This window comes from Sphingobacterium psychroaquaticum, assembly GCF_900177625.1.
Taxonomy (GTDB): Bacteria; Bacteroidota; Bacteroidia; order Sphingobacteriales; family Sphingobacteriaceae; genus Sphingobacterium; species Sphingobacterium psychroaquaticum.
Window position 1 is genome coordinate 484199 of sequence record NZ_FXAU01000002.1, and the last position, 115343, is coordinate 599541.

General features: G+C 41.3%; 107 protein-coding genes (2 of these 107 running past the window's edge). 19 read left to right on the forward strand and 88 right to left on the reverse strand.

Annotation, left to right across the window (positions count from 1 at the left end; translation table 11 throughout):
• The 5 genes from B9Y69_RS07555 to B9Y69_RS07580 form a co-directional block, all read right to left on the reverse strand.
• Positions 1 to 1566: the 5' portion of a type IA DNA topoisomerase gene (locus tag B9Y69_RS07555; RefSeq protein ID WP_034727120.1), read on the reverse strand. Its footprint begins 519 nt before the window's first position; 1566 of the gene's 2085 nt are visible here — the first part of the coding sequence; its start codon is at positions 1564 to 1566; the stop codon falls past the left edge of the window.
• A 6-nt stretch (positions 1567 to 1572) separates the two neighbouring features.
• A complete protein-coding gene (locus B9Y69_RS07560; protein ID WP_034727118.1) occupies positions 1573 to 3030 on the reverse strand; it encodes a DUF3945 domain-containing protein in 1458 nt (485 codons plus the stop codon).
• A 98-nt stretch (positions 3031 to 3128) separates the two neighbouring features.
• Entirely contained in the window at positions 3129 to 3422 is a 294-nt protein-coding gene (locus B9Y69_RS07565) for a helix-turn-helix domain-containing protein (protein WP_034727116.1), read from the reverse strand.
• An 11-nt stretch (positions 3423 to 3433) separates the two neighbouring features.
• Positions 3434 to 3787 carry a helix-turn-helix domain-containing protein gene (locus B9Y69_RS07570; RefSeq protein WP_034727114.1) on the reverse strand — a complete coding sequence of 118 codons (354 nt, stop codon included), beginning with the start codon at positions 3785 to 3787 and terminating at the stop codon, positions 3434 to 3436.
• 250 nt (positions 3788 to 4037) lie between these two features.
• Positions 4038 to 4883: an RteC domain-containing protein gene (locus tag B9Y69_RS07580; RefSeq protein ID WP_034727108.1), complete on the reverse strand. Its 846-nt coding sequence runs from the start codon at positions 4881 to 4883 to the stop codon at positions 4038 to 4040.
• Between the two features lie 344 nt (positions 4884 to 5227).
• Here B9Y69_RS07580 and B9Y69_RS07585 point away from each other — a divergent pair, with 344 nt between their 5' ends.
• A complete protein-coding gene (locus B9Y69_RS07585) occupies positions 5228 to 5734 on the forward strand; it encodes a GNAT family N-acetyltransferase (protein WP_085472335.1) in 507 nt (168 codons plus the stop codon).
• A 57-nt stretch (positions 5735 to 5791) separates the two neighbouring features.
• On the opposite strand, the gene B9Y69_RS07590 is transcribed toward B9Y69_RS07585, so the two are convergent.
• A complete protein-coding gene (locus B9Y69_RS07590) occupies positions 5792 to 6346 on the reverse strand; it encodes a hypothetical protein (RefSeq protein WP_085472336.1) in 555 nt (184 codons plus the stop codon).
• A 408-nt stretch (positions 6347 to 6754) separates the two neighbouring features.
• Between B9Y69_RS07590 and B9Y69_RS07600 the strand changes: the two genes are divergently transcribed.
• Both B9Y69_RS07600 and B9Y69_RS07605 read left to right on the forward strand, forming a co-directional pair.
• Entirely contained in the window at positions 6755 to 7669 is a 915-nt protein-coding gene (locus B9Y69_RS07600; RefSeq protein ID WP_085472338.1) for a lysylphosphatidylglycerol synthase transmembrane domain-containing protein, read from the forward strand.
• A 1-nt stretch (position 7670) separates the two neighbouring features.
• Positions 7671 to 8381 carry an SDR family NAD(P)-dependent oxidoreductase gene (locus tag B9Y69_RS07605; protein ID WP_085472339.1) on the forward strand — a complete coding sequence of 237 codons (711 nt, stop codon included), beginning with the start codon at positions 7671 to 7673 and terminating at the stop codon, positions 8379 to 8381.
• Positions 8382 to 8639: 258 nt separating this feature from the next.
• On the opposite strand, the gene B9Y69_RS07610 is transcribed toward B9Y69_RS07605, so the two are convergent.
• Positions 8640 to 9137: a hypothetical protein gene (locus B9Y69_RS07610; protein WP_085472340.1), complete on the reverse strand. Its 498-nt coding sequence runs from the start codon at positions 9135 to 9137 to the stop codon at positions 8640 to 8642.
• A gap of 116 nt (positions 9138 to 9253) precedes the next feature.
• Here B9Y69_RS07610 and B9Y69_RS07615 point away from each other — a divergent pair, with 116 nt between their 5' ends.
• Entirely contained in the window at positions 9254 to 9988 is a 735-nt protein-coding gene (locus tag B9Y69_RS07615; RefSeq protein ID WP_085472341.1) for a lysophospholipid acyltransferase family protein, read from the forward strand.
• 6 nt (positions 9989 to 9994) lie between these two features.
• Here B9Y69_RS07615 and B9Y69_RS07620 read toward each other — a convergent pair whose 3' ends face one another.
• Both B9Y69_RS07620 and B9Y69_RS07625 read right to left on the reverse strand, forming a co-directional pair.
• Positions 9995 to 11098 (reverse strand): glycosyltransferase family 2 protein, encoded by a 1104-nt coding sequence (locus tag B9Y69_RS07620; protein ID WP_085472342.1) that lies wholly within the window; start codon positions 11096 to 11098, stop codon positions 9995 to 9997.
• 16 nt (positions 11099 to 11114) lie between these two features.
• The gene (locus tag B9Y69_RS07625; RefSeq protein ID WP_234991132.1) at positions 11115 to 12110 is read right to left on the reverse strand and encodes a lysylphosphatidylglycerol synthase domain-containing protein; all 996 of its coding nucleotides are present in this window, start codon (positions 12108 to 12110) and stop codon (positions 11115 to 11117) included.
• A gap of 65 nt (positions 12111 to 12175) precedes the next feature.
• On the opposite strand from B9Y69_RS07625, the gene ruvC reads away from it, so the two are divergent.
• Entirely contained in the window at positions 12176 to 12739 is a 564-nt protein-coding gene (ruvC, locus tag B9Y69_RS07630) for a crossover junction endodeoxyribonuclease RuvC (protein WP_085472344.1), read from the forward strand.
• Here the strand turns inward: ruvC and B9Y69_RS07635 are convergent.
• A complete protein-coding gene (locus tag B9Y69_RS07635) occupies positions 12736 to 13779 on the reverse strand; it encodes a hypothetical protein (RefSeq protein ID WP_085472345.1) in 1044 nt (347 codons plus the stop codon). The two genes, ruvC and B9Y69_RS07635, sit on opposite strands and share 4 nt — an antisense overlap.
• 488 nt (positions 13780 to 14267) lie before the next feature.
• Here B9Y69_RS07635 and B9Y69_RS07640 point away from each other — a divergent pair, with 488 nt between their 5' ends.
• Complete coding sequence (locus B9Y69_RS07640) at positions 14268 to 14738, forward strand: Lrp/AsnC ligand binding domain-containing protein (RefSeq protein ID WP_085472346.1); 471 nt, start codon at positions 14268 to 14270, stop codon at positions 14736 to 14738.
• A gap of 28 nt (positions 14739 to 14766) precedes the next feature.
• Here B9Y69_RS07640 and B9Y69_RS07645 read toward each other — a convergent pair whose 3' ends face one another.
• The 47 genes from B9Y69_RS07645 to B9Y69_RS07875 form a co-directional block, all read right to left on the reverse strand.
• Positions 14767 to 15834 carry a M20 family metallo-hydrolase gene (locus B9Y69_RS07645; protein ID WP_085472347.1) on the reverse strand — a complete coding sequence of 356 codons (1068 nt, stop codon included), beginning with the start codon at positions 15832 to 15834 and terminating at the stop codon, positions 14767 to 14769.
• Complete coding sequence (gene proC / locus B9Y69_RS07650; protein ID WP_085472348.1) at positions 15827 to 16627, reverse strand: pyrroline-5-carboxylate reductase; 801 nt, start codon at positions 16625 to 16627, stop codon at positions 15827 to 15829. The genes B9Y69_RS07645 and proC overlap by 8 nt, the downstream gene beginning before the upstream one ends.
• 53 nt (positions 16628 to 16680) lie before the next feature.
• Complete coding sequence (argB, locus tag B9Y69_RS07655; protein ID WP_085472349.1) at positions 16681 to 17475, reverse strand: acetylglutamate kinase; 795 nt, start codon at positions 17473 to 17475, stop codon at positions 16681 to 16683.
• Between the two features lie 12 nt (positions 17476 to 17487).
• Complete coding sequence (locus tag B9Y69_RS07660; protein ID WP_085472350.1) at positions 17488 to 18450, reverse strand: Rossmann-fold NAD(P)-binding domain-containing protein; 963 nt, start codon at positions 18448 to 18450, stop codon at positions 17488 to 17490.
• A gap of 225 nt (positions 18451 to 18675) precedes the next feature.
• Positions 18676 to 19812, reverse strand: a complete 1137-nt coding sequence (locus tag B9Y69_RS07665) for an aspartate aminotransferase family protein (RefSeq protein ID WP_085472351.1) — start codon at positions 19810 to 19812, stop codon at positions 18676 to 18678.
• Positions 19813 to 19930: 118 nt separating this feature from the next.
• Positions 19931 to 20452: a 50S ribosomal protein L17 gene (gene rplQ / locus B9Y69_RS07670; RefSeq protein ID WP_085472352.1), complete on the reverse strand. Its 522-nt coding sequence runs from the start codon at positions 20450 to 20452 to the stop codon at positions 19931 to 19933.
• An 85-nt stretch (positions 20453 to 20537) separates the two neighbouring features.
• Complete coding sequence (locus B9Y69_RS07675; protein WP_085472353.1) at positions 20538 to 21530, reverse strand: DNA-directed RNA polymerase subunit alpha; 993 nt, start codon at positions 21528 to 21530, stop codon at positions 20538 to 20540.
• An 89-nt stretch (positions 21531 to 21619) separates the two neighbouring features.
• Positions 21620 to 22228 (reverse strand): 30S ribosomal protein S4, encoded by a 609-nt coding sequence (gene rpsD / locus B9Y69_RS07680; protein ID WP_085472354.1) that lies wholly within the window; start codon positions 22226 to 22228, stop codon positions 21620 to 21622.
• A gap of 68 nt (positions 22229 to 22296) precedes the next feature.
• Positions 22297 to 22686, reverse strand: coding sequence for a 30S ribosomal protein S11 (gene rpsK / locus B9Y69_RS07685; RefSeq protein ID WP_085472355.1), 390 nt, complete (start codon positions 22684 to 22686; stop codon positions 22297 to 22299).
• Positions 22687 to 22696: 10 nt separating this feature from the next.
• Positions 22697 to 23074 (reverse strand): 30S ribosomal protein S13, encoded by a 378-nt coding sequence (gene rpsM / locus B9Y69_RS07690; protein ID WP_085472356.1) that lies wholly within the window; start codon positions 23072 to 23074, stop codon positions 22697 to 22699.
• 31 nt (positions 23075 to 23105) lie between these two features.
• Positions 23106 to 23222: a type B 50S ribosomal protein L36 gene (gene ykgO / locus B9Y69_RS07695; RefSeq protein ID WP_013665024.1), complete on the reverse strand. Its 117-nt coding sequence runs from the start codon at positions 23220 to 23222 to the stop codon at positions 23106 to 23108.
• A 43-nt stretch (positions 23223 to 23265) separates the two neighbouring features.
• Positions 23266 to 23484 (reverse strand): translation initiation factor IF-1, encoded by a 219-nt coding sequence (infA, locus tag B9Y69_RS07700; RefSeq protein ID WP_002997456.1) that lies wholly within the window; start codon positions 23482 to 23484, stop codon positions 23266 to 23268.
• A gap of 72 nt (positions 23485 to 23556) precedes the next feature.
• Positions 23557 to 24339: a type I methionyl aminopeptidase gene (gene map / locus B9Y69_RS07705; protein ID WP_085472357.1), complete on the reverse strand. Its 783-nt coding sequence runs from the start codon at positions 24337 to 24339 to the stop codon at positions 23557 to 23559.
• 3 nt (positions 24340 to 24342) lie between these two features.
• Positions 24343 to 25692: a preprotein translocase subunit SecY gene (secY, locus tag B9Y69_RS07710; protein ID WP_085472358.1), complete on the reverse strand. Its 1350-nt coding sequence runs from the start codon at positions 25690 to 25692 to the stop codon at positions 24343 to 24345.
• A gap of 6 nt (positions 25693 to 25698) precedes the next feature.
• On the reverse strand, positions 25699 to 26145 hold the full coding sequence (gene rplO, locus B9Y69_RS07715; RefSeq protein ID WP_085472504.1) for a 50S ribosomal protein L15: 447 nt from the start codon (positions 26143 to 26145) through the stop codon (positions 25699 to 25701).
• 118 nt (positions 26146 to 26263) lie between these two features.
• Positions 26264 to 26443 (reverse strand): 50S ribosomal protein L30, encoded by a 180-nt coding sequence (rpmD, locus tag B9Y69_RS07720; RefSeq protein ID WP_085472359.1) that lies wholly within the window; start codon positions 26441 to 26443, stop codon positions 26264 to 26266.
• A gap of 5 nt (positions 26444 to 26448) precedes the next feature.
• Positions 26449 to 26967 (reverse strand): 30S ribosomal protein S5, encoded by a 519-nt coding sequence (gene rpsE, locus B9Y69_RS07725; RefSeq protein WP_085472360.1) that lies wholly within the window; start codon positions 26965 to 26967, stop codon positions 26449 to 26451.
• An 11-nt stretch (positions 26968 to 26978) separates the two neighbouring features.
• Positions 26979 to 27332 (reverse strand): 50S ribosomal protein L18, encoded by a 354-nt coding sequence (gene rplR, locus B9Y69_RS07730; RefSeq protein WP_085472361.1) that lies wholly within the window; start codon positions 27330 to 27332, stop codon positions 26979 to 26981.
• A 5-nt stretch (positions 27333 to 27337) separates the two neighbouring features.
• Positions 27338 to 27892, reverse strand: coding sequence for a 50S ribosomal protein L6 (gene rplF, locus B9Y69_RS07735; RefSeq protein ID WP_085472362.1), 555 nt, complete (start codon positions 27890 to 27892; stop codon positions 27338 to 27340).
• A 23-nt stretch (positions 27893 to 27915) separates the two neighbouring features.
• On the reverse strand, positions 27916 to 28314 hold the full coding sequence (gene rpsH / locus B9Y69_RS07740) for a 30S ribosomal protein S8 (RefSeq protein WP_085472363.1): 399 nt from the start codon (positions 28312 to 28314) through the stop codon (positions 27916 to 27918).
• Positions 28315 to 28455: 141 nt separating this feature from the next.
• On the reverse strand, positions 28456 to 28725 hold the full coding sequence (gene rpsN / locus B9Y69_RS07745) for a 30S ribosomal protein S14 (protein ID WP_085472364.1): 270 nt from the start codon (positions 28723 to 28725) through the stop codon (positions 28456 to 28458).
• Complete coding sequence (gene rplE, locus B9Y69_RS07750) at positions 28718 to 29287, reverse strand: 50S ribosomal protein L5 (protein WP_085472365.1); 570 nt, start codon at positions 29285 to 29287, stop codon at positions 28718 to 28720. Before rplE ends, rpsN begins: the two co-directional genes overlap by 8 nt.
• Positions 29287 to 29628: a 50S ribosomal protein L24 gene (gene rplX / locus B9Y69_RS07755; protein WP_085472366.1), complete on the reverse strand. Its 342-nt coding sequence runs from the start codon at positions 29626 to 29628 to the stop codon at positions 29287 to 29289. The genes rplE and rplX overlap by 1 nt, the downstream gene beginning before the upstream one ends.
• Positions 29629 to 29630: 2 nt before the next feature.
• Positions 29631 to 29999 carry a 50S ribosomal protein L14 gene (rplN, locus tag B9Y69_RS07760; RefSeq protein WP_037498951.1) on the reverse strand — a complete coding sequence of 123 codons (369 nt, stop codon included), beginning with the start codon at positions 29997 to 29999 and terminating at the stop codon, positions 29631 to 29633.
• Position 30000: 1 nt separating this feature from the next.
• The gene (gene rpsQ / locus B9Y69_RS07765; RefSeq protein WP_085472367.1) at positions 30001 to 30255 is read right to left on the reverse strand and encodes a 30S ribosomal protein S17; all 255 of its coding nucleotides are present in this window, start codon (positions 30253 to 30255) and stop codon (positions 30001 to 30003) included.
• A gap of 14 nt (positions 30256 to 30269) precedes the next feature.
• A complete protein-coding gene (gene rpmC, locus B9Y69_RS07770; RefSeq protein ID WP_085472368.1) occupies positions 30270 to 30488 on the reverse strand; it encodes a 50S ribosomal protein L29 in 219 nt (72 codons plus the stop codon).
• Positions 30489 to 30583: 95 nt separating this feature from the next.
• The gene (gene rplP / locus B9Y69_RS07775) at positions 30584 to 31006 is read right to left on the reverse strand and encodes a 50S ribosomal protein L16 (protein ID WP_085472369.1); all 423 of its coding nucleotides are present in this window, start codon (positions 31004 to 31006) and stop codon (positions 30584 to 30586) included.
• A gap of 56 nt (positions 31007 to 31062) precedes the next feature.
• The gene (rpsC, locus tag B9Y69_RS07780; protein ID WP_085472370.1) at positions 31063 to 31839 is read right to left on the reverse strand and encodes a 30S ribosomal protein S3; all 777 of its coding nucleotides are present in this window, start codon (positions 31837 to 31839) and stop codon (positions 31063 to 31065) included.
• A gap of 11 nt (positions 31840 to 31850) precedes the next feature.
• Positions 31851 to 32282, reverse strand: coding sequence for a 50S ribosomal protein L22 (rplV, locus tag B9Y69_RS07785; RefSeq protein WP_085472371.1), 432 nt, complete (start codon positions 32280 to 32282; stop codon positions 31851 to 31853).
• Between the two features lie 7 nt (positions 32283 to 32289).
• Positions 32290 to 32556 carry a 30S ribosomal protein S19 gene (rpsS, locus tag B9Y69_RS07790; RefSeq protein WP_037498931.1) on the reverse strand — a complete coding sequence of 89 codons (267 nt, stop codon included), beginning with the start codon at positions 32554 to 32556 and terminating at the stop codon, positions 32290 to 32292.
• Positions 32556 to 33383: a 50S ribosomal protein L2 gene (rplB, locus tag B9Y69_RS07795; RefSeq protein ID WP_085472372.1), complete on the reverse strand. Its 828-nt coding sequence runs from the start codon at positions 33381 to 33383 to the stop codon at positions 32556 to 32558. Before rplB ends, rpsS begins: the two co-directional genes overlap by 1 nt.
• A 6-nt stretch (positions 33384 to 33389) precedes the next feature.
• Positions 33390 to 33680, reverse strand: a complete 291-nt coding sequence (gene rplW, locus B9Y69_RS07800; protein WP_085472373.1) for a 50S ribosomal protein L23 — start codon at positions 33678 to 33680, stop codon at positions 33390 to 33392.
• A gap of 1 nt (position 33681) precedes the next feature.
• The gene (rplD, locus tag B9Y69_RS07805) at positions 33682 to 34311 is read right to left on the reverse strand and encodes a 50S ribosomal protein L4 (protein ID WP_085472374.1); all 630 of its coding nucleotides are present in this window, start codon (positions 34309 to 34311) and stop codon (positions 33682 to 33684) included.
• 5 nt (positions 34312 to 34316) lie between these two features.
• Positions 34317 to 34934 (reverse strand): 50S ribosomal protein L3, encoded by a 618-nt coding sequence (gene rplC / locus B9Y69_RS07810; RefSeq protein ID WP_085472375.1) that lies wholly within the window; start codon positions 34932 to 34934, stop codon positions 34317 to 34319.
• Between the two features lie 261 nt (positions 34935 to 35195).
• On the reverse strand, positions 35196 to 36461 hold the full coding sequence (locus tag B9Y69_RS07815) for a glycoside hydrolase family 88 protein (RefSeq protein ID WP_085472376.1): 1266 nt from the start codon (positions 36459 to 36461) through the stop codon (positions 35196 to 35198).
• A gap of 29 nt (positions 36462 to 36490) precedes the next feature.
• Positions 36491 to 37759 (reverse strand): DUF2264 domain-containing protein, encoded by a 1269-nt coding sequence (locus B9Y69_RS07820; protein ID WP_085472377.1) that lies wholly within the window; start codon positions 37757 to 37759, stop codon positions 36491 to 36493.
• A gap of 6 nt (positions 37760 to 37765) precedes the next feature.
• Positions 37766 to 39697: a heparinase II/III domain-containing protein gene (locus B9Y69_RS07825; RefSeq protein WP_085472378.1), complete on the reverse strand. Its 1932-nt coding sequence runs from the start codon at positions 39695 to 39697 to the stop codon at positions 37766 to 37768.
• A 46-nt stretch (positions 39698 to 39743) separates the two neighbouring features.
• A complete protein-coding gene (locus tag B9Y69_RS07830; protein WP_085472379.1) occupies positions 39744 to 41894 on the reverse strand; it encodes a glycosyl hydrolase family 95 catalytic domain-containing protein in 2151 nt (716 codons plus the stop codon).
• 11 nt (positions 41895 to 41905) lie between these two features.
• Positions 41906 to 43144 (reverse strand): glycoside hydrolase family 88 protein, encoded by a 1239-nt coding sequence (locus B9Y69_RS07835; protein WP_144036523.1) that lies wholly within the window; start codon positions 43142 to 43144, stop codon positions 41906 to 41908.
• A 177-nt stretch (positions 43145 to 43321) separates the two neighbouring features.
• Positions 43322 to 43681, reverse strand: coding sequence for a CoA-binding protein (locus B9Y69_RS07840; RefSeq protein ID WP_085472380.1), 360 nt, complete (start codon positions 43679 to 43681; stop codon positions 43322 to 43324).
• A gap of 14 nt (positions 43682 to 43695) precedes the next feature.
• On the reverse strand, positions 43696 to 44883 hold the full coding sequence (locus tag B9Y69_RS07845; RefSeq protein ID WP_394365780.1) for a serine hydrolase domain-containing protein: 1188 nt from the start codon (positions 44881 to 44883) through the stop codon (positions 43696 to 43698).
• A 132-nt stretch (positions 44884 to 45015) separates the two neighbouring features.
• Positions 45016 to 46650, reverse strand: a complete 1635-nt coding sequence (locus tag B9Y69_RS07850; protein WP_085472381.1) for a dihydrolipoamide acetyltransferase family protein — start codon at positions 46648 to 46650, stop codon at positions 45016 to 45018.
• A gap of 45 nt (positions 46651 to 46695) precedes the next feature.
• The gene (pdhA, locus tag B9Y69_RS07855; protein ID WP_085472382.1) at positions 46696 to 47691 is read right to left on the reverse strand and encodes a pyruvate dehydrogenase (acetyl-transferring) E1 component subunit alpha; all 996 of its coding nucleotides are present in this window, start codon (positions 47689 to 47691) and stop codon (positions 46696 to 46698) included.
• A 143-nt stretch (positions 47692 to 47834) separates the two neighbouring features.
• Positions 47835 to 49214 carry a histidine--tRNA ligase gene (gene hisS / locus B9Y69_RS07860; RefSeq protein ID WP_085472383.1) on the reverse strand — a complete coding sequence of 460 codons (1380 nt, stop codon included), beginning with the start codon at positions 49212 to 49214 and terminating at the stop codon, positions 47835 to 47837.
• Between the two features lie 43 nt (positions 49215 to 49257).
• Positions 49258 to 50010: a ribonuclease III gene (gene rnc, locus B9Y69_RS07865; protein WP_085472384.1), complete on the reverse strand. Its 753-nt coding sequence runs from the start codon at positions 50008 to 50010 to the stop codon at positions 49258 to 49260.
• A 77-nt stretch (positions 50011 to 50087) separates the two neighbouring features.
• Complete coding sequence (gene fabF, locus B9Y69_RS07870; RefSeq protein ID WP_085472385.1) at positions 50088 to 51341, reverse strand: beta-ketoacyl-ACP synthase II; 1254 nt, start codon at positions 51339 to 51341, stop codon at positions 50088 to 50090.
• A gap of 25 nt (positions 51342 to 51366) precedes the next feature.
• The gene (locus tag B9Y69_RS07875) at positions 51367 to 51714 is read right to left on the reverse strand and encodes an acyl carrier protein (RefSeq protein WP_449448549.1); all 348 of its coding nucleotides are present in this window, start codon (positions 51712 to 51714) and stop codon (positions 51367 to 51369) included.
• 230 nt (positions 51715 to 51944) lie between these two features.
• Here B9Y69_RS07875 and B9Y69_RS07880 point away from each other — a divergent pair, with 230 nt between their 5' ends.
• From B9Y69_RS07880 to B9Y69_RS07910, 7 genes are all read left to right on the forward strand, one after another.
• Positions 51945 to 52445, forward strand: a complete 501-nt coding sequence (locus B9Y69_RS07880) for an IPExxxVDY family protein (protein WP_234991134.1) — start codon at positions 51945 to 51947, stop codon at positions 52443 to 52445.
• Between the two features lie 136 nt (positions 52446 to 52581).
• On the forward strand, positions 52582 to 54012 hold the full coding sequence (gene pyk / locus B9Y69_RS07885; RefSeq protein WP_085472387.1) for a pyruvate kinase: 1431 nt from the start codon (positions 52582 to 52584) through the stop codon (positions 54010 to 54012).
• Positions 54013 to 54153: 141 nt separating this feature from the next.
• Complete coding sequence (locus tag B9Y69_RS07890; RefSeq protein WP_085472388.1) at positions 54154 to 56826, forward strand: outer membrane beta-barrel protein; 2673 nt, start codon at positions 54154 to 54156, stop codon at positions 56824 to 56826.
• Positions 56819 to 57733, forward strand: a complete 915-nt coding sequence (locus B9Y69_RS07895; RefSeq protein ID WP_085472389.1) for a GLPGLI family protein — start codon at positions 56819 to 56821, stop codon at positions 57731 to 57733. The genes B9Y69_RS07890 and B9Y69_RS07895 overlap by 8 nt, the downstream gene beginning before the upstream one ends.
• Before the next feature lie 3 nt (positions 57734 to 57736).
• Positions 57737 to 58591, forward strand: coding sequence for a helix-turn-helix transcriptional regulator (locus tag B9Y69_RS07900; RefSeq protein ID WP_085472390.1), 855 nt, complete (start codon positions 57737 to 57739; stop codon positions 58589 to 58591).
• A 65-nt stretch (positions 58592 to 58656) separates the two neighbouring features.
• Positions 58657 to 59970: an amidohydrolase gene (locus tag B9Y69_RS07905; RefSeq protein ID WP_085472391.1), complete on the forward strand. Its 1314-nt coding sequence runs from the start codon at positions 58657 to 58659 to the stop codon at positions 59968 to 59970.
• Positions 59948 to 60634, forward strand: a complete 687-nt coding sequence (locus tag B9Y69_RS07910) for an ankyrin repeat domain-containing protein (protein WP_234991135.1) — start codon at positions 59948 to 59950, stop codon at positions 60632 to 60634. The genes B9Y69_RS07905 and B9Y69_RS07910 overlap by 23 nt, the downstream gene beginning before the upstream one ends.
• 1 nt (position 60635) lies before the next feature.
• Here B9Y69_RS07910 and B9Y69_RS07915 read toward each other — a convergent pair whose 3' ends face one another.
• Together B9Y69_RS07915 and B9Y69_RS07920 are read right to left on the reverse strand one after the other, a co-directional pair.
• Positions 60636 to 60998 (reverse strand): MmcQ/YjbR family DNA-binding protein, encoded by a 363-nt coding sequence (locus B9Y69_RS07915; RefSeq protein WP_085472393.1) that lies wholly within the window; start codon positions 60996 to 60998, stop codon positions 60636 to 60638.
• 14 nt (positions 60999 to 61012) lie between these two features.
• Complete coding sequence (locus tag B9Y69_RS07920; RefSeq protein WP_085472508.1) at positions 61013 to 61564, reverse strand: thioredoxin family protein; 552 nt, start codon at positions 61562 to 61564, stop codon at positions 61013 to 61015.
• Positions 61565 to 61948: 384 nt separating this feature from the next.
• Here B9Y69_RS07920 and dnaK point away from each other — a divergent pair, with 384 nt between their 5' ends.
• On the forward strand, positions 61949 to 63859 hold the full coding sequence (dnaK, locus tag B9Y69_RS07925; protein ID WP_085472394.1) for a molecular chaperone DnaK: 1911 nt from the start codon (positions 61949 to 61951) through the stop codon (positions 63857 to 63859).
• Between the two features lie 67 nt (positions 63860 to 63926).
• On the opposite strand, the gene B9Y69_RS07930 is transcribed toward dnaK, so the two are convergent.
• Both B9Y69_RS07930 and B9Y69_RS07935 read right to left on the reverse strand, forming a co-directional pair.
• A complete protein-coding gene (locus B9Y69_RS07930; protein ID WP_085472395.1) occupies positions 63927 to 64841 on the reverse strand; it encodes a sugar phosphate nucleotidyltransferase in 915 nt (304 codons plus the stop codon).
• Positions 64842 to 64900: 59 nt separating this feature from the next.
• Positions 64901 to 66451: a helicase HerA-like domain-containing protein gene (locus B9Y69_RS07935; RefSeq protein ID WP_085472396.1), complete on the reverse strand. Its 1551-nt coding sequence runs from the start codon at positions 66449 to 66451 to the stop codon at positions 64901 to 64903.
• A 151-nt stretch (positions 66452 to 66602) separates the two neighbouring features.
• Between B9Y69_RS07935 and B9Y69_RS07940 the strand changes: the two genes are divergently transcribed.
• From B9Y69_RS07940 to B9Y69_RS07950, 3 genes are all read left to right on the forward strand, one after another.
• Complete coding sequence (locus B9Y69_RS07940; RefSeq protein WP_234991137.1) at positions 66603 to 66959, forward strand: hypothetical protein; 357 nt, start codon at positions 66603 to 66605, stop codon at positions 66957 to 66959.
• A 105-nt stretch (positions 66960 to 67064) separates the two neighbouring features.
• Positions 67065 to 68600 carry a SulP family inorganic anion transporter gene (locus tag B9Y69_RS07945; RefSeq protein ID WP_085472397.1) on the forward strand — a complete coding sequence of 512 codons (1536 nt, stop codon included), beginning with the start codon at positions 67065 to 67067 and terminating at the stop codon, positions 68598 to 68600.
• A gap of 152 nt (positions 68601 to 68752) precedes the next feature.
• A complete protein-coding gene (locus tag B9Y69_RS07950; protein WP_085472398.1) occupies positions 68753 to 69400 on the forward strand; it encodes a carbonic anhydrase in 648 nt (215 codons plus the stop codon).
• A 90-nt stretch (positions 69401 to 69490) separates the two neighbouring features.
• On the opposite strand, the gene B9Y69_RS07955 is transcribed toward B9Y69_RS07950, so the two are convergent.
• The 3 genes from B9Y69_RS07955 to B9Y69_RS07965 are packed head-to-tail and all read right to left on the reverse strand — an operon-like array spanning position 69491 to position 73434.
• The gene (locus B9Y69_RS07955) at positions 69491 to 70765 is read right to left on the reverse strand and encodes a hypothetical protein (protein ID WP_085472399.1); all 1275 of its coding nucleotides are present in this window, start codon (positions 70763 to 70765) and stop codon (positions 69491 to 69493) included.
• 52 nt (positions 70766 to 70817) lie between these two features.
• Positions 70818 to 71366 carry a phosphoribosyltransferase gene (locus B9Y69_RS07960; RefSeq protein ID WP_085472400.1) on the reverse strand — a complete coding sequence of 183 codons (549 nt, stop codon included), beginning with the start codon at positions 71364 to 71366 and terminating at the stop codon, positions 70818 to 70820.
• Positions 71344 to 73434, reverse strand: a complete 2091-nt coding sequence (locus B9Y69_RS07965) for a transglycosylase domain-containing protein (protein ID WP_085472401.1) — start codon at positions 73432 to 73434, stop codon at positions 71344 to 71346. Before B9Y69_RS07965 ends, B9Y69_RS07960 begins: the two co-directional genes overlap by 23 nt.
• A gap of 145 nt (positions 73435 to 73579) precedes the next feature.
• Here B9Y69_RS07965 and B9Y69_RS07970 point away from each other — a divergent pair, with 145 nt between their 5' ends.
• Together B9Y69_RS07970 and B9Y69_RS07975 are read left to right on the forward strand one after the other, a co-directional pair.
• The gene (locus B9Y69_RS07970; RefSeq protein ID WP_144036524.1) at positions 73580 to 73873 is read left to right on the forward strand and encodes a hypothetical protein; all 294 of its coding nucleotides are present in this window, start codon (positions 73580 to 73582) and stop codon (positions 73871 to 73873) included.
• A gap of 84 nt (positions 73874 to 73957) precedes the next feature.
• Positions 73958 to 75016 carry an Mrp/NBP35 family ATP-binding protein gene (locus B9Y69_RS07975; protein WP_085472403.1) on the forward strand — a complete coding sequence of 353 codons (1059 nt, stop codon included), beginning with the start codon at positions 73958 to 73960 and terminating at the stop codon, positions 75014 to 75016.
• Between the two features lie 73 nt (positions 75017 to 75089).
• Here B9Y69_RS07975 and B9Y69_RS07980 read toward each other — a convergent pair whose 3' ends face one another.
• The 24 genes from B9Y69_RS07980 to B9Y69_RS08100 all read right to left on the reverse strand — a co-directional run.
• Positions 75090 to 76382, reverse strand: a complete 1293-nt coding sequence (locus tag B9Y69_RS07980) for a DUF4302 domain-containing protein (protein ID WP_085472404.1) — start codon at positions 76380 to 76382, stop codon at positions 75090 to 75092.
• A 6-nt stretch (positions 76383 to 76388) separates the two neighbouring features.
• On the reverse strand, positions 76389 to 77276 hold the full coding sequence (locus B9Y69_RS07985; RefSeq protein ID WP_085472405.1) for a zinc-binding metallopeptidase: 888 nt from the start codon (positions 77274 to 77276) through the stop codon (positions 76389 to 76391).
• Position 77277: 1 nt separating this feature from the next.
• Positions 77278 to 78864: a RagB/SusD family nutrient uptake outer membrane protein gene (locus tag B9Y69_RS07990; RefSeq protein WP_085472406.1), complete on the reverse strand. Its 1587-nt coding sequence runs from the start codon at positions 78862 to 78864 to the stop codon at positions 77278 to 77280.
• A 23-nt stretch (positions 78865 to 78887) separates the two neighbouring features.
• Complete coding sequence (locus B9Y69_RS07995) at positions 78888 to 82331, reverse strand: SusC/RagA family TonB-linked outer membrane protein (RefSeq protein ID WP_200811760.1); 3444 nt, start codon at positions 82329 to 82331, stop codon at positions 78888 to 78890.
• Between the two features lie 547 nt (positions 82332 to 82878).
• Positions 82879 to 83412: an RNA polymerase sigma factor gene (locus B9Y69_RS08005; protein WP_085472408.1), complete on the reverse strand. Its 534-nt coding sequence runs from the start codon at positions 83410 to 83412 to the stop codon at positions 82879 to 82881.
• A 222-nt stretch (positions 83413 to 83634) separates the two neighbouring features.
• Complete coding sequence (locus B9Y69_RS08010) at positions 83635 to 84927, reverse strand: DUF4302 domain-containing protein (protein ID WP_085472409.1); 1293 nt, start codon at positions 84925 to 84927, stop codon at positions 83635 to 83637.
• A gap of 6 nt (positions 84928 to 84933) precedes the next feature.
• A complete protein-coding gene (locus B9Y69_RS08015) occupies positions 84934 to 85821 on the reverse strand; it encodes a zinc-binding metallopeptidase (protein WP_085472410.1) in 888 nt (295 codons plus the stop codon).
• 1 nt (position 85822) lies between these two features.
• The gene (locus B9Y69_RS08020; protein ID WP_085472411.1) at positions 85823 to 87409 is read right to left on the reverse strand and encodes a RagB/SusD family nutrient uptake outer membrane protein; all 1587 of its coding nucleotides are present in this window, start codon (positions 87407 to 87409) and stop codon (positions 85823 to 85825) included.
• 27 nt (positions 87410 to 87436) lie between these two features.
• On the reverse strand, positions 87437 to 91015 hold the full coding sequence (locus B9Y69_RS08025; RefSeq protein WP_085472412.1) for a SusC/RagA family TonB-linked outer membrane protein: 3579 nt from the start codon (positions 91013 to 91015) through the stop codon (positions 87437 to 87439).
• Between the two features lie 188 nt (positions 91016 to 91203).
• Positions 91204 to 92355: a FecR family protein gene (locus B9Y69_RS08030; RefSeq protein ID WP_085472413.1), complete on the reverse strand. Its 1152-nt coding sequence runs from the start codon at positions 92353 to 92355 to the stop codon at positions 91204 to 91206.
• Positions 92356 to 92413: 58 nt separating this feature from the next.
• Positions 92414 to 92956 (reverse strand): RNA polymerase sigma-70 factor, encoded by a 543-nt coding sequence (locus B9Y69_RS08035; RefSeq protein WP_085472414.1) that lies wholly within the window; start codon positions 92954 to 92956, stop codon positions 92414 to 92416.
• Positions 92957 to 93231: 275 nt separating this feature from the next.
• Positions 93232 to 94248, reverse strand: coding sequence for a TlpA family protein disulfide reductase (locus tag B9Y69_RS08040; RefSeq protein WP_159451824.1), 1017 nt, complete (start codon positions 94246 to 94248; stop codon positions 93232 to 93234).
• 22 nt (positions 94249 to 94270) lie between these two features.
• Positions 94271 to 95401 carry a TlpA disulfide reductase family protein gene (locus B9Y69_RS08045; protein ID WP_085472416.1) on the reverse strand — a complete coding sequence of 377 codons (1131 nt, stop codon included), beginning with the start codon at positions 95399 to 95401 and terminating at the stop codon, positions 94271 to 94273.
• Between the two features lie 62 nt (positions 95402 to 95463).
• On the reverse strand, positions 95464 to 96402 hold the full coding sequence (locus B9Y69_RS08050) for a hypothetical protein (RefSeq protein ID WP_085472417.1): 939 nt from the start codon (positions 96400 to 96402) through the stop codon (positions 95464 to 95466).
• Between the two features lies 1 nt (position 96403).
• Complete coding sequence (locus B9Y69_RS08055; protein WP_085472418.1) at positions 96404 to 97858, reverse strand: RagB/SusD family nutrient uptake outer membrane protein; 1455 nt, start codon at positions 97856 to 97858, stop codon at positions 96404 to 96406.
• 11 nt (positions 97859 to 97869) lie between these two features.
• Entirely contained in the window at positions 97870 to 101430 is a 3561-nt protein-coding gene (locus tag B9Y69_RS08060) for a SusC/RagA family TonB-linked outer membrane protein (RefSeq protein WP_085472419.1), read from the reverse strand.
• 98 nt (positions 101431 to 101528) lie between these two features.
• Positions 101529 to 102719, reverse strand: coding sequence for a FecR family protein (locus B9Y69_RS08065; protein WP_144036525.1), 1191 nt, complete (start codon positions 102717 to 102719; stop codon positions 101529 to 101531).
• 127 nt (positions 102720 to 102846) lie between these two features.
• Positions 102847 to 103437, reverse strand: coding sequence for a sigma-70 family RNA polymerase sigma factor (locus B9Y69_RS08070; protein WP_085472421.1), 591 nt, complete (start codon positions 103435 to 103437; stop codon positions 102847 to 102849).
• Positions 103438 to 103621: 184 nt separating this feature from the next.
• On the reverse strand, positions 103622 to 104662 hold the full coding sequence (locus tag B9Y69_RS08075; protein ID WP_085472422.1) for a GntR family transcriptional regulator: 1041 nt from the start codon (positions 104660 to 104662) through the stop codon (positions 103622 to 103624).
• A 27-nt stretch (positions 104663 to 104689) separates the two neighbouring features.
• Positions 104690 to 107551 (reverse strand): alpha-L-rhamnosidase, encoded by a 2862-nt coding sequence (locus B9Y69_RS08080; protein WP_085472423.1) that lies wholly within the window; start codon positions 107549 to 107551, stop codon positions 104690 to 104692.
• Between the two features lie 10 nt (positions 107552 to 107561).
• Positions 107562 to 109886, reverse strand: coding sequence for an alpha-L-rhamnosidase-related protein (locus B9Y69_RS08085; RefSeq protein WP_085472424.1), 2325 nt, complete (start codon positions 109884 to 109886; stop codon positions 107562 to 107564).
• Positions 109887 to 111596, reverse strand: a complete 1710-nt coding sequence (locus B9Y69_RS08090; protein WP_234991139.1) for an alpha-L-rhamnosidase-related protein — start codon at positions 111594 to 111596, stop codon at positions 109887 to 109889.
• Positions 111597 to 111766: 170 nt separating this feature from the next.
• Positions 111767 to 114556 (reverse strand): family 78 glycoside hydrolase catalytic domain, encoded by a 2790-nt coding sequence (locus tag B9Y69_RS08095; protein WP_085472426.1) that lies wholly within the window; start codon positions 114554 to 114556, stop codon positions 111767 to 111769.
• An 11-nt stretch (positions 114557 to 114567) separates the two neighbouring features.
• Positions 114568 to 115343 carry the end of a hypothetical protein gene (locus B9Y69_RS08100; RefSeq protein ID WP_085472427.1) on the reverse strand. The gene runs 976 nt beyond the window's last position, so 776 of the gene's 1752 nt are visible here — the last part of the coding sequence; its start codon lies beyond the right edge, outside the window; the stop codon is at positions 114568 to 114570.

Consider the following 115343-nt stretch of genomic DNA (forward strand, 5'->3'; position numbering starts at 1 on the left):
GGTAAACAGGGTTTCGATTATTGCAGCTCTTGTAGCCGGAGTACCGATACCGATATTTTGTAAAGCCTTGCGCTCATCTTCATTTTCGATTTCCTTTCCTGCACTTTCCATAGCCGACAAAAGCCCGGCTTCAGTATAAAGTACTGGCGGTTTTGTCTTCTTTTCCAAAACGGCAGCTTCCTTGATTTTGAGTTCATCACCTTTTTTCAGTTCGGGCAAATCTTGTATCGGTTCGGTATCATCATCGGAGAAACTACCTTTGATGCCACGCCAACCCGCTTCTATGATTTTACAGCCTTTTGCCGCAAAATCGTAATGCGACACCTGCAAACCGACATCGGCTATCTCTTTGACACAGGCCTGTGAAAGGGCTTCGAGCAACCGAAAGGCAACCATATCATAAACTGCATTTTCCTTTGCAGATAATGCAGACGGGATTTTATCCGTTATCAATAATCCGTGATGGTCGGTAACACGCAGGTCGTTTACGATGCGTTTATTGAACCGTCCCCATTTCACTTTTGATACGGCTTGCCTACAGGTTTCTCTGTCCTGCAAAGCCCTCACAAGGTTAGGGATCTCTGCCCACATATCTTCGGGTATGTATTTGCTTCCTGTACGTGGATAAGTGATAAACTTCTTTTCGTAAAGGCTTTGGGCAATATTGAGCGTTTCTTCCGCAGAGAGGTTGAGTTTTTTGTTGGCTTCTTTTTGTAGCCCCGTAAGATCAAACAGCAAAGGTGGTTGCTCTGTAACGCTTTTGGTTTCCATTGATGTAACCGTTGCCATTCCACTCCGTTGAATAGATTTCAGCGTATCATCGGCTAACTTTTGGTCTTCCCATTTGGTTGTGGCGATACTTTTAAAATCAATGAACTCCTTGTTGTGCGATAACTGTATCTGCCAATATTTCTTTACCGAGAAACTCGTGTTTTCCAGATAGCGTTTACATATCAAAGCGAGTGTAGGCGTTTGCACTCTTCCGAGCGAATAAATCCCATTACCTGCCGCAATGCTCAATGCCTGTGTAGCATTGATGCCTACCAGCCAATCGGCACGGCTCCTGCCTTGTGCTGCTTGGTATAATCCGTCAAATGCTGTCCCGTCTTTAAGATTATCAAAACCTTGTTTAATGGCTTTTTCTGTTAGTGAGCTTATCCAAAGGCGTTCAAAGGGCTTGTTGCATTTCAGGTATTCATAAATGTACCTGAAAATGAGTTCGCCTTCACGTCCTGCATCGGTAGCCACTATAATACTGTTGCTACGGTTAAAAAGCTGTTCAATAACTTTCAGCTGCTTTAATGCACCTGTATCGGCTGTATAACCTTTGTCTTTTTTAATTTTCCGAACGGTCAGCAAAAAGGGATTGGGCAGTATTGGCAAGGTTGATTTATCAAATCCTGATATTCCATAATCTTCTGGCATTCCCAACCCGATAAGGTGTCCGAATGCCCACGTAACAAAATAGCCGTTGCCTGTCAGGTAGCCGTCCTTTTTCTCGGATGCTCCCACAAGTCCGGCTATTTCCCTTGCTACGCTTGGTTTTTCTGCAATGATTGTTTTCATACTTTACTACATTTTTCTGCCTTTGGACTTTGCAGGAGCTTTGAGCTTTTCCTGTTGTTCCTGCTGCTGTTTGTTTTTCGGTCTTTGTTGCTCCGACTTCAAAGGCTCTTTGATGTTTTTGGTCGCTTCGTTGGTCTTGCCCTCCGAATTGACGGCAGTTTGCGTTTTATGAGCTTCGGTGGGTTTAACCCTTTCCTTATATTTATTAGGAAATTCAAAATTGGTTTTTCCGGTTTCTCTATTGAAAGTGATGTAACCCTGATATGGCTGCCCTTTTTTATCCCTCAATCCGTCAATATAGACGGTTTGTCCGGCTTTAAAATCCTTATGTTGCTCATCTGTCAGTTCCTTACCTCTGAATGTTCTTGGAGCTTCCTGCGGCTGACTTTGTTGGTTATTCTGCCCCCTGCTTTGTGCTTGCTGATTAGAGTTGCTTCTGTCAAACATAAATTCAACATAGCGCTTGTCTGCATTGAACTGTACGGTTGCCGAAAATTCAGTTCCCTTTTTAGAAATCATTCCGTCTAACTGAAGCGGCTTACCCTCCATTAAGGTTTGCTTTTGCTTTTCATTCAGCTTTACGCCCTTAATTTCGTCAGGAATTTTTATGAAATCTGTCTTTAGTGCAATAAGCTCATTGGTCAGCCGGTCCACACTGATAATGGATGGCATCAGTTCTCCTGTTTTAGAATTGATTAGATTAACCACACGCCCCATATTGCCTGTTTCGAGCAGGTTTTTCTTGTCTTCATCCGTAAACTTATGTCCGAAGAACTCAAAGTGCAGATTAGGTTCTTTTTTGATACCGTGTATTGCCACGATAACATTTCCGCCTTCGCCCTGCTGTAAAGACAGACGGGCATCTGTGCGGAGGATAGAACCTCCGAGGTTAATGCCTACTGGTACAAGTTCGTTGGTTTTAAAACCTCGTAACAAAGGGTCGAGCAGGTTTCTTTTTTCGAGGTATTCCTTGCTCAATCCGAGATTTTTCATTGTGTCCCAATCAATCTGCTCCGGCTTATAGCGGTATTCGCTTGTTTCCGGTGTTGTTTGTGCTGTTGCCATATCATTTTTATTTTCTTGTTTATTATTCTCTTGTGTGTCGGTTTTTATTTCGTGTTCTTTCATCACTTTTTCGCCCTCCGGTGTAGGCTTGTCAACTTGTTTCTGCATTTCCTTTGCCTTTTCTACGGCGATAGGTTCGGGTACTTTGAAAAATGAAAAGTTGGTCGGGTTTTTCAGTTGGCTGATAAAGTTGGAGAAGAAATTTGAAAAGAAATCGCCGTGCTTGTCCACACGCATAAACTGATTTTGGTTCTTTTTTGTGGGGTCAACAGTTTCCATTTTCCCGTTTTTGTCAATGCTCTTTACTGCTTGGATTTTCATTTTATCTTTATCCAGCACCAATAATATGTCCGATAGTTGTTCGGGCATTTCCTGTTTGTTTGTTGTTTCTTCGGTCATAATCTGAAAAATTTAAAGTTCATCGCCGAAAGTAAAATAAGCGTTCACTGCCTCGCCCGATGTGGCACTCAAAGGCAGTATTTGGCGTTCATTGGCTTTCATTTCTTAGGAGGAGGGTTAAAGCTCTCTCTTATGAACTGATGCACATCGGACAACTTGTAATACAGTTTTCCGCTTATCGTATAATAGGGTAGCTTGCCAATGGAGCGATACCGTTGCAGGGAGCGGTTGCTGATTTTCAGCATTTGCAATAAGTCTTGATTATCCAATAATTCTTCGCCGTCTATGCTGTTGCGTTTCCTTTGCAGTTCATCTATATTATCGCCCAGCATATCAAGGCGACCCATTAAGCGTTCCATCCACGCTATAAATTCCATTCTATCAATATTCATAGCCACACTTTTTAGGGTTTGTCGGATTTTAGTCTTCTGCCTTTTTCCATATAGCTTTTGCCTTTTGCCATTAATTCCTGTACAAATTCATCACTGCTTTGTATAGCATTGGCATTGAGCATATCCTTAATGGCTCCAATAGTGTAGAAATATTGACCGTAGATTTTCGAGTATGCTATCTCGCCTTTGGTCCGCATACGCCATAGAGTTTTTTCACTGATGTGCAGGTATTGGCATACCTCGTGATTGTTAAGCCACAAGTCATCATAGCTTGTGTTGTCTAATCTTTTCAGGTAATCAGCAATGGCATTAATACGGCTGTTGAGCTGTTGCCACGCTTCTTCTTCGATTGTGATTATTTTCATCGCATTGCTCCTTAATGTTTACAATGCAAAATTCTCAAAGGTGGCAGTGTTTGTCCGCCAACCCTCGCCAATTGGTTAGGCGGTTTTTTGAAAATTTTTACAATTATGAGAAACCCTTGTTTAATAAGGGTTTTGGAGCATTTAAGATATTTCTTAATGGAGTTTTACTGACATTTGCCAATTGGCATTTATGGGCAAATAAAAGAGCAGTACAAAAAATGTTCTGCTCTTAAAAACTGTAATGAAACAACTAAAGGTCTTTGTCCATATACTCTTCAAGGGATATTTTGAGCTGATCTAAAAATGCCGTTCGAGAACCTGCTCTTGTTTTCATTCTATGGAAAGAATGATGTATATCGTTTAAGGGCGTTCGGAATAACACCTGGAAAATCAAAGCTAATTTTCTAATACCTATTTTTCCATAAGCAATGGAATTTGAAGCATATAAAGCATATATAAGTTCGATAAGGGCATTTTGAGTATTTGTCCACGAAATATCTTTATTTGCATCTCCATTTATTAAAATCAAATCTGGATTTTCTTCAGGATTTATTTTAGCAATCATATAAGTATAAAGTAATTCGTTCGCTATAATATGAGCTATCTTGTTATCATAGTATGTTGAAAAACTAAGGTCGATTTCAAATACGCCACTCTTTAAGCCATCGTGGTAATTGATTTGCCCGAGCCTGAAAAAAGAATGATCTCGGTCAGTCCTTCCTGTACGATAGTACCTGTAAAAATCTTCATTGCATATACTCTCTTTATATTCTGATTTCAGCGATTTTAATAGGTTCTCATAATAGCTTTGGTGTATTTCCCCATTACTCACCGGACAAGTTGTTTCAATACGGAATACTTTGTTATAGTATATGAGTTTACCTAAAACTTGCGGTTTGATATTTTTGAAAAATTCTATCTCTTGCTGTTCATCTGTAAATCCAGTCTGTACGACTTGGGTTTTTATGGAACACAACATTTCATTAAGGAATAAGGTCATTTGATATGCTTCTTCCGATGTTGGCAACATTTGAGATGAAAGTTTATCTTCCTGATACCTAATTTGCGATAATATTTTACTCAATACGATTTCCATAGCGTAATCATTTTAAAAGTTAGCACTATTTGTTTCGGAGTTACAATTATTGTATATAAGCCAAAATTTGGAAATAATCTTGAAACCAATATCACAGATTACACCCTATGGGGGGATTTTTTCATAGAACTTAGATGAAAAAATGGGTAAAGCAGTAATGTACTTTACCCATTAATTTATTACATTTGCATTAATGATTTACAAGGTAATCAAGTGAAAGCAAGTGCAGTAAGCACCATTACTAAATCGTTACCGATAGCATTTTCCATTCTTGTAATCTACTCTTAATGAACCTATTTAGGTCAAACTAATCTTTTTCTACAAAAAAGAGCCTCCTCAAACGCGTGCAGGAACACAAAAAGTTACGAGAGAGCAAGGAAGTAAGGATTGTTCCGTATACACCTGCTTACCAGTCTGCATTTAAGCGTTTAAATGAGGAATGGATATCCACTTACTTTGAAATGGAGGCGGCCGACTACAAAGCCTTAGATCATCCCCAGGCGTACATCTTGGATCAAGGGGGGAAGATTCTCGTTGCGCTATACAAGGATCAGCCTGTTGGCGTTTGTGCATTGATTAAGATGACGGATCCAGATTATGATTATGAAATGGCAAAAATGGCGGTATCACCAACATCACAAGGCAAAAGCATCGGGTGGCTATTAGGACAAGAAATCGTGAAAACCGCCTATGAACTTGGCGCTAAGAAGATTTTTTTAGAAAGCAACACGATATTAAAGCCTGCTATCAGCCTATATTACAAACTCGGTTTTGAAAAAGTAGCGGGACACCCCACCCCGTACAAGCGGTGTAACATTCAAATGGAATTGGATCTTACTAAGAAGAGATAAAAAAAGCGCTTTGCAATATTGCAAAGCGCTTTTCATACATTTCGTTAAAAGTGATGCTTAGTCTTGTACACGTGTGAAGTTAAACACCAAGTTTCCTGTTCCATTATCCAATGGGATTGGCATACGCATTACTAAGGACTGACCATCAGAGTACGAAAGATCTAAACGGTAACCACTTGTAACATTCTGCGCTTTCTCTCCCGAATATACTTTCTTAAGCTGAAACTGCGGATGTACTCCAGCGGTATTCGCATCATAAACTGACCATACAATGGTGCGTACCGCCCCATCAGCACATAATGTTCCTGACGCATTGAATGTTATACTTCCTTTGTAATTACCGCCAGGTAGGTTCCAAACACTACCAATAAAGCAATCCACTGGAGCTTCATCAAGGATATTTTTAATCGTATACGCTGCTGGGATATCTTCTCTATCTACGGAGTTTAGGACCCATTTCCCTTTCAAACCATTTCTCCATTCGGAGGCGCTTGGACCATTACTACCTCCAGATGCAGAACCACCATTAGTAGGTCTTTTTTGGGCGCCGCACGAAGCCACTACGAATACCGCTGCAATCATTGCTACCACGGATAAGATATGTTTACGCATAATATAAAATTTAGTTTTTTTATTTTGACTATATTCGCAAATATAAGAACTTTGACTGCATGAACGCCTCCAAAAATCATACCATAAGCAAATTTGTAGCGAAAGCGGCCTTGCGGGTGGTTATCGTCTTGATGGCTCTCCCTGTGTTTATGTACTTCACAAAAAAAGAAAGTATGCTCCAGCATATCGTCTTTCCGAACAAAATAGCACTCCTAGCACCACTGCTTCTCCTCGTCCTATTTACCGGTCTGTTAATTCTAATGCTTCGAAACAAATATGAAAAAATTGACTTAAATTGGTTGTTTAGCTTAAGCAGTATCTTTCTTATATTATACTTGATTCTCTTTTACATCCGGATTTTTCCCGTGGTCTAATCGTAGGGATTTACTGAAAGCCAACAAATAAAAGATGACAAAAACAAAATATTGGCCCTTTCTTAAAAATTTCTTTAAGGTTGCAGTGACCCTTGCAGCCATCTATTGGGTGTCCACGCGTGTTTCTCTGAGTGATCTCCGCGAAGCACTACACAATTGCAACCCTTGGTATTTGGCACTGGCACTGCTTTGTTATATCATATCACAAATAATCGCCTCCTCACGCCTCAATAGTTTTCTAAAAGTAGTCGGGCTTCATGTAAGCGAACGTTATAATTTCAGACTCTATCAATTGGGATTACTATATAATTTTTTCCTCCCCGGGGGAATTGGCGGCGACGGATACAAAATCTACTTCCTCCGTAAAAACCATCCGGTTAAAGGAAGACGTATTTTAAGTGCGGTATTCTTTGATCGTTTAAGTGGCTTGTGGGCCTTAGCTATTATTACGGGGTGTCTCATCATGTTCATGCCACGACTCGCAATCCCTAATGTCGTTACCATAGCAGTCCTTATTGTCGGAACCGCTACATACCTCTATTTTCTATACCTTTTTTTCAGGGAATTCTTATCTAAGTTTATCATTACGCATCTCAAAGCACTTGCAGTTCAAGGCTTTCAAACATTAAGCGCAATTTCAATTTTATACGCGATGCACTTCGACGGTAAGTTCTCCCCGTACCTCTTGATTTTCCTCTTATCCTCACTCGTTGCTATTGTACCCTCTATTTTAGGTGGAATAGGATTACGAGAGACCATCATGTCCTTCGGAGCAAAATATCTGGGCTTAGATCCACATTTAGCGGTTCTAATCAGTTTAGTTTTTTATATGATCTCGCTAGTTGTAGCCTCTTCCGGAATATACTATATATTTCGACCACAGCGGTTAGGTATTGATAAAATACCTTCACCGAACGAAGTAGAACAAGAACTAGAAAATAGCAAATAACATGGCAAATATTATTATTACCGGTGCCAGCAGTGGTATTGGTTTCGAAGCAGTTTTAGATTTAACAGCAAATAAGGAGCATAACGTCATTGCATTAGCCCGTTCGGCTGATAAGCTTCGAAAGCTTCATGAAATAGCAAGCTCGCTGAATCCCGATGGAGGAAAGCTATACCCTGCTCAGTTTAATATCGTCTTTGATGATTATGAAAACGCCCTACTTCCTTTTGTACGTTCAAAATTTGATCAAGTGGATATCCTGATCAACAACGCGGGAGTACTTATTAACAAACCTTTCTTAGAAACGAGTATGGAAGATTTCGCTAAAGTCTTTCAAACGAATCTATTGGGACATGTCAATATGATTCAACATATTGCTCCACTTATGTCGAAAGGAAGTCATATCGTAAATGTCGGTAGTATGGGTGGTTTTCAGGGTTCTTCTAAATTCCCGGGACTAGCTGCTTATTCGGCGAGTAAAGGTGCCCTCGCGACACTTACCGAGTGTCTGGCAGAAGAATTTAAAGGACAAGAGATAAAAGTGAATTGTCTCGCATTGGGGTCATCACAGACAGAGATGTTTGAAACTGCTTTCCCAGATGTTCAAGCGGGGACATTGGCTTTCGAAATGGGTCGCTACCTAGCGGAGTTCGCACAAAATGGACATAAGTACTATAATGGTAAGGTCCTCCCCGTAGCAAACACAACGCCGTAATATTAATAAAGATTCACATGCTAGTTCGAGCCTTCGGCTCGGACTCCCGCTGTATTTAATAGACCTCTTCTTTCTAAACAGACCTTTTAGGAGCTGAGTTGAAAGTTGATGCGTCCTACAAATTAGGACACGAGCCGAAGGCTCGCGCCAGCAAGGTGTCAGCGAGATTACCAAAAGAAGATTCTCAATAAGATAACAAGCAAAATATCTTTGAAGCAAGATTACCATAAAGGTAACTAGCCTAATCTATCCTCCATGCTAATTCGAGCTTGTAGCTCGGACCTCTAACTTTTTTAATATTTCTTGTATTTCTTTTGCACGATTTGTTCCAATCAGCACCGTCGTTCTACCATCTTTAAATGTAAGCTCTAAAGCTTCTGAACCACTTACAGTGTACGCCACCGTATCGCCTCGACGACGCACGCCCCAGCCACCAAAATCTGCTAACGGCGCATACTTACGCACCCGAGCAGCCTCGATTTCCTCCCATTTCCATTGTTTTTCTTGCCACACCAAGGGAAAATAGTTAAGCGCGACTTTCTCAGAATCAATATGCAACTTCAGTTTTGCCGAAGCAAGAAAGAAAACAACTAAACAGGCAATACCCGTACCGATATTAACGAGCAAGGTTCCACTTGCTGGCCGAGAGAAATACATATACAAACTTGTTCCAATGATGGCAACTAAAATTAAGACCAGCCACCAATTCAAAAAGGACTGATTTTCTTCTAAAAATTTTACTTTCTCTGCAGGCATATAGGAATTGATATAAACGGTTTAGTACGCTGAATATAATAAAAAGCAGCCACATATCCAATTTCAAAAAACAACAATTAATCCGATAAATAGTATCTTTGCGAAATTTAAATTGTATGAGAAAGCTGATTGGATTTATTTTAACACCTGTATTTTACATATGCTTTGGTCTATCATTGCTGATTTTTCATCCCATTCAGTGGGTATGTTTAAAATTAGGTGGTTACAGTGCCCATAAAAAAAGTGTAGATATTTTAAACGGATTTCTTGTTGCCTGTAACTACACTTTATTCAACAGAACGCAATTTATTGACAATAAAAGTATCCCCACTGGACGTCCTGTTATTTTTGTGGCCAACCACCAAGGATCATTTGACATACCACCTTTAATCTATTTCTTGCGCAGATTTCATGGTAAATTCATCTCCAAAATTGAGTTAGCAACAGCAGGAATACCGAGCATCTCTTTTAACCTAATACATGGTGGGGCGGCTAATATTGACAGAAAAGACCCCAAACAATCTATCGCAGAAATATTGAAGCTGGCCAATAATATGAAGACCAAGAACTGGTCTGCCTTTATCTTCCCCGAAGGAACACGTACAAAAACCGGGAAAATGAAACCATTTTCGGTAGGTGGAATCGCAACATTATTAAAGAAAAATCCAGACGCTCTCGTCGTGCCTATTGCCATTCAAGGTTCCTACAAGATGGTGGCTTACGGAGCCTTCCCTCTTCGCCCGTTTACCTCTATGCGTTGGGAAGTATTAGATCCTATTGATACGACAGGACTAAACGCCGAAGAAATTGTAAAAAAAGCAGAAACAATAATTAAGGCGAAGGTAGAGTAACAAGGATTACTTTACTGTCCGCCCTTTCCAATCATACTTCCCAATATTACCTGCAAGACCTATGTACACCAAATATAGGGCGTGCACAATAGATAATAAAGGTAGTTGCCATAGCAATTCTGACCGATTTGCAAAGCGACATAATGGAGAAATAAACAGGTATTCAACGAGCATCTTTAACGCCAGAGACACCACCAATAACCAATGGACCTCTGGTAACGCGATAAAGAACTGAGCAATCCCTAACAGTAGCGCTAAATTAAACAGCCAAATACTAAAACCCAAGAAGACCACTTTTTTATCCTTGTACTTCGTACTCTTGGATGCCCACCGCTTTCGCTGACTCAAAAATGCGCGAAGATTAGGCTTCGCATCGGTGTATACAATGGCATCTTGACTTTTACAAAAACCAATGCGTGAAGCATGCCGTTCAGCTACCTTATGCAAGAAAAGTTCATCATCTCCAGAGGCTAGATTATCGATTCCATTGAAACCACCCATCTCCCAGAAAATATCTTTGCGATAAGCGAGATTAGCGCCATTACAGGTTGTCGGCTTGCCATTCCCAATCCCCGCAGCCCCCAAGCCAATAAGATAAAGAAATTCCAAGGTTTGTAAACGTTCAAAATAATCCTTTTCCTCCGAGTATACTACGGGCGAGGATACCAAGTAAGCATCTTCTTCTTCAAAGAATCGTACCACAGTTTTCAACCACAAAGGCCCCATTCTACAATCGGCATCTGTCGTAACAATAATTTCACCTTGTGCATGCTGAATCGCACGTGAGATAGCGAGCTTTTTATAGGAGTTTAAGCGATCGCCTTCATTCAAGCGGATTAAAGTAACGCCCTTACTCGCATAGCCTTCTACAATGGCTGCCGTACTATCGGTAGAATGATCATCCACCACAATAATCTCCAGATGTTCCTTCGGAAAGTCTTGATTCACGATACAGTCCAAGGTCCGTCCTATATTGTCTTCTTCATTTCGTGCTGCAATGAGGACGGACACCGTCCGCTGCGGCACACCCGGTACGCCTGCTCGCCACAAAGGAATCCGAAACCAACCATACCGCATATACATGACCAACAGAACATATATAACGGTCATAAAGAACAAAAAGAAACTAAGACTTACTACCACCGATGTAATTTACGTTAAAAACAAAAAAAGACCCGATAATAGCGGGCACAATAAGGTTTACGAACCAAATACAAGAAACAATTGCCATAACAGCCAGCTCCTGATCCGTAATATAGCGATACAAGTTGCTTGCAACAAAACTACGTACGCTAAAGTCAAAAATATCCAGCGAGGGAACCGCAGATTGAACGAAGAACAAAATAAAAATAAGAAGTACCATCGGAATGGACGGTAATTCGGGTAAAATCACCATCATAAGTACAATATACTGCGAGGTGAAAATAACAAAACGAGCCAGAGACAATAATAGCACATGTAACAATTCGCGAACAGAGAAATCTTCTAGCACCTTAAAGAAAGGCTTGATCTTTTTCAGGAAACCTATACGCCCAACAATGTAATCAACCCAGGCGACATTAAAATACAAGACAACAAAAGCTACGGCATAGATAATAGCTAAAAGCCAAACAGCAAACTCTACGGCTCCTGGCGTTGGCAAATAGGTACAGATAAACCAGGCGATGGCTAAAGCTCCAAAAACGCTGGTAAGAACCAATTGGGCAAACAAACCGACCCCCATTGCGACGGCACCCGAAGCTCTATTCTCAGGCTTCAGCAACATGACACGCCCACCATATTCCCCAATCCGATTAGGCGTAAAGATCGCCCAAGTCAAGCCACAAAACACGGATTTCACTGCCGTCCACCAACTGATCGGCTCAATTCGTCGACTCAGGTATTTCCATTTCACAATCTCTAATGCCCAATTTGCGAACATCATCACGACAACTAAAGTCAACGTCGCACGAACAACCCAAGGGTCGATACGCGCCATTAAATTCTGAAAAGAACGCAGGTTTTCTTGATTATTAATCTTAGAAATAATAAACCACATCGCCATACCAACGATAACGAGCTTAATAATAAGATTTACGTATTTCTTTTGTTCTTTCGTCACTTGTACGCTAAATAAGAGCACAATGTTACTAATTTTTGCGCACTTCTGACGCCTTACATACCAAGTTAAAATTGTATTATTGCATCATGCAACGTGAGAAGGCTAAAGAACGAATAATCCTAGGAATAGACCCCGGAACCATAGTTTTGGGATATGGACTGATACATCAAAAAGGTAGCAAGTTAACCTTAATCAGTCTCGGTGTCGTTAAAATGGGACACTTAGAAGACCAAGGCCTAAAGCTTCAACGTATCTTCAAGAAAGTTTCTGCATTGATTGATGAATACAAACCAGACTGCATGGCCCTAGAAGCGCCATTTTATGGAAAAAACATTCAGGTCATGCTTAAACTGGGTCGGGCACAAGGCGTTGCAATGGCTGCGGCATTAAACGTGGATATACCTATTTTCGAATACGCTCCACGTAAAATCAAACAATCTGTTACAGGAAATGGTAGCTCCAGTAAAGAACAAGTGGCGGCTATGCTCAAAAACTTACTAAAATTCAATGAATCTCCAGAGTTTCTAGATGCGACAGATGGTCTAGCTGTTGCAGTATGTCATGCCTTTCAGCAAAACACTCTAACAGATAGCAAAAGCTATTCTGGTTGGGAAGCTTTTGCCAAAGACAATCAAAAAAGAATCCGCTAGAGCGTCACCTGCCGGATAACATTTTTAACATTTAACTCTACAATATCGGTCATCGTCCGACATTTAGCATAGGCGTCATTGCCGTAAAAAGCAGCATAACCTCGACGCAGCCTATCTATGTTTTCAGATGTAGACAATACTTGCTGACTGGAGGCGTCACGCAGATCCTTAATGCGATGTCGCTCACTTCGTACACGATGAACAATAGAAGAGCGTTCCTCCTGTTGGTATTGCAGAACTGTCTTTTCGTTCAGATGATCCATTGCAAGCTTTACATATGGTAAGTTTTCCTTAAAATACTGCGGCATATAAACCTTCGGGTTACCCTCATAGAATTGTTGATCAAAATCTATAGCACGGATACGGAATTGGAAATCATCAAAATCCGGCGTAATCTGGACCACAAAATTATACGCCCGCATGTCTCCCAACAAGGAGATAATGCAACGTTCATTGAATTTCACAAATTCTTTTGCAATACGGGTTTGATTATAATCGGGCGTGTAAATTTGCCCTTTACTGAATACATCTCCCGGAATACCCACGATATGCTCTTCCACCAGCGTATCTCGATCCACCAGGTAATTCACTTGATTGGGCGAAAGAATCTCTTCAAGTTCCAATCCATAAATCCGCGAAGCATCTGCTTGCTTTACGTAGAAGTAATCATATACATCATTTAATGTATTGATAATACGAATACGGAAAGGTTTGGTATTACCAAAGGCACAGTACTCGATCCGGTCGATAATTTTATGCTGTACAATCCGTGTATTTCCCGAAGCCTTAAGAATGGCATAAATCACCTTTAGACCGTTATATAATTGATCCTGTAGATAAGGCGGATATAGCGGTGTTTCCCAAAAGGTATCATTACCATATTTATCCATGACAGGGACTGTTTCCGTAAAATTCAACAAGTCCTTATAGCCCACCGGAAAGCGACCATCACGTTGGTAAATCTTTAAGTACTTGGCTAAACCATTTCCTACCGGATAAATTGGTTTCTTACGTGAGATTCTTACATCATCTATCTCCATAACACTTTTCTTTTTTAGGCTATATGAAACATCCTCCTTTACAACACTTCCAATTTACTTTCAATCTAGGATGCAAATAGCCACTTATCATTTAAATATACGAAAAATCAAACACATAGCTTTTGCGTAAAGCACATAATAGATTGGCACAATATTTGAATTTTCACAAATAATGAGGAGATTTTTACAAAATATAAAATCAAATTAAAAAAAATCTTGTTATTTTTGAAAAAATAATAAAAGAGCAGATATCGTTTATAACTGGATAAAAATGGAAGAACCTTCTCGGGCGAGAAGGTTCAACGCTAACCAATTATAAACCTATGTTATTTTGAGGGAAGTAACATGCTATTTTTAAAAACAAAACGTTTTTTATTTCGTTTTGTTAATACAAATGTAAAATATATTAGCATTTGCTGCAAATATTATTTTATTTTTACTTGATTTATAAAAAATAGACATTTTAAAAAGCAATTAATACCATTTTTATGGATAAAAAGTATTCAAATTATGATTTAGACAATCTAGACATCCAAATTTTGTCTATTTTAATGGAAAACGCATCAATTCCTTATACAGAAATAGCCAAAAAGCTTATAGTTTCAGGAGGAACCATCCATGTACGCATGAAAAAGATGGAAGAACTGGGAATTATTAAGGGATCCGAGCTAATTATCAACCCTCAAAAGGTTGGTTTTGACATCACAGCCTTCTTAGGGATCTATTTAGAGAAAGGATCTCAATATGCAGATGCCGTAAAACAATTACAGAACATAAAAGAGGTTGTAGAACTTCATTATTGTACGGGACAATACAGTGCTTTTGCAAAAATTGTATGCCGCGATACGGCACATCTACGAAAAGTCCTAAACGAGGACATCCAAGCGCTGACTGGGATACAACGCACCGAGACGATCATATCCTTGGAAGAAAGCATTAAACGACAAATAACGTTATAAAAAAAGGCTGGTCATGACCAGCCTTTTTTTATATTACATTACGAAGTAGGGCTATATAGAACCGAACTCCATCCTCAATTTCTTTAAGATAAATAAATTCATCAGCGGTATGTGAGCGTGCCGAGTCTCCAGGCCCAACTTTTAGAGAAGGAAACGGAATTAATGCTTGATCGCTCATCGTGGGGCTTCCATATGTTTTTTTTCCCAGGCTTAGTCCCGATTGTACGATGGGATGATCTAAGCCAATCCGAGAAGAGTTAAGACGTACAGATCTTGCCGTTACTTTGGATTGCACATGCTCTTTAATAACCTCCAACACTTCGGTGTTACTATACACATCTGTCGTACGTACATCCACGACAAAGGTACACGAGGCTGGCACTACATTATGCTGAGATCCTGCATTGATTAACGTTACGGACATTTTTACGGGGCCTAAAAAATCAGACTCTTTTTCGAAGGTATAGCGGCGAAACCAATCGATATCAGCCATTGCTTTATAGATTGCGTTTTCTCCTTCTTCTCTTGCCGCATGACCGGAAACACCAGTAGCTTCACAGTCAAGCACCATTAATCCCTTTTCCGCAACAGCCAAATCCAACAATGTGGGTTCGCCTACAATCGCAAAGTCGATACCCTCGATATGATTTAGCGCTTCCTCCACACCATTCTTACCAGATATCTCTTCTTCAGCTGACGCGAGAAAACAAAGATTATAAGGTAAATCTTCACGGTCGTAGTAAAATAGAAAAGCAGCAAGGAGACCGACTAAGCATCCTCCGGCGTCATTACTTCCTAATCCATACAATTTACCATCCTCCACGATCGGAGCGAAAGGGTCCTTGGTATAGCCGGGATTAGGTTTTACGGTATCGTGATGAGAATTAAGAAGTATCGTTGGCTTATTCGCATCAACATGCTTATTAAATGCCCAAATGTTATTTCCAGACCGCTCAAAAGAGACCATTCGTTCCTGCAAAAACATCTCGATTAACACCGCTGTTTTCTCCTCTTCTCGACTAAAAGAAGGCGTGGAGATCAACTGCTTTAGTAAGGTGATACTATCAGCAATTAAAACCTCAACAGATTTAGTCATTATATAGTCCTCCTGCTTTCTTAGCAGAAAGCTTAATACCTTTTATAAAAGCAGAACTAAAACCATTGTGTTCCATCTCGTTAAGTCCTGCAATAGTGCACCCTTTCGGCGAAGTAACCTTATCGATTTCCCCTTCAGGGTGATTTTGTGTCTGTAAGAGTAAATCAGCCGCCCCTTTCGCGGTTTGCACCGCCATCTTTAAAGCATCGTGCGCATGAAAACCAATCTCCACTCCTCCTTGCGATGCCGCTCGAATCGCTCGTAAAAAGAAAGCAATCCCACAAGCACATAGCGCGGTTGCTGAAGTCATTAAGTCTTCTTGAATAACAACGACAGCTCCTACCGCCTCGAAAAGGCGTTCAACCTGGGCTACGGCTTCCACTTGCGCATCATCTGTAGCAATACAAGTCATGGACTGTCCAATCGCAATCGCGGTATTAGGCATCGCACGAACAACTTGTAAGTGATCGCCTAAAACAGCTTTAACATCGGCACACGAAACACCGGACACAACAGACACAATAACCTGATCGGGTCGCACGTCCTCTTTTATTTCCTCCATTATTTTACGGAGTTGCTGTGGCAAAATAGCCAAAACAATAATATCAGCCGTCCGTACAGCAAGTGGATTATTATCACTGACATTAAAGCCAGCTTCAGCCTCCTCTTGTAAAGCCTGTATGTTGCGTCTTGTCAATGTGATCTTGTCTGCCGTAAATAAGGCTGACTTCACAAGTCCTTTGGCTAGCGAAAGACCAATATTTCCGCTACCTATAATTGTAATTTTGCTCATAGGATATAAATAAATCATCCCTCAGCGCCTCTTACAAAAGTGGTATAGTGAATCTATTTTGACACCAAACAGGTACCAAATTCACCTTGCTGATAGAGATGAAGGTTTAGGGCGTTACCAATGTAAACATTTTTCACCCCTCTGGCAATAGCTAGAAAAGCATTTTCCAATTTCGGGATCATCCCTTCATAAATAATACCTGCTGATTTCAATCGCTCAAAATCATCACTTTTAATCGTTTTTATGACTGAACTATCGTCAGTTACATCACGCAATACACCATTTTTTTCGAAACAATAGATCAGTCTAGTTTCGTACACTTTAGATAATGCCACAGCTAAGGCTGAGGCAATAGTATCGGCGTTCGTATTGAGCAATTGCCCGAGTCCATTGTGCGTAATAGCAGAAAAAACAGGTACAAAACCCGCTTCTAAAAACTTTTTGATACTCAAGGTATTCACCGAATCCACCAATATATCGCCCACAAAGCCGTAATCAATATCTTTAACAGGACGTTTAATTGCCTTTATAACGTTTCCATCGGCACCACATAAGCCCAAGGCATCACTACCAAATTTTTGCAGGTTCGCGACAATATTCTTGTTTGTAAGTCCGGCGTAGACCATCGTCACCACATCTAACATCTGCTGATCGGTCACGCGACGGCCATCAATCATTTTGGCCTCAATCCCCATATCTGCAGCTAGACGCGTAGCTATTTTTCCTCCTCCATGCACTAAGATCTTTTTGCCTTGCAGCGCTGCAAACTTCTCTAAGAAAACTTGCAATTGATCCTCGTCATCGATAACATTTCCACCGATCTTTATAACATTCAGCACACTACCCATTCGTAATTTTTATTATTTTAATTTCGCTAACATTCTTTTCAACACTACCTGCGCAGCCCAAACACGGTTGCTTGCTTCCTTAATTACCAAAGAATTTGGCCCATCAAGGATTTCCGATGCTAGTTCCAGATCTCTACGCACAGGTAAACAGTGCATAACTTTTGCATCATTCGTTAATTTAAGCTTCTGATTGTCGAGCATCCAATTTTGAAGAACAGGAAATACTTTCCCATAATCACGGTAGGAAGACCAGTTCTTTACATATACAAAATCAGCACCATCCAACGCTGCATCCAGATCATTGACAATCGTAGCCCCTTTGGTAAAGTCCTCATGCAACTCATATCCTACAGGATGAGCTACCGTAAACTCCACCAGCCCCTGTTCCTGTGCTTTGCACATCCACTCCGAAAAAGAATTAGGAACAGCTTGCGGCAACGCTTTGATATGTGGAGCCCATGCCAATACGACCTTTGGTTTTTGAACCTTCTTGTGTTCAGTAATGGTGATAAGGTCCGTTAAGCTTTGTAGTGGGTGACGTGTTGCACTTTCCAAAGAGACTACAGGAACCCCACAGAATTTAACAAATTTATTAAATAGATCCTCACTGTAGTCCAATTCACGATCCTTTAGTCCCGGAAAAGAACGAAGGCCTAGAATATCACAGTACTCCCCCATTACAGCGGCAGCTTCCCGAATATGTTCTACCGTTGTCCCGTTCATCACAACACCATCTTGCGTCTCCAGCGCCCACCCGTCTTTGTCCATGTTCATCACCATAACATCCATACCAAGATTGATGGCAGCTTTTTGCGTGCTCAAACGTGTCCGAAGACTAGGATTCAAAAACACTAAACCTAACATCTTATGTTTACCCAGCTCACTATGTTCGTGTGGGTTAGCTTTAAGAGACAAAGCCTCTTGAACAACTTTATCTAATTCGTCGACATCTTCGACTGAAAAAAATTTTTCCATATTATTTATAATATATATACTAAATCTATCCCTTATCGCGACAAAAAGCTACCGTATTGAGTTCTTCGTCAATTATCCTCTAGAAGAATGCCACACCTTTGCTCCTCAGGTTCGCAATGACGTTCTTTGCTGTTTACATCGCTGCTACATGCTGGCGTGAACCTTTCCAACGCTGGAAGGCTTTTAGCTCGTGCCCCTCAACGTCTGAAAAGCACGAGCTACCCTTTAAGCGTTCTTCAAGCGCTCATCCAATGCTTCCAAAAAGCGGTCAGCAATATCCTTATTGATATTCAGAGCTGGCAAAATACGAATAACATTCGGTTTTGCTTCTCCTGTAAAAATTCGATTCTTAATTAATAGATCCTTCTTGACCGAAGCCAGCTCCACCGGTAACTCTACACCGATCATTAAACCTCTACCCCGCACTTCCGTTACTTTATCGAAACCACGTAATTCTTCCAATAGGTAATCACCTACGGCACGTGCATTAACAAGCAGATTTTCAGACTTTATAACTTCCAAAACGGATAATGCAGCAGCGCATGCTAAATGATTACCACCGAATGTAGTGCCTAACATACCATAAGTTGCAACGAATTTAGGAGCAATTGCTATCCCTCCGATCGGGAAACCATTCCCCATTCCTTTAGCCATGGTATAAATATCAGCAGAGACACCAGCATAATCATGCGAGTAGAAATCACCTGTACGACCATAACCACACTGTACTGAATCTGCAATAAAAACAGCATTATACTGATCACATAACGTACGGATTAATTTCAAAAATGGAATAGAGGCTTCACGAATGCCCCCAACACCTTGAATACCTTCGATAATTACAGAGGAAACTGCATCCCCATGTGCTGCAAAATAAGCAGACAACGCCTCCTCATCATTAAAAGGTAGGAATACAACATTATCGGTTTCGTTTACTGGCGCCACAATGGAGGGATTATCCGTGGCAGCTACTGCTAACGACGTACGACCATGAAAAGCTTTATCAAAAGCAATTACTTTCTTTCGTTTATTATAAAAAGAAGCGAGCTTAAGCGCATTTTCATTTGCTTCCGCACCGGAATTACACAAGAAAAGTGCATAATCGTCCTTCTTAGATACCTCGCCAAGTAGCGATGCTAATCGCTTCTGAATCGGGATCTCAACTGAATTGGAATAGAAACCTATTTTACTCAATTGGGAGGTTAATGATTCAACATAATGCGGGTGCGTATGTCCAATAGAGATTACGGCATGGCCGCCATACAAGTCTAAGTATTCTACACCTGCCTCATCCCATACTGTTGAGCCTTTCGCTTTAACAATATTTATAGGATTGATCGGATAAACATTAAATAAGTCCATTATCTTTATTAAATAAGAGGTACAAAACCCAAGTTACAAATATAGTATTAAGTGCATAAAAAAAGCCTATCATGCTGTTGCAGATAGGCTTTCTTTTTATTGAAAAAGACGATTTGTCTTATTTCTCTTCTGTTTTAGGAGCTTCTTCAGTTGCAGCTTCTTCAGCTTTAACTTCTTCAACAACCTCTACAGCTTCAGCAGTCTCAGCAGCGGCTTTTTTCTTAGCACCACCACGACGTCGTGTAGCTTTTTTCTCTTCTTTAACAACAGTACCGTATACCTCATTGTAATCTACCAATTCGATGAACGCCATTTCTGCGTTATCACCTAAACGGTTTTCCATTTTGATAATACGTGTGTAACCACCTGGACGTGTAGCTACTTTTTCCGAAATTTCACGGAAAAGAATAGTCACTGCATCCTTGTCTTTAAGGTACGCGAATACCGTACGACGAGAGTGAGTTGTGTCGTTTTTAGATTTAGTGATTAAAGGTTCAACATACGTACGTAAAGCTTTAGCTTTAGCCAAAGTTGTAGTAATACGTTTGTGTTTAATCAATGAAGTCGCCATGTTAGCTAACATCGCCTTACGGTGACTGTCAGTGCGGCCTAAGTGGTTTACTTTTTTTCCGTGTCTCATTTTGTTTTGTTTTTGTGCGTACCGTCTTTCTTAAACTTAATTTTAAAGGGAATTACGCAACAGGTCGCTTGTATTATATTAAATATTATTCTTCGTCCAGTTTATACTTTGATAAATTCATACCAAAAGATAAGCCTTTAGATTTCACTAGTTCTTGGATCTCGCTTAAAGATTTTTTACCGAAGTTTCTGAATTTAAGCATATCAGCTACGTCATAAGTAACTAATTCAGATAAAGTTCTGATATCAGCTGCTTTTAAACAGTTTAATGCTCTAACAGAAAGGTCTAGATCAACTAATTCAGTTTTCAAGATCTTACGCATGTGTAAGATTTCCTCGTCTACAACCTTAGTTTCTTCTTTCGTTTGAGATTCTAACAACATATTCTCGTCAGAGAACAACATAAAGTGTTGGATAAGGATCTTAGCCGCTTCTTTAAGTGCTTCTTCCGGGTGAATAGAACCATCAGTAGAAATGTCTAACAACAATTTCTCGTAGTCAGTCTTTTGTTCTACACGGTAGTTCTCAATTGTATATTTTACATTTTTGATAGGTGTATAGATTGAATCTACAGCGATAAAACCTACAGGACCATCAGTAACTTTATTTTCTTCAGCATTTACATAACCACGTCCTTTAGCTACTGATAATTCAACTTCAATAGTAACAGCGTTGTCCATATTACAAATCACCATTTCAGGGTTTAATACCTCGAAATTATTGGAGAATTTAGTAATATCGCCAGCTTTGAACTGTTCTTGACCGTTGATTACAACAAAGATTTTTTCGTTATCACCTTGCTCACCTGTCTTTTTAAAGCGCACTTGCTTTAAATTAAGGATGATTTCTGTTACATCTTCAACAACACCTTTGATCGTAGAGAATTCGTGCGAAACGCCTGAAAACCTTACCGACGTAATTGCATATCCTTCTAATGAGGACAATAAAATACGGCGCAAAGCATTACCAATAGTTACACCAAAACCTGGCTCTAATGGACGAAATTCGAAAGTACCATCAAAATCAGTTGATTTTTGCATGATAACCTTATCCGGTCTTTGAAATGCTAAAATTGCCATTTATTTCTTTTTAAAAGTTTTTAATAATAAACGTAAAATACAACAAAAGAAGCATGATTCCAAGAATCACGCTTGCTTCTGCTATTTTATTATTTAGAGTATAACTCTACGATTAAGTTCTCTTTAATGTTTTCAGGGATATCTGCTCTTTCTGGGAAAGTAACAAATGTTCCTTGCAACTCATTCGCATTCCACTCTAACCAACCAAATTTGTTGATTTTTCTACCTTCTACAGATGCAGAGATAGCTTCTAGAGTTTTAGAACGCTCGCGAACTGCGATTACATCACCTGGACGTAAGCTATATGATGGAATATTAACGACACCGCCGTTAACTGTAATGTGCTTGTGTGACACTAATTGACGCGCAGCTGCACGTGAAGTAGCGATACCTAAACGGTAAACAACGTTATCTAAACGAGCTTCTAATAATTTCAAGAAGTTCTCACCAGTGATACCTTGTTTTGCAGAAGCCTTACCGAACAAAGTACGGAATTGACGCTCCAACACACCGTAAGTGTATTTTGTTTTTTGTTTTTCTAACAACTGAATAGCGTATTCAGATTGTTTACCTCTTCTTTTTGAAGGACCGTGTTGTCCAGGAGGGTAATTTTTTTTCTCTAATGCCTTATCTGGGCCAAAAATTGGTTCCCGGAATTTACGAGCTATTTTGGACTTAGGTCCTGTATATCTTGCCATTTTTTCTCTCTGTTTGAAGTATCTATCAGCCTTTAGCCGAAGAATCTTATCTTAAACAATAAAAATTATTAAACTCTTCTACGTTTTGGAGGACGACAACCGTTGTGCGGAAGTGGTGTAATATCCTTGATCGTAGTAACATCGATACCTACAGTTTGTAGTGTACGAATTGCAGACTCACGTCCAGCACCTGGGCCTTTTACGAAAACTTCTACTTTACGTAAGCCTAAATCATGTGCTACTTTACCACAGTCTTGCGCTGCTTGAGATGCTGCATAAGGTGTGTTCTTTTTAGAACCTCTAAAGCCCATCTTACCTGCAGAAGACCATGAAATTGTCTGTCCTTGATTATTCGTTAAAGTAACGATGATGTTGTTAAAGGTAGCGTTGATATGAGCTTGACCAACAGGCTCGATAACGACGATACGCTTTTTAGTAACCTTTTTACTTTTAGCCATTTCTTATTTATTATTTAGTAGCTTTTTTCTTGTTTGCAACTGTCTTACGTTTACCTTTACGTGTACGAGAGTTGTTTTTAGTACGTTGACCACGAACTGGTAAGTGTTTACGGTGACGAAGACCACGGTAACAACCAATATCCATTAAACGCTTGATGTTCAATTGAACTTCAGAACGCAATGCGCCTTCAACTTTAACCTCTTCGTTGATGATTGTACGAATAGCCGCCAATTGATCATCATTCCACTCCGATACTTTAACGTCTTCGCTGATACCTGCTTTATTCAAGATGTAAGCAGCCGTGTTACGACCGATACCGAATATATAGGTAAGGCCAATAACGCCTCTTTTGTTTTTAGGTAAATCTATACCTGCTATCCTTGCCATATAATATTTTAAGCGATTATGTTAAATAAACTTACCCTTGACGTTGCTTGAACTTAGGGTTCTTTTTGTTAATTACAAAAACTTTTCCTTTGCGACGGATGATTTTGCAGTCCGCGCTACGTTTTTTTATAGATGCTCTTACTTTCATTGTAATAATATTTTAAAAGCTAATACAGACCGACAACGAACCGTTATTTGTAACGATACGTGATCCGTCCTTTCGTTAAATCATAAGGAGACATTTCCAATTTTACTTTATCTCCTGGCAAAATCTTGATATAGTGCATACGCATCTTACCTGAAATATGAGCAATAATTTCATGCCCATTTTCTAACTCTACCCGGAACATAGCATTAGAAAGTGCTTCTCTAATTATACCGTCTTGTTCTATTGAGGCTTGTTTAGCCATATTTTAACTTAATTTACATTTTAGCCTGCACAAACAGGAGTGCAAAGATAAATAAAAAATATTGAAACCCAATTACTTTTTACTCAAAACTTTCTCAACCTCATCAAAGGTCAGTAACACATCGGGCGTTCCCTTTCGGATGGCAACCATCTGTTCGAAGTGCGCCGAAAGTTTACCATCGATGGTACTTACTGTCCATCCATCATCCCAAAATTTTACACCTGCCTTTCCTGCGTTGATCATCGGCTCGATACAAATCACTAAACCTTCTTCCAATTTCGGACCCGAACCTCGTTTACCGTAGTTCGGCACCTCTGGCTTCTCGTGAAGATGTAAACCTACACCATGTCCTACAAGTTCTCGCACGATACCATAGCTGTACGGCGCAACATGCTCCTGCACGGCGGAGGAAATATCACCCACACGTTTACCTGCTACAGCTTGTTCCACACCTTTCAGCAAAGAACCTTTTGTTACATCAAGTAACTGCTGCGCTTCGGCAGAAATTTCACCTACACCAAAAGTATATGCTGAATCACTAATAAAACCACGAAGATTCACACCACCGTCAACAGAGACTAAATCACCGTCCTGAATTATATAATCACTTGGAAAGCCGTGAACAATTTGATCATTCACTGATATACATAAAGAGAATGGAAAACCATGATAATTTAAAAAGGCTGGTGTGCCACCATGGTCCTGAATATAGTCAAAAGCTAACTTATCAAGAGATAGCGTGGTAATGCCCGGCTTGATAACCTTTGCAATTTCAGCAAGCAAGGACGAGAGTACGTTAGCCGACTCTCGTATTTGCTCGATTTGTTCTTCTGTTTTATAATAAACTTTAGACATTTATTAAATTGCTGATTGATCAATACCTTCCACTGGGGCTGCTGAAGAGCGGCCTTTTACCCTACCTGTCTTCATCAATCCATCATAATGACGCATTAATAAATGACTTTCAATCTGCTGAAGTGTATCTAAAACTACACCAACCAAAATCAATAGTGATGTACCTCCGTAGAAGTGTGCAAACTGGTTGTTAACACCCATCTTACCAGCAAGTGCAGGCATAATTGCAATAATTGCAATAAACAATGCACCTGGGAAAGTGATACGTGAGATTACATTATCAATAAATACATTGGTGTCGTGCCCTGGTTTAATACCTGGAATGAAACCACCATTCTTCTTCATGTCCTCCGACATTTGCTGTGGATTAACCATGATAGCCGTATAGAAAAATGTAAACGCAATAATCAATACGGCGAAAGTTACATTATACGCCACCGAAGTATAGTTGCTCAAAGAGGCAAGAAACTCAGATTGTAAATTCGGAAAAAATTGAGATAAGGCCATCGGTAGGAACATAATCGCTTGTGCGAAAATGATCGGCATAACACCGGCAGCATTCACTTTTAAAGGAATATACTGACGTACACCACCGACTTGCTTATTGCCCACAATTTTCTTTGCATATTGTACAGGAACCTTACGGATACCTTGCACAACAAGAATCGCAAAAATAACGACAAAGAAAAGCGCGACAAATTCAATCAACAACGGAATTGGTCCACCACCACTTGGGCTCATACGTGATCCCCATTCGGCAACGATGCCTCCTGGTAATTGCGCAATAATACCGGCCATAATGATAAGAGAAATACCGTTACCGATACCTTTATCTGTAATTTTTTCACCAAGCCACATCACAAACATGGTACCTGCAGTCAATACAATAGCAGAAAGAATAGAGAACAAAGGCTCAGCAATCGTTTTTGCTTCTGCCGGAACTTGTGTTTTCACATAAGCAACAGCTTGTACCAACGTGATGGCCAATGTTAGGTAACGTGTAATCTGGCTCATTTTTTTACGACCAGATTCACCTTCTTTTTGCATTTTTTGAAACGCTGGAACCGCTATCCCCAATAATTGAACGACGATCGATGCAGAAATGTAAGGCATTACACCTAAAGCAAAAATTGCAGAACGGGAGAAAGATCCTCCGGCAAACATATTGATCAGATCTAAAATGTTGTTGCCATTGTTACCGCTTTTCGCTGCTAATGCATCAGGGTTGACACCTGGTAGAACCACGTGACATCCGATACGGTAGATAAGAAGAAGCAACAGCGTCGTAATAATACGATTACGCAGCTCTTCTATTTTCCATATATTGGTTAAGGTTGTGATTAGTTTCTTCATGTAATGTTATAGTTTTACGATAGAACCACCAGCAGCTTCAATAGCTTTTTGTGCTGAAGCTGAAAAAGCATGTGCTTTAACTTCTACTTTGGCTGTTAACTCGCCACGACCTAGTACTTTTACTACATCGTTTTTAGAAGCTAAACCATAAGTTCTGAACGTATCGAAATCAACCGCAGTCAAATTGTGTTTCTCTACAAGACCTTGAAGAACGTCTAAGTTTACACTTACATATTCAACGCGGTTGATGTTTTTGAAACCAAATTTAGGCACACGGCGTTGCAAAGGCATTTGACCACCTTCGAAACCGATTTTTGTAGAGTGTCCGGAACGTGATCCAGCACCTTTGTGACCACGAGTGGAAGTACCACCACGGCCAGAACCTTGACCTCTACCAATACGTTTGCTACTTTTTACAGAACCTTTTGCTGGTTTTAAATTACTTAAATTCATTTTTTTAAGATTGTGTTGCGCCTTCGCTCTCACTAAACAGGTCACAACAATTAATAATTCTATTAACAAACGTAATGGAAAGAATCCGAAAGGACCTTTCCATTAACATTAAATACTATTAGATAGTTTCGATAGCTACTAAGTGGTTCACTTTTCTCACCATACCGATGATGGCAGGCGTAGCTTCTACTTCTACTGAGTGATTGATCTTTCTCAGACCTAAAGCCTCAATAGTTCTCTTTTGGCGCTCGCTTCTGTCGATAACGCTCTTTATCTGGGTGATTTTGATTTTTGCCATGATAATTAACCGTTAAATACTTTATTCAAATCGACGCCGCGATTTTGCGCTACCGTGTAAGCGTCGCGTAAGCTAGCTAATGCATCGATTGTCGCTTTCACAACGTTGTGTGGGTTAGAAGAACCTAATGATTTCGCTAATACGTCTTTGATACCAGCACTCTCAAGGACAGCACGCATCGCGCCACCTGCAAGTACTCCTGTACCACCAACAGCCGGTTTTACTAAAACGCGACCACCAGAATATTTACCATATTGCTGATGTGGAACAGTACCATTGATAATAGGAACTTTGATCAAGTTCTTTTTTGCATCGTCGATACCTTTAGTAATCGCTTCAGTAACCTCTTTAGCTTTTCCTAAACCGTAACCAACGATTCCGTTTTCGTCACCAACAACGACAATAGCCGAGAAACTGAAGGTACGACCACCTTTAGTAACTTTCGCTACACGTTGGATGCTTACTAAGCGATCTTTTAATTCAATCTCGCTTGATTTTACTCTTTTTATATTGCTTAATGCCATGTTCTTATCGATTAAAAGTCTAAACCGCCTTCGCGTGCACCTTCAGCCAATGATTTCACACGGCCATGGTATAAATACCCGTTACGGTCAAAAACTACTTTGCTAATACCTGCTGCTACAGCTTTCTCTGCAACTAATTTACCAACTGCTTTCGATTGCTCTACTTTAGTACCTGCTGCGGCAAAGTCTTTAGACACTGAAGAGGCAGAAACGATAGTTTTACCAGTTGTGTCATCAATAAGTTGCGCGTAGATACCTTTGTTGCTTCTAAAAACGGATAAACGTGGACGCTCAGTCGATCCAGTCAGGTTTTTTCTAATTCCTTTTTTGATTCGCTCTCTGCGAGATGTTTTATTTGCTGCCATCGTTATTATTTTTTAGCTGATTTACCTGCTTTTCTTCTTAATACTTCACCAACAAACTTAACACCTTTACCTTTGTAAGGCTCTGGCTTACGGAAGCTACGGATTTTCGCCGCAACTTGACCTACTAATTGTTTGTCGATAGACTCCAACGTAATCGTTGGGTTCTTACCTTTTTCAGCAGTTGTTGTAACAGTAATTTCCTTTGGCAATACGAAAACGATCTGGTGAGAGAAACCTAGGGTTAACTCTAGTGTATTACCAGTGTTTGAAGCACGGTAACCTACACCGACAAGTTCTTGTGTAGTTTTGTAACCTTCTGTAACACCTACAACCATGTTATTGATTAAGGCGCGGTACAATCCATGTAATGCTTTGTGTTTCTTTTGTTCAGTAGGACGAGTTACAAGGATGTTTCCATCTTCTTCTTTAACTGTAATGTCGCTATCTACTTGTTGTGTTAGTTCGCCTTTTGGTCCTTTAACCGTTACCAGATTTTTATCTGATACCGAGATCGATACTCCCGAAGGAATAGCAATAGGCGCTTTTCCAATTCTTGACATTTCTTTTGTGTTTTTTACCTAGATTAATAAACGTAACATAAAACCTCACCACCTACATTTTGTAAGCGGGCTTCTTTATCTGTCATCACTCCTTTAGAAGTTGACAAGATTGCGATACCCAAACCATTCAAAACACGTGGCATGTCTTCCACACTTGCATACTTTCTTAAACCAGGTTTACTCACACGTGTCAAAGTGCGAATAGCCGGAATTTTGCTAATTGGGTGGTACTTCAAAGCAACTTTGATAGAACCTTGAGGTCCTTCTTCTTCGAATTTGTAATTAGCAATGTAACCTTTGTCAAAAAGAACTTTAGTGATCTCTTTTTTAAGGTTCGATGCAGGAATTTCAACAACCCGGTGGTTGGCCTTAATGGCATTCCTTACTCGTGTAAGGTAATCCGCTATTGGATCTGTATTCATTATAGAACTAATTTGTGACAACGGTTTCCCTCCCTACCCTAGGGAAAGACCTATTATCTGTTAAAAATTTTTGCAATACGAAAAAAACCCGATAAACCCTTGTGGGGTTTATCCGGGCAAAAGTAATTTTTTTTTCTCTTATTACCAAGAAGCTTTTGTCACTCCCGGGATTTTACCATCAAGAGCCATCTCACGGAATGTTACACGAGAGATACCGAATTGACGCATATATCCTTTAGGACGGCCAGTTAATTTACAACGGTTGTGCAAACGTACTGGGGAAGCATTTTTTGGTAATTTGTCTAATGCCGCGTAGTCACCTGCTGCTTTAAGCGCTGCACGTTTCTCTGCAAACTTAGCCACCAATTTTTGACGCTTTACTTCGCGTGCTTTTACACCTTCTCTAGCCATTGTTAGTTGGATTTTGATTTTTGAATGGTAAACCGAATTGTTTTAGTAACTCTAATGCTTCAACATCAGTTCCAGCAGAAGTTACAAACGTGATATCCATACCTTGGATCTTATTGATTTTGTCAATGTTGATCTCTGGGAAGATAATCTGCTCAGTAATACCTAAGTTATAGTTACCTCTACCATCAAAGCCTTTATCGTTGATACCACGGAAGTCGCGGATACGAGGCAAAGATACAGCCACCAAACGGTCAAGGAATTCGTACATCATGTTATCACGAAGTGTAACACGTGCACCAACTGGCATACCTTTACGTAATTTAAAGTTAGAGATATCTTTCTTAGATTTCGTTGCTACAGCTTGTTGACCAGTGATAGTCGTTAATTCTGTAATAGCACTGTCGATCAATTTCTTGTCAGCAGTAGCCGCACCGATACCTTGAGAAACAACTATTTTCTCCAGTTTAGGAACTTGCATAACGCTCTTATACTGGAATTTTTCTTTAAGCGCTGTACGGATTTCTTCCGCATATTTCGCTTTTAATCTTGGTACGTAAGTCATTATTTAATTTCCTCCCCTGATTTTTTAGCGTAACGAACAATTTTGCCATCTGCATTCACTTTACGACCAACACGTGTTGTAGCACCTGTTTTAGGATCGATTAAAGCGATGTTAGAGATGTTGATAGCAGCTTCTTTCTCAATGATACCACCATTAGGATTAGCCGCACTAGGTTTTGTGTGTTTTTTCACGATGTTAGCGCCTTCAACAACCGCTCTGTTCGCATCGATTAAAACTTCTTTAACTTTTCCTTGAACACCTTTAGAGTTACCAGCGATAACTTTCACTAAATCACCTTTTTTAATCTTGATTTTGTGAGTTGTATTTGATTTTTGTGCCATAATTATAAAACCTCCGGTGCTAGTGATACAATCTTCATGAATTGTTTCTCACGTAATTCACGTGCCACAGGGCCGAAAATACGTGTTCCACGTGGTTCATCGTTGTTGTTTAACAATACTGCTGCATTGTCATCGAAACGAATGTAAGAACCATCTTTACGACGGATTTCTTTTTTCGTACGTACGACAACAGCTTTTGAAACTGATCCTTTTTTTACGTTCCCTGAAGGAATAGCGCTCTTAACGGTAACAACGATTTTATCACCGATAGATGCATAACGCTTACGCGTACCGCCCAACACACGGATTACTAAAACTTCTTTAGCACCGCTATTGTCAGCTACATTTAGTCTTGATTCCTGTTGTACCATCTTATTTAGCTCTTTCTAAAATTTCTACTAATCTCCAGTTCTTCGTTTTACTCAGCGGACGAGTTTCCATAATCAATACCGTGTCGCCGATACCGCAGGTATTTGTTTCGTCATGAGCTTTGAATTTAGTAGTTTTCTTAACGAATTTACCATAGATAGGGTGTTTTACTTTACGTTCAACAGCTACTACGATAGATTTGTCCATCTTGTTGCTAACTACTAAGCCGATTCTTGTTTTTCTTAATTGTCTTTCCATTTCGACTTTACTTTTTACGCCTCAGAGGCTGTTTCAGATTTAGCTACGTTTTTACGTTTAGATACTTCAGTCGCGATGCGAGCGATGTTTCTACGTGCAGCTTTGATTGCATTTGGATTTTCAATTGCAGAAACAGCATGTGCAAATTTCAACTTGTTAAGAGCAGCTTTCTCTTCTTTAAGACGAGCTGTTAAATCCTCTTGTGATAATTCGATAATTTCTGAATTTTTCATTTTTATCAATTGTTATGCTGGGTTATCAATTCAAGTTATGAGTTGCCTTGTGGGTAACGGCCACAAGGCTAAACTAATTGACATTACCAACGATTTTATGCTTCTACGTAGTCTCTACGTATAACAAACTTAGTTTGAACCGGAAGTTTCTGTGCAGCAAGGCGAAGTGCTTCTTTAGCAATTTCTAAAGGCACACCTTCTGCTTCGAATAACATACGGCCTGGGCGTACTACTGCTACCCAGTATTCAGGAGCACCCTTACCTTTACCCATACGTACCTCTGCAGGTTTTTTCGTAACAGGTTTATCAGGGAAGATACGGATCCATACTTGCCCTTCACGTTTCATGTAACGTGTAACGGCAATACGTGCAGCCTCAATCTGACGGCTAGTGATCCATGCTGGCTCCAGTGATTTGATACCGAAAGAACCGAAAGCTAATTCCGCTCCACGAGAAGCGTTACCTTTCATACGGCCTTTCTGCATCTTTCTGAACTTCGTTCTTTTTGGCTGTAACATGTTCGTATTTTATTTTAATCCGCCCGCAGGCGGACACTTTTAAATCTTGTTATTAATTAATCTCTTTTAGCACCTCCGCGGTTTCCACCACGGTTGTTACCACCACGACCACCTTTGTTACGGTTGTCACGACGTTGATCACCACCTTCGTTTCCGCCACGTGATTTTACGCCTGAAGTTTGACCGATGTTAGGAGATAAGTCACGTTTACCGTAAACTTCACCTTTACAGATCCATACTTTAACACCGATTTTACCGTAAGTAGTCAATGCTTCTGCTAATGCATAATCGATATCTGCACGCAATGTGTGAAGTGGAGTTCTTCCTTCTTTGTACTGCTCAGTACGTGCCATTTCAGCACCACCTAAACGACCAGAACACATTACTTTGATACCTTCAGCACCCATACGCATTGTTGAAGCAATAGTCGTTTTCATTGCACGACGGAATGAAATACGCGCTTCTAATTGCTTAGCAATACCTTCTGCTACCAATTTCGCATCTAGCTCAGGGCGTTTGATCTCGAAAATGTTGATTTGAACATCCTTTTTAGTCAGTTTTTTCAACTCTTCTTTGATCTTGTCAACTTCTTGACCACCTTTACCGATAACGATTCCTGGACGTGCAGTGTGGATAGTAACAGTGATACGTTTCAAAGTTCTTTCAATAACAACTTTTGCTACGCCACCTTTAGCGATACGTACAGAAAGATATTTTCTGATTTTTTCGTCCTCAACCAACTTGTCAGAATAGTTGTTGCCTCCGAACCAATTAGAGTCCCATCCTTTGATGATACCTAATCTGCTACCTATTGGATTTGCTTTTTGTCCCATTCTTATTAATATTAGTTGTTAACGTTTTTTAAACTATCTACGATCAAAGTCACGTGGTTTGAACGCTTGCGAATTCTGTAACCGCGACCTTGAGGAGCCGGACGTAATCTTTTCAATTGACGACCACCGCCTACAGATACTTCTTTCACGAAAAGTGCGCTGTCTTCTAACGAAGCACCTTCGTTTTTAGCTTCCCAGTTTTTAATTGCTGATAATAACAATTTCTCCACACGGATAGCCGCTTCTTTACCTGTATGTTTCAAGATATAAAGTGCAGTCTCTACTTTCTCGCCACGGATAAGATCCACCACTAGACGCATCTTACGAGGCGAAGTAGGGCAGTTCAATAACTTGGCGGTAGAGGCTCCTCCTACTTGAGCTTTTTCCTGCTCTTTGCGTTGTCTGATAAGGACAGACTTCTTAAGTTTTTTTGTTGCTTCCATTACCTAATTATTTTTTCTTTTCTGCGTGGCCTTTGAATGTACGCGTAGGCGCAAATTCACCAAGCTTGTGACCAACCATATTCTCCGTTACATAAACAGGGATAAATTTATTCCCGTTGTGCACTGCGAAGGTATGGCCAACAAAATCAGGTGAAATCATTGATCTACGAGACCATGTTTTGATAACTGATTTTTTGTTTGTTTCATTCATAGAAAGAACTTTTCTTTCTAAGTTGTGATCGATATAAGGACCTTTTTTAATTGAACGAGCCATTATTTTTTCCTTCTCTCAATGATGTAACGATTCGATGTTTTCTTCTTGTAGCGTGTTTTGAAGCCTTTAGCTAACACACCTGTGCGTGAACGAGGGTGACCTCCTGAAGTACGACCTTCACCACCACCCATAGGGTGATCTACCGGGTTCATAGCCACACCACGAACGCGAGGACGACGACCTAACCAACGTTTACGACCTGCTTTACCTAACACTTCGTTAGCTTTTTCAGCATTGGATACAGATCCAATAGTCGCAACACATGTCAACAAGATCATACGTGTTTCACTTGAAGGCAATTTGATGATGGCATACTTACCGTCACGTGCTGACAATTGCGCATACGTACCAGCCGAACGAGCAATTGAACCTCCTTGACCTGGGTTCAATTCAATGTTGTGAATGATAGAACCTAGAGGAATGTTAGCTAACGGTAACGTGTTACCAATTTCTGGGGCAACTTGCTCACCTGCGATCACTGTTTGACCAACTGTTAATCCAGCTGGAGCAATGATGTAGCGTTTCTCACCATCAGCGTAGTGCAACAAAGCAATACGTGCTGTACGGTTTGGATCGTATTCGATCGTAGCTACTTTTGCAGGGATATCTTTTTTATCGCGTTTGAAATCTATTAATCGGTATACTTTCTTGTGTCCCCCACCGATATAACGCATAGTCATTTTACCGGACTTGTTACGACCACCTGATCTCTTATTGCTGCCTACTACTAACGATTTTTCAGGAACGTTTGTAGTAACGTCAGAATAGTCTGCGCCTACTCTGAAACGCGTACCAGGGGTTACCGGTTTGAATCTTTTAACTGCCATTTCTTATTATAGTGTAGTGTAAAAGTCAATTGTTTCACCATCCTTCACCGTGATGATGGCTTTTTTATACTTAGGAGCTCTTCCTGATACAAAGCCAGCTTTTGTATGACGGCTTTTTGCTTTACCTGCTACAACAGCAGTGTTTACAGCAACAACCGTGATACCGAACATCTCTTCGATAGCTAGTTTGATCTGGATTTTATTAGCTCTGTGATCTACTTTGAAAGCGTAACGGTTTAATTTCTCCGTTAACAACGAAGCTTTCTCAGTCAAAATAGGTTTTTTAATAATTTCCATATTACTTAGCGAATGCTTCCTCCAAAGTTTTAACAGAATCTGCTGTCAACAAAAGTTTTGTAGCGTTCAACACATCGTATGTGTTCAACTCAGAAGCTGCAATTACTTTTGCTTTTTTCAAGTTTCTGCTTGATAAATAAACATTGTTATCTTGTGCTGATAAAACCAATAAAGTTTTCTCATCAGCTAGGTTCAACGCGTTGATCAAAGCCACATAGTTTTTAGTTTTAACGGTATCGAATTTTACTTCGTCCAATACTAAAATACTGTTTTCTTGCGCTTTGTAGCTCAATGCTGATTTACGCGCTACTTGTTTCAATTTTTTGTTCAATTTGAACGAGTAGTCACGTGGTTGAGGACCGAATACACGACCACCACCATTAAACAATGGAGACTTGATAGAACCCGCACGAGCACCACCAGTACCTTTTTGTTTGTGTAATTTACGTGTAGATCCAGCGATCTCATTACGTTGTTTAGATTTGTGAGTTCCTTGGCGTTGGTTCGCTAAGTATTGTTTCACATCCAAATAGATCGCGTGGTCGTTAGGCGTTACGCCGAATACTGACTCAGGCAGTTGCACCTTGGCACCTGTTTCTTTACCTGATAAATTTAATACTTTAACTTCCATCTCTACTATTTGTCTACGATTACGTATGAACCTTTAGCTCCTGGAATGGAACCACTAACAACAATTAGGTTTTGATCTGCGTAAACTTTCAATACTTGTAAGTTTTGAACTTTTACACGCTCACCACCTGTACGACCTGCCATGCGCATTCCTTTGAATACACGTGAAGGCCAAGAAGAAGCACCTAATGAACCTGGAGCACGTAGTCTGTTGTGCTGACCGTGAGTCGCACCACCTACACCACCAAATCCGTGACGCTTCATTACACCTTGGAAACCTTTACCTTTCGAAGTACCGACTACATCAACGTACTCGCCTTCTTCGAAGATAGTTACATCCACGATGTCACCTAGTTGTTTCTCATCCTCGAAAGTTTTGAATTCAACTAGTTTACGCTTAGGAGTCACTCCTGCTTTAGCGAAATGTCCTTTTAAAGGCGCTGTCGTGTTTTTCTCCTTAGCATCATCATAGCCAAGTTGAATAGCCACGTAGCCATCCTTCTCTTCCGTACGTATATGCGTAACCACGCACGGTCCAGCCTCAATTACTGTGCAAGGGATATTCTTCCCTTCTGCATCGAACAGGCTGGTCATTCCTACTTTTTTACCAATAATTCCTGACATGTTATAAATAAATTAATTAAACGTCCTTCGAAGCAGTAGGGCTTCGCTCAAGACACACTTTTCCCAATAAGGGACTGCAAAAGTACAAACATTTTTATAACTATCAAACAGTTAGTCGATTATTTTTTAAAAAACTTTTACGTTTGTACACTTATATCGCGCGTAATTGAAAAACAATAATCTATCCCTTCTCCAAAACAGAAAGTTTATGCGAACAACATCTATACAGCATATCGTAAACTTTATACGGGCGATCCGCTTTTACTGTTTAATAACCGTATCACCGGCAAGCATCCGCTTATACCGTAGCAATGCCTCTACATAATAATAATCTGCATACGTTAAGGGCACATCTATTTCTGTCTTATGGGGAATTGAACCTACGCTATGCTTTAAAATATATCCGCCATTATCTTGGTATGCTGCTTTATATGGTGCCGCAGAAAGAGATCTTAGCATCTGCTCCGCCTTTTGCACATACAACTGACTTTCCTTTCCTTTAGTATATAAACTAAGTTCCAACAATGCAGACGATACCACCGCAGCCGTCGAAGCGTCGCGTAGATCCTTTTGCGCATAGTATTTACTATCTGCCTTTAATTTATTCTGATCAAAATCCCAATACGGCACCATATCACTCGGCATATTCGGATGATTTAAATAAAACGTAGCAATTCTACGTGCTTGCTTCAGATAACTTTTATCTTTCGTCTCCCGGTACATCATCGTATAACCATACAGCGCCCAAGCCTGTCCCCTCGCCCAAGCCGATTCATCAAATGCTCCTTGGGCAGTTTTCTTGCTGATTACATGCCCATCCTTTGGATCGTAATCGACCACATGGTATGAACTGTAATCTTTACGGAAATGTTGTTTGATCGTTGTGTTAGCATGGATCTTTGCAATGCGTGTAAAAGAGGGATCTCTCGTTATTTTTGTAGCCTGTGTTAAGAACTCCAAGTTCATCATATTATCAATAATTACCGGATAAGTCCACGGCTGTCCATCCCAATTCTTTCCCCCATCCCAAGAACGGATCGTTTGTGTAGATTCTTTAAAACGGGTCGACAAGGAAGCTGCTCCCGTGGCAAGGATCGGTTTATACGTTGCCGAATCTCCTGTTAACCGCAACGCATTCCCAAAACTACAGAACAGCATAAAGCCAAGGTCATGCGTACCTTTATTATTCTTCTCTTTCTCCAAATACTTTAGTTTACTCTTCGCAATCGTTAGTAGATCGGCATCCCCTGTTGCTTCATATAAGTAAAGTGCGGTCCCTGGATAAAATCCGGAGCACCACCAAGATGTTCCCCAATTCACATGTTTACCTTGACTAAAAGAGGTTGGAATATCGGACTCTTTAATCTGTGATTCTAAGTATTTGATCTGTCTCGCAGCATCCTTTAAGTTATCGGTAACAAACTGCTCAGACAAGCTCAAATGTTGATTCTTTGATTGTGCTCCTACCGGGGAATAAGTTCCACAGGCTAAAAGAACAAAAACGGTTAAGGTCTTTTTTATATTCATCATTAAAGTAATTAGCTTAGTACATTTAATTAATAGGTGACATAATAATCCTTTGGAAATTGCGCTCCAGTAAAGACTTTCTGTGCGGTCCAGGGTGCAGGCTCGGTCGTCCAGAACTCATCCGTCGCCGGAAGCCCAAGAGGCAGAAAGGAGAGTGATGCTACATACATGGATCCGGCATTGGTATAATAGTCTGCCAGATTATCCTGCCCATCCCCCACCACTCCCATAGTGAGCCAACCCAACTGATCAAAATTAGATTTCGTATATATATGTTTAAGCACTGCTGTCATCCCAGCGCGTACCTGTCCTTTTGTGAGATCTTCAGGCAACTGATTATCTAATACTACTGCAGCGAGCGGCTGAAAGGCGGCATTTCTATAGGTCGAAGAGCGCCCCACCACAGGGTAATATCCTTCAGGCGTTATCAAGCGTTCCAAATGATGAGCATACCGCCGCATTCGCTTGTACGCACGATCGTACATTTCTTTATATGCACCACCAAATGGTATATTATACCGAAGTGCTTCAACCTGCATGCAGTGGATAACATATCCATTATAATGGTCAAAACTAAACCGTGCCCCATCGCTATACCAGCCATCTCCGACATACCATTCTTTATCAAACTTATTAACGGCATAATCGATTCGTTCCCGTACACAATCCTCCCCAATAAAGTATAGGAATGTTTCGGTCATCGCTGCAAAAAGGAGCCAGTTGCTTTCATTTGGCTTAATCCGCCGAAGCAACTTGAACTCCTCGACCACGCGTTTTTTCGTTATTTCAGGCAGCGGTTCCCATAACGCATGCGGAGCGCGAAGGAAAGCTTGCGCCAGATGTGCAGCATCGACCAAAGTTTGCGAAGACGAGCCTCTCCAAGTGAAATAGTCGGCTGATGCAGGGTCTGTACCATGTTGAATACCCAGAAGCACTTGCTCTCGAAATCTCTTTCTCCATGCACCTTCTTCTGAACCATCATCCGGCAGCGCTAGCCAAGGAGCCATTCCCGCCACAAGGCGTCCAAATGCCTCTAAGTACCCCACTCCGCTGTCGCGTGAATCAAAAGTAGGACTCACCGACATAGGCATATTTTTACGGAATGTTTCTTTGCTGATATTTTCAAGAATGGGCTGCGCCATTTGGGTTAGTATAGCGACCCAATACGCACGATCGTCACCTCCCTCTATCGCACGTGCTTCGTACTTTTCTTTTATGGCCTTCCCTTTCACCCTCCCTCCAGCTAGAGAAAGGATTCCGGTTAGCACTGCGTTCTTGATCAATAATCTTCTGTTCATATTATTTTATTTGCCCGCACTTCGTTCGACCCGCTTGATCTTAAAATTGTAGGTCGCCTCTCGGTTCATTTTTTTCTCTGTAAAATGGATTCTATAAATCTTTTCTCCCCACACCTTTTGATGGCGCGCATCGGTCAACATTTGCTCTTCAATAGTTGGTACAAGGTTTTTGGAATTACTCTGTATTAATACGCACTTACCTGTATCGTACTCGATGTAAACATCACTTCCATCCAGCACAGGCCTAATCGACGTTATGTAATGTATCTGTTGGGGAGAGATCGTTTTGGTTAAGCTATATTTTTCCTGCATCTCTAGCTCCTGTTTAGCGGGCGCAAACTGAAAGCTACGTGTCCACGAGGATACCGCAGCTTCGGCCGGATAAGCGGTACCAATATCCAATGAAAAAGAATGGTTAAAATCCCTTGATGGCAATTTCACCGCAGTCGCCCTAAATTTGGCACCATCCTGTTGCATAACACCGTTGATCGTCGGTAAGCTATGCCATTGGGACTGCATATTCCATATTTCATAGCGTTTACTGGAAAAGGTTTTGCTGTTATAGGTGCCAACACCAATATCAATCAATACCGGAATATTATCAGCAAACAACATAAAACTACCGACGTCGTTGTGATTATGACTAACACCATTATGCCCCCCGATACCAACAAAGGTTAATCCTTTACCCATGGACTCGCTCTGCCATTTTACAAGCTGCAGACTGGGGTATACGACCTCGAGCGCATGGTTAACCACAGGTGCAGCTTTCGTAATATCCTTATAGGACGCTGCAAGCAACAAAAGATCTTGCACATTACTGCTATTCGTACTTTTGTGCCGGTTCCATAGATACGCTGCAAAATTACGTAGATCTTGATCTTTAAAGATATCACCATAGATGGCTACTTTCGACGGCGTTGGATATTCGATCGCTAAGGCATCGGCGAAATTCACAAAACGATTTCCATCAATATGCATACGAAGGATATACTGCCCCATACGATGTATCTTCGTTTCTTGTGATACATCAAACTTATCAGCCGACGCCTCCTTTAAAAGTTGCAACATCGTTCCTAATTCGCCTCCTGCATGTATCCAGTAGGAAGGTCCTTCCTCGCAAGCGCCATCTTCGGGGTAGTAATCGATAAACTTATCGGAACTTTCCATCACCTTGAGAACAATTTGCTTTTGCTTCTCGGGATCATCCATCACAAGGAGAGCTGTACGCAGTACATTATTATTTATCCAGATATTCCAGTTGTTGACGAATCCTTTTCCATAACCCATCCACCAGAAATCTTTTCGCAAGAGATAGGGTTCTAAGATTCGTTTATCCAGCTCGTACTTCAGCTTTCGCCGTAATTGTGGCGAGTAAGCGTCCAATTCTGTGGCCAAGGCCCGATAAATAGCAGCCAAATCTGCTGCGACTCTGCCTGCTCCCAGGTCTATGTAACTATCATAAGGATCGACTAATCCCGCTCCGGCCTGCTGAACAACAATATGTGCTGGACTGACCCAGGTACTTTCTTCCAAAATTAACCACAAACCATTGGCGATCTGTGGAATATAGGTACCATCCTGGCGCAACATCTCGCCTGCAACCAGCTGACTTAATTTGGCACGACGTAGGTTGATGTCGGATTCATAGTTGGTGCGATTACCATTCCTTTTATACTCCAAATATTTAGACGCCAACAAAGAAGGCCAAGTAAATACATTCGCCGTGTCCGCATCACGAATAATTTTATCTTTTACCTCCACGGGTAAATCGCGTAGCTGCTGTCGCCACAACGAAGCGCGTGTATTTTGCCAGGTCTTTAATTTGGAAAAAAGATCCGTATATGACGCGTCCGTTATTTTACGCTGTAATATCTGTTGCTGACCGATTCCGAAAGATGGAAGAAAGAGCAAGATTACTAAGGCAAGATGTTTCATACGTATGATATTTCAGAACACATAAAGAACAAATAGAAATTCAACATTAACGAAGATGTAAGACAGCCTGCTCTCCCTTAGGTAAATAAAGCTCAACATAATCATCATGCTGATCGCGAATCGCTGAATGTCCCGAAAGCGTGATACGAGGGTTCACTATTCCACTTTTGAGACGAATAGTCCCTGTATGCTGACTCATCACACGTACCTCACGTGTTTTACCACTTTTTCTTTCAGCCGAGATCAAAAATGCACCATCCGTCAGCATGTCCCGAAAGGTAACGTCAGCCCATACCGTTGGTACAGCTGGAAACACACGCGTAACACCATTCCAATGTTGAAGCACCAGTTCCTGAATACTACTCATTGCTGCGAGTGGTGTTTCGATAACAGGCCCTGTCTCCGCATATAGCGTATTAGGTTTCACATATTTTCGCAACAATGTTTCCAAGGCAACTAAGGCTTTGTCTCCTTCACCCATCATCGCATACATAGAAGCGCTCCCCGAAAAGGAGTACCCCTGTAACGCTGCAGGTTTACTTTGCCAATGGCTGATAGAGCGCTTTATTAAGTCATGGTTCTCTGGTTGATCCCAATTGATGTCGTAAAAAGGATATACCATCATCAGATGCGAATAATGTCGATGTGACTCCGCATATGGAACGTCCTTCGCAATCATAAAACCATCCTTATTCGTCGGGTACGCTCGAAGGTGTGTCAAAACCGTCTTCCATCTTGTGTAGAGCGGGTCTTTTAGGTTACGCTCATCATCCATCGCAATCAACGTCTTTAATCCCCAACGTAAAATCGAGAGATCATAGTTCGTATCATAGGCATATCCACCAGAATACTCTGGTGAATAGGTTTTTTCAACAATATGATATCGGCCATCGGCATCTTGATCCAGGAGGTGCAAATAATAGTTCACCGACCTTTTCAGCAAAGCAAACAACGGTTCATATGCTTTTTCATTCATACTAAACCTATAGTATTGATAATAACTGTGTAGCATCCACGTAAGGTTGCCCAGCTCTTTTTGTCCATCTTCCCAAGCTGTTCCATCACGCCCTCGCTCCACCCATACCGGGCTAATCATATCTGGAGCTGAGCTGCGACCAATAGCCGCACTATTATGCCGATACGGTTTAGGAGAATTTTGAATCAAGTTATCAACATTGCGGTTGATCATTTTAATCAATGATTCTGCAATCTCAAGGTGATTACTAGCAAAGACTGGCGAATAAGCGAGCTCTATATTCAGGTTATGCCAATACGCTGGCCACGGCGTGTTGGATGTCCATGGCCCTTGAAGATCCATAGCTGGCTTATCTTGCCCCGTGGCTGAAGCCAGCTTATAGAGTTGCATATTATAAAATTGTTGCAGGCGTGTGTCCGGAAGTGTCAGATTCGACCTGGAATAGTAAGATTTCCAGATCGCTTTATGCTCCAGAATTTCCTTATCAAGCGCCATTTCCTTAAGCGCTTCTATGTTGTCGATGGCCTGTGCCACATAATCTCTATTTCCGCTATCGTAACCTATGCTAATGAGGTAAACAGTCTTATTTTCTTTAACATAGGACTGCCAAACCGTGGCGTATCCACCACCCGCCAAGAGTGGCTGTTTATAAACAGAATAGTTATTACGCTTCACATGTTCGCCTATAGGGTTTTCAGGGTAATTGTCCGGTTTCTTAGCGTGTCCAAAATTCATCCGCGGACTTCGCGGCACCTCAGGAATCCATTCCAATAAAGGTACAGTATTGGCACCGAGCTTCGTATCAATCTCTACATAGATTACATCTCGATTTGCAAAGGTTAGCGTGCGTACCGAATAGTGCTCTCGTGCTGTCACCACAGTAGCTATCGCTTCACCGCCGCCATAATCGATCAAACCGTTTGTACGAAGCACAGTGTCTTGCAAACGAAGTACGAAATGTCCAATGGGTAATCGCGCCTTATCAAATAATGCAGATTCAGGGTTTTCACGGTGATCATATACATCGGTCCGACCAACATCGATCCGCAATGTATTGTTTGATTTCATATAGCTCATCGTCCCCAGCAGGCCATTACCGGTAAAAACGCCACTATAGATAGTAGTCCCGAGTTTCTCCATTGGAAACATCGAACTATTGCCTTGTCCAAAAGATAATAATACACCCCAACTAAGAGACAAAAAAAGAATAAATCGCTTCATACTGTAAGGGGTTAATCTATAATGCTTTTCCCTGCCAACAAGCGTTGGTAACGTATCAAAGCTTCAACATAATAATAATCCGCATAGGTTAGTGGCACATCAATTTCGGAATCTAAAGGCAGCGCACCAACAGAATGCTTCAAGATATATCCTCCATTTTCACCATCCTGCGCCAAATAAGGGTCTCCCGAAAGATTCTTAATCAACGTTTCTGCAGCGCCTAAGTATCCTTTGGCCTCTTTCCCCGTTGTATATTGTGACAATTCCAGAAGCGCACTAGCATATAATGCTGCGGCCGAAACATCCCGCAGGTCCTTATTTTTGTACATCTTACTCGTTGCAGGTACTTTTTCTTTATCAAAGTCCCAATATGGCACTAGATCTGCCGGCAACTGTGGATGTTTCAAAATATAAGAGGCGATATGTTGCGCCTGCTTCAGGAATTGTTTTTCTCCAGTTTCCCGATACATCATCGTATAACCATACAAAGCCCACCCCTGTCCTCTCGACCAGGCAGACTCATCAAAAGCACCCTGATGATTTTTCTTTCTACTTACAGCCCCCGTCTCCTTATTGTAGTCAATCACATGATAGGCACTGTAATCTTTCCGAAAATGGTTCTTAATAGTGGTATTCGCATGTTGCACCGCAATATCTTTGTATTTCTTATCTTTTGAAATTTTTGTTGCCTGCGTTAAGAATTCTAAGTTCATCATATTATCGATGATAACCGCATACTCCCAGCTTCCCCAATCCCAAGATTTGATTGCCTTTTGCCTATCATGGTATCGAGAGGCTAATGACTCGGCGCCCGTCAAAAGAATATCCTTATAACTCGCCGAATCTCCAGTAAGTCGAAGAGCATTTCCAAAACTACAGAATAGCATAAATCCCAGGTCATGCGTTCCTTTATTAAACTGTTCTTTGGCCAAAGGTTTCAACTTGTCCGTCGCTAGGGTTAATAGCGTATCATTCTTTGTTCCTTCATACAGATATAGCAATGTGCCGGGATAAAAACCAGAACACCACCACGAAGAATTGGAGAACTTTTGCTGTCCGTTTTCGAATGTCTTAGGAAATTTATCGGGTGGAGTTGCTGCAATTAAGGTCGATATTTGTTGTGCCGCATCCTTTAATTTTCCCTGTATAAAAGAATAAGATAAGGATAGATCGGTACGCTTTGTTTGTGCTTGCGCCGCTGTTGTGAGTACTAAGCAAATGGCTAATGCTAGATTCGATAGTTTCATCATATATAGGTTTAAGTGTCGAATATATGATATTAAGAAGAAAATTGACGTGGAAGGTATTGGATTAATTCACGATAACGTTTTCATCCGGCGACACAAACGATTGTTCATTCCTATCAACCTGTCCGGTTGGTAAAGAAAGGTGTCAAAATAAAAGCAGAGACTAGCTCTGCCTTTATTTTAATATTGTCCTGTATTGAGCATCACGAGCGTACACGCCTCGATGGGCTCTATTCCATCTTTTTCCAACAAGACTTTGAGCTCTTCATTTTCAGCACCAGGATTAAAGATTACACGCTTCGGTTTTGTTTGAAGGATATAATCGTAGTAAGGTTGCTGATTTTTAGGTCCCACATAAAGCGTGATGGTATCAATATCCGTATGGATATCACTGGCAGTCTCAATATCAACGCCCGCTACTTTTCCAACTTTACGGCCTACATTCACGATCTCATGCCCTTTCCGAACCAACTTATTAGCGACCAGGTAAGAATAACGCGCAGGATTTGTACTGGCACCAAGAATCAGTGTTTTTTTCATAATAAATCTATAAGTTAGTTAACAACAAAGTCACCATTTGCATTATATGCGTTTTGCCGTAAAACAGGCATCTTTAATATTTTGTACAAGCTATCTAAATTCACGAGGCTTCCATTTGCCATATTGGATAACAACACAATAGTAACATCATCGGTTAGATCTCTAACATATAAATTGCGAAAACCGTGCCACCATCCGGTGTGATAGACCACTTGTGTGTTATGTGGCGAAAAAGTACGCCATCCATAACCGTAACTGAATAGATTTCGCTTTGCATCATTACGAGGAACATATGCTGAGTCCAGTAATGCTTTATTCACGATGCGACCTTCCTTCAGTGCAATATCCAGTAAAAAAAGATCTTGAACTGTGCTATATATACCTTTATCTCCTACAGGCCCATCCAAGTAGTTTTGCACGACCGAACGACGCCATACCTTATCGTGACCCACCACATTGGTTGGAATAGTTTCATAACGCGCCTTCGATAAGGCGGCTGTATTCTTCATTCCTGCCGGATCGAATACCACCTCCTTCATATACGCTCCAAAATCCTTGCCGCTGACTTTCTCTATAATAACACCGAGGACCATATAATTGGAATTATTATAGTGGAAACGTCCGTTAGGCGCTCCATAACGATTTGGCTTATGCTCGATCAACAAATTTACGGCATCCATATTGGTCATTCCTTTTTTCTTATCCTTCCATACGCCTTCTGCAAAATACACGTAATTAGGCAAGCCACTCCGATGTGTCAACAACATTTGTATCGTAATACCGGGATAGGGAAAAGCAGGAAAAAAGTCATTAACAGTCTGATCCAGTTTCAGTTTTTCAGTTTCGACGAGCTTAAGGATCCCCAATGAAGTAAGCGGTTTAGAGACCGACGCGAGTTCAAACTTAGAATCAATTTTCAGACTATCTTTCTTTAGGTAGTTCGCCCAGCCAAAAGATCCCTGATAGATAATTTTACCTTTTTTCGCAATCAAAACATTACCATTGAAGGCTGCCTTCTGATGCAGGTGCTGCATAAAGGCTTCAATCTCTCTGTCCGCAGAATCTGGATTGTAGACAAGGGAGATACTATCTTTCTCAATTTGTTTTTTAACAATTTCTTTTTGCTTTGCTTCGGGTGATGAACACGCAACGACATTAAAAAGCAAGGCAACAAATAGGGTATTTATATATTTTATACGCACAGGATACTCCTCGAATATTAGAGTTAAACACTTGAAATCAATTCCTACAAAATAGGATTTCTTGACTGTATTAACAATAAAAAAAGCACTTTGGTATTAACCAAAGTGCTTTTATAACTATATTTTTACTGATTACGCTAATAAACGAATTGGCGCTTCTAGTAATGATTTTACGGTTTGCAAGAAAGCAGCACCAGTTGCACCATCCACCACACGGTGGTCACATCCCATAGTTAATTTCATAACATTACCTGGTACTACAGCTCCATTTTTAACAACTGGAATCTGCTGGATCGCGCCGACAGAAATGATTGCACCATCCGGTGAGTTGATGATTGATGTAAACTCATCAATACCAAACATACCTAAGTTAGAGATTGTAAATGTTGAACCTTCCCAATCTGCTGGTGTTAATTTCTTAGCTTTTGCTTTTTGTCCGTATTCTTTAACTTCTGCAGAGATGTGCGATAAGGATTTACCATCTGCAAAACGTACTACCGGAACCAATAGACCATCTTCCACAGCCATCGCCACTCCAATATTTACGTGTTGGTTGAAACGAATCTTATCCCCTCTCCATGAAGAGTTCACCGCAGGATGTTGTTTTAATGCAGAAGCAACTGCTTTAATTAAGATATCATTGAAAGAAACCTTAACAGGCGCTACCTCATTAATCTGTGCACGCGCAGCAATCGCATTGTCCATATCAACAGAGATGGTCAAATAGAAATGTGGTGCAGTAAATAAAGATTCACCTAAGCGACGTGCAATAGTTTTACGCATTTGCGAAACCGCTACTTCTGTATATTTCTCTTCTCCAATAACTTGTGGTAAAGAAATCGTTGCTTTTCCTTCGCTCGCTGCTGCCGCTGGAGCATCTGCTTTTGCCGCCGCCGCTGTCGGAACAAATGTTTCTACATCTTTCTTCACAATACGACCGCCATCCGCAGACCCTTTCACATCGTTCAGATTAATGCCACGTTCTTTCGCAATTTTTCTTGCTAAAGGAGAAGCTTTCACACGTGAATCATCCGCTGTGCTCGTCGCTGCTGCTACTGGCGCTGCTGCGCTAGTTGTTTCTGCGACCGCAGGCGCTGCCGTTTCAGCTTTCTCTGCTGCTGGTGCACTAGGCTTTTGATTCAACAATGGCGTAATATCTGTTCCCGCAGGACCTACAATAGCAATAATATCATTTACTTTTGCTGCTTCACCTGCTTCCAAACCAACATATAACAATGTTCCTTCTGCATAAGCAGTAACCTCCATTGTTGCTTTGTCCGTCTCAACATCAGCGATAGCATCATCTGATTTTATGGTATCACCCACTTTAAAGTTCCATTGTGCAATAACCCCTTCAGTCATGGTATCACTCAACAATGGCATCGTAATTACGGTACAACCTAAATCCTCAGGCGTAACGGTAGATGTACTTGCCGCAGGAGCATCAGCAGGCTCAGCTGCTGCTTCAGATTTCTCTTCCGCCTTAGCTGGAGCAGCATCACCTTCTAGCAAAGCTTTGTAATCCTCCCCTTCTTCACCCAAAACAGCGATTACCGCATCAATTGCTACAGCTTCACCTTCCTTCGGGCCAATGTACAACAATGTTCCTTCTTGATAAGACTCGAAGTCCATCGTTGCTTTATCTGTTTCAACTTCAGCAATTAAATCACCGGAGTTTACTTTATCACCGACTTTTTTGTGCCATTTAGCAATTACACCTTCGGTCATGGTGTCGCTCATTTTCGGCATTCTTACTACTTCAGCCATTTGTTATAGTAGATTATATCTTTAAGTTAAAGTAATTCTTAATTATTAGTCCATTACAAAAGGATAGTCCTTCTGTACATAAACGTCGTCATAGATTTCTGAAGCATCTGGATATGGCGATTCTTCTGCGAATTTAACAGACTCATCCACTACTTTTTTCACATCCGCCTCTACTTCAGCAAACCATGCCTCATCAGCATAATTATTTTCTAGAATCGCAAGTTTCGTAGACACCAATGGATCACGACCTTTGTATTCTTCTAATTCTTCTTTTGTACGGTATTTAGCTGGGTCAGACATCGAGTGTCCTTTGTAACGGTATGTACGAATTTCCAAGAATGTCGGTCCTTCACCAGCACGCGCACGTTGCACAGCTTCATCCATCGCGTTGTGTACCGCAACAACATCCATACCATCAACAGCAGCACTTGGCATATCAAAACCAAATCCCATTTTGTAGATATCGATCATGTTCGTTGTACGCTGTACGGAAGTACCCATCGCGTAACCATTGTTTTCACAAACAAAGATTACAGGTAATTTCCACAACATCGCCATGTTCAATGATTCGTTAAATGCACCTTGACGAACAGCGCCATCTCCCATAAAACAAACATTTACGCTATCCTTACCTAAGTACTGTTCCGCAAAAGCGATACCTGCACCCAAAGGAATCTGACCACCTACGATACCATGGCCACCCATCATCTTGTGTTCTTTCGAGAAAAAGTGCATAGAACCACCTTTACCTTTAGAACATCCTGTAACCTTACCAAACATCTCCGCCATACATTCGTTGGCAGACATACCTTTTGCTAAAGCATGTGCGTGATCTCTATACGAAGTGATAACAGAGTCATCGGGTCTAGTTGCCGAAATCGTACCAGCCATAACAGCCTCTTGACCAATGTATAAGTGACAAAATCCACGGATCTTTTGCTGCCCATATAACTGACCAGTCTTCTCCTCGAATTTACGCATAAGTAGCATAGATTTATACCACTCTAAATATGTTTCTTTTGTTATAGGTGTTGAACTCATTTTAACGTATTGAATTTCTTTACTAAACCGACCACAAATCTAGTTATTTTTAACGAGATTTTGAATAAAAAATAGGCAGGAATTAGTCGTTTATTGTCACAAAATTATCTAATTTCTTCTTTTTTGAATATCAAAATGGTCGCCTATTTGAAATATTTAATCAAGGCTTCCATATTCAATTTCTGCTGTTCCCCACTTCGCATATCTTTCAACGAGAGCTCTCCACTTTTAATTTCTTCCTCTCCGGCCAATAGTACATAAGGAATCCCTTTACTATCTGCGTAGCTCATCTGCTTTTTCAATTTAACAGCAGCGGGGTATAACTCCACCGCAACCCCTTCATTTCGTAATTGCATCAGCACGGGCAATAGGAATGCTTCGCAAGCAGGATCAAAGTTCACCAATAACAGCTGTGTCGTTGCGGCAGAAGACTCTGGGTAGAGATTAAGCTCTTCAAGCACATCGTAGATGCGGTCGGCACCAAATGAAACCCCAACTCCAGTTAAATCTTTTAGACCAAACATCCCAGTCAAATCATCGTAACGTCCTCCGCCACCAATACTTCCCATGGCAACTTCATTCGTCTTCACTTCAAAGATACATCCCGTATAGTAATTCAAACCACGCGCTAGCGTAATATCCAACTCCACGACCTTATCCAATAGTGCCGACATACCAAACGATGTCAAATACGCAAAAACCTCCTCAATCTCAGCAATACCCTTCAAACCGGCTTCCGACTTGGCCAAAACAGATTTTAAGCTAGCGAGCTTATCCTGATTTGTTCCTTCTAAAAGAATAATCGGGCGTAACACCTCTACATCCTCTTCCGTGAACCCACGTTCAAGCAACTCTTTATTGACTCCCTCAAGCCCAATTTTATCCAGCTTGTCGATGGCAACCGTCATATCTACAATAAGCTCTGGCTTACCAATTACCTCGGCGATACCAGTCAATATTTTTCGGTTATTAATCTTGATCGTGAAATCCTTTAGTCCCAATGCAGCTAGTGCCTCGTTATAAATCAGAACAAACTCCGCCTCATTCAACAACGAATCTGACCCAACGACATCAACGTCACACTGATAGAACTCTCTATAGCGCCCTCTTTGCGGCCTATCTGCCCGCCATACAGGCTGAATCTGAAAACGTTTAAAAGGCATCGTAAGTTCATGCTGATGCATAACTACAAATCGCGCAAAAGGAACAGTTAGGTCATAGCGCAACGCCTTTTCTGAAATATGCGAAATAAGTTTATTGGATGCTTTCTCTGTCAGCAACGCTTCAGGAGCCTTACTCAGGTAGTCTCCAGAATTCAATATCTTGAAAATCAACCGATCTCCTTCTTCGCCATACTTCCCTGTTAGGGTCTGTAGATTTTCAAATGTAGGGGTTTGAATTTCGTTATAGCCGTACTTTTTGAAAACGGTCTTTAAGGTATTGAATATGTGGTTACGCTTTTCCATCTCTTTGGGAGAGAAATCACGCGTACCTTTTGCCAAAGAGGGTTTAATATTTGCCATGCGGCAAAGTTAAGATATACAAGCGAAATGCGAAAGCTTATAATTAACGAGAATATTCTTCGACATCGAAGATCTTGAGATGTTCACACGCTTTCTCTGCCGCCAGTTTTTCAGCGCTTTTTTTATTAAAGTCACGCCCAACACCGCACACTTCGCCATCCACCACGGCTTCGACCGTAAACATTTTAGCTGATTCTCCAGGAGGATTATCAACTTGCACAAACTGAATATCTTTACTTAATTGTTGACACCATTCGATAAGTCTACTTTTGAAATTTGTCTCCGTGATTTCCAACATATGAATATCCACATGTGGTTTAATTATCCGGGTCAGTAAAAATTCGCGTGTAAACTGATAGCCTCTATCGATATAGACAGCACCGATAAGCGCTTCAAAGGCATCTCCTAATAGGGAGCTTTGCTTATTGGGATAACTGATCATACGAGCATCATACTCGATAAACTCGTTCAACCCTAATTTTCGGGACAATTGATTTAGATTGACACGACTCACGATCTTAGAGCGCAATTCGGTCAAGAAGCCTTCATCTTTATAGGGATACATCTTGAACAACAATTCAGCAATCACAGAACCTAAAACTGCATCACCCAAAAACTCCAAACGCTCATTACTATTTTTTACGCCATGCTTTATGGGGGTGGCTACAGACTTGTGTCTGAAGGCCATCTGGTACAGTTTTATATTACCGGGAACAAAGCCAAGAATATTCCGTAGTTTACGGACGTAAGCTTTATGACGTGAAAAATATAGATGATATATTCCGGAGAAAGACATTCTCTACTAAAATAAGGAATAGGTAGTTTCGATTAGAAACTACCTATTATTTTTATCGTTTATCTTACTCTTAAACATTAAGAGTGATATTTCTTCACAATAATCGTTGCGTTGTGGCCACCAAAACCGAACGTATTACTCAACGCTGCGTTCACAACACGTTTTTGTGCTGTATTGAACGTGAAGTTCAAGTTATTATCGATCTCCGGATCATCCGTAAAGTGGTTGATCGTTGGTGGAACGATATCGTTTTTCACCGATAGTATCGAAGCGATCGATTCAATAGCACCAGCAGCACCTAACAAGTGACCTGTCATTGACTTCGTGGAGCTGATGTTCAGCTTATAAGCATGATCACCGAAAAGATCGATAATTGCTTTGGTCTCACTCACATCACCAACAGGGGTAGAAGTACCGTGCACATTGATATAATCAATATCACTAAAATTCATACCGGCATCTTTTACTGCCATTGTCATGGCAAGTTTTGCACCGAGTCCTTCTGGATGAGATGCTGTAATGTGATACGCATCTGCACTCATTCCACCTCCAACGATTTCAGCGTAAATCTTGGCTCCTCGCGCAAGTGCGTGATCAAGGCTTTCCAAAATAATCGCTCCTGAACCTTCTCCAGAAACAAAACCATCACGATCTTTATCGAAAGGACGGGATGCTGTTTTAGGGTCATCATTCCGGGTTGAAAGGGCGTGCATAGCGTTAAATCCACCAATACCAGCCTCATTGATTGTTGCTTCCGAACCGCCCGTAACAATTACATCTGCTCTACCCATACGGATATAGGTAAAAGCATCAATCATTGCATTCGTGGCAGAAGCGCACGCAGATACTGCTGAGAAATTAGGACCACGCAAACCGTGACGCATAGAAATATGGCCCGGTGCGATATCGACAAGCATTTTAGGAATAAAGAACGGATTGAAACGAGGTGTTCCATCTCCTTTGGAGTAATTTACTACCTCTTCTGTGAATGTAGTTAATCCTCCAATTCCCGATCCCCAAATAACACCGATACGGTTGGTATCTAGTTTATCAAATTCTAAACCAGCATCCTTGATTGCTTCATCTGTGGAAGCTATGGCATACTGTACAAAGGGGTCCACCTTACGTGCCTCTTTGCGATCCATAAAATTATGCGGATCAAATCCCTTTACTTCACAAGCAAATTGGGTTTTGAACTTTGATGCATCAAAATGCGTAATAGGAGCAGCACCGCTTACACCATTAATCAAACCTTCCCAATAAGCTGAGACGGTATTTCCTAAAGGTGTAAGAGCGCCTAACCCTGTTACAACTACTCTTTTAAGCTCCATTAATATGTTTGGCCTAATAAATTAGTTAGTTAACGTTTTTTTCTAAGTAAGAAATAGCCTGACCTACAGTGCTGATGTTTTCAGCTTGGTCATCAGGAATAGCTACGTTGAATTCTTTTTCGAACTCCATGATCAACTCAACTGTATCAAGTGAGTCTGCACCTAAATCATTCGTGAAAGAAGCTTCTGGTGTTACTTCATTTTCATCTACACCTAACTTTTCAACGATAATTGCTTTTACTCTTGATGCGATATCTGACATGATTTTATAGTTTAATTGTTTAATAAATCTGTGCAAAGAAAAATAAATTTCCCCATAAATCAAACCTTTTTGATTTTTAGATGCAAAATAAGCACCTTGCCGTCCTCTCATTTACGAGCAAAAACCGCCATAACTTGCATATATCCAATATTAACAAAAAAAAATATATAAAACAAGAAACTTAAACCTTTCCAGCTTTTGTACATCCTCTTGCACAAAAGTGGCCTCAAAGAACGATAAAATTCTATAATCTCAACATATCCGCATCTCCCCTTTCTCCTCGCTCAGCATAACAAATTCCAGAAAAACTTTGTAACTTCGAACCTCAATCCCTGAACGACGTGAGCATTACAAAGAAACATTTACTTCTAGATTTTGAGCTTGAGCTCGACTTCTCGCTAATTGGGATTAGCTCCCCGCTGCGCGATTATCGACTCTCTCATTTTATCTTTAAGCATACGGGATTGGAATTGGTACGTGGCAAAGAGAATTATATCGATCATAAGGGATATCTGAAAGACAAAGACAAGGACGAAATGGATTACCATATTGTCTTTGAGCGCACCAAACAGAAAAAAACATCAAAGTATCACTACACCATTTACCGGTGCTGTGATGAAAATTTTGAATTTGAGTATTATTTGATCAATAACAGAAGCATTGAAGGGGGCATTTTAATCCCTGAACTACCCAACTTTGACTACTTCTTTATGGCCAAACATTTTATTGATCCAGAGGATCTCCGAAATTTATTAGAGGATATTAAGACTATACAGGAGGTTTTACTCGTTAAAGAGTTAGACCCTACGGCTTTAAAATCCAACGAAAATCTGATTTTTTAGGGGCATCAGGGGCTCTGAGTGTAAAATTTACACTATAATAAACCTAACTTAAAAACAGATTGTTATTTTTGCAATAATTATTGTATAATACAAGCGACTATTACACTGAAAAATTCATTAAATTAAAATATTATAAATGAACAAGATTCAAAAGAGGACAAAAATTGTAGCCACACTCGGTCCAGCATCAGCGGACAAGACTATATTGACTAGCATGATTGCCAAAGGTGTGGATGTATGTCGTCTGAATTTCTCACACGGAAGCCAAGATGACCACCTAAAAGTAATCAAGACCATTCAAGAAATCAATAACGAAAACCCATTCAATGTAGGTATCCTTGCCGATTTACAAGGTCCAAAAATCCGCATTGGAAAAATGAAAGAAGGTGGTGCGATATTGATCAATGGCTCACAGGTAGAAATGACTACGCAAGAGCTTATCGGTGATGAAAAACGTATCTACATTACGTACGAAAACTTCCCGAACGATGTAAAGGAAAACGAAATCATCTTATTGGATGACGGAAAGCTTCAGCTACGTGTGCTTTCAACAAATCACAAAGATAGTGTTATCTGTGAGGTTGTACATGGCGGCGTATTAACATCCCGCAAAGGTGTTAACCTTCCAAATACAAAAGTGTCTATCCCTTCCCTGACGGAAGAAGATTTAGACAATCTTAATTTTGCGTTGGATAATGGTGCAGACTGGATTGCCATGTCATTCGTACGTTCAGCAGAAGACATCGTTCAATGTAAAGAAATCATCAAAGCAAAAGGAAGTCATGCACTTGTTATTGCTAAAGTAGAGAAACCAGAGGCGATTGAAAATATTGATTCCATTATTGAGGCGACAGATGCAGTGATGGTTGCTCGTGGCGACTTGGGTGTGGAAATGCCAATGGAAGAGGTTCCGGGTTTACAGAAAATGATCGTACAGAAATGTCGTGACTTATCTAAACCTGTTATCATTGCGACACAAATGTTGGAGAGTATGATTACAACGCCACGTCCGACACGTGCGGAGGTGAATGATGTTGCGAACTCAGTACTGGATGGTGCAGATGCTGTAATGTTAAGTGGTGAAACTTCAGTTGGAGAGTTCCCGGAGATCGTAATTGAAACAATGGCGAAAATCATTACGCATGTAGAGCATACTTCCTATCCTTACTACAGCAATAAGGCAAGCCTTCAACCTGCTAAAACAAAGATTCCAGATGCAATCTGTGGTTCTTCCATCTTCTTAGCACAAAACACAGAGGCTTCGGCAATCGCTGTTATGACATCATCAGGTTACACAGCTTTCGAAATTTCAAGCTACCGTCCGAATGCAGATATTTACGTCTTTACAGGTAATGCGAACTTATTAAACCAATTAACTTTGGTTTGGGGTGTACGCGCATTTATCTACGATAAATTTGAGAGTACAGATGGCACAATCCAAGATGTAAACAAGCTCCTAAAAGAGAAAAATTTGGTGGCACCTGGCGAAATTGTAATCAACACTTCATCTACACCTTTACATGAGAAAGGAAGAACAAACACAATCCGTGTTTCTGAAGTAAAATAATACGGGACTTTATCTTCCGATACAAAATAATAAAGCACGCCAACGAGCGTGCTTTATTATTTTGTATCAAAGCTATTACATCGCTTATTTTAACATTAATTTACTCTTTTTCTAGCTTACTTTGTCCAGCTAACTAAGGTTATGAGACGAATACTAATCCTTCTTCTATTTATTGCGAGTCAATATGTACACGCACAACAGGTAATCACCGGAATTGTGGTTGATGCATCCGATAATAAACCATTGGTCAACGCCTCGGTTGTCGTGCTTAACACGGACTCTATCATGCAGCAATTCGCTCGCGTAGGTGAAGATGGCAAATTTCAGATCAAAAAAGTAGCCCGCGGAAAGCACCTCCTATTGGTAACCTACCCAAAATTTGAAATCTTTAGCAAAGAGTTTGAAGTGGTCAGCAGCGACATCAAGCTCGATAGCATTAAGATAAATTCCCAATCGAATCTCTTGGAAGAAATTATTGTTACGCAAAAGATTCCGATTAAGATGAAGGGTGACACCATCGAGTATGACGCATCAAGTTTTGCAACCGAGAAAAACGCCAAACTAGAAGACCTGTTACGTCGTCTTCCGGGACTAACTGTATCCAACAGCGGTGAAGTAACTGCGCACGGAAAAACAGTATCTAAGGTCTTGATCGATGGAGAAGAATTTTTTGGCTATGACCCAAAAATTGCGATCCGGAATGTACGAGCCGATGCCGTAGATAAAGTACAAGTTTACGAACGTAAATCTGAACAGGCGGAATTAACAGGTATTGATGATGGAGTTCGCTTGCAAACTGTCAATGTGGTCCTCAAGGAAGAAGCTCGAAAAGGTATTTTTGGAAATGCCAATGCAAGCGTTGGTACCAAGGAATTATTTGACGCCAATCTATTTGCGGCAAAGTTCAATCAATCGGAACGTATCGGCTTGACAGGAAGCTGGAACAATATGGGGAATCAAGGGGATGCTTCGATGATTCGGATGAATAACCAAATTATTGGTAAACCGGAGCACCAAAGTGCCGGAATCAACTACGAGAATAATTTCTTGAAAAAGAAGTTGCATATGACCTCCAGCTACGGCATTAGCAACAACGGTAATGCCAACGAGTCGGAGTCATACAATAAGCAGGTCCTGGGCGAAAATAAAACACAGGAAACATCGCGCAAATCACAGTCGGAGAATAATAATCTCAACAATAATTTACGTGCGCAGTTCCGGATGAAGATCGATTCCGTAAGCAATATGAATGTGCAGCTAGGTGGAAGTAAAGGCCGTTCAGAATCTAGTTCCCTATCGAGCAGTGAAACCTTCCGTAACGAAGGTCTTCGGGCGAATGAATTCAATGGCAATAATAGCACCGAGACCGATAACGGAAGCCTAAATGTACGGATGGACTATCGCCGTCGTTTAAACCAAAAAGGGCGTAGTATGAACCTACACCTTAGCAATGACTACAACAATAGCGAGTCCACCAACCTGGTTGATGAAACAACAAAATTATACGATAGACTAGGTAATGACAGCACGACCATTCATGTTAACCAAACGCGTTTGAATGAAACAAAGAGCAATGGCTTTGGGGCCGCATTAAATTTTAGCGAACCTATTTCGGAGAGAATATTCCTAACCTTGGGCTATAGCTTTAACACCTCCAAGAGAACAGGCCTAGTCGATGCGTACAACAATACAGACAACACGCAAGGATTAGATATGCGTTACTCCAAAAATGAAGAAGATAAAAACAATAATAACAGTGCTGATGTTAACCTGAGCTATAGGGCTGACAAATTCAACATTAATCTTTCTAACCGAACGACCTATCGTCAACAGCAACTCTCGGATAGCTACCGTGATATCGATCTAGAACGATCATTTTGGCAAAACAACTTCAACACAAATATCTCTTACAAAATCAGCAACAGTAAGAATTTAACTTTTGGTTTCCAAAACAATACGAATGTCCCGAGTTTCCAACAGTTGCAACCCTTACAACCACCAACGAATGAGTTGTACGAGCAAATAGGAAATCCAGACCTAAAGCGTGAAATAAATAATAATTTCAACCTATCTTATAACAGGTTTAGCTTATTAAAGGGTTCATCTTTTAATGTCAATGGAAGTATTTCCCTTATGGACAATGCAATCGTCAACAAATCTGTCGTTGATGATAAAGGTAAGACCACAGCCACTTTTGTCAATATCAACGATAAATTGAATTGGAATGCCCGACTCAACGCGAACTACGGCAAACCTATCTTTAATGGTGTTATGCAATTTGGCCCTTACTCTATGATCAGCTACAGCAGCAACTACCTTTATATCAACGGGGATTTAAACCAAAACATCACCACAAATGCCAATGTTGGTATTAACGGAAATAAACAGAGTTCAAAAGGTGTAGACTTCAACTTTAATCTGGGGATTGGCTTAGCTAATGAACAAAACTCCGTACAGAGTCGTCTCAACAATACAAGTTTACGCTCCTCAGCAAATGCAGACCTTAAATATTATTTACCGTTTAAGTTTAGCTTAACACAAGTTTTATCGTATAGCTTCACCGGGAAGAACAAGATTTTCCCAGAACCTATCCATCAGTTTTACATGAACTTAGAACTGACCAGAAAACTTTTATCGAGTGAATCATTACTTCTTAGTGTGAAAGCATTCGATGTATTCAACAGCTTTAATAATACACAACGATCGTTTAGTGAGAGTAATTTCTCCGAAACAAGACAACAAATGTTAACCCAGTATTTCATGGTGGGTCTAAAATGGGATTTCAATAAAAACCTTGGTAAGAAAAATGATTAAACAGCTTCTAATATCTAGTATCGTAGTGCTGTGTACATGGTTACATACAAGTGCACAACACGCTTATTTCCCTACCAAAGGAAAAATCACCTTTGAGCGCGAGGTATACCAACGTGCACGCATGCGGGAGATGAACAATAAAATGGCCAGCCAAGGTCAAAATGCCGGTATGATGATGCGCTTCGGCGGTAATATCGAGGATATCCCGGAAAAGAGCTCTGATATGCTTACGCTTCATTTTGATGAAAAAGAAACTTTGATGCAGTTCAACGATTCCGAAAATACGTCTACACGCCCCAACGGCAATCGCCCTAGTGGTGGTGGAAACCGTGGTGGTGGCGGCGGTCGTGGTGGACAGCCGATGGGTGCAGTAAGTATGGGCGGAGGATCTGTTCAGGTTCGTGGTGGTGGTTTTGGGGGAAGAAGGCCACAGTTCAATAAGATATTTTTTCAAGATCTTCAAAACCAGACCTCAGAAGTGGAAATGGAGCTTGATGAAAAATATAACCTAAAAGATTCTTTACAGCAGGTCACTTGGCGTTTCACGGATGAATATCGCAATATCGCAGGGTATGAATGTCGTCGTGTGAACGGCGCTACAGCGGACTCGCTCTATATTATTGCGTTTTACACCGATCAAATCCCCGTGTCTGGAGGCCCCGCCTTGGTCAATGGTTTACCTGGCATGATCTTGGGATTGGTTATTCCTGAGATGCACATTAATTACTGGGCCAGAAATATAGAGTTTACCACTGAAAACGTCCCTAAACAGTGGCGAGATAAGAAAAGTAAAGCCATGAGTATGGAAGAGTTCTTCAAATCGCTCAGTGGTAATCGGATGTTTGGCGGGGGCGCATCGGGAGGCAAACAACTGAAACGTAATTTATTGGAAAACCTGATCTATTAAAATATGAATCTGGATATTCGCGCGGTAGAAACATTTAATCTAACACACTTCAAACACGAATATCAAAACGATTATCGATTACTTCATCATGTCGTTGATGGCAGAAACAAAATTTCTAAGCCACATAAGCATGACTTCTATCTGCTGTTTCTTATTGAACAGGGAAGTGGGACACATACCATCGATTTTCACACACATAAGGTACAGGATCGACAACTTCATATTTTGCTGCCTAATCAAACGCATACCTGGGACCTCGGTGAACAGACCGATGGTTACCAGTTTATGATCAATCAGCAAGTTTTTGAGTCCTTTCAATCAGCTATACACATACACTACCTGCGTCGTTTTGACAGTCAAGTTTTCGACCTCAAAGAAGAGGCCTTCAACACCTTATTGCATGAGTTTCAGCAACTCAACAAAGATTTACAAATATCCCAGCAGATTCCCTGGCAGATTGTTTATACACGTAGCCAACTCCTATCCCTCCTGATCAGTAAAGAAATTGAAACGCATCTCGACGGGTTAGTAGAAAACAAATTGCACCCGACAGTGTTACATTTTATAAATCTGGTAGATCGGCATTTTATTGCCCAAAAGACTGTCGCCTTCTATGCTGACAAACTACATATTACCGCGAATTACCTCAATATCCTTTGCAAACGAGATTTACAGGTATCCGCCCTTCATATCATACAGCAACGCGTAGTTCAAGAAGCTAAGGGACTACTAAAGAATACCAACAGCAGTATTAAAGAAATCGCTTACAGCCTGGGCTTCTTGGATAGTTCTTATTTTTCTAATTATTTTAAAAACCAAGTCGGCACTACACCCCGCCAATACCAGATTCAGTTATAATATTCACTATTGTTGTAAGGTTTTTCTAACTTTTTCTATTACTTTCTTCCTTAATTTTGAAGAAGATGAAAAGGAAAGATTTTATACAACAGGCTACTTTGCTGGCCGGCGGCAGTCTGATAGGCAGTCGTTTATCAGCAAATGAAACAATAAGAATAAATAAAAAGATGATGGAACAGCAGGAGATTAAGTTAAAAAACGTACGTCTCGAGACGGGATTTAAGTATGACGGGGATGAAGTAATTGCCACGAACACCGCGCTCTTTTGCATTACACTTTCTGGTGGAAACATCAAAGAAATAAAAGCGAACAACCCGCAAGCGGATGCTTTTGATGCCAAAGGTTTTCTTATGCTCCCTTCCTTCAAAGATTACCATATCCATCTGGACAAAACATTTTATGGAGGGCCATGGCAAGCGCGTTTAAAAAAGAACCGTAGTGTGCGGGATATGATAACATTTGAAGAGCAGACGATGCCCGAATTGTTAAAAACCTCCACTTACAGAGCGGAAAAGCTTATTGAACTGTTACAGCAAAACGGGGTATCCTTTGCACGTAGTCATGTCAATATTGAACCTGCATCCAAATTGCAGTCGCTAAAAAACCTAGAGGTTGCCATCGAAAACAAAAAAGATAGTTTTGGCACCGAACTCGTTGCTTTTCCACAGCACGGGATCTTCTTTTCGAAATCAGAACAACTCATGCAGGATGTCGCAAAGTTAGATATCGATTTTATCGGAGGCCTAGACCCTTCTTCTATTGAGGGAAATGTAGAAAAGACCATAGATTTTATTGTCCAGCTGGCATTAGACAACAAGAAGGGGATCGATATCCACCTTCACGAGCAGGGTGATGCCGGATTAAAATCTATTCAATACCTCACCCAAAAGGTTGCCGAAAATCCAGCGCTTCGTGGCAAAACATTCTTAAGCCACTGCTTTGCCTTAGGTAGTATGCCAACGAATACCTTAGAAGGTGTTGCCGAAGGGCTGGCAGCGCAACAAATTGGCGTGGTGTCAACGGTTCCTTTTGGGCGCCTTATTATGCCAATTCCATTGTTGTACAAAAAAGGCGTGGATGTACGGACGGGTAATGATAGTATTATTGACCATTGGAATACATTTGGTTCTGGTAGTGTCTTACAAAAATCAAATATTATGGCTCAGCTCTACGGCTGGAGCACTGAATATGATCTTTCTCGCTGTCTAAAACTCGCAACACACAATGTACTTCCTTTAGACGATCAAGGAAAGCAGGTATGGCCAAAGATTGGTGACAAAGCGACTTTTGTTTTGGTAGATGCCTCCTGCTCCGCTGAAGCAGTAGCACGGGTATCTCCTATTAAAAACTTAATCTATGATGGAAAGATTCTTTATTAAGGTTAGTATGATTGTTGCACTGCTTCTTGTTGGCGGTGCAACTTTCTCATCCTGTCAAGAAAAACAAAAAAATAGTATGATGAATGTAGATATTATCAGTGCCGTAAAAGCGGGAAACTTAACGAGTGTGACACAATTACTCGATCAACATGTTGCTATTAATACTGCAAACCAACAAGGTGAAAGTCTACTTCTATTGGCGACTCAGCGCAACAATGTAGCGATGGCCGAGCTTTTGGTTTCCCGTGGAGCGGACGTTAACCAGCAAGCCAGCAATCTCGACAGCCCCTTCCTCTTTGCGGGAGCCTCAGGCTTTACAAAACTGGTATCCTTATACTTGAAAAACGGAGCACACTTCGATATATTTAATCGATACAATGGTACAGCACTTATTCCTGCTTGTGAACGTGGACATGTTGAAACCGTCCGCCTATTAGCCAATACCCCCAACTTCCCGATAGATCATGTAAACCGTTTGGGATGGACTGCACTTATCGAAGCTGTTATTTTAGGCGACGGATCGGCTAAATACGTACAGATTGTCAATGTGTTACTACAAGCCGGCGTCAATCCGTCTATCGCAGATAACCAAGGGATGACCCCGTTACAGCACGCCAGAAAAAAGGGATTTACAAATATTGTTACGTTATTAGAAGGAAAATAGTTTAGCCAAGTAACGCTGCTTTTACAGCTTTGGGTAAAGCCTCAAAAATTAAATCATAACTATGATCGATTAGTTTTTGTATCTCGCTGTCTGAGAGTTGTCGATTACAGTGCATGGTATTCCAGTGCTTTTTATTCATATGGTACCCTGGAAAGACCGTGTCAGCAAATTCAGATCGCAATGCAATAGCACGTTCAGGATCGCATTTCACATTGATACGTAGATCATCTCCCAATTGATCAATCCCGAGCAGTGCAAAAACCTTCCCTCCGACCTTAAACACGAGCGTGTCAGGTCCGAAGGGAAGCTCTTCGTTAACATATGGCTTAGATAAGCAGTAGTCTCTTAAATCTTCAATATGCATGAATAATATTTGAATTAAGATAAGGCAAGCAAAAGCTCTCGTTGGATTTCCTCTCCCTTATCTTCATTATACCATTTTTGCATAAGCTCTTTGGTTTCCTCAAATAAGAGGCCTTTCTCTTTTGATTCCAAAAACATATCCTGTAACTTTTCAGGACGAGGTCCCCAAATCACTTTATCATGACCTACATCATTGCGTATAACAAGCTTCGGAATTGATTTCCCTCCGTTGGTCAGGTAGTCCTCTATTAAAAAGGGCTCAGTATCTCGCAATTGGATTTCAAAGTCAATATTTGGGTTGTTCTTAACCATTTGATATAGCTGTGGCACAGAATGCGCGGCATCTCCACACCAAGGTTCGGTAATTACGATCCAGTGTTGCGGTTCGGTAATCGAGCCAATAAGATTCTTGATATCGTTGTTTGGTTCAAAACGTTTCAGCCAGCGGTTCATCCGTGACCAGTTTAACTTTGTGTAATTAAAATACTCCTCATCCCCGTAGGGGTCTACATCTTGTGGAGCGGCTAAAATTTGCTCAAAATAATCCAAATATTCCTGAAAGGTCATATTATATGAAGTTTGCAACACGAATTTAATAATTTTTTCTGAATTGTATGTTTCCAAAAAACGAAACATCTTCTTATTGGAGTACCTCTCGCTCCTCCATCATAATTATGGCGCAATTCTGACGTTCATCTCTATTTTCTCTTTGAGAAGAAAAACCAAACTGCCATTGACAGCGTTATATAGTATTACTATGTAAAGCAAGACGTGAAGCCTACCTTCTGTCAGCCTATCTCAGGGTGTACAGCATATACAAAATGACAGTTTGTCAGCGGAAAACATATAAAACACGTCAAGCATGTTATTTTTTAAAAGCAAAACAGGGTTGGCACACCCCTTGATAAGTAGAAGGAAAGAACAATATTCGTAAATAATAAAATACAAGATATGTCAAAAATTATAGGAATCGACTTAGGTACTACGAACTCATGTGTCGCCGTAATGGAGGGTAATGAGCCAGTAGTAATCGCTAACAACGAAGGTAAGCGTACGACACCTTCTATCGTTGCATTTGTTGAAGGAGGAGAGCGTAAAGTAGGTGATCCTGCAAAACGTCAAGCGATCACAAACCCACACAAAACTGTTTATTCAATTAAACGTTTTATGGGATTGTCGTACGATGAATCTGCGAAAGAAATTGGTCAAGTACCATATAATGTGGTAAAAGGAGACAACAACACACCACGTGTTGAAATCGACGACCGTAAATATACACCACAAGAAATTTCAGCTATGATTCTTCAGAAAATGAAGAAAACAGCAGAAGATTTCTTGGGACAAGAAGTAACAGAGGCTGTAATTACTGTTCCTGCTTACTTTAATGACGCACAACGTCAAGCAACTAAAGAAGCGGGTGAAATCGCTGGATTAACGGTTAAACGTATTATCAACGAGCCTACAGCTGCAGCATTAGCTTACGGTCTTGATAAAGCACACAAAGACATGAAGATCGTTGTTTTTGACTGTGGTGGTGGTACGCATGACGTTTCTGTGTTGGAATTAGGTGATGGTGTTTTCGAAGTAAAATCTACCGACGGTGATACGCACCTAGGTGGTGACGACTTTGATAACGTGATTATCAACTGGTTGGCTACTGAATTTGCAAATGAAAACGGTGGCTTCGATTTGAAGAAAGATGCCATGGCTTTGCAACGTTTGAAAGAAGCGGCAGAGAAAGCAAAAGTAGAATTGTCTAGTACAACATCTACAGAAATCAATTTGCCATATATTACAGCAGATGCAACAGGTCCGAAACACTTGGTACGTACATTAACACGTGCGAAATTTGAAGACTTAGCGGCTGATCTTATCAAACGTACGATTGATCCGTGTAGATCAGCATTGAAAAATGCAGGTTACTCGACATCAGATATCGACGAAATTATCTTGGTAGGTGGTTCAACACGTATTCCAGCAATCGTGGAAGCAGTTAAAAGTTTCTTCGGTAAAGAGCCTTCAAAAGGGGTTAACCCAGATGAGGTTGTAGCGTTAGGTGCTGCGATCCAAGGTGGTGTATTGACGGGAGAGGTAAAAGATGTATTGTTGTTAGACGTTACACCATTGTCTCTGGGTATCGAAACAATGGGGGGTGTGATGACAAAATTGATCGAAGCAAACACGACGATCCCGACGAAAAAATCAGAAACTTTCTCAACAGCATCAGATAACCAGCCTTCTGTAGAGATTCACATCTTACAAGGAGAGCGTCCGATGGCAGCGCAAAACCGCACGATTGGTCGTTTCCACTTGGATGGAATTCCTACTGCTCCGCGTGGTGTGCCTCAAATTGAAGTAACATTCGATATCGATGCCAATGGTATCATCAAGGTATCCGCTAAAGATAAAGCAACAGGTAAGGAACAAAATATCCGTATCGAAGCATCTTCAGGTTTATCGGATGAGGAAATCCAAAAAATGAAACAAGAAGCGGAAGCAAATGCTGAAGCCGATAAAAAAGTAAAAGAAGAAGCGGATAAAATCAACGCAGCAGATGCTTTAATCTTCTCGACAGAGAAACAACTTAAAGAGTATGGCGAGAAAATTTCCGCAGATAAAAAAGCACCTATCGAAGCAGGTTTAGAGAAGTTGAAAACTGCATATGCAGCTAAAAACTTTGATGAAATCGATGCTGCATCGGCAGAATTACAAAACGCTTGGAACGCAGCTTCAGAAGAAATGTATGCAGCTTCGCAACAAGGTGGTGCACAGCCAGACCAAGGTGGCGACCCAACAGGTCAGGGTCAGCCTAAACAAGGTGGCGATGATGTACAAGATGTAGAATTCGAAGAGGTTAAATAAGCTTCAGAACAAAGCAATAAAAAAGCTCGAAACAATGTTTCGAGCTTTTTTATTATATCCTTATTTTTTAGAACAATCTCTCTGGATATGCCCCCTCAGCGATCAATTTAGAAATAGACTCCTGAACGATTGGTTTATCTTCCTTGTACGTTACACCAAACCATTTCGATGAAGTTGGGATAACACGGAAATCAGCCATGCCATGTTTTACCATATAATCCGGTACAGAAGGAATAAAGAACTCCGACTTCGGATTATCTGCATTCTCTTCCACAAAACCGTGGAACATTTTCTCTGCCACCTCAAATACTCTCGGTGTAAAGCCCCAGAAATTCATGGATACTCGTGTCTTTGGATCTAGATCAAATTGTTGCTCATTCTCCTCATACACAATCTTACGACCACCATCAGCAGCATCAGTATAGTAAATATTCGTACGTTCCGTAACAGACAACATGTGTCCTTCTTCGTCTACCTCACATACTCCTCTGGATACATAACCGTAGTCTGACATCGTATTTCCAACCTGGAAGCCCATTAATGACATTTTCTCATCTGACACCTCAGTCGTTAAGAATTTAGCCATTTTCTGGAAAGAATCAGATCCGTAAAAATCATCGGCATTAATTACGCAGAAAGGTTCATTGATCTTATCTTTAGCACTCATTACAGCATGTGCCGTACCCCATGGTTTAGAACGTTCGATCACACGATCGATACCAAATTTTGTTAAATCAAAACTCTGAAACGCATAATCAACCTCGATCTTACCGGCCAATTTTTCATCAAAAACCTCACGCATCTTGTCTACAAACTCTTCTCGAATAATAAACACGACTTTCCCAAAACCAGCTTGGATAGCGTCATATATAGAATAATCAATAATCGTCTCGCCATGTGGTCCGAACGCATCAATCTGTTTCAAAGACCCATATCGGCTCGCCATTCCTGCGGCAAGAATTAACAGTGTTGGTTTACTCATTATTTACTTCTGTTAGTAACAATAATTTTTTAAAGGTCTGCAAAGATAAAAATATTATTCTATTTCTTTTTAAAGAAGCTATTCAAGATTCCCGTAGCAAGCTTACCGAGAAACTTTGCGCCCTCTCGTGCCAGCGTTCGAGAGGCTTGATTTGTTGCTGCCTCAAGCGGCGTTTGTCGCGCCCGTCCTCCGCTTGATCGATTGACTTTTGCGGCTTCCTTTTGTGCTTCTTCTTGTGCTTTTTTAGTCTGAAACGTCACCATCTTCTCCTCAATAATCTCAGCTGCCGACCGGTTTTCCTGACGTTCCTGGTACTTTTCCACAAAGGAAGACTGCTGTACCAGCTGTTGATATTCAGCACTTGGAACCGGCCCCATAACCGCACGGGCAGGCACTAGATGCGTGGCGACAACCTCGGTCGGAATACCTTTATCATTCAACACGGTTATCAATGCTTGTCCGATACCTAATGATGTGAGCACGCTATCGATAGCGTAAAAATCTGAATGGGGATATGTTTTTACTGTTTTACGCAAATTTTCAGCATCATTCGGAGTAAAAGCACGTAACGCATGTTGTACTCTATTTCCTAATTGACCTAAAACAGACTCCGGAATATCGGTAGAAGCTTGTGTACAAAAGAAAACACCAACACCTTTCGAGCGAATCAAACGCACAATCTGCTCAATCTGGCTCATAAAAGCTTTTGAAGCACCATTAAACAAAAGATGCGCTTCATCAAAGAAAAAGACAAGCTTAGGCTGATCTAAATCCCCCACTTCCGGCAATGTTTTGAACAACTGAGCAAGCAAGCTCAATAAAAATGTAGAGAACAATAAAGGCTGATCCTGTACATCGGAGATATTCAATAAAGAAATAACGCCTTTACCATCTACCTTATTTATTAAATCCTTAACATCAAAAGCCGTTTCTCCAAAGATATGCGCCAGTCCTTGTTGTTCAACGGCAACAATCTTACGAAGAATAGTTCCGGCAGTAGACGTACTTATCTTCCCATAATCATCCTTAATTTCTTCTGCTCCGGGCCCTTCTGATAAATAAGAAAGTAACTTCTTTAAATCATTTAAATCCACCAGAGGCAGTTTTGTATCATCGGCATATTTAAAAATGGCAGCCAAAACGCCCGTTTGCGTATCATTCAGATCCAAAATGCGGGATAACAACACAGGCCCAAAGTCACTCACTTTAATACGCATGGATGTCCCCAGTTTACCCGTTAAAGAAAACAATTCAATCGGAAAACTAGCCGGCACAAAGGGTACACCAACCGCCTCTCCGCGCTCCAACAGTGCTGGGTTGGTTACTCCAGGTTCTGCCAATCCGGAAAGATCTCCTTTGACATCCAACATAAAAACAGGAACACCCGCGTCAGATAACTGCTCTGCAATAAGCTGTAAGGTCCGGGTCTTCCCCGTTCCGGTCGCCCCGGCAATTAGTCCATGCCTATTCATCATCTTTAGTGCAAGGTTTACGCGCGCATCCGTAACAATATGTCCATTGAGAATACCGGCACCTAATTGGATCGATGCACCTTTGGGGCTATATGATGACTTAACCCGCTCAATAAAAGCCGATTCGTTAGTTTCCATGTTAAATTTTTAATTATGAACTTTACAAAATAAAAGACTTTTCCTATCAAAATCCTTGGTTAAAGATAGAATCATTTACGAAAAAATAACAATTATAATACAAAACCATGATATATTTTTTTCAATTTTTCGTATTTTTGTATCGTAATTTATGTACAACAAGAGAATATTCATATCGACCAAAAAGGTAATAGCTGCAAAGATCTGCTTTGCCGTCTTCTTCGTGAAGATGTTAATTTCGGCTACACCTATGTTCGTGGATGTATTGGATAAAGGCACAATTCTACAGGTGGTTCTGCAACTAGAAATAGAGAATACCGCTAAAGGAAACAACCCATCCGAAGATCTCCATGAAGCAGGTTCGAAATTCTTTAGTACATCATCATCCGACTTTCTGGCCTTCAACCCTACAATTGAAAATAAGGCACAAGAAAGGCACTACCTGCGTAATGAGAAACTCTTTGAGGTATTTCATCCGTCGGTTCCCACCCCGCCTCCTAACTGTTAATTCATTTTTCACCTTAGAACAACTGTTGAAGCATTAAAAATGCTTTGATAGGGATCCTCATGGATTCAATCAAATGAAATGAATTAAAATAGTTAGAAAAATTTTATGTTAGGAACTCGTATGTCTGCTTTTCTAAAATTATCGAAAAGAGACTTAAAATATGACTTTCCAGCTAGTGTTGTGGTGTTTCTAGTAGCACTACCATTATGTTTGGGAATTGCAATGGCCTCTGGTGCGCCATTATTTGCAGGAATTATTACCGGAATTATTGGTGGTATCGTAGTTGCCTCCATCAGTAAATCTCCATTAAGCGTTAGCGGTCCAGCGGCCGGTCTGACGGTGATTGTACTCGGGGCAATTGAAAAACTAGGCGCTTACGAAACGTTCTTATTAGCGGTCGTTATTGCTGGTATCGTTCAACTTATTCTAGGTATCATAAAAGCGGGAATGATTGGCAACTATTTTCCTTCATCTGTTATCTTAGGCATGTTGGCCGCTATCGGGATTACCATAATCTTGAAACAAATTCCACTTGCCTTCGGTATGATTGAAACCCATGCATTTGAGGTGGAAGATGGAGGCGGTATCGCTGCTTTTGGTAACACCATTGTCTCCACCATAAATTGGGGAGCAACCATTATTTGTCTGTTGTCGTTAGCGGTATTAATTTACTGGCCCAAAATAAAAGGATTGAACAAAATACCGGCACCTTTGGTGGTCGTTTTGATCGGAATTGGATTAGCCTTAGCTTTTCAGGGTTCTTCTTATGGACTAACGCCGGAACACTTTGTAATGATCCCAATTGTGAGCTCTTTTCAGGAATTTACAGGACTTTTTGTTTTTCCTGACTTCACACAGATCATAAACAAAGACGTTTGGATTGTAGCCTTTACCATCGCTATTATCGCCAGTCTGGAAACATTACTAAGTATAGAGGCAGTTGATAAACTTGACCCTTTCAAAAGAGTAACGCCAACCAATAGAGAGCTGATTGCACAGGGTATTGGAAACATGACGAGTGGCTTTCTAGGTGGTTTACCGATGACCTCTGTTATCGTTCGCTCTTCTGCAAATGTGCAAGCAGGTGGTCGTACCCGACAATCCGCAATGCTTCATGGTATGTGGTTATTGGTGGCTCTTTTAGCGATCCCTATGGTGATTAACCTTATCCCATTATCGTGTTTAGCCGCTATACTTTTACACACCGGTTTTAAATTAGCGAAACCAGCTCTGTTCAAGGATATGATGCGTAAAGGGTTAGATCAATTTATTCCCTTCTTTATCACGGTTCTAGCCATTGTATTTACAGATCTATTGATGGGTGTTGGTATCGGTATTTTGGTTGCTGTATTTTATATCATCCGCGCAAATATGCAGAATGCATTCAAAATGGAGGTTAAGGAGCAAGATGGCAATCAAACCGTTGTGATGACATTGGCGGAGGAGGTCTCTTTCTTAAATAAAGTGCCTATCCAACAGAAGCTTTACAGTTTACCTAAAACGATTGCAGCTATTCGAATCGATGGAAAGAGTAGTAAATTTATCGACAAGGATGTTATCGAAGTACTCAAGGACTTTGAGATGAACGCCGTCAGCAAGGGGATTGATATCGAACTCGAATCGATCACGTACAAAAAATAATAAATGCTTCAAGAGCCGTGTATCTACTATGGTGCGTAAATCAATGATATGCGGCTCTTTCACAGCTTTATCAAACAAATACTTTAAGAAAACAATTTAATGCAGTAACTTGGTTGAATTTTTATTCGACCACTATTTAAAATATAAATAACATGGGAAATCAAGATTTAGAAAAAGGCTTTCAAGAAATTTTAGACGGTAACAAGAACTGGATGGAGTTTGTCGCCAATGATACTACAGGACGTTTCGAACAACTAGCAAAAGGTCAAAATCCAGAAGTATTATGGATCGGCTGTGCCGATAGCCGTGTTCCTGCCAATGAATTAACTGGAAAAAAACCTGGACAAGTATTTGTTCACCGTAACATCGCCAACCTATGTGTACACTCGGATATGAGTATGCTATCGGTACTCGATTACGCCGTAAATGTTCTAAAAGTTAAGCATATTATTTTAGCAGGTCACTATGCTTGTGGTGGTGTAGCAGCAGCTATCTCCAGTAAACAACATGGCATTATTGACAACTGGTTATGCCATATCAAAGACGTATACCGTTTACACCAAAAAGAACTTGATGCCATCGAAGATCAAGAAAGCAAAACGGATAGATTGGTAGAGCTAAACGTTAAGGAACAGGTTTTCAACCTATGTACAACATCGATCGTACAATCTGCATGGAAAAATGGACAGGACCTTGCTATTCATGGTATGGTGATTAACATCGGCACAGGAGAGCTTATTGATCTAAACCTTACCCAGGCGAATAATGAAAATCTAGATAAGGTTTTCCAATATCAATAGAATTAACAATACGGATTAAATATTAAGAGGCTGTATCTTATTTTGATACAGCCTCTACTTTTTTAAGGTCCACAATAAAAAGATCCAGGGTTAGTGTATGGGTTGCCCCTCTTGCGTAACACGCTGTACATACGGACTTGCATATCGATCCAATAGGGTTGCAAATTGATACCTTGTCACCAACTTGTCTACATCAAAATTGCCTTCAAACTTTAGTTTACTATTCCAATCTTTAGCAATCTGTTTCTCTATCTCATCACCTCGTAACCCCACAAACTTAAGTAAGCTCAGGTAGTCCTTCCAATAGAACTCACTTCCTTTATTATCTAAAAACCAAAGTTGGCTTCGTGTAAATAATTTATTAAATACCGGCTCTACTTCTTCGTACCGAACAGGCGCTTCTTTCACAAAATAGTAACCCGGATCGACCTTCATTCCTTTAAACAAGTTACTTAGTCCTATTTTCTGAATCGACATAAAATTGGGATCATCTGTTGCTATATCCTGAAAAGGCACAATACGTGCACCGTATGTTAGCAACTCTGTTTGTAATTTGCGGACATCCACTTTGCTTACCGCTGTTTTAAAGAAAGCCGTATACGCCACAATAGCTCCCAATGCTTGCCCAATATTCGCTTTTAGAGGAATAGTGGCTTGTTCTTGATCAAGCAACTGCTGAACCGCAAACAAGTTTAATACATTATCCTTTTCTAAAAATATCATATTGGAAAAAGTTAAACCATAGATCTGATCCCCCGATTGCCCACTAGCGATTAACGTCCGTACCTGTTCGGCATTTAAACGCTCGACAGGAAGCAAACGTCCTGGTTTTGCATGCATAATGGCGCTTCCTGTAAACGAGTGTAACAGCTGGTCAGAAGTGGCGTCCACTACGCCACGTACATCATATTTTTGCTTATTAGAGCATGTGATGGTCCATGTATTCTTATTGCGCTTCATGGACTCAATCTTTTGTTCTTTCACGACCAATAAATTTGTCTGCTTAAGAAGAAGTTTCTCTAACGCGTTCGCTGCTAGTTGCGGATTTATATCCTTCTTCACCAAGGCTGCAATGGAATCACTTTTTGTTTGTGAAATGGCCATCTCCATCAATAGGCTCATCCAAATTCCGCCGTCCAGGTTTGCCAGATTATCAAAAGACAATGGCTTCGTTGTCAGCTCGGGAACCATCTTCGAACCCGGCAAAATCCACAGCGTCGGCACATTGGAAAGCGAACTTTGTAATGCAGCTGCATAGGCCGTTATATCATCGCCATACACCAACACCTGTGGTTTTAATTTCTTTTGCCCAAAGGCTACTGCGCTATAACAGAGATATAAAAAGACAAATATAATGGGGCGCATAGTGACGTTGCTTTAAAGGAGACCTAAGAGTTGAATTTCCTCCAATCTCCACTTAGTGGGAGATCGGTACATTTTTATAAATATCAGGAAGGTTTCGATACTGTCTATTGTAATCCAGACCGTACCCCACCACAAACTCCTTCTCTATTTCGAAACCCACTTGAATAATATTATCGAACTCGTACTGTAAACAATCTGGTTTCATCAAAAGAGCACATACACCAACACTTGCTACGTTATGTTTTTCTAATGCTTCCAAGGTGTGTTTTAGAGAGTTCCCTGAGTCGATCACGTCTTCTATAATGATCACGTGACGGTTCGCTAAATCAATGCCAACTCCTAGCAACTCATGAATCATATCCCCCTGAGCTGTTCCATCATAGGATGCCAACTTCACAAATGATAACTCGCAAGGGATTTCGATACATTTCATCAAATCGGCCATAAACATAAAACATCCATTCAATACACCAATAAAAACAGGGTTCTTACCGGCATATTGTACGCTAATGTCAAGTCCCATAAGACGTACCGCTTTTTGGATTTGTTCGTACCCGATGAACTCCTCAAAGTATAAATTATCGATTTGAATTTTCTTCATTATTTTTATTGTTTGGATCCTTGCCAAATAATTTATCCATCAATTTTGCACGCATCGCCTCTTCCTGTTCCAACTCACGAATGATTGTGTTCTGCTGTTCATCCATATCGGTATAAGCTGAATCGACCACGCCAATAGGGCGCGCAGGACGTAAGCCCGGTTGCAGAACCACTCCATAGAAGCCATAAGACTCCGGTACTTCCTCGTCCATAAGTTGCCCGCGTTTATTCATAATATACCCATACGTATTAAAATGCCGTTGTACCCACGGAAGGAGGTGTCCTGTGTAATCGAAAGAGGATAATCCCGTTTTGGGACGCGGAACTATACTCGATAAGAAGAGACTTTCCCCAATATTAAGTTCACTGGGTTTCTTGCCAAAATAATAGTGCGCGGCCTCTTGAATGCCATATACATTTTTTCCCCACTCAATCACATTCAAATACACCTCTAACATCCGGTCCTTGCTAACTTGTCTAGAACTTTCCATCAACCAGACCAGCAAAATCTCCTCGAACTTACGCATCATGGTTTTATTCCTATTCAAGAACACATTTTTGACTAGCTGCATCGAGATAGTGCTCGCACCACGCTTGAACTTACGCTCCTTAATATTGGTAACTATCGATAGTTTAAAAGCTTCCTCTTCAAACCCTTTATGTTGATAGAAATACGGATCTTCGGTATTTAAAACTGTTTTTTTAAGTATGGGAGCAATTTGGTTCAACGGTGTAAACTTCGGGTTTTGTGGTCCTAATACAATTTGCCGCATCAAAACACTGTCTTCGTAAGCGTCATAGGTAAAAGCGGTATTCATGGTTTTTATATCGGCCTTCCCCCATTGTATTACTTTCAACTCAGCATCGTCCATCTTAGACGAAAAGACAAGTTTATCTGGCTGATCGAAATTGACCGAAAAATCTAAATCATAGGCTATTCGGCCTGAAACCTTTATCCCTTCAAGTCCTGGGAAGAGTCCCTCTGGAATCGCATCAAATAGCTTCTCCGCCTCGAATTTCCCCGTATGAACTGAAAGAGCTAATGTTTTATGTGGTTTTGGAACAAACTTTAGATACGGTTGAAACACAAACTCTTTCACCTGAATCGTACTTCCAGGATTCACTTCTAAAGCATTCCGGCTGATATTTATCTGCCCTTCACCCAGCCCCTCCGGCAAGAGAATATCCCTTTCTGATAACCTTCGATGATTTACTTTTAAGTTGGTGAACGACCATTTCCCTGCCACGGTAAGTGAATCCCTTCCCTCACGCTTTACCTTACGCAGGTCAAACATCACTTCATCAAAGCTAACGCCTAATCCCAATTTTCGACGTAACAAAGGAAGTTCAACCTGCTTCTGTTCCGATGAGACTTTCACGAGCAATTGCTGCTTATCCGGGTTTACATGCCCCGAAAAGTTCCATTGTGCATCGTGTTCATTTAAAAAAAGACTAGTCTCAAAATCGCCTCCATCAATCTCTGCTCGCGGCACCCGTATACGCTGTTGTAAGCTGTCATCCTGATAGGAAAGCTCAAAATTATCGAGCTCCATATTGCTTGGTATCTTGAAAAAGACCTTTTTCATCAACCCATCGATCAGTGCCGCATAATTCCGTTCATCGTCTCCCTTCTCTTTTGCTTTTTCTTTCTTCTTAAAAAGAAAATCATAATTGCTTACGCTATCCTTCTTAACGAGCGTCACCTTGGCATTATTCAATACCAGATTTCCAATTTTGACATCACCGAATAAAAGAGGCCATAAGCGAACAGTAACGGCCATCTGCTTGATATCAGCCAGTTGTTCACGCTCTCGAGGGAGAACTTCGATATGATCGAAGGTAACCGTCGCTAAGCCTGTAAAGCGATAATCGCGTACTTTGAAATCAATATTATAATCACGTAAGAGAACACCCTCAGCCTTTGTCATCGCCTTTTTTAGCATAGCCCCACGCACACTTAACCCCACAGCCAACGCGGTTAGGATAAGCCCGAGCAATACCGCCAAAGCAATATAAATTGCTTTCTTCTGTTTAGGTGTAATCTGGGATAAGGCATTCAACAACTTCATTCCGCTTGCTTTTCTATTCGTGTATGTTTTTCACAGGTTAAACTTAGATAAATTTGCCATTATTACCAATAAAATGAGCCTTCACCCCGTCATAAATTTGCTTATTTAACTTATTTTCACTATATTACGATTATCTCAAATGCGTATGAAAAATAATATCTTAATAAATTACCCCAAAGCAAATTCTAGCCCTGTAATGGTAGACTACCGAGTATCGAACGAGGGAAAATTAAAAACAATTTCTTGTGCAGTATCAAACGCACAAATCCTACCAAGCTGGTTAGAAATGCAAAAGTTTGAATTGGTAGCCCTAAAAGAAAAGGACGGCTACAGTTTGCTCTTCCATGAAAAGAAGTTTGACAAAAACCTAGACACAGTATTGTTTATTGATCAGGTGTTTGAACGTATTATGGAAGCTAGAAACCAACCTATAAACTAGGTTTTTCGCTAATTTTCTTTAACAACACAGGCATGACATGATTATCCCAAGCAATTACGTAAATTTGCGGGATACAACAGTATTATGATTACGAAAGAACAAGTATTACATGCCTTGGGTCATGTCGAGGAACCGGATCTCAAGAAGGATTTGGTAACCTTGAACATGATTCAGAACATTGAAATATTACCCAATAAAGTAAAGTTTGATGTTGTCCTTACAACACCGGCCTGCCCACTCAAAGGCCATATTGAACATGCTTGTCGCAATGCTATTGCCTTATTTATCGGTAAGGAAGTTGAGGCAGAGATCAATATGACTGCGCGTGTTGTCAGCACCGAAACCAATCAGTTGGATGGTATCAAGAATATTATCTTGGTCTCTTCTGGAAAAGGTGGTGTTGGTAAATCGACAGTTGCGAGCAACCTAGCGTTAGCGCTAGCGGAGACTGGCGCCAAAACAGGTCTTTTAGATGCTGATATCTATGGACCATCGTTACCTATCATGTTTGGTCTAGAGGGTGCACGTCCGGAGTCTATGCAGACACCAGATGGCAAAACGAAAATTTTACCGATTGAGAAATTTGGGCTAAAACTCTTATCAATTGGTTTTTTTACGGATCCAAACCAGCCTATTCCTTGGCGTGGACCGATGGCAACATCGGCAATTAAGCAGCTTTTTGGTGATAGCCACTGGGGTGAACTGGATTATCTGGTTGTAGATATGCCGCCGGGTACAGGCGATATCCATATCACGGTTTCGCAGACCTACCCTATTTCGGGCGCTGTTATCGTTACGACACCGCAGCAGGTTGCGCTAGCAGATGCAATTAAAGGCATGGCGATGTACCAAATGGAAGGTATTAATGTGCCTATCCTAGGTGTCGTTGAAAATATGGCCTACTTTACGCCGGCTGAACTTCCAGAAAACAAATACTACATTTTTGGTAAAGATGGTGGTAAAAAGTTAGCAGAAGATAATAACACCACTTTCTTAGGTGAAATCCCATTGGTGAAATCTATTGCCGATGCGGGTGATAATGGTTTTCCAATTTTATTGGATGCCGATGATAAAGTTGTTGCTTCCTTCCATGAGATCGCAGGTCGTGTAGCACAAGAGCTCAGCATTTTAGCAAATAAATAGAAAAAGTCTACAAGACACATAAAATAGAAAAGGGAGGTCAAAAACATTGATCTCCCTTTTCCTTTTTTATGATTTAATTATTTAATGGGTCGTTGATCGGAGCCAGCGTCACACGCATGGTGTTTTGTGCATTATTGACATCCGTTAACAGTAGCTCGATCGGCGCACTCGAAGTATCTGTTGTGGTTATCCGGAAAACCGTAGTAAAAAATGGCGCAGCAATCTGGTTCAGTCCTCCAAACCAATACTTATTAACGTCAAATACTTCTACTTGCCAATAATAGTACCGACCACCGAAGTCAGTCCTTAAGATATCACCATCCGTAGTGGAAAGAGTAGTATCGAAGACAAAAAGTGCTATAACTGAATTGTCAAAAACGCCTATCAAACCATAGACCATATTGTATGGCCCAAAATAAACATTGTTTAACTCCACATTTCTATTTTTAAAATTGACCTTTGTAACATCCCATAATTCTTTTCCATACGCTCCCAAATTGTTATAGGACAGTGACCAGCGATTGTTTACAAACCACGTGTTTAAGGCTTGATAGGATGTATAGATTTTGAATGTCCGATCTTTATCCGTGTAAAAACCCCTACGTTCTCCCGGTACTCCCTCAAAGTCTAAGGTCTTGACCGCTACCCCCCCGATCTTCACCTCCTCGTAGAACTCCAGTCCGTTTGGTATAACCCGAAAAGAAACACTACTGTTATCATCTGCCAGTCCGCGTAGTACCCTTCTGCTGTATGTCAATGGTTTAATCTCACCACTGGCGCTCTCTAGGGTAAAGTTCTCCAAACTCGAAAACATCACACTATTTCTATAAAAGTCTGCGGACTTTGTTTCGAACTCATCACCTTGCAAGGGCAGCATTACGATCTCATTTCCACTTTTCTTTCCTTTTAGCACCACACGCTCCGGTGTCGCCTCTTGGATCACAAATTCAAAATCCCCCTTCATTCCCGTATCGGAATTTCCAATTCCACCATTATCCACGCCAGGCTCTGAAAACAGATGGATCACTTTGTTGTACCCATTAAACGTGAGCGTTGCAGAAAGTTCAGGGACCACCGCATACGTGCTGGTTAGGACATCGGTATTGACATCCGACGTTAAAGTAACCTGCGCATTGGATATAAACTTGGCAAAGATGGTGTATCCCCCAAACTCTCGTCCTGAACTAGGGTAATACTTCATCATCCAGCCGGCTTTATTTCCTTGAAGCACGGCATATGCTTCCTGAACGGCAGCGGTCATACGAACAGAGGCATTCTCATCAAAAATAGGGTCTTCTAATCTCTTACAGGATGAAACCAAGAGAAAAGGAATAATAAATAATATAAGCAAATATCTCTTTTTCATACACTTTTAGTTTAATGACAACTGATCTATGTTGGGTAGATTAGCCTGTCTCTTCAGTATCTCATCACGCAGCTCATCGAGATCTATGTTCCATACGCTGTGAAAGTATGCCCGTACAATCTCTAACTTCCGCTCCAAGATCGGACGACCTACCTCTCCCCCTCTAGCTACCCGCTCTTCCCACTGTTCGGGAGATAACAAAATGTAAAAAGAGTAAACCTCTACAAAATCTTCTTTTGCTTCCTTGGATGCATAGGGCGATATAAAGCCGGCTATTAATCCAGTGCTTTCTCCATATTCGGTATTCCAGGCATCAGAGACATAGCCTGCGGCACTGATTTCATCGAATGATCTGGAAAAATCTTTCGTCTGATTAAGAATGTGGGCAAACTCATGGTGTATGGTCCTGAAATACATTCTGTTCAGATAGTTAATATTCGTACTTGCACCTGCGGTCAATGCATTGAGATTGTACATGGTTATCTTTCGTCCACCCTCTGCAGTTCCCAGCACCATCGTTCCGTTGTTACGATAGGCAGGCGAACCGATATAGCTCAAGGATTTGGGGAAATAAGATCGAATAAAATCCGTGCTCCCGGTCACCTCGTCGTAAGGTTCAATACCCAAGTATTTAAATAATACAGTCATACGTACGGCACTTTCATAGGTAGCGGGACTGAGGTTGTAATTCATATCCGACTCACCATCGACATACTTATAGATTACACCGACATTGTACGGTTTTATAAAATGTTCTTCAATAAAGAGGTCCAGTTCATTCTTGTCGATTTTTAGGTCGGTAAATACGCTATCGGGCGATATTTTATCCGCTGAACACGCCCATGTAAAGAGCAGTATAATGGCTATGGTAAATTTATGTATATTCTTTTTCATCTTATCTCGGATTTGGAGTTAAACCGGCCGTAATCACTTCTATGGGAAGTTGCAAGGCCATGCGCTTATCTCGTTTTTCTAGTTTTGTTGCCGTTTCTACCACATCTACCTCGCCAGAAGCTATTACCCGACGTTCTACCTCGATCCCATATCGCTTCACATCTATCCAGCGCAGCCCCAAGTGCATGGTTTCCAAGCGTCGAATATGCAGTAATGCATGTAGCATGTTTTCCTGCACACCTTCCTCAATCAAGAACTCCGGATTGAGTTTCTTTTTTGGCGTTGACTTCAACGCTGTGTAATATTTCGTCCGCCCAGCCCATGCATTTACACTATCCATGTTAAAGGTAGCTGGTGGGTCGACCACACTGTTGTCTACCCACCTCTTCATATCCACGATCGCTTCTTCATATCGTTTCAAATGGATCAATGCTTCAGCACGGACCAACATGGTCTCCTCGGTGGTAAAAGGGGCATACACCGCCCATCTGTAGCCTATTCCTGCTACGGGATCCGTATATTCAAACATGTAGGATACTCGGGGGACCAAAGTTTTATCCAGATTTGTTCCGGTATATACAAAGACCCGAGGCCGATAACCTGTATTAGAATAGCTGCCGAAAGGACCATTCGCAAAGAACGTTTGCTCCCTTGCAATCAAGTTGCCATGGCTGAATCGGGATCCCGTATAAGAGGCGCCAAAATACAACCCTTGATTGGAGTAGGCTGTTTGTAATAGCAGGTTCGACTTTTCGTTACTTGAGTTATAAAACACCGCCAAAGCACTGACACTACTAACAGCATTTGCCGCAATCCCAATATTATCCCGCATTAATGCTCTCGGATTTACGCCGATGGCCTTGTTGGCATAACGTACCGCATCTTCCCATTCCTCCATATACAACGCCACACGCGCTGCAAAAGCATTGGCCGTCGCAACATTCATGTGAAAGCTCGTTGTGGTTCCATAACTCGTATCATCAATCAAGGGCAATGCCTCTTCAAGATCGCGACGGATGGCTTCATACACATCTTTTACACTTTTTCGCTCATACGTTACAACCAACTCTGTTTCTGGTTTCGTGATGTAAGGTATCCCCAGATCCGTCGCGGCATACTGCTTCGCATAGTGTTGGCAGAACATATTGACCAATAGAAAATGTGCGTAGGCTCTCGCTGCCAGTGCTTCTCCACGCTGTGGGTTCAAGGATGCAGGATTGCCCATTGCCTCAATGGCTTCCAATGCCTCGTTGGCATTGGCAATAGCGCTATAACAAGCCTGCCAAAATATGGTGGGACTATCTGTACCTGTTTCTGTTATACGTTCCCATCGAAATATCTGTTCCAAGAATCGTCCGCCATAAGGGTTTAACGGACCATAGTCATCCACATTGTCGGACGATAATTCAAAAGGCACCAAGTAGGAAGAAGTGGGATACGCCGAAACGAGTAATTTCTTTATCTTCAATTCCGAATCCACCTCTGTTCTATTATCCGGTAGTTCATCTAAAAATTTATTACAGCCAGATAATCCTATCGCTCCCCCTATGATTACGAGCAGCAAGTATTTGTATATTAATGCTTTCATGTTTTCTTTGTTCTATCTGATTCCTATAGTCCTACACGTAATGTTAAAGTATATTGTCTTGGAATAGGCGCCGCAACACCACCCACGTTCATAAATTCGGGGGCCTGACCGTTCAGTTTTTTATCCGCATATATTAAAAAGAGATTCGTGGCATTGAACCGTACCGCGAAAGAGTTTATCTTCCAAGGGGCAATCAAACGTTTGGGCAGATCGTACGTCAACGATACATCCTTCATCCGTATAAAGTTCCCACTCGCCATCCGCGCTGTCGAATAGTTGTACGAGCTATACGCATACCTCAAGTTGCCACCATATACATTATTCAATCGTTGGGAAGCGATTGCTGGAATATTGGTATAGGCCTCATCGCCGACCACCATCCAGCGATCAGCCATCTCGCGTCGGGAAGCCACCAGATCACTGTATTCATTGCTAAAGACAGGATCCAGGCGTGCCACGTTACCCAGCGAATAGGTCACGAAAATATTTAAAGCCAGGTCTTTGTACTTAAAGGTATTTCCAAAACTACCAAAGCCCTTGGGGTCAACGGGACCTTCATATTTCAAATACCCCCTATTATCCCGCTCCTGGAAATAGATTGCTGTAATGGTCTCTTCCCCTCCGACTCCCGTAAACACGGGCAGCCCCTGATCATTAAGGCGCTCAAAAGGTATAGAGTAGAGCCCGCGGGCCGGTCGGCCCACTTCAGCAAAACCCGTACCGGTAATGAGATCTATCACACGCGCCCTATTATCCAATTTGGTTACTTTTGTTGTGACATGGGTATAAAAAAAGTTCGATGTCCACTGAAAATCTTCTTTTTTAATAATATGTCCGGTCAACCCCAACTCTAAACCTTGAGACTTCATCTCGGCCATGTTTCCGAATCTGGAAATAAAACCACTCCCCCCCTGTGTATTCACGATACCTATCAGGTCAAAATTATTCCGTTGAAACCAATCGAATTCTACATTTAAGCAATTCGACAGTACACCGATCGAGGCTCCAAGGTTGAGTTCATGCTTTTTCTCATAGGTAAGTTCGCTATTTTGGGGATCCCTGATCCGCAAGGCCGATTCGTAATCTCTTGTTGATGGCCGCCAAGGCACATAAGGCCCGATTACGGCACTTGAGTTGGTTACATACGTAGGGCCACGATCGCCGGTTAAACTGTAGGATGCTTTCAGCATCAAGTGGGACAGTACCGGTCTGAAGTTATCGAAAAACTCCTCCTGATGCGCATTCCAGGCGCCGGAAATATTCCATGTCGGCATCCAACGCGCTGAACGCGCTTTACCCAGTTTATTTGCTCCCTCATACCGAAACGTTCCATTGACGACATACCGACCGTCATACGAATAGGTTGCATTTGCAAAAAAAGCAACCTGACGCAAGGTTGAGTTTGCTACCGTATAATACGGTGAATTACGCTCTTGACCTTGCTTAAACGCGAGGTAGCTTGGAAACGGACTTTCGCCCAGGTCATACTGCAAGCCCCACGCACGGAACCAAGAGTTATACCGCTGTATATCACTGATTTCAGACCCAGCAAAGATACTTATCGAGTTTCTGTCAAACGTCTTATTGTACTGCCCTGTAAAACGGAGAAGCTTGTCTGTCATCTTATGATCCGTTCGATTATAGATCCCGCCCTCTGGTAACACCGATATGGGTATTGCATATGGGTCGTCAAGATCTTTATAGAGATAGGTATTTGCATCCCTAATTGCTGTGGTAGGCATCCAACGGTAGGCTGTCGCCTGATTGGATTGATCTTTAACGTGGTGATGTTGCGTAGATGTTTGGTAACGGATCGCGGCCAATGCACCCAGCTCGAGCTCCGGTAATACCTTCCACTTTAGATCCCCCTGGAACTTCACTTCGGTGAGATCAATATCCATATAATTGTTTTCCAGCTCGTGCAGGATATTGAACGGTGCATAATTACGGGTGTAAAACGTATTGGGATCTAAGGTCCGCGCGGTATTCATCGCGTATGCATACGGATTAATATCAAAATCGCGCCGAACAGTTCCCCACACCACGTCCGTTGACTGTCCCAAGGTACCTGGAGCTTGTTGATCCCGGTACGATCCGTTCGAAAGGATGTTTAGCTTTATCTTGTCTGTGATGTTATAATTGGCATTAAAGTTTGCCGTGTAACGGTTGACCCCGCTCCGCTTGGTCCAGCCTGGATCGACCAGTGCACTAATAGAACTATAGTACTGTGATTTCTCGTTCCCCGAGGACATACTCACGGAGTGATTATGCTGTAGATTAGCACTAAACAGTTCCTTAAACCAATTTGTGTTCCGGTATTCGGCTTCGCGAAGGAAGGCGTTGACATGGACTTGGTCGGTATATAAGTCATTGAAAAGTTGACTTGTATTGATCAGTTCATACATTTTACCGTATACCCCGCTTGATGAGGCATTGGAAGTAGCGGCGTGCCTAAGGTAGCCTTTGTTGTACATGTCTTGATACACGGACATCTGCTGTTGGGAGTTCATGATATTAAACTCACCATATCTTGGAACGGCACGCGAAGTATACTCTCCCGCATAGTTAATGGAGCTTCTGCCGGCGGTACCACGTTTCGTTGTGATGACGATGACCCCAGACATTGCGCGTGCACCGTAAATCGAGGTTGCGGAACCATCTTTTAGGATCTGGAACGATTCGATATCATTGGCATTCAAACCAGCAACGGCAGAACTGATCAGCGTCAATGCATCTCCCGAAGATAGTTCATCGGCATTGACATCCGCCACGTCTTCGATAATCATACCATCCACGACCCACAGTGGCTTTGAGCTTCCGTAGATCGAGGTCGCTCCCCGAACACGTATCCGTGGAGCCGTACCGAAGGTACCACTGACATTCTGTACCGACACCCCCGATACGCGCCCTTCAAGGCCTCGGCTGGGGTCGGCCAATCCACCAATCTGCGCATCTTCCCCGGATATCCTGGAAGTAGCTCCCGTAAACACCCGACGATCCACCCGTTGCCCCATTCCCGTTACCACAACTTCTTCAATTTCACTCTGTAAAAATCGCATTTGTATATTAATCGTGGTTCTATTTCCGACTGTCTCTTCTTGTTGTTGGTATCCTACAAATCGAAATAGAAGCACATCTTCTGGGACAACCTGCATGGTATAATTACCATTGAGATCGGTCATAGTTGTTGCAGATCGTCCTTTAATGGTAATGGTGACGCCTACAAGCGGCCTCCCTTCATCGGCTGTTACTTTTCCGGTAATCGTTCGTTGTTGCAGCACAGTGCTTATTACCGCCAGGGAGCTCTCTCCCTTTACTGAAGTGTGTTTTTTCGCATCTTCCTTTGCAAATGTCGTCGACACTGTTAGCAACAGGAGTACTCCTGTTGCTCTTATAATTCGGTTATATAATGGTAAGAACACTATAATACAGTACTTACACATCTTATCAAGTAAGAAGTTCGTCATACATTGATTTTTATATGAAGGTTAATTTTTTAATTGTTTAGTTGCTAAAGAAGATATATTTCCTCCTTTTCTCACTGGGGTCTATCGTAAAATTGTTTCATAGCCATTGCGTTTTGTTATTCTTGAATTTCCCTCTGTTAATCCTCTTTATTCATCCCCTTTGTTAAAATAAATACCAGCATCCTCCGGTCGAAAGCACTAGGGTAATGGAGGCGACTGTCCGCCACGGAAACCATCGGGTTTTCTGTGATTCATGACGTGTGCATAGCCGCCTCCACGTTACCTCCAGATCAATCTGCTCAAGCCAATAAACTTCTTCCTCTCCTTTTTTCTCCATCAATTCCTCAAACAGATTTATATTTCTTTCACTTTCAAAAAACCAAGCATGTAAGAGCCGACTTTCTGAGCGTAACAATGGTTTGCGCTCATAGCACTTGATTAAAATAGTCGATATTAGCAATGCCTCAGTCTTCATCATCTATAAGTATGAAACCAAGGCCATTGAAGTGGGGTGACAAGAAGTTTACTTTTTTTGAAGGAACGATTACTAGACTAATAGCACCACGAGTATACTCGCAAAATCTTCGGGGCTTAAAGTCTTCCGTAATACACGCAGACCACGCTTTTTATGCGTCTTGATGGTATTAATAGTTACCTTGAGCTCTTGTGCGATTTCATCGTTGGAGAGCCCTTCGATATAGCTTAAAATCATGACCCTCCGGCATCCTTCAGGGAGCTTCTCCAGACGATCTTGAACAGCAAGCATAAATTCTGCTCGAATAACCTGATGTTCGTAGTCGATATCATCAAGCTCTTGAAAACCTGTTCGGTCCCAAAATCGAGCTACTGTCTTACTTTTCCGATTCAGATTGAATACGGCAAATTTGACCGATGAGTAGAGAAAGGAGCGAATGGCAAGTTCATGTTGGGAAATTTTCTTTTTATGTTGGAAGTACGACAGGAATGCATCATGCGCAAGGTCTTCCGCTAAGATTTCATTATGCACCATCTGCCACGCAAAATAGCATAATGACTTGTAGTATTTTTCATATAAAACATGATCTGACCGGTTTAATCCCATTCTTTTCTCTTGTAAGGATCACAATCAAAATGATTGTGATTTGTATCGAAATTTTACCGCCAAAAAGTCAATTATTCGTAATATATGAAAAAAATCAAAATTTTATTTTAATAAACAAAAAAAATACATCATAAAGAGAGGCTTTAAAAGAAAATGCGACACCTAATATTAGGTGTCGCATTTCAAATTAATTAGTAACAATAAGAATTTAGATAAAACCTATTATTTATTTAACGGATCATCAATATCATCCAAATAAAGTCGAAACGTATTTGTCGGTATACCAGTATCAGTAAGCAAAATACTTCTAGGTTTATTTGACCCATCGCCTGTTATTCTAAAGGTTCTATTGTTAAAAGGCGTTGTTAACTGATTCAATCCAGCTGTCCACTGTGCTACACTAAAGCCTCCTCCAAGGTTATAAATTTGTCCCTCTAAAGAAATACGTACCTGGTCTTCAGTATCTGGGATAACAACAAGATTATGTGTAATCAAGCCCGCAAGAGCTCCACCCTGCATCACATAAACCATTCCACGAATACCACTATAGGTACCAATATAATAATTGTTTAGCGTAAGTTTATTGTTGGTCAAATTCGTTTTTGCTGTATTCCAGTATGGTTTACCTGTAGCTCCGACATTGCTTATCGAGGTAGACCATAGGTTTTCTCTAAACCATACATTCAGCGGTGCTGCATTCGGTACAATTTTTATAGCTCCACTCTCATCAGTATAATATCCATAACGATACTCCGCATTAGGCTTTACATACTTCATGGAGCTAAATTTAACACCATCCAATTCTGCTTCTCCATAAAACTCCAGTCCACCTGGAATTACGCGAAAAGTTAAAAGCTTACTGTTTGCATCCGAAGCATCTTGAAAGGTCCGCATGTTATACGTCAACGGCACGAGCTCTCCAGCTTTATTCTTTAGGTTGAAAACACCAAAATCTAAAAACTCTTCGTTCGCATCTTGATACTGGGAGGGCATGGTGTCAAATTCATTACCATTCAATGGTAGCAAAACGATTTCATTTCCACTTTTCTTCCCTTTTAGCAAGACTTTTTCTGGGGTTGCCTCTAATACTATAAATTCAAAGTCTCCCTTCATTCCTGTATCATCAGCACCAATACCACCATTATCCATACCTGGTTCCGTAAAGATGTGTACAATTTTATTGAAACCATTCAGCGACAGAACAACCCCAGATTCTGGCAGCACTGAATATGTGCTTGTCAGTATATCTTCATCTACATCTGAGGTCAGTGTCACTTGTGCATTTGAAATGAATTTAGCGAACAATGTGTACCCACCGAATTCACGGTTACCACTTGGAAAATATTTCATAAGCCACCCCGCCTTATTGGCCTGCAAGATACTATGGGCATGCGCTACAGCTTCTGTCATACGAGCCGAAGCATTCTTATCAAATATCGGGTCTTCCGTACGCTTACATGACATAATCAGCGCAAGCGGAAGTAAACATATAATAAATAGATGTCTTAATTTCATGGCTTTCTAGTTTAAAGATGTTTGATCTAGAGTCGGTAATTTAGCTTGGCGCTCGAGAATATCATCCCGTAGAACATCCATATCAATTTTCCACACACTCATAAAGTAGGTTTTCACGATGTTCAGTTTCGCTTCAAGAATAGCTCGACCAGCGGTTCCACCTCGATTCAACCGTGCCTGCCACTGTGCTGGCGTCAATGTAATGTAGTACGAATAGACTTCAACAAAATCTTCGGAAGCTTCTTTAGCTGCGTAAGCCGATATAAAGCCTGCAGCAGGGGCCGTATTGTCATTAAACTCCGTATTCCAAGCATCGGCTACATAAGTAGCTCCACTAATAGCATTGAATGTCCGAGGGAAATCCTTTGTCTGATTCAATATATGCGCAAACTCGTGGTGAATCGTGTGAAAATAATAGAAATTCAAAAACTCAATATCTGAAGCTGTTTGATCGTTTAAGGCATTTAGATTATACATGGTAATCTTTCGACCTCCTTCCGCCGTTCCCAATACCATTGTTCCGTTGTTCCGGTAAGCTGGAGAACCAATATAAGTCAACAGCTTAGGAAAATAGGACCGAATAAAGCCGGTACTACCTGTGATCTTATCGTATGGCTCTATCCCCAAATAGGTAAACAATTTGGTCATTCTGACCGCACTTTGATAGTTCGCCGGGCTTAAATTATAATTCATGTCAGACTCACCGTCGACATATTTATAAACAATAGATACATTATAGGGCTTTACATATTTATTCTCTATATAAAGATCCAATTCGTTCTTATCAATCTTAGAGTCTACAAAGATACTATCCGAGGAAAGTTTCTCCTTGGAGCATGAAAAATGTAGGAGAGCCAAGAGAGCAATTGCATATTTAAAAGGATATCTTTTCATCTTATCTTGGATTAGGAGTTAAACCTGCACTTATAATTTCCTGCGGAAGCTGAATGGCCTGGCGGTTATCCCGTGCAACCAATTTAGTTGCCGTTTCCACCGAACCAACCTCTCCACCCGAGGTGAGGACACGTCTTTCAATTTCGATTCCGTAACGTTTTACATCAAACCAACGAAGTCCCAAATGCATGGTTTCCAAACGACGAATAAAAAGTAACGCGTGCAGCATGTTCTCTTGAGTTCCTGCTTCTACAGTAAATTCAGTATTAAATTTCTTCTTTGGCGTTGGCATCTTTGGCGTATGATAAGCCAGTCGGTTTCCCCAAGTATTGATACTAGCCACAGAAAAAGTAGCTGGCGGAGCAGCTAAGGTATTATCGACCCATCTTTTCATGTCCGTGACAGCTTGATCAAAGCGTTTTAGGTGGATTAAAGCTTCTGCACGTACCAACATCGTTTCTTCCGTCGTAAAAGGAGCATGTACCGCATGCCGGAAACCAATTTGCGCCACAGGATCGGTAAATTCAAACATATAGGAAACCCGAGCTACTAAATTTTTATCCAAATTAGTTCCTCCATACACATAAACACGTGGTATATATCCTGTTGAGCTCCTGACACCGAAAGGCGCATCGGAAAGGAAAGTCTCCGTATTAGAAATAAGGGCTCCATGGCTATATCTAGAGCCAACATAATACGCACCAAAATACAAGCCCTGATTAGAGAATGATGTTTGTAGCATTAGATTAGCTTTCTCAGAGCTGGCGTTATAAAATACAGCTAATCCTGTCACGCTACTTACCGCATTTGCTGCAATCCCTCTATTGTTACGCAATATCGGAGCTGGGTTTGTTCCTATCGCAGCATCGGCGTACTGTAGCGCTTTTTCCCAATTCTGCATGTAAAGCGCGACACGCGCAGCTAGTGCATTTGTTGCAGCTAGATTCATATGGAATTTTGGCGTGGAACCATAAGAAGCATCGTCAATTAAAGGAAGCGCTTCTTCCAGATCTTTCACAATAAAATCATACACTTCCTTCACGGTGTTCCGTGTATATTGCGGGTTCAGAGTAGTTTCTGATTTAAACATATACGGAATCCCTAAATCAGTCGCTGCATTTCCTTTGGTATAATGTTGAGCAAAAGTATTAACCAATACAAAATGATTAAAAGCTCGAGCGGCCAGCGCTTCTCCTCGCTGAGCGTCAAGAGAGGAAGGGTTTCCGAGCTCAGCAATTGCTTCAAGCGCTAGATTTGCACTTCCAATCGCTTTGTAACTAGACTCCCACAACTCTTTGGGACTATCGAGTCCTGTCTCGCTAACATCTTTCCATCGAAAGATTTCCTCTAACAAACGTTCACTATTCGGATTACTACTACCATAGTCATCCACATTGTCGGACGAAAACTCGGTAAGACTTAGATTGGAAGACTCTGCATATGCAGAAACTAGAAGTTTATCAATTTTCGTTTCGGTGTTAAGCTCCGCTCTATTATCGGGCATCACATCGAGATACTTATTACATGCGCTAAACCCTAAGCTTAAAGTTAGGAAAGCGATAATATATCTATTTTTTCTTACTTTCATAATTACATAACTTAATATCAACAACCATTACAAACCGACACGTAAAGTCAAGGTATACTGTCTTGGAATTGGCGCAGCCACCCCACCAGCATTCATAAACTCCGGATCGTGTCCGTTCAGCTTCTTATCCGCATAAATCAAAAACAGATTGGTCGCATTGAAACGTAATCCCAAGGAGTTTAACTTCCAAGGTTCAATGAAATGTTTAGGAAAATCATAGGATAAAGACACGTCTTTCACACGAATAAAATCGCCTTTAGCCGTTCGAACCGATGAGTAATTATAAGCGTTGTACGCATGTTTTAAGTTTCCGCCATAGACATTATTCTGACGTAGTGAGGCAATAGCTGGCACATTTGTTTTCTCTTCATCTCCGGCAACCATCCAACGATTAGCAAACTCACGCGTAGAAGATGTTAAGTCAGAATAACTGTTTTTGAACACAGGGTCTAAACGTACAACGTTTCCATATGAATAGGTGATAAATGCATCTAACGCAAAGTTTTTATAACGAAAAACGTTACGGAAACTACCATAGGCAGTAGGGTCTATTGCTCCTTCGTACATTAAGAATCCCATCTTTTCCCGTTCCTGGAAATAAATATCAGTAGTTGTTTCCTTACCTTCCTGTCCAATGAAAACAGGTAATCCTTCATTATTAATGTTTACAAAAGGAATAGAATACAAACCACGAACAGGACGATTTACGGTAGCAAAACCAGTACCTGTAATTAGATCTATAACACGACTCCGCGTGTCCAATTTGGTTACATTAGTTGTTACATGTGTATAGAAAAAGCTGGACGTCCATTGAAAATTATCCTTTTTCACAATAGATCCTGTAAGACCAAGTTCCAGACCTTTTGATTTCATTTCTGCAACATTTCCAAATTTCGAAATAAATCCACCGAGTCCCTGGGTATTCACAATACCAATCAAGTCAAAGTTGTTTCGCGTAAACCAATCGAACTCAACATTTAATCGATTATCAAAAAAGCCCATTGATGTTCCTACATTCAACTCATGCTTCTTTTCGTACGTTAATTCACCATTTTTCGGATCTTTGACTTGTAGGCCCGACTCACTATCAAGCGTACCTGGTCTCCAAGGAGTATAGGATTCAATAACAATATTTGAATTCGTCACATTGGTTGGTCCTCTATCACCGGTTAAACTATACGACCCTTTCAGTGTAAAGTGAGACAAGGTTGGCCTCCATGCCTGAAAAAAGTCTTCTTCATGAACATTCCAGGAACCGCCAATATTCCAAGTAGGCATCCATCTAGCGGAACGAGATTTCCCTAACTTATTGGCTCCTTCATAACGTACCGTACCATTCAAGACATACTTTCCGTCAAAAGAATAGGTCGCCGTAGAAAAGAAAGCAACCTGCCTAAAAGCTGTATTACCCATTGAATAGTAATGCGAGTTCTCTTCTTGTCCTCTCTTGAAAGCAAGGTAATTGGCGAATGGACTTTCTCCTAAGTCATACTGCATTCCCCACGCACGAAACCATGAATTATTACGAGCGATATCGCTAATTTCAGAACCACCAAAAATAGCTAGCGCGTGTTTATTAAAAGTCTTGTCAAACTGTGCTGTAAAACGAAGAAGTTTATCCATCATTTTATGGTCGGTACGGTTGTAAATCCCGCCTTCAGGAAGAACCGTTACCGGGATGGCATATGGATCTGAAGGGTCTTTATACAAGTACGGATTGGTGTCTCTTATTGCCGTGGTAGGCATCCAACGATATGCCGTTGCTTGATTAGATTGATCTTTTACATGGTGATGCTGCGCTGAGGACTGATAACGGATACCTCCGAAAGCTCCAAGTTCCAATCCAGGGATCACCTTCCACTTTAAATCACCCATAAACTTCAATTCGGCTACGTCAATATCCATATAATTGTTAGTCAACTCATTCAAAATATTAAATGGGGCATAATTTCTGACATAGTAGGTGTTTGGGTCTAAAGTTCTAGATGTATTCATTGCATAAGAATACGGGTTAATGTCAAAATCTCGTTTCACTTCACCAAACACGACATCAGTAGCCTGTCCTAGTGTCCCAGGAGCTTGCTGATCCCGGTATGAGCCATTAGTAATCAAATTTAACTTCAGCGTAGGTAGGATATTATAGTTGGCATTCAAATTTGCCGTATACCGATTTACACCACTGCGTTTCGTCCAGCCTGGATCTACCAAAGCACTTACAGAGCTATAGTATTGAGATTTCTCATTACCTGAAGCCATACTAACGGAGTGATTATGTTGCAAGCCCGTACTGAACAACTCTTTGAACCAATCCGTGTTGCGGTACTCCGCTTCTCTCAAATAAGCGTTAACGTTTTTTTGATCTCCAAAAAGATCATTGTATAGTTGTCCTTTATTTATCAAATCGTACATTTTACCGTAGACCCCACTTGATGAAGCATTTGATGTTTCTGCCAAGCGCAAATATCCTTTATTGTACATATCTTGATACACCGACATTTGTTCCTGCGAGTTCATGATATTGAACTCCGAATAACGTGGAATAGCGCGAGAAGTATATTCTCCTGAATAGTTCACAGAGCTTCTTCCTGAGGACCCTCGCTTTGTTGTTATTACGATAACCCCTGCCATAGCACGGGCACCATAAATGGAAGTTGCCGAACCATCTTTCAAAATCTGAAAAGATTCAATGTCATTGGCGTTTAACCCCGCTACAGCAGAACTAATCAATGTTAAGGCATCTCCCGAGGATAGCTGATCCGCATTTACGTCGGCAACATCTTCGACAATCATACCATCGACAACCCACAACGGCTTAGAACTACCATAAATAGAAGTTGCTCCACGCACACGGATACGAGGCGCTGTACCAAATGTACCGCTAACATTTTGTACAGAAACACCCGCAACCCTTCCCTCAAGGCCACGGCTAGGATCAGGCAAACCTCCAATCTGTGCATCTGCACCCGACACCTTGGAAGTTGCCCCTGTAAACAAACGCTTGTCGACACGCATTCCCATACCAGTAACAACCACCTCTTCAATTTCGCTTTGCTCTAGTTTCATTTGTACGTTAATAGCTGACCGGTTTCCAATAGCAACTTCCCGATCTGAATATCCAACATATCGAAAGACTAACGTGGCACCATTTGGTGCTGCGATAGAAAAATCACCATTTTGATCGGACATCACAGAAATAGCACTCCCTTTTATTGTGATGGTCACTCCTGCCAATGGTTTTCCTTCTTCCCCTGTGATCTTACCGGTAATACGGTTTTGTTCTTCAGCAGTAACAGGATCTACCGTAGGAGACGCTTCTTTATATGTTATTGATATGGTTTCAGCAATAATCTTATACGAGTACTTACTGCCGGGCAGCAACATATTGAGTGCCTCCAAAAGACTTGAATTCCGTACATCCATCGTCACACGTGAAGATCGTTTTAGAACCTCATCACTGTACAGAAATTTGTAATCTGTCTGTTTGCTAATTTGTTTAAAAGCATCTTCCAGTTTAGCATTACGAAGGGATAGGGTAACCTTTTGGGCGTTCCCTTCGGCATAAACCGAAGTCATAAAAACCAACAATAGAGCGGTTGTTAATTTCATAATTCGGAGAATTATTGGCAAAGGCACTGCTTTACAGCCACTAAGGACTTTGCCAAATGAGAAGTTATTCATACATTTGAGTAATTGGGTTAATGTGTAAGATTAGTATTCTATTTAACTTAATGTTTAACAGGGGTGCTGGAACACTCCTGTTTTTTATTTCTATATGTATCGTTTTTCCATATCGTTTATTTTTTAGTGATTAATAGTTTATTCTTGTCTAGTGTAAAATCTAATTTACTAACGAATTCAAGCATCTTTAAGACCTCCGACAACCGTACATCACGACGTATTTCACCGGAATAAGTTTCGGTTAATGACACTTCTTTAGTCAAGGAAATATCCAGGTCGTACCATTGCTTTAACTGATTGGCAATACTGACGATATTATCCTCTTGGAAGAAAAACTCATTATTTTTCCAAGCCATAACTTTTTGAAGGTTTGCCTTTCGTACGCGAAGGCTCCCCTCCGTCCATTCTGCGCTTTGCCCAGGAGCAATAACCACCGATTTTGTTGCGCTAGTCACTTCGACACTGCCTTCTAGAAGGGTTGTTTTATTTCTTTGTTCATACGCTGAAACATTAAAATGCGTACCTAATACTCGCACCTTCATGTCTCCTGTTTCCACATAAAAGGGGTTTGAAGCATCTTTTGCAACCTCAAAATACGCTTCTCCTTTTAAGAAAACACGTCGCTCATTCTTCGCAAATTGTGCTGGAAAACGAAGTTCACTACTGGAATTAACCCATACATTGGTTCCATCTGCAAGCGATATTTTAAAGAAATTAGCCGCAGGTACAACCAAGGTATTCAACGCAGTGGGAGCATGAACAGAAGGGATAACCTCTGTCTCTCCATGGCTCATCATGTTTCCGTTGACAGCAACTCTCAAAGTATCCGACACCGCGATCTCCTCTCCATTAGCTAAGATGATATGTGCGCCAAGATTAGCCGGCAGGACGTCATTTTTATATTTTGTATTTGTACTTTCTACATAACGTGGGTTGTCGACAGGTTTTGATGTTCCCCCTATATACCAATAAACTGCAGAAGCAAACACAACAGCCAACATGGCGGCGGCAGACCAAATGATAGTTTTTCGCTTTTGGGGTTTTCTTTTATGTTGTATACGTTCCCACGCCTTTTCCTGATCCATAGAAGCCAACCAATTCGTCTCTCTATCTCCTTCTTTAGCCATAAGTTCATCAAAAAGTTGCTTATTTTGGCCATTTTTCTCTAATAGCCAAGCCTGCAATATGTTATTCTCCGAACTAGAAAGCTGTTCGCGTTGATAGCATTTAATCAGAATGGACGATATGGCAAATGAGGTTTTATTCATAATCTGGATGTAAGAAACCTAAATCATGAATTGGGGTGACAAAAAAAATAAAAAAAATTTACCTGACTGTCGTGAGAAAAAATGCGAATAAAATTGAGAAATAGTCAGCACGTAAGTTTTTACGTAAAAAATTCAGTCCTCGTTGTTTTTGCGTCTTAATTGTATTTACACTTAATGCCAATTGTGATGCAATCTCATCGTTTGACAAGCCATCCACAAAGCTCATGGTCATTACCATTCGACAACCTTCTGGTAACTTTGCCATACTTTCTGCCAACGCAGCCATAAATTCAGCTCTTATAATTTGATGTTCATAATCAACATCATCAGTTTCTTTAAAACCAATACGTTGCCAAAATTTTCGTTCCGTTAAACTTTTACGATGTCGATTGTAGACCGAAAATTTCACAGAGGAATAAAGAAAGGATTTAATTGCCGTTTCATCAATCGATACGGTATTCTTTCGCTGGAAATAAGCTACAAATGCATCTTGTGCCAAATCTTCCGCCAAATTTTGATCACGTACCATCTGCCATGCAAAATAGCATAGTTGTTTATAGTACTTATCAAAAAGGATTTTATCGGAATTAAGCGACGTCATCTTTCCAACTGTTAGCAATGAAAAAGGTTAGTTCGTATCAAAAAATCATGGCAGACCCCTTGATATTATAAAATCTAAGGTAAGTAAAAAAAGTATAGTTTCAACAGCACAATTAACAAGAAAGTAAAATATCATAGCACGAAACAAAAAAAACGTAGGGTTTAGACTCCTACGTTTTCAATTTATCATTAAATAAATTTCAAGTATAACGACTTTCACTCCACCCATCACTTGCTTACACAACAATAGGGAGACAAAAAGCCTAAAAGTTACTCCTACTTAGAAAACAACTCCTGCAAATAAACCTTAAGATCATTTCCACGGATATTCTTCTTTATGATCTTACCTTCCGGGTCGATCAAAAAAGTAGTCGGTAATGTTGTTACAGCAAACCGCTTTGAGGCGACCGCTTGATCCCCAGGCAGGTCATGCAGCTGCACCCAAGGAAGCTGCTGATTTTGTAACGCTTTTTTCCATGCACCCTCACTTTTATCGGTAGAGATACTAACAATTTCAAAAGGCGCTGATTTTTTGTATTGTGCATAGACCTCACGTAACGTTTTGAACTCCTCTATACAAGGGCCACACCAGGATGCCCAAAAATCCAACAGAATATATTTCCCTTTAAACACTGCAAAATCAATGTTCTCTCCTTTTTCATTCGGTAAACTAAAATTCTTTACCAGCGCACCTTCCTTAGAAAGTAAAGCCCCCTGAATCTGATTTCCGGCAGACTTTCCATAATCCGTTTTTTTCACCGCGTCCGACAAGCCTTCGTAACAAGCTAAAGCTTGCTCGGGCGTCAATGCCTTCCCATAACGCTCCAGAATAAAAGCCGACGCAAAAGAATTAGGATGGTTACGTACCACCGTCATTAACGCTTCCGCTTCATTTGTTTCGCCTACCAATCGGTTGTACGCATTGAGCACATCATGTGCTTTGGATCCTGAAACCTGAGCCGTATAAAAAGACTCCAGATCACCTTCAATAATAATCTTGGAAGGCTCACCGATCAAAATTCCGAAAGGAGCATAACCACCATGTTTTTTTGACTCCGCTTCCGCGGCCAGCATGTGCCGCGTAGGACCAGAAAAAGGTCTTTCCATCCGCCACGCACCATCACGCACAACAGCTGTATCATTTTCTCCTGTAATGTTATTATATAGGAACACCTTCGTATTATCAAACTTCCGATCTACCCTTCCTTCCAGCACAACTTTACCTCCGTCTTGCGCCTGCACGCCAAGAACGGAAAAAAAAGACAGCACTGCTGCTGCCTTTATCTTTCTCATAATTTGTCTATTCATTCGTCTACTATAATAATTCTGCCAATTTCTCATGCAACGCTTCACCACGCAAATCCTTCGCTACAATCTTTCCATCCGGACCGATCAAAAAGTTTTGAGGCACACCACGGACACCATACAACTTCGCCGCTTCATTATTCCAGAACTTTAAATCGCTCACATTCGTCCAAGTCAATTTATCAGCCTCGATTGCTTTCAACCATAAATCTTTCTTACCTGGTTGATCTAAAGAAACACCTAAAACAGTGAAATTCTTATCCTTAAACTTCGCATACGCTGCTACGACATTAGGATTCTCTGCACGACAAGGACCGCACCATGACGCCCAAAAATCCAATAGCACATACTTCCCTCTAAAGTCAGATAACTTGACGGGATTGTCGTTCACATCGTTCTGCGTAAAATCAGGCGCTAACACTCCCACCTCAGTCGCTTTTGCAGCCGCAATTTGTTTGGCAAAAGCCTGTCCCGCTTCGGAATCACGGACAGCGGTGGATAAACGGTTAAAGTCAGGTTCTAAAGCGAGGATTTCGGACCCCGAATACAACTGATCTTGAATCGCTAACAAACTGAAATAAGAAGATGGATTTTTCGCAATATAATCTTGTTGCAGTTGTTTCTTCTTATCTGCAAATTTCATGTACTGCTCCCGCAATGGTGTTGCAAACGATTCGTCTTTACGTTGTTCAGGAGTGGCACTGCTATATTTTAAATTAATAGCATTGATACCATCCTCAGACTCCTTCAACAGGTTTTTATACGCAACATGCGCATCTTGCAATGCACTCCCTTTGATCGCGGCCGTCTTCACCGAATCTTTAGCCAGGATCGTTGTCTTGCCCTTATCGACATAGAAACCAATCATGTCACCATTTCTGCCAATATTGTCCCAACCTTTATTCTCCTGATCGTAAACAATATAAACCATCGTAGGACCATTTGCCTCTCCTTTGAAAGCAAAACTTCCATTAGTTACCTTTACCGAGTCCAATAGCTGACTGTTTGGCGTACGGATAGACAGGAATATCTGTCCATTTTTTTGCGGTTGTTGGATCTTACCGTCAATTGCAAAATTTGATTTCTGCGCAACTGCTGCACCCGGAAGGGCTAACAACAGCATCATTTTTAAAATTTTCATACTATCTATTTACTTAATCCTTTATTTATACTTGATGGCCTATTTTTATACCCGCTATCCTCTTACTGAAAGCTACTTAGCATTTCACGGTATTTGTTTCCCGCTGCCTGGATATCCCAGTTGTAGGTGTCTCGAAAATATTTCACAAACAAATCATACTTCTGTCTGCGCATTGCATTTCCTTCTAAATAATTTTTATTGATATTTGCATAAGACTCTAATAAAATAAGTTTGAAGAAAGCCGCATATTCATCCTTAAAGGATGCAGAAGAATATGCGTCTAGATACCCCCCTTGGTCAGCCAATGTCTGCCAATCTCTATTTCTTTTGGCCAAGTCATAATCAATAAAATACTGATCACGAATCTTTGTAAATGCAGCTCCACCATCATACGGTTTACCAATTTTTTCAAACCCTGGTATCTCTTCCGTAATACGATCGCTTATCATTCTACTCAGATTATCCCACACCGCTTTCGTCAATACCGAATCTCTGTAATAGTGTGTGTCGGGATCCACTACAGGCTGTGCACCATAAGTGGCATTAGGCCAAACAAAAGCCAGTCTATTCCGAGCAATAACATTAAACTGATAGCCATAAGCAGGATGTCCATACGTTTTCACAAAGAAAACCTCGTTAGGCATAACCTGTTGCGCATAAACCTTAGAAACATTAGACAGTAGCGTTTGCATATATACATAAGCACTCTGCCGCATATTCTGATCGACTTTTTGTGCTGGAAAACGAGCGTTATTTACATCCTGTCCCAGATAAGCGTTATATACCTCTCGCGACTCGTTAAAATCCATCCGTACCCAAACATTGTAGTCGTTAAATAAAGATTTCTCAATCGGGTTCGCATCCTCCTTTGGTTTGAACTGCTGTTCAAAACCTAAGCTTTCAGAAGGCACTATACTGGCTTCTTTAGTACAACTAGTCCATGTAAAGTTCAACAACAGAACCCCCATAAAAGCATAAAAAAGTATTTTGTTTTGTTTCATTTTATCTTGGATTTAAAGGCATATTAGGGCTATTCTCAGACTCAGAAGGTGGAATCTGCATCAAATAGCGTGAATCATCTTTCGCCAAGGTATACACCCGGGCATCCTTAAACACATGTTGGATCTCAGGCTTTCCTAACCGGCGTAAATCCATAAATCGTAAACCTGCATCAAGCCCCAACTCCAACCGGCGCTCTGCTAAGATCCGATCCAACACAGCCGCATTATTTGCAAAGTCAGTTGCTTTCAACGTTACGACAAAATCCTTACGCATACGGCTCGCTAAAATTTGGTTTATATCTTTCAAGGCAAGCTCATCTTTACCCAATCTAGCCTGTGCCTCAGCCCGAATAAGATAAGCCTCACTTGCCTTAAACCCGACATAGTACCAAATCAAATCCTGACTCGCGTACATCTTGTAAACAGTCTTCCCCGTTTTTATTGCTTGAACAGCATTCTCTTCAAATGGATCAAAAATAAACTGTCTATAATCTGTTAATTCCCCGTAACGCTTTGTTAATGCCAACAAATCCAAAGAAGGTTTCATCGAACCCGTTGCATAATAATAAGGGTTGGTTCCAGCCCTACCGCCAGTAAAAAACAATAGCTCTTTATTTGCTTGGGTATCCACAAAGCCATATATATAAGTCAACACATTTTTGGCGCCACTTTCCGCCAAACGTTTCTCTAATCCCGAAAGATCGGCCAAAGGATAGAAATCAATAACAGTTTTAGCATGTGCTATAGCCGATTCATAATTCCCCATCATAAGGTCTACACGCGCCCTGAAGAGTTCCAATGTATTGGATGAAAAACGGTAGCGATCGGTGATCTTCTTTCCAGACAACAGCTGGCTCGCCTTATCAATATCAGCTACAATCTGGTTCCAGACATCTCCTACAGGTGTTCGCACATTATTTCCAGCATTCGCATTTACATCGTCTGCGGTCAAAGGCATCGGGACGCCTGGCGCATTCAAGTTTTTTACATAATACACATCCGCATAAAAATTAATCAGGTAGAAATAACTAAATGCACGCAATGCATACGCTTCCCCTTGAACCTGTTCAAAAAGTTGCTGCTGAAGTGGCGTAGCCTCCAGTTTCTTTAGGTTATCTAAGACCGTATTTGCGTAATAGATACTCTTGTAAAGCTGCCCCCAGTACGGATCCACAAGTGATTCCGGTGGTAAAAGTGAGGGTGCGAAAGTAAACCAACGCTCGTTCTCCTGCGTAGGTTGAACCTCTGCATTTAGATTCGCATATATATTATCCGTCAACATCTCTGTCTTGATAAAGAAATCTGTCCTTGGGTATCCGCCCAATAGAACAGCCTCATAGTCTTCCAGCGATTTCGGCATCATGCTATGCACCGGCTTGATATCCAACATATCTTTGCAAGAACCGAATGCCAGTAAAACCACCAGTAACAGGCTATATCTTAAAATAGTTTTCATTTGCTTAAATATTAAAATTGAACCGATAGAGATAAAGAATATGAACGAGGTACCGGAAGGAAGGTATTGCCGAAATTTATATTTCTATTTCTAGTATCTGAATATGCAACAACACTCGATCCTTGTGCTTCCGGATCTTGACCTTTCAATGCTTTATCTTTCCACACATGAAGGTTATTTCCCTGTAATGCCAAACGTATATTTTGCACGCCTAAAGCACGCAGCCTCGGTGTAAAATAATCGTAGCTAATAGAAACATTCTGGAGACGGATAAAATCACCTTTTACGGTGCGTAAATCCGAATTATCAAACATAGTTCCATTTGTTGGTGCAAGCGCGGTCAATTGTGTATCGGTACCGACCTCAAGAACAGGGATATTCGTATGCGCCTCATCGCCTGGGTTCTTCCAACGGTTCACCCATTCTTTAGACATATTTTGAGTTGGATCCGGGAAGCCTAAGTAACTACCATTAGACATATTACGCAAACGCATCACGTTGCCAAAACTACCAATGAAAAGAGCCGATAATGTCACTCGTTTATAGGTAAATGTATTAGTAAATCCGACCTGCGAAGTAGGATTCATGACCCCAGAATATGCCAGTCCATTGGTATTCGTCATCCCATACAATACCTTCTCGCCTTCTTTCGCCGTATAAAATGTAGCTCTTCCAGCCTCATTTAGTCCTGCATAGCGATAAGACCACAATCCATCAATCGGTTCTCCAATAATGGCTGTCGCCGCATAATTGCTTCGTCTCGGATTCGTTAGATTCTGTACCGTTGGCTTGGTGTATACATCCAACACTTTGTTTTTGTTAAATCCAAAGTTGATATTAGAAGACCATCTAAATTTCTCATTGTCGATATTGATGGTGTTTAGCGAGAACTCCCAACCGCGGTTCAGCATCGAAGCCCAGTTTACCTGCACACTCTCAAAGCCAGTCACTTGTGAAACCTGACGATTTCCCAACAGATCCATCGCTTTCTTATTGTACCATTCAACATTGAACATCAAGCGTCTCTTAAAGAAACCTGCTTCTAAGGCTACATTTCCTGTATAAGTCTGCTCCCACTTAAGGTTCGGATTCTTAGGCGCGATAATAGTTAAGTAATTGCTTGGATTCTCTGGCACTACGGCACCAATATTCGCCACAAGGTCTGAATAGGCCTGTGCCGCAACATTCCCTTGACTACCATAAGAGCCTTTCAAAGTAAGGTATGATAACCAATCTACATCACGCAAGAAGCGTTCTTCTTTCATTTGATAATTGGCACCAATTGCCCACAACGGTTGAAACAATTGATTGGTTTTTAAACCAAAACGATTGGAACCATCTGTCCGCACATTGAAACTCAAAGTGTATCGATTATCGTAAGTATAGTTTACCGCCCCCAAATAAGAAACATTAGCACCATCGCTTAGATTCTCTTTCCAGTAGGGAACACCAATTTTCTTCATATAATCATACTGTGGGACTTGTTGATGTCCTCGATCATGGGAATAACCATAAATTTCTGTTGAGACGTCTGTTGTTTTAGACTTGCGGACTTCCTGACCGACCATTACATTAAGGTAATGCACTTCCTTGAACATCGGGTTGTAAGTCAACTGATTTCGGAAAGTAATAGACCCATTGTATGAACTCCGATCTTTACGATAACCGCCTTCAGTCCATGTATATTTATATTGTCCGTTCACGATCTCACGATCGTTTCTTTTACGGATGCGTACAAAGTAACTGTCATCAACAGCGATATCTTCATCGGTTGTATTTTGTTTTGCATAGGAGAACAAACTATTAAATGTTACGTCCTTCAGCACCTTGTATTCAAGATCCACAGAGCCTCGAAGACCGAAGTTTCTAGAATCCCGCCATCCCTTATCTCTGTTTTCCAAGAAATTGTATTTCTGTTCGTTCAGGTAAAAGTGGCTGTACGTACCATCAGGATTGAGTGCCGGTTGCGCACGCGTGGTGTAGATCGCGTACTCAAATGGATTTTCTTTAGAATCTACGGCAAAGAAACTATTGTTCTCGCGCGCATTAATATCCATCATCACGCCCAGGCGAATCTTATTATAGATTTTAGTGTATACTTTAAGAGATCCTGTATATGTCTTTTGTCCAACCCCTTTCGCTGTCGCCTGATCATTCAGGTAACTTCCAGAAGCATAGAATGTTGTTTTTTCATCACCGCCAGATACACTGAGGTTCTGTCTGTTTGAAAAGGAAGTTCTGAATAAGTGCTTGAACCAGTCGGTATTGACTGTTTCAAGATAATTGACACGTTGGTTAAACTCTTCCCATGTAATCTTTTTATCTGTCAGGTCAATAAAGTAGCGTTCAAAATCTGATACCGTATTGTATTGATCAACGGCTGCTGTTACTGCATTGAAAGCCCCTCGTTTTATCATCTCCAAGTTCACATCAATGCGCTCCTTAGAATTCATCATATAAGTATCTTCAATGCGTGGTCGCTCTCCAAAAGAAGCATTGCTTGTAAAACCAATTCTGGTCTTCCCGGCACGACCTTTCTTGGACGTGATCACAATAACGCCATTTGCTGCCCGCGTACCATAAATTGCAGTCGCTGCAGCATCTTTCAATACGTTGATGCTTTCAATATCTTCGACGTTCACCCCGCCAATTCCAGACGCAATAAGGTTCCGGTTTGTCATAATATCATCGACTGACACATTCACCGCATCGTCTAAGATAATACCATCTACCACCCATAGCGGTTGCACATTACCACTCAAAGTGGCCGTTCCTCGGATACGGATCTGCGGCATTGCACCCGGAGCACCTGACGTACTCATCACCGTAAGTCCCGGTACCTGTCCTTGCAATAACTTGTCAATATTAGGTTGGAAAATCGTCTCCAGTTGTGCCATATTTACCGTAGCGATAGATCCTGTCAACGATTTTTTCTCTAATTTTTGGTAGCCCGTTACAACCACATCATCCAGTTGGTTTTCTACCGGCGTAAGACGAACCTCTAGCCAAGTTTTTTGCTGTAACGGCACACTTAATGTTTCATAACCCAAACTCTTGAATACCAAAGTAGCATTGCCACTCGTTACCGAGATTTGGAATGTTCCATCCACATCTGTCCCTACCAGATTCTTGGCGTTATCTTTTTCACCAACCGTGATCCCCGGCAAGGGCTTACCTTGATAATCCATCACACGGCCACGAACCTGTACTTTTTGTTGTTTTACAGATGAAGGTTTTGCTGTAATAACAATTGTTTTATTATCAATTGTGTATTTGAGTGGCTGATTTTTAAAGCAGTAGTCAAGCACCTCCTGTACGGTGGCATTCTGCATGTTTAGATCCACAGCAGAATTAGATTTTACAAGCGATTCATTGTAAAAGAAATCACAATTACATTGTCTTTTTATTTCATTAAACACTTCAGCTAGTGTTATTCCTTTTCGGTTTATGGTCACTTTCTGCGCAAACGCCGCCATCGTCAATTGTCCGCACACCAGTGCTAACAATATCATTACGATACGCTTACCCAGGGCAACTCTTTTCAAGATTGCCGTGGCATTCATTAATTTCATTGGTAGTAATTTATTTGTTCATCATTTACGGTCAGCTAGGCTTCTAGAAGCGTAGCACTTAGTTGGTTTGTTGTTGTTGTTGTTGTTGTTGTGTAAAACTATAGCATCAAAATAATCCTCCTTTCTTTTAGCCCGGTTGGCACTATGTGATATCTTATCTGCCCTGTGCGGCGCAATATTTCTAATACTTCTGGCAGACTTTTTTCACGCGAAATCACACCAGTAAAACCAAAGGAATCCGAGCGTCCAACCACCTGCACTTCCACGCCATACCAGCGCGACAATTCATCGGATATGTCATTTAATGTTGCGTCGTAGAAAGCAAACTCATTATTTCGCCAGGCATTAACCTCATAGCATATAGCAGGCACAACTTTAATATCACTATCATTAAAACCTACAACACTACTTTGTCCGGGTTTCAGAATACGTTCCTTCGCACCCGTTGAAACTTGTACCTTCCCTTCTAATAGCGTCGTTATAACATGACGCACCGTATAGGCCTTCACATTGAAGTGCGTCCCTAAGACTTTCACTTGTTGATTTTTAGACTCGACAATAAACGGTTTCTCTTTGTTAGGCGTTACCTCGAAATAAGCCTCGCCTTGGAGTTTTACCAAACGTTCATTCCCTACGAAGTTCACATCATAGGTTAAGCTGGAGTTTGCGTTGAGCCACACTTTGGTTCCATCGGTTAACACAACAGCGCCCGTCTGACCTTGGGGCACATTGATTTGTTGTACCATTGGTTCCTGTACAACATCGGATGCCTTTAGCTCATAAAAGGAAACGCCATCTTGCTTTTCCCGAGAAGCGTATTGTGCGGCTTCATGATCTGCCAACGCTACCACTTGACCGTTCGGCAATGTTAATGTTACGCCTGTCGGTGTTTCTGTAGTATCCTGTACGGCTGCTATAGGACCTCCCCCTGTTATCATGCTGTGGTCCTTATTCCATTGGTCAAATCCTACATAAAAAATAATGATTGCAGCAGCGGCGGCAGCCCATCGCCAGATTGTAGATGAAATAGACCTTACGCGCTCTTCTTCATTTTCGGCTACGGTGGTGAAGATCAAAGCTTCAATGCTTACATATTGTTCTTTCGAAAGTCGAACCATATCGGGCAGCACCTCATTTTCTCTAAGTTCCTGTCGGAACACTTCATCCACTCGTACCTCTAATTCCGCACAGAATTGATCATCCGACAAGCCTGACACAAATTGCTCAGCCTCTTCAGGTGTACACTTCCCCGCTAAATACAAGTCAAAAAGATCGTTCCTGTTCTTCATTTTTTCTCCAATAGCAGACCTCTTCCGTGCCGCCTTTACGTATAATACGTAGGGCACAGATAAAATCTATGTTCATAAAAAAAGTTTTTTTGATTTTTTTTCGCGAGAGACTTTTCGAATACGAAAATTATCTCCAAGCGTTGACTAGTGCCAAGAACAGGGAGAACAATGCTCCGCCTAGCTCTGTCTTTAAAAAGCGCATTGCTTTTGCCATATGGTCTTTTACCGTTCCGATGGAAACGCCTTGCAGCTGTGCCACTTCTTCGTAGCTCTTTCCTTGAAACTTACACAATAGAAAAATTTCTTTTCGCTTAGCCGGTAGTCGGTCGATCGTCGCAGACAATAGCGTAGACATTTCTTCGACCTGATTCGTCGGTTCGTCTAATTCATAATACAGTGTTGCTTGTGTAAGTAACGCATTTCTGACGGCTTCATTTGTGGCCGACTTTCGAAAATAGTCGACTACGAGATTTCTCGCTATGGTATGTAATAGAGACCATATGCCTTGCTCAATACGGACGCGTTCCCGAATTTCCCATAGGCGGACAAATGCGATTTGGTGTATTTCAAGAACTGCTTCTTCGTCGGGTAGAAGTTTGTTGAGTCGGTGCAGCAAGTCCGAGGAGTATCGCGCATAAAGCTGAGAAAAAGCGTCTCTATCTCCCTTTACGAGAAGAGCAACCAGCAAATCTTCATCTAATCTGTCTTTCTCAAACATAACCTTACCTCACAATATTGGGGACATTATGTCTTCCCCATACTGCAAATCCTTCCAATTTATGGAGGGCTAATTTAGAAATAAAGTTTGAAATCGAAACGACAATATCTTCGAAGAAAAATCAATCGTCACTGTCTATGTATGAATCCCATCCTCCTTTTATACAAAGGAGATTTTTTAACGTCTAAATGGAAGCCCGCATTGTTAAATAAAAAGGCGCCTCTAGGTGTTCTACAGACTTGTTTTTAATAAGATTCGCAGCAAGTCTACCCATATACTCAAAATCGGTCGAAATCGTAGTAATCCCATTGAGGATAAATTTCTTTAGCGGTGTTTCATTGTAAGAGATCACACCAACATCCTGTCCGACCTGCAGTTTTTTTCGGATAATCTTATCCAAAAGTTGTACGAGATCATCCTCAGCAAGATTAATGTAACAAGCACTTTTCTCCACCTTCTCTTTACTGAGGTCACTAACCAACAGGTGATTAAAAGCATACTGTTGGCAAAACTTATAAAAACCCTTAATAATAGCTTTGGGGTAATCGCTATTATCCGGAAAAATAAGCTTCAACGTCGTATATTTACTTAAAGCGGAAAGAGACTCTTCTAAAGCACCGTATATGTCCTTTTCATAATTTTCAAACACAGCCGGAAAACGATCATTGATATCTTCAATATATTTGCCCAACAACACCAGTTTACCTGTCGGGATTAACTTATTTATGACATCTGCAGCCTGATCCCTCCCTTCCTTAAAGTGGGGAAAAAGTACATAATGGTCATAGTTATTACTCATATTACCGAGTAGATTTCTAAGAAAGGATATGTCACTGTTATATACAAACAAATCTATGGCTGCCGCATCGCTCATCTCTGTTGCAAAAGAGTCATACACCAGCTTTTTATGCGTACTTAGTTTATTTAGAAAAAATGCAATTTTAACGCGATTCTGCACATCAGCAGTAGCAACATAATATCCTTTCCCTGGAATAGATGCGATGACGCCTTGTGTTTTCAAAAACTTATAGGCCTTTTCCACCGTGTCGCGTGAAATATCAACATATACACTCAACTCATTAATCGAAGGAAGCATGTCGTCCTTTTTAAGCGTTCCTTGCTTCACCGCATCTATAATAGCAGATCCAAGCTGCTGATATTTAGGTGTGGCCGAAAAATCATTTATCTGTAACGTCTTTAAAAACTCGCTCACTAAATTAGGCATTGATAGATCTATATGGTTTGAATAGATCTAAGGTAATGAAAAAATTGACTTTATAATATACTTGCCGGACCCAAGTTTCAGGATGATCTCCTCTCCCTCCTGAGTAACGCGATCTCTTAGAAAGGTACGATCTAAAGGCTTCCCATTAAGAAGAATATCTTTCGGTGAGGCCGCCCTCACGTAACACAGGGCACTCGTGTTCACAGGGATATCTACCTCTTGTACAACATGCGCGCCTTGGATTTCCCAAGCAGATTGTATAAGTCCATTTATAGAGCGGTAGCTCCCACTCGCTTTTTTGATTCCATTCTGTCCAATCTCCGGTCGCACCACAATCTTCCGATACGCATTTTCCAGGGACTTAATACCCAAAATATTTTCAAACATCCATTCATTGACAGATCCAAAAGCGTAATGACTAAAAGAATTCATAGCGGCATTGTGTACAAAACCTTTACCTTTAATGTAGCTGTCCCACCGTTCCCAGATAGACGTTGCTCCATTTACAATTTCGTAACCTAGAGAAGGGTATTCTGTACTCAAGATCAGCTTATAGGCCTGATCCGATGCGCCAACTTTACTAAGGGCCGGTAAGAGTGGTTTAAAACCTAAAAAACCTGTCGCCAATCGGCCACCGTTAGCGGTAATCAGCTCTTGCAGATAGGCTCCAGCTTGCTTTTCACCTTCAGGAGAAAGGATACCTGCAAAGATGGCGTTAGCATAGGCCGTTTGTGTGTGACCAGAGAATCCTCCTTGGCCCTCTACATAGCCACTTCCATCACCATACAAGCTATCCTGTGTCTTCAGCTTTCCGTCAGCAGCAATATAACGCGCCTTAAACCCCGCTTGAGAAGCCTTCATTTCTGTATCGAAATAATCGGCCTCCTCCTTTCGTCCGATAGCCGCACTCATCTCTCTCATTAACTTATTACAGTAGAAATAATAGATCGATGCAATCAAATCGGGGCTCGTCTTCTTCCCTACCGACAGCCAATCTCCGAATCCACCTTTCGGTTCAATATCAGCAAAAGCTCCTTCAGGGAAAATATGATTCGTCGTACGACCTTTAAGGAACTCCATAAAGCGGAGCATATTCGGGTACGACTGCTTCACCACTTCGTGATCACCATACGCTTTAAAAACTTCGTAAGCACAAATGATACCCGCCTCAGACCAGCCCGGAGAGAATGAATCCGACGGGCGGATCGCTGCAAATCCAGCTTTGTTTTTTGGAATAGGAGCATATATAGGATATGCTCCATTTTCCCATTGCGCATCACTAAGGTCCTGAATCCATTTTTTGTGAAATGCAGCAATATCATTGTTAAAAATCGCGGACCGCATGTATACTTGTGCATCGCCCGTCCAACCTAGTCGTTCATCACGTTGTGGACAATCCGTAGGAATATCCAGATAATTAGCACGCTGTGTCCACACAATATTTTGGTACAATTGATTCAAGAGACTGTTATCCGTTTGAAACTGACCCGCCTCGTGTAAGTCCGAGCTCATTGCTAAACCCGTCAGAAAATCTGGCTTCGGTTCCTCCTTGAGTCCGGAGATTTCCACAAATTGAAAACCATGGTAGGTGAAACTTGGTTCCCACTGCTCTGCGTTACTATCACCTCTAAAAATATAGGTATCGGTCGCACGAGCTTTGCGTAGATTCTCTGTTACCAAGCTTCCATCCGGATGAAGCATCTCTCCATATCGGAAAACCAAAGAGTCTCCCGCGATGCCACGTTGCTTTAAACGGATTATACCGGCAAAGTTTTGTCCAAAATCAACTATGTATTTGTTTTGTCCGACCTTTTTTATAGTTTTTGCAGAAAGCTCTTTAACAACACGTACGGGTTCTCCTGGATAGAGCTGCAGCAGTTGACCCGGTTTATTTTCAAACTCCCCAATCGGCTCCCACTTCGAGTCATTAAAACCAACCATACTCCACTTTGTTGATAGCTGACGTGCATCGTACCTCTCTCCCTGCAACATGTCTGCCTCCTGCACATTTCCAAGGCCCCATTTCCATGATTTATCCGTTGAAACCGTTTCACGGGAACCATCTTGGTACACGATTTCAATCTGCGCTTTTAGCATCGGAAATTTTCCATAAAACTGATTCACCTGCGGTGTACCGACCAGCAGTGCATATCCTAAATAACCAGCATACCAACCTGTACCTAAAATAGCACCAAAAGCGTTGTTGCCTTTCTTCAGCTTTGTTGTCACGTCATAAACCTGATAGTAGACCCGCTTATTGTAATCGGTCCACCCCGAACTAAAGAAGTCATCTCCCACTTTTTCACCATTAATATAAAAGTTATGTAACCCTAACGAACTAATATATAAACGAGCCTCTTTAACAGGTTTGGTCAATACGGCTTCCTTACGTAAATAGGGAGACGGAGGTAACTCATACGCACCTCCTTTAGCCAAATGATTTAAATCCTTACCCACCCACTTTGCTCTCCAAGCCGATTCGTCCAGCTTCCCCATTTCCCAGCGCGCGTTATCGCTCCAGCGACCAGCCACCCCATCTTGATTCCATACCCTTACTTTCCACCACACTTGCTGCCCCGACTTTAGCGCAGCTCCCTTATAATACACTTGATTGGTCTGATTACTAGTCACCTTTTTACTATCCCATAGATCTCCTACTCCTTTATTCAGCTTTTCAGATGAAGAAGCCACAATTATCTGGTAAGCTGTTTGTTTATTGTCAAATCCTTCCGCCACAAGTTCCCAGCTCAATCGCGGTTTACGATCATCAAGAAAGGGATTTATCTTGTATTCCACGCGAAGGTACGTGGGACGGATTGTCGCTTTCGCGATAAAGGAAATCGACAAAAGGCAAAGCAGAGTCGCTATATATAACAAGTCTTTCTTCATTACGTTACTTTTATTTTTGTGCTTTAATGACCCATTTTCCAGGAGCGATCCAAAGACTACGATCCTCTCGATGGTATATATTTTTATTTTTGTTAGGTTTTGTAGAAACCTGTTTCGTACGTTTATTATTGAGCCAAACATTTTGGTACTGACCAACAGGTAGCACCACTTTCCCAGAAGTACCTTCCGGAATATTTATCGTCAGCCACAACTCCTTATCATGTTCTTTTATATCCACTGTCACTTCACCCTTTACCGATGTTACAGAGGCTGCTGCCTGTCTGATATTTCCTAATTGCGGTGCGATTAAGATCTCCTCATAGCCTGGTGATAAGGGTCTGATTCCACAGAGATATGCCGACAAGATGGTTAAACCTCCTCCACTCCAAGCATGGTTTACAGTTCCCCCGCCATACCCGGCACTACCAATCCCCCAGCCTTCAAACAAGGTGGTAAAGTAAGTGTTATTCACCATGGAAGCAAAGCGCTTCTTATGTCGCGCTAAAGCCTCTGTCGGTATGCCCATGGTAAACATAGCTTCAAATACATATTTCTCCATATAGGGACTAGCATGTTCCTCTTGTAAAAAAACATGTTGAATCGCCTTGTATTGCGCTGGTGATGCAATACCTGCTAACACCGCTAAAGCGTGTACCCGATCATCGGTTTTACCTGTATAAGCAGGATCCCGATAGGCTCCATTCCTCCAAAAACGTTCATTAAACTTTGTCGCGAAATGTGCCATTTCTAACTTTAAGCGTTGCGCATCGTCATTCTTGCCTAGCTCATCAGCCATTAAAGAACTTCCTTTTAGCGCTAAATAATACCAAAGGTTATACAAGAGTAACATGTCTTTATTCTCGCCCCAATCACCCCATTGCCACCCTCCTGCACGGAGCTTAACCAGTCCATCAGGATATTTATCCCATAGGTTTAGATAGCGCTGAATTCGCGGATATAGGTCTTGTAGAATCTTCTTATCACCCGTATGTAGGTAATAGGTCCATATACCGTAATAACCGACCGTGGCTAGAATCTGATCCGGCAATTCTTTATCCCAGTTGCCGGCTGGCACAGGTGCAAAAAGAGAACCGTCCTCTCTTTGCCAATCCAAGACCTCATACAACCATTTTCTAGCCAGGGCATGTGCCTGCGTATCCAAGGCGTAAAATGCTTCTTCGGCTTCCAATACCGCATCCCCCGTCCACTGTGCCCTTTCTCGATCAGGACAATCCATGTATGTGTCGCGCATGGTGATATACAATGTGCGCCGAGCCTTTTCCCACAATGTATTAAAAAAGACATCATCTGAATGGAAAGCACCGACAAAATCACTGTTGTATCCTATCTCTCTATAGCCTACCTCTTGTATCTGAACATCATTGGGGGCAACTACATATAGATAATGACCGTTGATCCATCCAAGGCTTTCATACTGCTGTTGGCCTTCCTTCGTGATATATTCGCCCCTAATATTTTCAGCAGAACCATGGTAATGGACATAATTATCGGTCAAGAACTTTACCGTTTGTCCCGCCTTTCCTGTTAGCCTGACGTACGGTGTGAACTGCATATTGTAAGGCAACTTACAAACTAAAGTATCCCCTTTCGTGATAATATCCTTGGTCTCAAACTTGCGTATACCAAAGTCCTTAAACAATGGAATCGGTCGCTTTACCAATTTATTCCAAGGTAAATCACCTTCTTTCCCAAGGGTAAGAACTTCCGCAAAGGAGGGTGAAACCTCTACATCCTTCATCCACGTAGAATCTGCTATTTGTGCATCATAATAAATATTAGATTCTGGCAACCTGAAATTAGGTATCGGTGCTGGTGCCGTTTTATATTCCACAAGACGTTTTCCTCTCCATGAAGCATCCGTCAAAACCATTACTGAACCTGCTTTCAATTCAAAAAAAAGAGCTGCCTTGCCACTACTGTTGTGTGAAAAACCGTTCTTCCCAAAATACCATACGAGGATGGCCAATTGGTTATTTCCCTTTTTCAGATAAGGTTTCAAGTCTACTTCATCATAGTACGTATCTTTGGGATTGGGGCCGCGCTTAAGACCGCCCTCAAATACCACCATCTGCCCATTCACATAAAGCCAATATTTACTATCTACAGCAATTTTGGCGACGGCGGTAGCCGGAACCTCTTCCAACATAAAGTTTTTACGATACCCAGACCAGATATTAACCGTATCACTTGGACCTAATGGCACACCAATCCAGCTCGCACCAGACTCCTGCGCGGATGCACGCTGGTTAATAGACTGCAGAACAAGTAATACGAAAACAATGAGTAATGTCGAGACGCTCTTATATCTTCCCATCTACCGCAGAATAGTTACTTCACTTGGCGCATATATTTCACTCTTAACTTTCCCATTCTTATCCTTTGTATGCTTCACACGGATAACACCATATTTTGTAGGAAATGTTCCCTCGGCAAAGGTCAGATTGCCCAAATGTGGTCTGACATAATAAGCCTTCCCTCCGGGTTCGGCAACCTTAATACCGAGCACATGCTCCGACAGCCAGCTCGTCGGCCCAGAAGCCCATCCATGCGCAAAGCTGTGTCGAAAACCTTTATAGCAATATGCCCCAAAATCGCCATGGATATCCACCTTACCAGGAGGTACCAATTGATCAATCGGAGAAGCATTATTAATCCATTCTATATTAAAATCTTCCCAGAAGCTTGTTGCCCCCAAATCTAGCATAGCACCCCAATACTGTGAGATAATATCCATCGCTTCCTTATATTTTCCAGCCTTAGCCATGGCTTCCAGCATGTAATAACCATAGAAAGTGGAGAAATTCTTTGCACCGCCCACCTTTAGCACATCATCGTATGCTTTCTTTTCATCCATCAAACCACTTATCGCCAAAAGTGCTGCTGCCTGTTTCGAATTATTGTGTCGGGGTTTATACTTCCGCATAGCTGCCACAGTACTTGTACAAAGATCCATTGTTTCAGAATCCTCTAAAATTTGTGCCAATGATGCTGCCCGCTCTAGCGCCATGATCGTCATCGCCTGAATACCAGCATGCACGGCCAAACTATCCTCACTAGAAGGCCAATCCAAGAACCTCGTCCCATCCATTTGCTCTTTTCCATTCTTAACTTTTCCCACAATTTGCCGAACCAATCCTTGTAAGTAAGGCTTCTGCTCGGTGAGGTATTTTTTATCACCATGTGCCATATACCAATCATGGTGCAGGACAACCCACCACATGGAATAGGTACTAATACCACACATCCAACCTGGTAATGGCGTGGATATCTTAGCTAAATCTAAACTCTTCGGCACAACGTCATTAAAACCAAAAACTGTATTAATCGTCGCGACTTCAGGGTGAAGATCTCCCACCCATACCAAGCGGTCTCGTTTAATAGCATCCCACAAATAATCTTGCATATTCAAATGAACCGTATAAGCACCGACCTCCCAGATGTTATTCAGTCGTTCGTCGCTCGACTTAAATGAGCCTAAATATGGAATATCGCGATACGTTGATATCATACGTACTTCGCGCAAATGTAATTCCGCATTTTTATCTAGAAAGTCTATGCGTACGAAACGAAAACCGGATTCTCCAGTCTGATTTTTCCCTAGCCAGGGCAGCTGCATATTGAAATCTCTCAAGGCATGATCATTTGTAGCGCCTTTCTCTCCAATATCGGACATGGCCTCACTAACAGATTCACCAAAGCGGATACGTACATTTTTTGCGCCATTTCCACCACCCCACATCCCGGTCACCAGCTCTAAAGCGCCATTTCGTTCTTTACCAAAATCCAGTAATATACCGCTCTGCTCTGTATCGTTATTCTTAAGAATAACGATATTATCATTGGTCAAATTAGCTTGTCCATTTCCGGGTACAAGGAGGTTCTCCCCGCGAACGATATGACCATTGGTCCATACAATTCGTGTCGGATAAACATATTCACGGGTAAGCGGACTAATTTGCTGACTACCATCGCTCAACTTGGTTTGCCCATAGAGGGCAGATAACCCAAGACAAAAAAATAACATAAGGCATGGAGAAATCAAGATGCGTTTCATGTACAAGTAATATAGGTTTATAAGTAAGCGTCAATCGCTTTTTAAATATAGAAAAGAAAATAAAAAAGACCATCCTGCCCTTACATGAAATATGGGCGTAAACGGATGGTCCATTCGGTTATTTGGGTTGATTTATTATCTTAGAATATATATGTGCCCGAAGGCAGGCGATAGGTGTCGTTTATGTCATCACTATGAATTCTATATGTTGCCAGCACGTGTTCAAGCATCGCACTTTCACCCTTCGCTATCTTTAGTAAACATGTCGTATTCGGTGGTACGGTCACTTGCATACGAAGCTGATCTTCTTCACGATTCCATGCACTATAGATAGTACCGCTAGGCGAATCGTACGAGGCCTTCACCCAAGAGAGATTTGTTTCCTGTGCCTTTGGCGGCTGAATGATAAACGTTGCATAGCCGGGTTTCGATTTTTTAATCCCTGCCAATCCATCAATCATCCAAGCGCCCGGATACAAGTAAGAACTATGCAGTAAAGAATGTCCTGGTAGATCTTTCTCCCACATCTCCCAAAGAGAGGTCGCCTGATTGGCTTTCATGTACCCCCAACTTGGATAAGTAACCTTGGATGTCATCGTATAGATAAGGTCATTTCGTCCACTCTCGCGTAGCCATTTAAAGAGAAGTGCTCCCCCCGTGATTCCTGCATGTATATGTCCTTGCCGATGGGTTAAAATTTCCTTTTCCAAGGCCGCCTCTACATTTGCTTTTTCTTCCGAAGGAACTATATCGGCCAACAATGCCGTAGCCATATTGGCCATGGAACCGTCCGCATATACGTGGCCTTCCTGTTTAAAAAAACGGGTATGAATAGCTTTGGAGGCCACTTGAGCCTGGTGCTCCCAAGCATCAGCAAGCACAGATTCACCAAGAACACGAGCTATCTTTACCGCTGTTCTCAAATTGAATACACGATACGAATTATTCAAACATAGCGTCTCCTCTTTATCATTATTCATGCCTTCGGCCGTAGCGTTGGGCCACAGCCAATCGCCAAGAAAATCCCATTGCCCACCGAACCGTTGCAACAAGCCATCCTGAACATGTGTATCCAGAAAATTTAACCAATTTTTTATCAAAGTAAAGTTTTCTTGTAGCACCTTTACATCACCATACTGCTGATACATAAACCAAGGTAGTGACACCACAATCCCGCCCCAGGAGGGCCCTCCACCACCCCAGTAAGTAGGCGCGGTATGTGGGAGTATTCCCGGATGCAAAAACCGTCCACTAGTCACCGCTTTACGTGCATAACTCGTATCGCGCATATTTCCGACCATAGCTTCTGTACCTTGCACGTCACGCCAATCTCCCATCCATTTGCTATAGAAGGCCGCTAAATCGTAGTTCAACATACCCATTTCTGTGGTGGCATGCGCATCGCCCCCATACCCCATGCGCTCGCGTTGTGGACAATCGACAACAAAACCTCCTAGGGATAGATTCTCAAAATTCCATCTTGTGGTATTAAATATCCAATTCTGTAAACTGTCCGAGGACTCAAATGTAGCAGCAGTATGATAACCTGTACGCACCAACCATCCCGTTATATCCTCCTGTACCGGTTTTCGCTTGGCACCTTGGATCGTAATCCAACGACCTGAGCTATAATTAAATCTATTTTTAAACGTGGACATACCGCTACGACCTATTACAAGAGCACTGTGCAGATTGAAGGTCATCCGATCCTGTTCTCGCTCGGAAAAAAAGAAACGAACGGTATCACCCGGATTACCAAATACATTGATGGCGGTCCAACCGGCAAAATTAACCCCCATATCCACGCGATAATCACCCTGTCCGTATTCGGTAATAGAGACTGGTTTAATTTCATCGACCAATATATTGCCGTCTATATTCTGCGCAGAAATTTTTAACTTCAATGGATATACTATGGCATTACTCCATTGACTATCATCATAAGAAATTTTGTTCCAATTTTCTTCGGCCTTACTGTCGTCCCAAATCTCCCCACCCATATGTCCAAAATTCCAATTACCCAACAACCGATTCGGCGAGTTTTTCCACCGCCAAGATTTATCAGATCGCAGGGAGAACATGGGCTTTTCTTGATCTGTTGGATTTTCCTGTTCAAAAAAATCAACCTGACCACTAAATAAGGGCGTAGATGGCCTTCCGTTAGGAAGATCGTATCCCGGAAAAATTGACCAAGAGGTACCTAGCCACACCGCAATAGCATTCTCCCCTTTTCGTAGCAAAGGAGCAATATCATAAGCGACATACCGTGCGCGCTTCGTGTGGTCGGTTACTGCCGGTGCTAATACCTCCTCGCCAACTCGTTGTCCATTTACATACAATTCATGATAACCGATGGATGCCAGAAAAAAAACCGCTCGTCCCACTTTCTTATTCAACACAATAGTCTTTCGAAACCAAGGGTCAAAAACATTACAATCTGCAGATCTCTTATCAAAAAAATGAGTCGTGCCTATCCACTGGCCTTTCCATTGTTGATCTGAAAAGAAACCAGTTGACCATTCCTTAACCGGGCTCCATAGACTTTCTTTTCCGTTATTATCGCGTACCATCACTTTCCAGTAGTAAGTACGATCGGCTATGAGTGTCCTTCCCTGATAAAAGATTTGATTCATTGCGGAACTTTCTACCCATTTTGTATCCCACATATTACCAACTCCTGCCTGGAGTTTCTCTGGAGAATCAGCCACCAGAATACGATAAGCACCTTGCGAAAGCCCACGTATATCTTCATTGGGCAACGCGTATACCCAACTAAATCGAGGACGTTCGATATCGAGCCCTTTCGGTTCAGTTACATATTCCACCTGCATGTTAATTACCTTTAACGGACTGTTAGCCGTAGCAAGCATGGGATAGCTCGCGAGGAGACAAACAAACATGAAAAGAGTTGAAGATATAAATCGTTTCATACTATGAAATTTTACTTAATCCACACCGTGAGATTCAGCCGCCCTCCCGGTGCGGTATCGCCGTTAACATACCAATCTAGAGGATCGTCTTTTTGCATATTATCAGACCACTTAAATTCAATGTTATAATTCTTTTTCGGCAGCCCCAAAATGCTATTAGGTATTTTTATAAGCACAGCATTATCGGATATTTCGAAAGATACCTTACCAATATCTTGCCATGCTCCTTGATTAAACCGTTGTATACGTTCGCCTTGAATCACGCGAAAGTCATAGCCGTACCAGCCAGAACGATAGTTTTCATCTGTATTAAGCCAAAGTGTCATCCAATTTTCTTTCGTCCGTTCTGTTAACCTATTAGCTGTTTGTACATAAAAGCCTAATTCACTATCCGTCGCTAACAACTTTACATTTTCTAAATCATTTCTGCCCGAACGATTGGTATACATCACTTTAGGCTCACTCTGTGCTCCTGGGTGATTTCGATCGATAACATCGCCTACATAATCAACGTAAACAGATTTCACGGTATTCCAAGCGGTTATTGCTGGCATCACGGTCGATCTATCAATCGTAATGACGCCATCAGTCCCTTTGTATCGACGGATATTAGAAATCATCTGAAGGTAGTAGTTATCTTTTAATCCGGCTGTCCAAGAGGGTTCAATATCTCTACTATATTCGGCATTCGCCTGATCTACAAAATGAGCCTGATCTTTATATTGATCTCCACGGCTCCATTTGCCAGCAATCCATTCATTCCAGCCGGTAATAAAAACAAAGGGTA

Bases quoted from the DNA above. Each gene is read 5' to 3' on its own strand.
- B9Y69_RS07560 (WP_034727118.1), bottom strand. From the start codon at position 3,030: ATGACCGAAGAAACAACAAACAAACAGGAAATGCCCGAACAACTATCG.
- B9Y69_RS07565 (WP_034727116.1), bottom strand. From the start codon at position 3,422: ATGAATATTGATAGAATGGAATTTATAGCGTGGATGGAACGCTTAATG.
- B9Y69_RS07570 (WP_034727114.1), bottom strand. From the start codon at position 3,787: ATGAAAATAATCACAATCGAAGAAGAAGCGTGGCAACAGCTCAACAGC.
- B9Y69_RS07580 (WP_034727108.1), bottom strand. From the start codon at position 4,883: ATGGAAATCGTATTGAGTAAAATATTATCGCAAATTAGGTATCAGGAA.
- B9Y69_RS07590 (WP_085472336.1), bottom strand. From the start codon at position 6,346: ATGCGTAAACATATCTTATCCGTGGTAGCAATGATTGCAGCGGTATTC.
- B9Y69_RS07600 (WP_085472338.1), top strand. From the start codon at position 6,755: ATGACAAAAACAAAATATTGGCCCTTTCTTAAAAATTTCTTTAAGGTT.
- B9Y69_RS07605 (WP_085472339.1), top strand. From the start codon at position 7,671: ATGGCAAATATTATTATTACCGGTGCCAGCAGTGGTATTGGTTTCGAA.
- B9Y69_RS07610 (WP_085472340.1), bottom strand. From the start codon at position 9,137: ATGCCTGCAGAGAAAGTAAAATTTTTAGAAGAAAATCAGTCCTTTTTG.
- B9Y69_RS07615 (WP_085472341.1), top strand. From the start codon at position 9,254: ATGAGAAAGCTGATTGGATTTATTTTAACACCTGTATTTTACATATGC.
- B9Y69_RS07620 (WP_085472342.1), bottom strand. From the start codon at position 11,098: ATGACCGTTATATATGTTCTGTTGGTCATGTATATGCGGTATGGTTGG.
- ruvC (WP_085472344.1), top strand. From the start codon at position 12,176: ATGCAACGTGAGAAGGCTAAAGAACGAATAATCCTAGGAATAGACCCC.
- B9Y69_RS07635 (WP_085472345.1), bottom strand. From the start codon at position 13,779: ATGGAGATAGATGATGTAAGAATCTCACGTAAGAAACCAATTTATCCG.
- B9Y69_RS07640 (WP_085472346.1), top strand. From the start codon at position 14,268: ATGGATAAAAAGTATTCAAATTATGATTTAGACAATCTAGACATCCAA.
- B9Y69_RS07645 (WP_085472347.1), bottom strand. From the start codon at position 15,834: ATGACTAAATCTGTTGAGGTTTTAATTGCTGATAGTATCACCTTACTA.
- proC (WP_085472348.1), bottom strand. From the start codon at position 16,627: ATGAGCAAAATTACAATTATAGGTAGCGGAAATATTGGTCTTTCGCTA.
- argB (WP_085472349.1), bottom strand. From the start codon at position 17,475: ATGGGTAGTGTGCTGAATGTTATAAAGATCGGTGGAAATGTTATCGAT.
- B9Y69_RS07660 (WP_085472350.1), bottom strand. From the start codon at position 18,450: ATGGAAAAATTTTTTTCAGTCGAAGATGTCGACGAATTAGATAAAGTT.
- B9Y69_RS07665 (WP_085472351.1), bottom strand. From the start codon at position 19,812: ATGGACTTATTTAATGTTTATCCGATCAATCCTATAAATATTGTTAAA.
- rplQ (WP_085472352.1), bottom strand. From the start codon at position 20,452: ATGAGACACGGAAAAAAAGTAAACCACTTAGGCCGCACTGACAGTCAC.
- B9Y69_RS07675 (WP_085472353.1), bottom strand. From the start codon at position 21,530: ATGGCAATTTTAGCATTTCAAAGACCGGATAAGGTTATCATGCAAAAA.
- rpsD (WP_085472354.1), bottom strand. From the start codon at position 22,228: ATGGCAAGATATACAGGACCTAAGTCCAAAATAGCTCGTAAATTCCGG.
- rpsK (WP_085472355.1), bottom strand. From the start codon at position 22,686: ATGGCTAAAAGTAAAAAGGTTACTAAAAAGCGTATCGTCGTTATCGAG.
- rpsM (WP_085472356.1), bottom strand. From the start codon at position 23,074: ATGGCAAGGATAGCAGGTATAGATTTACCTAAAAACAAAAGAGGCGTT.
- ykgO (WP_013665024.1), bottom strand. From the start codon at position 23,222: ATGAAAGTAAGAGCATCTATAAAAAAACGTAGCGCGGACTGCAAAATC.
- infA (WP_002997456.1), bottom strand. From the start codon at position 23,484: ATGGCTAAACAAGCCTCAATAGAACAAGACGGTATAATTAGAGAAGCA.
- map (WP_085472357.1), bottom strand. From the start codon at position 24,339: ATGTCTAAAGTTTATTATAAAACAGAAGAACAAATCGAGCAAATACGA.
- secY (WP_085472358.1), bottom strand. From the start codon at position 25,692: ATGAAGAAACTAATCACAACCTTAACCAATATATGGAAAATAGAAGAG.
- rplO (WP_085472504.1), bottom strand. From the start codon at position 26,145: ATGAATTTAAGTAATTTAAAACCAGCAAAAGGTTCTGTAAAAAGTAGC.
- rpmD (WP_085472359.1), bottom strand. From the start codon at position 26,443: ATGGCAAAAATCAAAATCACCCAGATAAAGAGCGTTATCGACAGAAGC.
- rpsE (WP_085472360.1), bottom strand. From the start codon at position 26,967: ATGGCATTAAGCAATATAAAAAGAGTAAAATCAAGCGAGATTGAATTA.
- rplR (WP_085472361.1), bottom strand. From the start codon at position 27,332: ATGGCAGCAAATAAAACATCTCGCAGAGAGCGAATCAAAAAAGGAATT.
- rplF (WP_085472362.1), bottom strand. From the start codon at position 27,892: ATGTCAAGAATTGGAAAAGCGCCTATTGCTATTCCTTCGGGAGTATCG.
- rpsH (WP_085472363.1), bottom strand. From the start codon at position 28,314: ATGAATACAGATCCAATAGCGGATTACCTTACACGAGTAAGGAATGCC.
- rpsN (WP_085472364.1), bottom strand. From the start codon at position 28,725: ATGGCTAGAGAAGGTGTAAAAGCACGCGAAGTAAAGCGTCAAAAATTG.
- rplE (WP_085472365.1), bottom strand. From the start codon at position 29,287: ATGACTTACGTACCAAGATTAAAAGCGAAATATGCGGAAGAAATCCGT.
- rplX (WP_085472366.1), bottom strand. From the start codon at position 29,628: ATGGCACAAAAATCAAATACAACTCACAAAATCAAGATTAAAAAAGGT.
- rplN (WP_037498951.1), bottom strand. From the start codon at position 29,999: ATGGTACAACAGGAATCAAGACTAAATGTAGCTGACAATAGCGGTGCT.
- rpsQ (WP_085472367.1), bottom strand. From the start codon at position 30,255: ATGGAAAGACAATTAAGAAAAACAAGAATCGGCTTAGTAGTTAGCAAC.
- rpmC (WP_085472368.1), bottom strand. From the start codon at position 30,488: ATGAAAAATTCAGAAATTATCGAATTATCACAAGAGGATTTAACAGCT.
- rplP (WP_085472369.1), bottom strand. From the start codon at position 31,006: ATGTTACAGCCAAAAAGAACGAAGTTCAGAAAGATGCAGAAAGGCCGT.
- rpsC (WP_085472370.1), bottom strand. From the start codon at position 31,839: ATGGGACAAAAAGCAAATCCAATAGGTAGCAGATTAGGTATCATCAAA.
- rplV (WP_085472371.1), bottom strand. From the start codon at position 32,282: ATGGAAGCAACAAAAAAACTTAAGAAGTCTGTCCTTATCAGACAACGC.
- rpsS (WP_037498931.1), bottom strand. From the start codon at position 32,556: ATGGCTCGTTCAATTAAAAAAGGTCCTTATATCGATCACAACTTAGAA.
- rplB (WP_085472372.1), bottom strand. From the start codon at position 33,383: ATGGCAGTTAAAAGATTCAAACCGGTAACCCCTGGTACGCGTTTCAGA.
- rplW (WP_085472373.1), bottom strand. From the start codon at position 33,680: ATGGAAATTATTAAAAAACCTATTTTGACTGAGAAAGCTTCGTTGTTA.
- rplD (WP_085472374.1), bottom strand. From the start codon at position 34,311: ATGGAAGTTAAAGTATTAAATTTATCAGGTAAAGAAACAGGTGCCAAG.
- rplC (WP_085472375.1), bottom strand. From the start codon at position 34,934: ATGTCAGGAATTATTGGTAAAAAAGTAGGAATGACCAGCCTGTTCGAT.
- B9Y69_RS07815 (WP_085472376.1), bottom strand. From the start codon at position 36,461: ATGAATATAAAAAAGACCTTAACCGTTTTTGTTCTTTTAGCCTGTGGA.
- B9Y69_RS07820 (WP_085472377.1), bottom strand. From the start codon at position 37,759: ATGAACAGAAGATTATTGATCAAGAACGCAGTGCTAACCGGAATCCTT.
- B9Y69_RS07825 (WP_085472378.1), bottom strand. From the start codon at position 39,697: ATGAAACATCTTGCCTTAGTAATCTTGCTCTTTCTTCCATCTTTCGGA.
- B9Y69_RS07830 (WP_085472379.1), bottom strand. From the start codon at position 41,894: ATGAAGCGATTTATTCTTTTTTTGTCTCTTAGTTGGGGTGTATTATTA.
- B9Y69_RS07835 (WP_144036523.1), bottom strand. From the start codon at position 43,144: ATGATGAAACTATCGAATCTAGCATTAGCCATTTGCTTAGTACTCACA.
- B9Y69_RS07840 (WP_085472380.1), bottom strand. From the start codon at position 43,681: ATGAAAAAAACACTGATTCTTGGTGCCAGTACAAATCCTGCGCGTTAT.
- B9Y69_RS07850 (WP_085472381.1), bottom strand. From the start codon at position 46,650: ATGGCTGAAGTAGTAAGAATGCCGAAAATGAGCGACACCATGACCGAA.
- pdhA (WP_085472382.1), bottom strand. From the start codon at position 47,691: ATGAGTTCAACACCTATAACAAAAGAAACATATTTAGAGTGGTATAAA.
- hisS (WP_085472383.1), bottom strand. From the start codon at position 49,214: ATGGCAAATATTAAACCCTCTTTGGCAAAAGGTACGCGTGATTTCTCT.
- rnc (WP_085472384.1), bottom strand. From the start codon at position 50,010: ATGTCTTTCTCCGGAATATATCATCTATATTTTTCACGTCATAAAGCT.
- fabF (WP_085472385.1), bottom strand. From the start codon at position 51,341: ATGGAGCTTAAAAGAGTAGTTGTAACAGGGTTAGGCGCTCTTACACCT.
- B9Y69_RS07875 (WP_449448549.1), bottom strand. From the start codon at position 51,714: ATGAGAGGACGGCAAGGTGCTTATTTTGCATCTAAAAATCAAAAAGGT.
- pyk (WP_085472387.1), top strand. From the start codon at position 52,582: ATGAACAAGATTCAAAAGAGGACAAAAATTGTAGCCACACTCGGTCCA.
- B9Y69_RS07890 (WP_085472388.1), top strand. From the start codon at position 54,154: ATGAGACGAATACTAATCCTTCTTCTATTTATTGCGAGTCAATATGTA.
- B9Y69_RS07895 (WP_085472389.1), top strand. From the start codon at position 56,819: ATGATTAAACAGCTTCTAATATCTAGTATCGTAGTGCTGTGTACATGG.
- B9Y69_RS07900 (WP_085472390.1), top strand. From the start codon at position 57,737: ATGAATCTGGATATTCGCGCGGTAGAAACATTTAATCTAACACACTTC.
- B9Y69_RS07905 (WP_085472391.1), top strand. From the start codon at position 58,657: ATGAAAAGGAAAGATTTTATACAACAGGCTACTTTGCTGGCCGGCGGC.
- B9Y69_RS07910 (WP_234991135.1), top strand. From the start codon at position 59,948: ATGATGGAAAGATTCTTTATTAAGGTTAGTATGATTGTTGCACTGCTT.
- B9Y69_RS07915 (WP_085472393.1), bottom strand. From the start codon at position 60,998: ATGCATATTGAAGATTTAAGAGACTACTGCTTATCTAAGCCATATGTT.
- B9Y69_RS07920 (WP_085472508.1), bottom strand. From the start codon at position 61,564: ATGACCTTTCAGGAATATTTGGATTATTTTGAGCAAATTTTAGCCGCT.
- dnaK (WP_085472394.1), top strand. From the start codon at position 61,949: ATGTCAAAAATTATAGGAATCGACTTAGGTACTACGAACTCATGTGTC.
- B9Y69_RS07930 (WP_085472395.1), bottom strand. From the start codon at position 64,841: ATGAGTAAACCAACACTGTTAATTCTTGCCGCAGGAATGGCGAGCCGA.
- B9Y69_RS07935 (WP_085472396.1), bottom strand. From the start codon at position 66,451: ATGGAAACTAACGAATCGGCTTTTATTGAGCGGGTTAAGTCATCATAT.
- B9Y69_RS07940 (WP_234991137.1), top strand. From the start codon at position 66,603: ATGTACAACAAGAGAATATTCATATCGACCAAAAAGGTAATAGCTGCA.
- B9Y69_RS07945 (WP_085472397.1), top strand. From the start codon at position 67,065: ATGTTAGGAACTCGTATGTCTGCTTTTCTAAAATTATCGAAAAGAGAC.
- B9Y69_RS07950 (WP_085472398.1), top strand. From the start codon at position 68,753: ATGGGAAATCAAGATTTAGAAAAAGGCTTTCAAGAAATTTTAGACGGT.
- B9Y69_RS07955 (WP_085472399.1), bottom strand. From the start codon at position 70,765: ATGCGCCCCATTATATTTGTCTTTTTATATCTCTGTTATAGCGCAGTA.
- B9Y69_RS07960 (WP_085472400.1), bottom strand. From the start codon at position 71,366: ATGAAGAAAATTCAAATCGATAATTTATACTTTGAGGAGTTCATCGGG.
- B9Y69_RS07965 (WP_085472401.1), bottom strand. From the start codon at position 73,434: ATGAAGTTGTTGAATGCCTTATCCCAGATTACACCTAAACAGAAGAAA.
- B9Y69_RS07970 (WP_144036524.1), top strand. From the start codon at position 73,580: ATGAAAAATAATATCTTAATAAATTACCCCAAAGCAAATTCTAGCCCT.
- B9Y69_RS07975 (WP_085472403.1), top strand. From the start codon at position 73,958: ATGATTACGAAAGAACAAGTATTACATGCCTTGGGTCATGTCGAGGAA.
- B9Y69_RS07980 (WP_085472404.1), bottom strand. From the start codon at position 76,382: ATGAAAAAGAGATATTTGCTTATATTATTTATTATTCCTTTTCTCTTG.
- B9Y69_RS07985 (WP_085472405.1), bottom strand. From the start codon at position 77,276: ATGAAAAAGAATATACATAAATTTACCATAGCCATTATACTGCTCTTT.
- B9Y69_RS07990 (WP_085472406.1), bottom strand. From the start codon at position 78,864: ATGAAAGCATTAATATACAAATACTTGCTGCTCGTAATCATAGGGGGA.
- B9Y69_RS07995 (WP_200811760.1), bottom strand. From the start codon at position 82,331: ATGACGAACTTCTTACTTGATAAGATGTGTAAGTACTGTATTATAGTG.
- B9Y69_RS08005 (WP_085472408.1), bottom strand. From the start codon at position 83,412: ATGGGATTAAACCGGTCAGATCATGTTTTATATGAAAAATACTACAAG.
- B9Y69_RS08010 (WP_085472409.1), bottom strand. From the start codon at position 84,927: ATGAAATTAAGACATCTATTTATTATATGTTTACTTCCGCTTGCGCTG.
- B9Y69_RS08015 (WP_085472410.1), bottom strand. From the start codon at position 85,821: ATGAAAAGATATCCTTTTAAATATGCAATTGCTCTCTTGGCTCTCCTA.
- B9Y69_RS08020 (WP_085472411.1), bottom strand. From the start codon at position 87,409: ATGAAAGTAAGAAAAAATAGATATATTATCGCTTTCCTAACTTTAAGC.
- B9Y69_RS08025 (WP_085472412.1), bottom strand. From the start codon at position 91,015: ATGAAATTAACAACCGCTCTATTGTTGGTTTTTATGACTTCGGTTTAT.
- B9Y69_RS08030 (WP_085472413.1), bottom strand. From the start codon at position 92,355: ATGAATAAAACCTCATTTGCCATATCGTCCATTCTGATTAAATGCTAT.
- B9Y69_RS08035 (WP_085472414.1), bottom strand. From the start codon at position 92,956: ATGACGTCGCTTAATTCCGATAAAATCCTTTTTGATAAGTACTATAAA.
- B9Y69_RS08040 (WP_159451824.1), bottom strand. From the start codon at position 94,248: ATGAGAAAGATAAAGGCAGCAGCAGTGCTGTCTTTTTTTTCCGTTCTT.
- B9Y69_RS08045 (WP_085472416.1), bottom strand. From the start codon at position 95,401: ATGAAAATTTTAAAAATGATGCTGTTGTTAGCCCTTCCGGGTGCAGCA.
- B9Y69_RS08050 (WP_085472417.1), bottom strand. From the start codon at position 96,402: ATGAAACAAAACAAAATACTTTTTTATGCTTTTATGGGGGTTCTGTTG.
- B9Y69_RS08055 (WP_085472418.1), bottom strand. From the start codon at position 97,858: ATGAAAACTATTTTAAGATATAGCCTGTTACTGGTGGTTTTACTGGCA.
- B9Y69_RS08060 (WP_085472419.1), bottom strand. From the start codon at position 101,430: ATGAAATTAATGAATGCCACGGCAATCTTGAAAAGAGTTGCCCTGGGT.
- B9Y69_RS08065 (WP_144036525.1), bottom strand. From the start codon at position 102,719: ATGAAGAACAGGAACGATCTTTTTGACTTGTATTTAGCGGGGAAGTGT.
- B9Y69_RS08070 (WP_085472421.1), bottom strand. From the start codon at position 103,437: ATGTTTGAGAAAGACAGATTAGATGAAGATTTGCTGGTTGCTCTTCTC.
- B9Y69_RS08075 (WP_085472422.1), bottom strand. From the start codon at position 104,662: ATGCCTAATTTAGTGAGCGAGTTTTTAAAGACGTTACAGATAAATGAT.
- B9Y69_RS08080 (WP_085472423.1), bottom strand. From the start codon at position 107,551: ATGAAGAAAGACTTGTTATATATAGCGACTCTGCTTTGCCTTTTGTCG.
- B9Y69_RS08085 (WP_085472424.1), bottom strand. From the start codon at position 109,886: ATGGGAAGATATAAGAGCGTCTCGACATTACTCATTGTTTTCGTATTA.
- B9Y69_RS08090 (WP_234991139.1), bottom strand. From the start codon at position 111,596: ATGTTATTTTTTTGTCTTGGGTTATCTGCCCTCTATGGGCAAACCAAG.
- B9Y69_RS08095 (WP_085472426.1), bottom strand. From the start codon at position 114,556: ATGAAACGATTTATATCTTCAACTCTTTTCATGTTTGTTTGTCTCCTC.